Source organism: Nonomuraea sp. NPDC049646 (assembly GCF_044465525.1).
Taxonomy (GTDB): Bacteria; Actinomycetota; Actinomycetes; order Streptosporangiales; family Streptosporangiaceae; genus Nonomuraea.
Genome location: NZ_JBITLU010000028.1, coordinates 1 through 110,027 on the forward strand (window position 1 = coordinate 1; position 110,027 = coordinate 110,027).

The 110,027-nt window shown below is 72.0% G+C and carries 104 protein-coding genes, 3 tRNA genes and 1 riboswitch; of the genes, 63 read left to right on the plus strand and 44 right to left on the minus strand.

Annotated elements, in window-relative coordinates; translation table 11 throughout:
* Positions 1-168: 168 nt before the first annotated feature.
* Both dacB and ACIBQ8_RS47575 read right to left on the minus strand, forming a co-directional pair.
* Positions 169-1,713 (minus strand): D-alanyl-D-alanine carboxypeptidase/D-alanyl-D-alanine-endopeptidase, encoded by a 1,545-nt coding sequence (gene dacB, locus ACIBQ8_RS47570; protein ID WP_397172526.1) that lies wholly within the window; start codon positions 1,711-1,713, stop codon positions 169-171.
* 119 nt (positions 1,714-1,832) lie between these two features.
* Positions 1,833-2,384: an FHA domain-containing protein gene (locus ACIBQ8_RS47575; protein WP_397172525.1), complete on the minus strand. Its 552-nt coding sequence runs from the start codon at positions 2,382-2,384 to the stop codon at positions 1,833-1,835.
* A gap of 88 nt (positions 2,385-2,472) precedes the next feature.
* Here ACIBQ8_RS47575 and ACIBQ8_RS47580 point away from each other — a divergent pair, with 88 nt between their 5' ends.
* Genes ACIBQ8_RS47580 through ACIBQ8_RS47590 form a run of 3 tightly spaced genes read left to right on the plus strand, consistent with a single transcriptional unit; the run spans position 2,473 to position 6,214 of the window.
* A complete protein-coding gene (locus ACIBQ8_RS47580) occupies positions 2,473-2,985 on the plus strand; it encodes a PadR family transcriptional regulator (RefSeq protein ID WP_397172523.1) in 513 nt (170 codons plus the stop codon).
* Positions 2,982-3,662, plus strand: coding sequence for an ABC transporter ATP-binding protein (locus ACIBQ8_RS47585; protein ID WP_397195488.1), 681 nt, complete (start codon positions 2,982-2,984; stop codon positions 3,660-3,662). The genes ACIBQ8_RS47580 and ACIBQ8_RS47585 overlap by 4 nt, the downstream gene beginning before the upstream one ends.
* Complete coding sequence (locus tag ACIBQ8_RS47590; protein ID WP_397195489.1) at positions 3,659-6,214, plus strand: FtsX-like permease family protein; 2,556 nt, start codon at positions 3,659-3,661, stop codon at positions 6,212-6,214. Before ACIBQ8_RS47585 ends, ACIBQ8_RS47590 begins: the two co-directional genes overlap by 4 nt.
* Here ACIBQ8_RS47590 and ACIBQ8_RS47595 read toward each other — a convergent pair.
* On the minus strand, positions 6,174-7,535 hold the full coding sequence (locus ACIBQ8_RS47595) for an MFS transporter (protein WP_397172517.1): 1,362 nt from the start codon (positions 7,533-7,535) through the stop codon (positions 6,174-6,176). The two genes, ACIBQ8_RS47590 and ACIBQ8_RS47595, sit on opposite strands and share 41 nt — an antisense overlap.
* A gap of 79 nt (positions 7,536-7,614) precedes the next feature.
* Positions 7,615-8,439: a hypothetical protein gene (locus ACIBQ8_RS47600; protein WP_397172516.1), complete on the minus strand. Its 825-nt coding sequence runs from the start codon at positions 8,437-8,439 to the stop codon at positions 7,615-7,617.
* Positions 8,440-8,734: 295 nt separating this feature from the next.
* On the opposite strand from ACIBQ8_RS47600, the gene serA reads away from it, so the two are divergent.
* Together serA and ACIBQ8_RS47610 are read left to right on the plus strand one after the other, a co-directional pair.
* Complete coding sequence (gene serA, locus ACIBQ8_RS47605; RefSeq protein WP_397172515.1) at positions 8,735-10,324, plus strand: phosphoglycerate dehydrogenase; 1,590 nt, start codon at positions 8,735-8,737, stop codon at positions 10,322-10,324.
* 351 nt (positions 10,325-10,675) lie between these two features.
* The gene (locus ACIBQ8_RS47610) at positions 10,676-10,804 is read left to right on the plus strand and encodes a hypothetical protein (protein WP_397172513.1); all 129 of its coding nucleotides are present in this window, start codon (positions 10,676-10,678) and stop codon (positions 10,802-10,804) included.
* 8 nt (positions 10,805-10,812) lie between these two features.
* On the opposite strand, the gene ACIBQ8_RS47615 is transcribed toward ACIBQ8_RS47610, so the two are convergent.
* The 4 genes from ACIBQ8_RS47615 to ACIBQ8_RS47630 are packed head-to-tail and all read right to left on the minus strand — an operon-like array spanning position 10,813 to position 14,644.
* Entirely contained in the window at positions 10,813-11,673 is an 861-nt protein-coding gene (locus tag ACIBQ8_RS47615) for an ROK family protein (RefSeq protein WP_397195490.1), read from the minus strand.
* Positions 11,670-12,833, minus strand: a complete 1,164-nt coding sequence (locus tag ACIBQ8_RS47620) for a sugar ABC transporter permease (protein ID WP_397172509.1) — start codon at positions 12,831-12,833, stop codon at positions 11,670-11,672. Before ACIBQ8_RS47620 ends, ACIBQ8_RS47615 begins: the two co-directional genes overlap by 4 nt.
* The gene (locus ACIBQ8_RS47625; RefSeq protein WP_397172508.1) at positions 12,830-13,549 is read right to left on the minus strand and encodes an ATP-binding cassette domain-containing protein; all 720 of its coding nucleotides are present in this window, start codon (positions 13,547-13,549) and stop codon (positions 12,830-12,832) included. The genes ACIBQ8_RS47620 and ACIBQ8_RS47625 overlap by 4 nt, the downstream gene beginning before the upstream one ends.
* Positions 13,550-14,644, minus strand: coding sequence for a sugar ABC transporter substrate-binding protein (locus ACIBQ8_RS47630; protein ID WP_397195491.1), 1,095 nt, complete (start codon positions 14,642-14,644; stop codon positions 13,550-13,552).
* A gap of 100 nt (positions 14,645-14,744) precedes the next feature.
* Between ACIBQ8_RS47630 and ACIBQ8_RS47635 the strand changes: the two genes are divergently transcribed.
* The 3 genes from ACIBQ8_RS47635 to ACIBQ8_RS47645 all read left to right on the plus strand — a co-directional run bounded on the left by ACIBQ8_RS47635 (position 14,745) and on the right by ACIBQ8_RS47645 (position 17,838).
* Positions 14,745-15,926: an ROK family protein gene (locus ACIBQ8_RS47635; protein WP_397195492.1), complete on the plus strand. Its 1,182-nt coding sequence runs from the start codon at positions 14,745-14,747 to the stop codon at positions 15,924-15,926.
* 86 nt (positions 15,927-16,012) lie between these two features.
* Positions 16,013-17,140 (plus strand): sensor histidine kinase, encoded by a 1,128-nt coding sequence (locus ACIBQ8_RS47640; protein WP_397172503.1) that lies wholly within the window; start codon positions 16,013-16,015, stop codon positions 17,138-17,140.
* Entirely contained in the window at positions 17,137-17,838 is a 702-nt protein-coding gene (locus ACIBQ8_RS47645) for a response regulator (RefSeq protein ID WP_397195493.1), read from the plus strand. The genes ACIBQ8_RS47640 and ACIBQ8_RS47645 overlap by 4 nt, the downstream gene beginning before the upstream one ends.
* Here the strand turns inward: ACIBQ8_RS47645 and ACIBQ8_RS47650 are convergent.
* Positions 17,811-18,545 (minus strand): DUF2306 domain-containing protein, encoded by a 735-nt coding sequence (locus ACIBQ8_RS47650; protein ID WP_397195494.1) that lies wholly within the window; start codon positions 18,543-18,545, stop codon positions 17,811-17,813. The genes ACIBQ8_RS47645 and ACIBQ8_RS47650 overlap by 28 nt on opposite strands.
* Positions 18,546-18,730: 185 nt before the next feature.
* Here ACIBQ8_RS47650 and ACIBQ8_RS47655 point away from each other — a divergent pair, with 185 nt between their 5' ends.
* The gene (locus tag ACIBQ8_RS47655) at positions 18,731-19,723 is read left to right on the plus strand and encodes an NAD(P)-dependent alcohol dehydrogenase (RefSeq protein ID WP_397195495.1); all 993 of its coding nucleotides are present in this window, start codon (positions 18,731-18,733) and stop codon (positions 19,721-19,723) included.
* On the opposite strand, the gene ACIBQ8_RS47660 is transcribed toward ACIBQ8_RS47655, so the two are convergent.
* On the minus strand, positions 19,707-20,297 hold the full coding sequence (locus ACIBQ8_RS47660; RefSeq protein ID WP_397172497.1) for a C40 family peptidase: 591 nt from the start codon (positions 20,295-20,297) through the stop codon (positions 19,707-19,709). The genes ACIBQ8_RS47655 and ACIBQ8_RS47660 overlap by 17 nt on opposite strands.
* A 30-nt stretch (positions 20,298-20,327) precedes the next feature.
* Positions 20,328-20,488, minus strand: a riboswitch (cyclic di-AMP (ydaO/yuaA leader).
* Between the two features lie 99 nt (positions 20,489-20,587).
* Between ACIBQ8_RS47660 and ACIBQ8_RS47665 the strand changes: the two genes are divergently transcribed.
* Both ACIBQ8_RS47665 and ACIBQ8_RS47670 read left to right on the plus strand, forming a co-directional pair.
* Entirely contained in the window at positions 20,588-21,634 is a 1,047-nt protein-coding gene (locus tag ACIBQ8_RS47665; protein WP_397195496.1) for a 3-isopropylmalate dehydrogenase, read from the plus strand.
* Between the two features lie 246 nt (positions 21,635-21,880).
* A complete protein-coding gene (locus tag ACIBQ8_RS47670) occupies positions 21,881-22,978 on the plus strand; it encodes a branched-chain amino acid aminotransferase (protein WP_397172493.1) in 1,098 nt (365 codons plus the stop codon).
* A gap of 21 nt (positions 22,979-22,999) precedes the next feature.
* On the opposite strand, the gene ACIBQ8_RS47675 is transcribed toward ACIBQ8_RS47670, so the two are convergent.
* Together ACIBQ8_RS47675 and ACIBQ8_RS47680 are read right to left on the minus strand one after the other, a co-directional pair.
* Complete coding sequence (locus ACIBQ8_RS47675) at positions 23,000-23,551, minus strand: Uma2 family endonuclease (protein WP_397195497.1); 552 nt, start codon at positions 23,549-23,551, stop codon at positions 23,000-23,002.
* 72 nt (positions 23,552-23,623) lie between these two features.
* A complete protein-coding gene (locus tag ACIBQ8_RS47680) occupies positions 23,624-24,271 on the minus strand; it encodes an O-methyltransferase (RefSeq protein ID WP_397195498.1) in 648 nt (215 codons plus the stop codon).
* 144 nt (positions 24,272-24,415) lie between these two features.
* Here ACIBQ8_RS47680 and ACIBQ8_RS47685 point away from each other — a divergent pair, with 144 nt between their 5' ends.
* Together ACIBQ8_RS47685 and cimA are read left to right on the plus strand one after the other, a co-directional pair.
* Positions 24,416-25,060 carry a DsbA family protein gene (locus tag ACIBQ8_RS47685; protein ID WP_397172491.1) on the plus strand — a complete coding sequence of 215 codons (645 nt, stop codon included), beginning with the start codon at positions 24,416-24,418 and terminating at the stop codon, positions 25,058-25,060.
* 196 nt (positions 25,061-25,256) lie between these two features.
* The gene (gene cimA / locus ACIBQ8_RS47690) at positions 25,257-26,834 is read left to right on the plus strand and encodes a citramalate synthase (protein ID WP_397172490.1); all 1,578 of its coding nucleotides are present in this window, start codon (positions 25,257-25,259) and stop codon (positions 26,832-26,834) included.
* Between the two features lie 141 nt (positions 26,835-26,975).
* On the opposite strand, the gene ACIBQ8_RS47695 is transcribed toward cimA, so the two are convergent.
* Together ACIBQ8_RS47695 and ACIBQ8_RS47700 are read right to left on the minus strand one after the other, a co-directional pair.
* The gene (locus ACIBQ8_RS47695; RefSeq protein WP_397195499.1) at positions 26,976-27,704 is read right to left on the minus strand and encodes a response regulator; all 729 of its coding nucleotides are present in this window, start codon (positions 27,702-27,704) and stop codon (positions 26,976-26,978) included.
* Positions 27,701-28,831: a sensor histidine kinase gene (locus tag ACIBQ8_RS47700; RefSeq protein WP_397195500.1), complete on the minus strand. Its 1,131-nt coding sequence runs from the start codon at positions 28,829-28,831 to the stop codon at positions 27,701-27,703. Before ACIBQ8_RS47700 ends, ACIBQ8_RS47695 begins: the two co-directional genes overlap by 4 nt.
* A gap of 119 nt (positions 28,832-28,950) precedes the next feature.
* Here ACIBQ8_RS47700 and ACIBQ8_RS47705 point away from each other — a divergent pair, with 119 nt between their 5' ends.
* Positions 28,951-29,592 carry a hypothetical protein gene (locus ACIBQ8_RS47705; protein WP_397195501.1) on the plus strand — a complete coding sequence of 214 codons (642 nt, stop codon included), beginning with the start codon at positions 28,951-28,953 and terminating at the stop codon, positions 29,590-29,592.
* Here the strand turns inward: ACIBQ8_RS47705 and ACIBQ8_RS47710 are convergent.
* On the minus strand, positions 29,589-30,446 hold the full coding sequence (locus ACIBQ8_RS47710) for a phosphotransferase (protein WP_397195502.1): 858 nt from the start codon (positions 30,444-30,446) through the stop codon (positions 29,589-29,591). The genes ACIBQ8_RS47705 and ACIBQ8_RS47710 overlap by 4 nt on opposite strands.
* Positions 30,447-30,532: 86 nt before the next feature.
* Between ACIBQ8_RS47710 and ACIBQ8_RS47715 the strand changes: the two genes are divergently transcribed.
* Positions 30,533-31,264, plus strand: a complete 732-nt coding sequence (locus ACIBQ8_RS47715; protein ID WP_397172481.1) for a PIG-L family deacetylase — start codon at positions 30,533-30,535, stop codon at positions 31,262-31,264.
* A gap of 5 nt (positions 31,265-31,269) precedes the next feature.
* On the opposite strand, the gene ACIBQ8_RS47720 is transcribed toward ACIBQ8_RS47715, so the two are convergent.
* Positions 31,270-32,901, minus strand: coding sequence for a heparinase II/III family protein (locus tag ACIBQ8_RS47720; protein WP_397195503.1), 1,632 nt, complete (start codon positions 32,899-32,901; stop codon positions 31,270-31,272).
* Positions 32,902-33,040: 139 nt separating this feature from the next.
* Here ACIBQ8_RS47720 and ACIBQ8_RS47725 point away from each other — a divergent pair, with 139 nt between their 5' ends.
* The gene (locus ACIBQ8_RS47725; protein WP_397195504.1) at positions 33,041-33,637 is read left to right on the plus strand and encodes an HD domain-containing protein; all 597 of its coding nucleotides are present in this window, start codon (positions 33,041-33,043) and stop codon (positions 33,635-33,637) included.
* Here the strand turns inward: ACIBQ8_RS47725 and ACIBQ8_RS47730 are convergent.
* From ACIBQ8_RS47730 to ACIBQ8_RS47760, 7 genes are read right to left on the minus strand one after another with little or no spacing between them, the layout of a single operon-like run.
* Entirely contained in the window at positions 33,634-33,975 is a 342-nt protein-coding gene (locus tag ACIBQ8_RS47730) for an antibiotic biosynthesis monooxygenase family protein (protein ID WP_397172475.1), read from the minus strand. The two genes, ACIBQ8_RS47725 and ACIBQ8_RS47730, sit on opposite strands and share 4 nt — an antisense overlap.
* A gap of 24 nt (positions 33,976-33,999) precedes the next feature.
* Positions 34,000-34,566, minus strand: a complete 567-nt coding sequence (locus ACIBQ8_RS47735) for an alkaline shock response membrane anchor protein AmaP (RefSeq protein ID WP_397172474.1) — start codon at positions 34,564-34,566, stop codon at positions 34,000-34,002.
* The gene (locus ACIBQ8_RS47740; protein WP_397195505.1) at positions 34,563-35,225 is read right to left on the minus strand and encodes a DUF6286 domain-containing protein; all 663 of its coding nucleotides are present in this window, start codon (positions 35,223-35,225) and stop codon (positions 34,563-34,565) included. Before ACIBQ8_RS47740 ends, ACIBQ8_RS47735 begins: the two co-directional genes overlap by 4 nt.
* The gene (locus tag ACIBQ8_RS47745; protein ID WP_397172470.1) at positions 35,222-35,590 is read right to left on the minus strand and encodes an Asp23/Gls24 family envelope stress response protein; all 369 of its coding nucleotides are present in this window, start codon (positions 35,588-35,590) and stop codon (positions 35,222-35,224) included. The genes ACIBQ8_RS47740 and ACIBQ8_RS47745 overlap by 4 nt, the downstream gene beginning before the upstream one ends.
* A complete protein-coding gene (locus ACIBQ8_RS47750; RefSeq protein WP_352352177.1) occupies positions 35,587-35,775 on the minus strand; it encodes a hypothetical protein in 189 nt (62 codons plus the stop codon). Before ACIBQ8_RS47750 ends, ACIBQ8_RS47745 begins: the two co-directional genes overlap by 4 nt.
* Positions 35,772-36,107 (minus strand): hypothetical protein, encoded by a 336-nt coding sequence (locus ACIBQ8_RS47755; RefSeq protein ID WP_397172468.1) that lies wholly within the window; start codon positions 36,105-36,107, stop codon positions 35,772-35,774. Before ACIBQ8_RS47755 ends, ACIBQ8_RS47750 begins: the two co-directional genes overlap by 4 nt.
* Positions 36,104-36,589 carry an Asp23/Gls24 family envelope stress response protein gene (locus ACIBQ8_RS47760; RefSeq protein WP_397172590.1) on the minus strand — a complete coding sequence of 162 codons (486 nt, stop codon included), beginning with the start codon at positions 36,587-36,589 and terminating at the stop codon, positions 36,104-36,106. The genes ACIBQ8_RS47755 and ACIBQ8_RS47760 overlap by 4 nt, the downstream gene beginning before the upstream one ends.
* 165 nt (positions 36,590-36,754) lie before the next feature.
* On the opposite strand from ACIBQ8_RS47760, the gene ACIBQ8_RS47765 reads away from it, so the two are divergent.
* Together ACIBQ8_RS47765 and gltX are read left to right on the plus strand one after the other, a co-directional pair.
* Entirely contained in the window at positions 36,755-37,531 is a 777-nt protein-coding gene (locus tag ACIBQ8_RS47765; protein WP_352319059.1) for a fumarylacetoacetate hydrolase family protein, read from the plus strand.
* Positions 37,532-37,565: 34 nt separating this feature from the next.
* Positions 37,566-38,897, plus strand: a complete 1,332-nt coding sequence (gene gltX, locus ACIBQ8_RS47770; protein WP_397172588.1) for a glutamate--tRNA ligase — start codon at positions 37,566-37,568, stop codon at positions 38,895-38,897.
* On the opposite strand, the gene ACIBQ8_RS47775 is transcribed toward gltX, so the two are convergent.
* Complete coding sequence (locus tag ACIBQ8_RS47775; protein WP_397172466.1) at positions 38,791-40,041, minus strand: MATE family efflux transporter; 1,251 nt, start codon at positions 40,039-40,041, stop codon at positions 38,791-38,793. The two genes, gltX and ACIBQ8_RS47775, sit on opposite strands and share 107 nt — an antisense overlap.
* A 54-nt stretch (positions 40,042-40,095) precedes the next feature.
* Between ACIBQ8_RS47775 and ACIBQ8_RS47780 the strand changes: the two genes are divergently transcribed.
* A complete protein-coding gene (locus ACIBQ8_RS47780; RefSeq protein ID WP_397172465.1) occupies positions 40,096-40,638 on the plus strand; it encodes a PadR family transcriptional regulator in 543 nt (180 codons plus the stop codon).
* Between the two features lie 61 nt (positions 40,639-40,699).
* On the opposite strand, the gene ACIBQ8_RS47785 is transcribed toward ACIBQ8_RS47780, so the two are convergent.
* Entirely contained in the window at positions 40,700-42,670 is a 1,971-nt protein-coding gene (locus tag ACIBQ8_RS47785) for a M3 family metallopeptidase (protein ID WP_397195506.1), read from the minus strand.
* Positions 42,671-42,836: 166 nt separating this feature from the next.
* Here ACIBQ8_RS47785 and ACIBQ8_RS47790 point away from each other — a divergent pair.
* The 4 genes from ACIBQ8_RS47790 to ACIBQ8_RS47805 all read left to right on the plus strand — a co-directional run bounded on the left by ACIBQ8_RS47790 (position 42,837) and on the right by ACIBQ8_RS47805 (position 44,108).
* A tRNA-Gln gene (locus ACIBQ8_RS47790) sits at positions 42,837-42,908 on the plus strand.
* A 353-nt stretch (positions 42,909-43,261) separates the two neighbouring features.
* Positions 43,262-43,858 carry a hypothetical protein gene (locus ACIBQ8_RS47795; protein ID WP_397195507.1) on the plus strand — a complete coding sequence of 199 codons (597 nt, stop codon included), beginning with the start codon at positions 43,262-43,264 and terminating at the stop codon, positions 43,856-43,858.
* Between the two features lie 82 nt (positions 43,859-43,940).
* A tRNA-Glu gene (locus ACIBQ8_RS47800) sits at positions 43,941-44,016 on the plus strand.
* A 19-nt stretch (positions 44,017-44,035) separates the two neighbouring features.
* A tRNA-Glu gene (locus tag ACIBQ8_RS47805) sits at positions 44,036-44,108 on the plus strand.
* A 183-nt stretch (positions 44,109-44,291) separates the two neighbouring features.
* On the opposite strand, the gene ACIBQ8_RS47810 is transcribed toward ACIBQ8_RS47805, so the two are convergent.
* Both ACIBQ8_RS47810 and ACIBQ8_RS47815 read right to left on the minus strand, forming a co-directional pair.
* The gene (locus tag ACIBQ8_RS47810) at positions 44,292-46,007 is read right to left on the minus strand and encodes a hypothetical protein (protein WP_397172459.1); all 1,716 of its coding nucleotides are present in this window, start codon (positions 46,005-46,007) and stop codon (positions 44,292-44,294) included.
* A 58-nt stretch (positions 46,008-46,065) separates the two neighbouring features.
* Positions 46,066-46,782, minus strand: coding sequence for an IclR family transcriptional regulator (locus tag ACIBQ8_RS47815; protein ID WP_397172457.1), 717 nt, complete (start codon positions 46,780-46,782; stop codon positions 46,066-46,068).
* A gap of 63 nt (positions 46,783-46,845) precedes the next feature.
* Between ACIBQ8_RS47815 and leuC the strand changes: the two genes are divergently transcribed.
* The 4 genes from leuC (at position 46,846) to ACIBQ8_RS47835 (ending at position 49,438) form a co-directional block, all read left to right on the plus strand.
* Entirely contained in the window at positions 46,846-48,231 is a 1,386-nt protein-coding gene (gene leuC / locus ACIBQ8_RS47820; RefSeq protein ID WP_397195508.1) for a 3-isopropylmalate dehydratase large subunit, read from the plus strand.
* 14 nt (positions 48,232-48,245) lie between these two features.
* The gene (gene leuD, locus ACIBQ8_RS47825) at positions 48,246-48,833 is read left to right on the plus strand and encodes a 3-isopropylmalate dehydratase small subunit (RefSeq protein WP_364330391.1); all 588 of its coding nucleotides are present in this window, start codon (positions 48,246-48,248) and stop codon (positions 48,831-48,833) included.
* On the plus strand, positions 48,812-49,039 hold the full coding sequence (locus ACIBQ8_RS47830) for a hypothetical protein (protein WP_397172453.1): 228 nt from the start codon (positions 48,812-48,814) through the stop codon (positions 49,037-49,039). The genes leuD and ACIBQ8_RS47830 overlap by 22 nt, the downstream gene beginning before the upstream one ends.
* A gap of 99 nt (positions 49,040-49,138) precedes the next feature.
* Positions 49,139-49,438 (plus strand): HU family DNA-binding protein, encoded by a 300-nt coding sequence (locus ACIBQ8_RS47835; protein ID WP_125637152.1) that lies wholly within the window; start codon positions 49,139-49,141, stop codon positions 49,436-49,438.
* 65 nt (positions 49,439-49,503) lie between these two features.
* Here the strand turns inward: ACIBQ8_RS47835 and ACIBQ8_RS47840 are convergent, their stop codons facing one another.
* Positions 49,504-49,713, minus strand: coding sequence for a hypothetical protein (locus ACIBQ8_RS47840; protein ID WP_397172451.1), 210 nt, complete (start codon positions 49,711-49,713; stop codon positions 49,504-49,506).
* Between the two features lie 53 nt (positions 49,714-49,766).
* Entirely contained in the window at positions 49,767-50,402 is a 636-nt protein-coding gene (gene cofC / locus ACIBQ8_RS47845) for a 2-phospho-L-lactate guanylyltransferase (protein WP_397195509.1), read from the minus strand.
* Between the two features lie 134 nt (positions 50,403-50,536).
* Here cofC and ACIBQ8_RS47850 point away from each other — a divergent pair, with 134 nt between their 5' ends.
* The 3 genes from ACIBQ8_RS47850 to ACIBQ8_RS47860 all read left to right on the plus strand — a co-directional run bounded on the left by ACIBQ8_RS47850 (position 50,537) and on the right by ACIBQ8_RS47860 (position 53,365).
* A complete protein-coding gene (locus tag ACIBQ8_RS47850) occupies positions 50,537-51,193 on the plus strand; it encodes a lysophospholipid acyltransferase family protein (RefSeq protein WP_397172449.1) in 657 nt (218 codons plus the stop codon).
* A gap of 4 nt (positions 51,194-51,197) precedes the next feature.
* On the plus strand, positions 51,198-52,208 hold the full coding sequence (locus tag ACIBQ8_RS47855) for an NAD(P)H-dependent glycerol-3-phosphate dehydrogenase (protein WP_397172447.1): 1,011 nt from the start codon (positions 51,198-51,200) through the stop codon (positions 52,206-52,208).
* A 62-nt stretch (positions 52,209-52,270) separates the two neighbouring features.
* Positions 52,271-53,365, plus strand: coding sequence for a D-alanine--D-alanine ligase family protein (locus ACIBQ8_RS47860; protein WP_397172446.1), 1,095 nt, complete (start codon positions 52,271-52,273; stop codon positions 53,363-53,365).
* Here the strand turns inward: ACIBQ8_RS47860 and ACIBQ8_RS47865 are convergent.
* On the minus strand, positions 53,348-53,782 hold the full coding sequence (locus tag ACIBQ8_RS47865) for a DUF3515 domain-containing protein (RefSeq protein WP_397172444.1): 435 nt from the start codon (positions 53,780-53,782) through the stop codon (positions 53,348-53,350). The two genes, ACIBQ8_RS47860 and ACIBQ8_RS47865, sit on opposite strands and share 18 nt — an antisense overlap.
* Before the next feature lie 21 nt (positions 53,783-53,803).
* Positions 53,804-54,037 carry an Lrp/AsnC family transcriptional regulator gene (locus ACIBQ8_RS47870; RefSeq protein WP_125637145.1) on the minus strand — a complete coding sequence of 78 codons (234 nt, stop codon included), beginning with the start codon at positions 54,035-54,037 and terminating at the stop codon, positions 53,804-53,806.
* 47 nt (positions 54,038-54,084) lie between these two features.
* Between ACIBQ8_RS47870 and ACIBQ8_RS47875 the strand changes: the two genes are divergently transcribed.
* The 3 genes from ACIBQ8_RS47875 to thiD all read left to right on the plus strand — a co-directional run bounded on the left by ACIBQ8_RS47875 (position 54,085) and on the right by thiD (position 57,746).
* Positions 54,085-55,053 (plus strand): thiamine-phosphate kinase, encoded by a 969-nt coding sequence (locus ACIBQ8_RS47875; protein WP_397195510.1) that lies wholly within the window; start codon positions 54,085-54,087, stop codon positions 55,051-55,053.
* Positions 55,054-55,178: 125 nt separating this feature from the next.
* Positions 55,179-56,918 carry a hypothetical protein gene (locus tag ACIBQ8_RS47880; RefSeq protein ID WP_397195511.1) on the plus strand — a complete coding sequence of 580 codons (1,740 nt, stop codon included), beginning with the start codon at positions 55,179-55,181 and terminating at the stop codon, positions 56,916-56,918.
* A gap of 30 nt (positions 56,919-56,948) precedes the next feature.
* A complete protein-coding gene (thiD, locus tag ACIBQ8_RS47885) occupies positions 56,949-57,746 on the plus strand; it encodes a bifunctional hydroxymethylpyrimidine kinase/phosphomethylpyrimidine kinase (RefSeq protein ID WP_397172440.1) in 798 nt (265 codons plus the stop codon).
* A gap of 109 nt (positions 57,747-57,855) precedes the next feature.
* Here thiD and rpmB read toward each other — a convergent pair whose 3' ends face one another.
* Complete coding sequence (gene rpmB, locus ACIBQ8_RS47890) at positions 57,856-58,041, minus strand: 50S ribosomal protein L28 (RefSeq protein ID WP_043618345.1); 186 nt, start codon at positions 58,039-58,041, stop codon at positions 57,856-57,858.
* Between the two features lie 199 nt (positions 58,042-58,240).
* Here rpmB and ACIBQ8_RS47895 point away from each other — a divergent pair, with 199 nt between their 5' ends.
* The 8 genes from ACIBQ8_RS47895 to mutM all read left to right on the plus strand — a co-directional run bounded on the left by ACIBQ8_RS47895 (position 58,241) and on the right by mutM (position 66,300).
* Complete coding sequence (locus ACIBQ8_RS47895) at positions 58,241-59,785, plus strand: DAK2 domain-containing protein (protein ID WP_397195512.1); 1,545 nt, start codon at positions 58,241-58,243, stop codon at positions 59,783-59,785.
* A gap of 113 nt (positions 59,786-59,898) precedes the next feature.
* The gene (recG, locus tag ACIBQ8_RS47900; RefSeq protein ID WP_397195513.1) at positions 59,899-62,079 is read left to right on the plus strand and encodes an ATP-dependent DNA helicase RecG; all 2,181 of its coding nucleotides are present in this window, start codon (positions 59,899-59,901) and stop codon (positions 62,077-62,079) included.
* A gap of 395 nt (positions 62,080-62,474) precedes the next feature.
* Entirely contained in the window at positions 62,475-63,041 is a 567-nt protein-coding gene (gene rsmD, locus ACIBQ8_RS47905) for a 16S rRNA (guanine(966)-N(2))-methyltransferase RsmD (protein ID WP_397172435.1), read from the plus strand.
* A 14-nt stretch (positions 63,042-63,055) separates the two neighbouring features.
* Positions 63,056-63,532 (plus strand): pantetheine-phosphate adenylyltransferase, encoded by a 477-nt coding sequence (gene coaD / locus ACIBQ8_RS47910; protein ID WP_352324821.1) that lies wholly within the window; start codon positions 63,056-63,058, stop codon positions 63,530-63,532.
* Positions 63,533-63,586: 54 nt separating this feature from the next.
* Positions 63,587-64,156, plus strand: a complete 570-nt coding sequence (locus tag ACIBQ8_RS47915) for a YceD family protein (RefSeq protein ID WP_397172433.1) — start codon at positions 63,587-63,589, stop codon at positions 64,154-64,156.
* Position 64,157: 1 nt separating this feature from the next.
* Complete coding sequence (rpmF, locus tag ACIBQ8_RS47920) at positions 64,158-64,337, plus strand: 50S ribosomal protein L32 (RefSeq protein ID WP_033409409.1); 180 nt, start codon at positions 64,158-64,160, stop codon at positions 64,335-64,337.
* 256 nt (positions 64,338-64,593) lie between these two features.
* Positions 64,594-65,313, plus strand: coding sequence for a ribonuclease III (rnc, locus tag ACIBQ8_RS47925; protein ID WP_357697776.1), 720 nt, complete (start codon positions 64,594-64,596; stop codon positions 65,311-65,313).
* A gap of 141 nt (positions 65,314-65,454) precedes the next feature.
* On the plus strand, positions 65,455-66,300 hold the full coding sequence (gene mutM, locus ACIBQ8_RS47930) for a bifunctional DNA-formamidopyrimidine glycosylase/DNA-(apurinic or apyrimidinic site) lyase (RefSeq protein ID WP_364412625.1): 846 nt from the start codon (positions 65,455-65,457) through the stop codon (positions 66,298-66,300).
* Here the strand turns inward: mutM and ACIBQ8_RS47935 are convergent.
* Positions 66,248-67,402, minus strand: coding sequence for an MFS transporter (locus tag ACIBQ8_RS47935; RefSeq protein WP_397195514.1), 1,155 nt, complete (start codon positions 67,400-67,402; stop codon positions 66,248-66,250). The two genes, mutM and ACIBQ8_RS47935, sit on opposite strands and share 53 nt — an antisense overlap.
* A gap of 93 nt (positions 67,403-67,495) precedes the next feature.
* Here ACIBQ8_RS47935 and ACIBQ8_RS47940 point away from each other — a divergent pair, with 93 nt between their 5' ends.
* The 6 genes from ACIBQ8_RS47940 to ACIBQ8_RS47965 all read left to right on the plus strand — a co-directional run bounded on the left by ACIBQ8_RS47940 (position 67,496) and on the right by ACIBQ8_RS47965 (position 76,123).
* Positions 67,496-68,398 (plus strand): LysR family transcriptional regulator, encoded by a 903-nt coding sequence (locus tag ACIBQ8_RS47940; RefSeq protein WP_397172428.1) that lies wholly within the window; start codon positions 67,496-67,498, stop codon positions 68,396-68,398.
* Complete coding sequence (locus tag ACIBQ8_RS47945; RefSeq protein ID WP_352324815.1) at positions 68,395-68,703, plus strand: acylphosphatase; 309 nt, start codon at positions 68,395-68,397, stop codon at positions 68,701-68,703. The genes ACIBQ8_RS47940 and ACIBQ8_RS47945 overlap by 4 nt, the downstream gene beginning before the upstream one ends.
* A 190-nt stretch (positions 68,704-68,893) precedes the next feature.
* Positions 68,894-69,088 (plus strand): hypothetical protein, encoded by a 195-nt coding sequence (locus ACIBQ8_RS47950; protein WP_026214481.1) that lies wholly within the window; start codon positions 68,894-68,896, stop codon positions 69,086-69,088.
* Between the two features lie 161 nt (positions 69,089-69,249).
* Positions 69,250-72,951 carry a chromosome segregation protein SMC gene (gene smc / locus ACIBQ8_RS47955; protein WP_397195515.1) on the plus strand — a complete coding sequence of 1,234 codons (3,702 nt, stop codon included), beginning with the start codon at positions 69,250-69,252 and terminating at the stop codon, positions 72,949-72,951.
* Between the two features lie 67 nt (positions 72,952-73,018).
* Positions 73,019-74,194, plus strand: a complete 1,176-nt coding sequence (gene ftsY, locus ACIBQ8_RS47960) for a signal recognition particle-docking protein FtsY (protein ID WP_397195516.1) — start codon at positions 73,019-73,021, stop codon at positions 74,192-74,194.
* Between the two features lie 252 nt (positions 74,195-74,446).
* Positions 74,447-76,123 carry a tetratricopeptide repeat protein gene (locus ACIBQ8_RS47965; protein WP_397195517.1) on the plus strand — a complete coding sequence of 559 codons (1,677 nt, stop codon included), beginning with the start codon at positions 74,447-74,449 and terminating at the stop codon, positions 76,121-76,123.
* A gap of 35 nt (positions 76,124-76,158) precedes the next feature.
* Here ACIBQ8_RS47965 and ACIBQ8_RS47970 read toward each other — a convergent pair whose 3' ends face one another.
* The 3 genes from ACIBQ8_RS47970 to ACIBQ8_RS47980 are packed head-to-tail and all read right to left on the minus strand — an operon-like array spanning position 76,159 to position 79,018.
* Entirely contained in the window at positions 76,159-76,953 is a 795-nt protein-coding gene (locus tag ACIBQ8_RS47970; RefSeq protein WP_358288482.1) for an ABC transporter ATP-binding protein, read from the minus strand.
* Positions 76,950-77,993, minus strand: a complete 1,044-nt coding sequence (locus ACIBQ8_RS47975; protein ID WP_397195518.1) for a FecCD family ABC transporter permease — start codon at positions 77,991-77,993, stop codon at positions 76,950-76,952. Before ACIBQ8_RS47975 ends, ACIBQ8_RS47970 begins: the two co-directional genes overlap by 4 nt.
* The gene (locus ACIBQ8_RS47980) at positions 77,990-79,018 is read right to left on the minus strand and encodes a FecCD family ABC transporter permease (RefSeq protein ID WP_397195519.1); all 1,029 of its coding nucleotides are present in this window, start codon (positions 79,016-79,018) and stop codon (positions 77,990-77,992) included. Before ACIBQ8_RS47980 ends, ACIBQ8_RS47975 begins: the two co-directional genes overlap by 4 nt.
* A 97-nt stretch (positions 79,019-79,115) precedes the next feature.
* Here ACIBQ8_RS47980 and ACIBQ8_RS47985 point away from each other — a divergent pair, with 97 nt between their 5' ends.
* Positions 79,116-80,096, plus strand: a complete 981-nt coding sequence (locus ACIBQ8_RS47985; protein ID WP_397195520.1) for an ABC transporter substrate-binding protein — start codon at positions 79,116-79,118, stop codon at positions 80,094-80,096.
* 6 nt (positions 80,097-80,102) lie between these two features.
* Here ACIBQ8_RS47985 and ACIBQ8_RS47990 read toward each other — a convergent pair whose 3' ends face one another.
* Positions 80,103-81,176, minus strand: coding sequence for a PLP-dependent cysteine synthase family protein (locus ACIBQ8_RS47990; RefSeq protein WP_397172416.1), 1,074 nt, complete (start codon positions 81,174-81,176; stop codon positions 80,103-80,105).
* Positions 81,177-81,424: 248 nt separating this feature from the next.
* Here ACIBQ8_RS47990 and ACIBQ8_RS47995 point away from each other — a divergent pair, with 248 nt between their 5' ends.
* Positions 81,425-82,012 (plus strand): sigma-70 family RNA polymerase sigma factor, encoded by a 588-nt coding sequence (locus tag ACIBQ8_RS47995; protein ID WP_397172414.1) that lies wholly within the window; start codon positions 81,425-81,427, stop codon positions 82,010-82,012.
* Positions 82,013-82,022: 10 nt separating this feature from the next.
* Here the strand turns inward: ACIBQ8_RS47995 and ACIBQ8_RS48000 are convergent, their stop codons facing one another.
* Positions 82,023-82,958: an anti-sigma factor RsbA family regulatory protein gene (locus tag ACIBQ8_RS48000; protein WP_397195521.1), complete on the minus strand. Its 936-nt coding sequence runs from the start codon at positions 82,956-82,958 to the stop codon at positions 82,023-82,025.
* A 524-nt stretch (positions 82,959-83,482) separates the two neighbouring features.
* Here ACIBQ8_RS48000 and ACIBQ8_RS48005 point away from each other — a divergent pair.
* Together ACIBQ8_RS48005 and ACIBQ8_RS48010 are read left to right on the plus strand one after the other, a co-directional pair.
* Positions 83,483-84,241, plus strand: coding sequence for a polysaccharide deacetylase family protein (locus ACIBQ8_RS48005; RefSeq protein WP_397195522.1), 759 nt, complete (start codon positions 83,483-83,485; stop codon positions 84,239-84,241).
* A gap of 21 nt (positions 84,242-84,262) precedes the next feature.
* A complete protein-coding gene (locus ACIBQ8_RS48010; RefSeq protein ID WP_397172408.1) occupies positions 84,263-84,913 on the plus strand; it encodes a DUF2461 domain-containing protein in 651 nt (216 codons plus the stop codon).
* A gap of 3 nt (positions 84,914-84,916) precedes the next feature.
* Here ACIBQ8_RS48010 and ACIBQ8_RS48015 read toward each other — a convergent pair whose 3' ends face one another.
* On the minus strand, positions 84,917-87,322 hold the full coding sequence (locus ACIBQ8_RS48015; RefSeq protein ID WP_397195523.1) for a hypothetical protein: 2,406 nt from the start codon (positions 87,320-87,322) through the stop codon (positions 84,917-84,919).
* A 333-nt stretch (positions 87,323-87,655) separates the two neighbouring features.
* Entirely contained in the window at positions 87,656-89,506 is a 1,851-nt protein-coding gene (gene typA / locus ACIBQ8_RS48020; protein WP_397172405.1) for a translational GTPase TypA, read from the minus strand.
* A 278-nt stretch (positions 89,507-89,784) separates the two neighbouring features.
* Here typA and ACIBQ8_RS48025 point away from each other — a divergent pair, with 278 nt between their 5' ends.
* The 8 genes from ACIBQ8_RS48025 to ACIBQ8_RS48060 are packed head-to-tail and all read left to right on the plus strand — an operon-like array spanning position 89,785 to position 99,185.
* The gene (locus ACIBQ8_RS48025; RefSeq protein WP_397195524.1) at positions 89,785-90,183 is read left to right on the plus strand and encodes a hypothetical protein; all 399 of its coding nucleotides are present in this window, start codon (positions 89,785-89,787) and stop codon (positions 90,181-90,183) included.
* Positions 90,180-91,403, plus strand: a complete 1,224-nt coding sequence (locus ACIBQ8_RS48030) for an NRAMP family divalent metal transporter (RefSeq protein WP_397195525.1) — start codon at positions 90,180-90,182, stop codon at positions 91,401-91,403. Before ACIBQ8_RS48025 ends, ACIBQ8_RS48030 begins: the two co-directional genes overlap by 4 nt.
* The gene (locus ACIBQ8_RS48035; protein ID WP_397195526.1) at positions 91,400-92,194 is read left to right on the plus strand and encodes a hypothetical protein; all 795 of its coding nucleotides are present in this window, start codon (positions 91,400-91,402) and stop codon (positions 92,192-92,194) included. Before ACIBQ8_RS48030 ends, ACIBQ8_RS48035 begins: the two co-directional genes overlap by 4 nt.
* A gap of 55 nt (positions 92,195-92,249) precedes the next feature.
* A complete protein-coding gene (locus tag ACIBQ8_RS48040) occupies positions 92,250-93,008 on the plus strand; it encodes an AMP-binding protein (protein WP_397172399.1) in 759 nt (252 codons plus the stop codon).
* A gap of 52 nt (positions 93,009-93,060) precedes the next feature.
* Positions 93,061-95,475, plus strand: a complete 2,415-nt coding sequence (locus tag ACIBQ8_RS48045) for a LuxR C-terminal-related transcriptional regulator (protein WP_397195527.1) — start codon at positions 93,061-93,063, stop codon at positions 95,473-95,475.
* A 57-nt stretch (positions 95,476-95,532) separates the two neighbouring features.
* Entirely contained in the window at positions 95,533-95,961 is a 429-nt protein-coding gene (locus tag ACIBQ8_RS48050; RefSeq protein ID WP_397172395.1) for an AMP-binding protein, read from the plus strand.
* Positions 95,962-95,998: 37 nt separating this feature from the next.
* Entirely contained in the window at positions 95,999-98,422 is a 2,424-nt protein-coding gene (locus tag ACIBQ8_RS48055) for a LuxR C-terminal-related transcriptional regulator (RefSeq protein WP_397195528.1), read from the plus strand.
* A 10-nt stretch (positions 98,423-98,432) separates the two neighbouring features.
* Complete coding sequence (locus tag ACIBQ8_RS48060; protein ID WP_397172392.1) at positions 98,433-99,185, plus strand: alpha/beta hydrolase; 753 nt, start codon at positions 98,433-98,435, stop codon at positions 99,183-99,185.
* Between the two features lie 222 nt (positions 99,186-99,407).
* Here ACIBQ8_RS48060 and ACIBQ8_RS48065 read toward each other — a convergent pair whose 3' ends face one another.
* Positions 99,408-100,841: an aldehyde dehydrogenase gene (locus ACIBQ8_RS48065; protein ID WP_397195529.1), complete on the minus strand. Its 1,434-nt coding sequence runs from the start codon at positions 100,839-100,841 to the stop codon at positions 99,408-99,410.
* A gap of 126 nt (positions 100,842-100,967) precedes the next feature.
* Positions 100,968-103,991, minus strand: a complete 3,024-nt coding sequence (locus ACIBQ8_RS48070; protein WP_397195530.1) for a M14 family zinc carboxypeptidase — start codon at positions 103,989-103,991, stop codon at positions 100,968-100,970.
* A 203-nt stretch (positions 103,992-104,194) separates the two neighbouring features.
* Between ACIBQ8_RS48070 and ACIBQ8_RS48075 the strand changes: the two genes are divergently transcribed.
* Positions 104,195-105,091 carry a coiled-coil domain-containing protein gene (locus ACIBQ8_RS48075; protein WP_397172389.1) on the plus strand — a complete coding sequence of 299 codons (897 nt, stop codon included), beginning with the start codon at positions 104,195-104,197 and terminating at the stop codon, positions 105,089-105,091.
* On the opposite strand, the gene ACIBQ8_RS48080 is transcribed toward ACIBQ8_RS48075, so the two are convergent.
* Complete coding sequence (locus ACIBQ8_RS48080) at positions 105,073-106,386, minus strand: GH1 family beta-glucosidase (protein ID WP_397195531.1); 1,314 nt, start codon at positions 106,384-106,386, stop codon at positions 105,073-105,075. The two genes, ACIBQ8_RS48075 and ACIBQ8_RS48080, sit on opposite strands and share 19 nt — an antisense overlap.
* An 88-nt stretch (positions 106,387-106,474) precedes the next feature.
* On the opposite strand from ACIBQ8_RS48080, the gene ACIBQ8_RS48085 reads away from it, so the two are divergent.
* Complete coding sequence (locus ACIBQ8_RS48085) at positions 106,475-107,113, plus strand: TetR family transcriptional regulator (protein WP_397172385.1); 639 nt, start codon at positions 106,475-106,477, stop codon at positions 107,111-107,113.
* 4 nt (positions 107,114-107,117) lie between these two features.
* Here ACIBQ8_RS48085 and ACIBQ8_RS48090 read toward each other — a convergent pair whose 3' ends face one another.
* Positions 107,118-108,041, minus strand: coding sequence for an aldo/keto reductase (locus ACIBQ8_RS48090; protein WP_397195532.1), 924 nt, complete (start codon positions 108,039-108,041; stop codon positions 107,118-107,120).
* Between the two features lie 80 nt (positions 108,042-108,121).
* Between ACIBQ8_RS48090 and ACIBQ8_RS48095 the strand changes: the two genes are divergently transcribed.
* Both ACIBQ8_RS48095 and ACIBQ8_RS48100 read left to right on the plus strand, forming a co-directional pair.
* The gene (locus ACIBQ8_RS48095; RefSeq protein ID WP_352352118.1) at positions 108,122-108,481 is read left to right on the plus strand and encodes a MerR family transcriptional regulator; all 360 of its coding nucleotides are present in this window, start codon (positions 108,122-108,124) and stop codon (positions 108,479-108,481) included.
* A gap of 36 nt (positions 108,482-108,517) precedes the next feature.
* Entirely contained in the window at positions 108,518-109,942 is a 1,425-nt protein-coding gene (locus ACIBQ8_RS48100) for a penicillin-binding transpeptidase domain-containing protein (protein WP_397195533.1), read from the plus strand.
* Positions 109,943-110,027 lie beyond the last annotated feature (85 nt).

Genomic DNA, 110,027 nt, shown 5'->3' on the forward strand with positions numbered 1-110,027 from the left:
TATATATTTCCTATTTTTGTCGGGCGCGCTGTTTTTTGGCTCCGTTTTCCCGGCGGGGGGGGGGGGGGGCCCCGGGGGGGCCCCCGGGGGCGCCGGGCGGCCCGCCGCGCGTCGGAGGGGCATGGCTGCCCAGGAGCGCAGAGGCCGCCGGGGTCGTCCACCGGTCCGCTAGCACTGGGCCGGCTTCAGCCACGAGCACTCCAGGTCGCCCGCCGGGCCCTGGTCGGCGGCCTTGAGCTGGGCGGTGACGTCGGTCGCCGTCGCCCGCGAGAACTGGGCGAGCCGTACGGCGATCTTGTCCTCGATGTCCTTCGGCGAGCCGGACAGGTACTGGTTCAGCATGATCGAGAAGACCAGCGGCTCGCCCTCGGCGCTGGTCACGTAGCCGGACAGCGAGGTCACGCCGGTCAGCGAGCCCGTCTTGGCGTGCACGTTGTTCGCCGCGGGGGTGTTCCGCATCCGGCTGCGCAGCGTGCCGCCGGTGAGACGGTCGGCGTTGCCGGCGATGGGCAGGGCCTCGTACCAGGTGCCGAACCACGGCTTGGTCCGTACGGCGGTCAGGAGCCGGACGATCGAGTCCGGCGAGAAGCCGTCGCGGCGCGACAGGCCCGACCCGTCCCGCATGTTGATCACCTGGACGCCGTTGGCCTTCGCGAAGTCCGTGGCGACCTTCAGCCCGGCCGACCAGGTGCCCTGGTTCGCGGCCTTACGGCCCATGGCCTTGGTGAGGATCTCGGCGTGCATGTTGTTGCTCAGCTTCAGGAACGGCACCAGCAGCTCGCTCAGGGGCATCGAGTCGTGCCTGGCCAGCTCGGCCGCCCCGGCGGGAGCCGCGCCCGTCGCCGTCGGGCCGAGCACGCGTACGCCGTGCGCGGCCAGCGCCTTGCGGAACAGCGAGGACACGTAAGCCGTGGGGTCGTCCACCGCGACCCACTCCTGGTACGGGTCGGCGACCGTGCCGGTGATCACGACCGTCCGCGTGCCGTGCTGCCGCTCGATGAGGACGTCGGTCTCGGCGCCCACGGTCGCCTTGTTGACGATCTTCAGGTAGTCGGTCGCGGGGGTCGTCGAGACCTTGACCTGGCCGCCGTCGGCCGCGACCGAGACGATCACCGAGCCGGCGTCGTAGTCGCGGTCGGGGGAGGCGGTCAGCGCGGAGATCGGGGCCGCGTAGTAGGCGGTCTCGTCGTCCCAGGCCCAGTCGGTGCCGAGCCGCTGGCCGTCGAACCAGGTGTCGTCGGCGATCAGCTTGCCCGTGACGACCTTGACGCCGGCCGCCGCGACCTTGGCCGCCAGCGCGTCGTAGTCCTCGGCGAGCATGGTCGGGTCGCCGGTGCCGCGCAGCACGAGGTCGCCGGTGAGCACCGAGCCGACCTTGCGGCCGGCGTTCAGCACGGTGGTCGGGAAGCGGTAGTCCAGGCCGAGCGTCTCCACCGCCGCCGCCGAGGTGAACAGCTTGGTGTTGGACGCCGGGGTCAGCAGCTTGCCGGCGTCGGTGGCGTAGAGCTGCTCGCCGTTCGCGGCGCTCTTCACGACGACGCCCGCCCTGGCGATCGTGAGCCGGGAGTCGCCGAGGATCTGATTGATGTCCTGGGTCAGGTCGGCCACGCCGGGCGAGGGGTCGAGGGCGACCGCCGGTGTGGAGGGGCCGGACGCCCACGCGAGTGCCGCGACGAGCGTGCCCGCGAGGAGGGAGGCTGAGGTGCGCCGCATGTGGTCTCCAAGGGACTGGGGGATCGCATGTGAGCATGAATCAGCGCAGTCGCCGTGTAATCCGCAAATATCCGTATTTCTGGAGTCGGCTCGGCGGGACGCGGGGGCCGGCCAGGGGGTCAGGAGGAGGGGTGGCCCGAGGCGAGGAGGAAGCCGCAGTCGCCGAAGGAGATCTCGTCGCCCGACTTGACCCGGACGGGCCCCACCAGCCGCCACCCGTTGAGCCGGGTGCCGTTGAGCGAGCCGAGATCGACCAGCAGCCAGCCGCCGTCGCCCTCCCGCCGCAGCTCGGCGTGCACGCGCGACACCGTCAGGTCCGACAGGACGAGGTCGCAGGCCGACCCCCGGCCCACGACGTAACGCAGCCGGTCGTCGTCCGGCAGCGCCAGCCGGGGCAGCCGGGGCCGCCGCCAGGCCGCCTGCAACCGGGTGGTGAGTTCCGACACTGACGAGACGGCGTCCGTCAGCCGCTGCCTGATCGTGGGCCGGCGCGGCAGGTCGGCGACCAGCTCGTCGAGCTCGTGCTGGTTGCGCGCCCGCAGCGCCTGGTCGACCCGGCCGACGAAGGTGTCGTGAGAGATCCGGCCCTCCACGGCCCGGTGCTTGAGCTCGTCGATCGCGCGGTCGCGTTCCCCGTCGGAGGCGCGGAACGGCGGTTGGGTGGAGCTCATGTCCCGAGTATCGGCCTGAACGGCGTTCCGTGTCCAGAATACGCGGATCAGTTGCGGTGGCCATACTCAGTATGCATACTCAGTATCCATGTCGATCAGACACGGACTGCTCGCCCTGCTGAGCAGTGCACCGCGCTACGGCTATCAGCTCCGGGTGGAGTTCGAGGCGTCGACGGGGGCGACCTGGCCGCTCAACATCGGCCAGGTCTACACGACGCTCGCCCGCCTGGAACGTGACGGCCTGGTGGCGCCTGGTGGCGCCGACGAGCAGGGCAGAGCCGTCTACACGATCACCGAGGCCGGTCGGGAGGAACTGGAGCGATGGTTCAGCACCCCCGTCGACCACTCCGACCGGCCTCGGGACGAACTCGCCATCAAGATCGCGATGGCCGTCGCCGCCACCGACGTGGACGTGGGCGCGGTCATCCTGGCCCAGCGGATGGCGACCATGCGCACGCTCCAGGACCTGACCAGGGCCAAGAGGGCCGCCGGTGACGGCCTCGCCCAGCGGCTCGTCCTGGAATCAATGATCTTCAAGGCCGAGGCCGAGCAGCGCTGGCTCGACCACTGCGAGGCCGTTGTCAAGGAGAAGAACCGATGACTGTGGTGGAGCTGCGGGACGTGACCCGCGAGCACGGCCAGGTGCACGCCCTGCGCGGCGTGAGCCTGGAGGTGGCACAAGGAGAGCTCGTCGCGGTCATGGGCCCGTCGGGCTCGGGCAAGTCGACCCTGCTCAACCTGGCCGGCGGCCTCGACCGGCCCACGTCGGGCACGGTCCGGATCGAGGGCCGCGACCTGGCCGGGGTCCGCGACCTGGCCGCACTGCGCCGCGGCAGCGTCGGGTACGTCTTCCAGGACCTCAACCTGATCCCGTCCCTGACGGCCGCCGAGAACGTGATGCTGCCCAGGGAACTGGACGGCGTCCGCGCCGGGCAGGCCCGCCGGGAGGCGCTGGCCGTCCTGGCCGACGTGGGCGTCGACCAGATCGCCGACCGGTTCCCCGAGGAGCTGTCCGGCGGCCAGCGCCAGCGCGTGGCCATCGCCAGGGCGCTGGTCGGCGAGCGGCGGCTGCTGCTGGCCGACGAGCCGACCGGCGCGCTCGACACGGCCACCGGCGACGAGATCCTGCACCTGCTGCGCAACCGCTGCGACGAGGGCGCGGCGGTGCTGCTGGTCACCCACGAGCCGCGCTACGCCGCCTGGGCGGACCGGGTGGTCTACCTGCGGGACGGCCTGGTCGCCGAGGCGTCGGCGGTGCGGATGGAGAGCTCGCGATGAGCGCCTTCCTCGCCGCCCTGCGGATCTCCCGCAGGGACGCGCTGCGCTTCAAGGGCCGCAGCGCCCTGATCATGGTGATGATCGGCCTGCCCGTGCTGGTGATCACGGCGGTGCTCACCGGCGCCGCCACGACCAGCGTCACTCCGAAGGAGCAGGCGGTCACGCGGTTAGGAGCGGCCGACGCCCGCCTGCTCACCTTCGCGTACCGCACCCCGGTCCGGCAGGACGACACCGGCGACTCCGCGTACCAGCCGAAGAGCGGCGGCGCGCAGCGGCCGTGGACGCCCGCGGAGATCAACACGCTGCTCCCCGGCCGCCTGCTGCGCTACCAGACGGGCCTGGCCAGCGTCCGGCTGCCCGACGGCTTCAACCAGGCGGACGTCGTGGAGGTCGATCTGCGCGACCCCATGACGGCCGGGATGCGCACCCTGGAGCAGGGCCGCTACGCCGCCGCGCCCGGCGAGGTGACGATCTCGCCGAAGATGGCCGGCCTGGGCGTCCGGGTGGGCGACACGCTCACCGTGCGGCGGCCGGACCGGACCGCGAAGGTGGTCGGCGTCGCCGAGCACCCCAACCGGCCCGGCAACCTGGAGCTGACCGCCCTGCCCGAGGGTCTGCTCAACCACCAGAACGACGGCAACAGCAGCGGCTGGCTGGTCGACACCGCCGGTCCGGTCCTGCGGTCGAAGATTTCGCAGCTCAATGAGGCGGGCCTCGGCGTCACCTCCCGCGCGGTGCTCGACGCCCAGAAGGACGAATCCCGCGGGAACCCGACCAACACCCGCGACCTGGTCCAGCTCGGCGTGATCATCGTGCTCGTCGTCATGGAGACCGTGCTGCTGGCCGGGCCGGCGTTCGCCGTGGGGCTGCGGCGGCGGCGCAGGGAGCTGGCGGTGATCTCGGCGCAGGGCGGCTCGCCCTGGCACCTGCGCCTGATCGTGCTGGCCGACGGCCTGGTGCTCGGCGGCGCGGCGGCCGTGCTCGGGGGCGCCCTGGGCATCGGCCCCGGCCTGCTCGTCGAGTCGATCGCGGCCAGGGAACTGGACTGGTCGCACGGGCCGGCCGACGTGCCGTGGCTGCCGGTGCTCGGCGTGGCGGCGCTCGGCCTGGTCAGCGGGCTGATCGCGGCGATCGTGCCGACGGTGCAGGCGAGCCGGCAGAACACCGCGCAGGTCCTGGCCGGCCGGGCCGCGCAGGTCCGGGGGCGGGCCCGGCGTCCGGTGCTCGGGATCGTGCTGGTGGCGGCCGGGCTTGGCGCGATCGGCTACGCCATGACCAGGGGCACGGTGACGATGATCGCGGCCTTCGTGCCGTTCGTGTTCGGCATGGTGGCGTTGATGCCCTGGCTGGTCCAGGCCACCTCGCGGATCGCCGCCCGGCTGCCGCTCCCGCTGCGCCTGTCCGTGCGCGACGCCGCGCGCCACCGCGTCCGTACGGCCTCGGCCACGGCCGCGGTCATGGCGGCGACCATGGGGGCGGTCGCACTCGGCATCGGCAGCAGCAGCGCGTACGCCCAGCAGGAGGAGCAGAGCGTCACGGTGTTCCCGCTGGGCACCACGGTGATCGGCGGCGCCACGTGGATGGACGGCCAGACGTGGGCCAGGCTGAAGGACGCCGTCCGCGCCCGCTTCCCCGGCACCGACGTCGTCGCCGGTCAGGAGGCGACGGACGCCAAGGGCAGAACCCTCTGGTTGACCGTGCCGCGGACGTGCGAGCCGGCATGCGCGCAGCGGTTCTACGACCGCCCCCCGATCGGCGGCGCGGACCTGCTCGCCTTCCTCCAGAAGCGCCGCGACCCGCAGGCGGCCGCCGCGCTGGCGGCGGGCAAGGCCGTGGCGTTCAGCGCGGACGTGGTGAGCGACGGCGTGATCGAGCTGACCGTGAGCGACTGGGACTCCGAGACCATCAAGGAGCGCAAGCGGATCCGGATCCCGGCCGTGGTGTCCAGCGGCGCCGACCCCCGGCAGACAGGCGCCGTGATCCCGCCGCAGGCGCTGGCCAAGGCCGGGCTCGGCACAGTCGAGCGGGTGCTCTACACCGCGTCCCTGCCGCAGGACGACCGGCGCATGGAGGCCGACCTGCGGGGTGAGGTGAACGGCAACCTGTTCCTGAACGTCGAGCGGGGGAGGGCGGAGGACCGCGCCGTCACCCTGCTGGTGCTGCTCGGCGCGGCGCTGGTCCTGGTGCTCGGGGGCACGTTCGCGGCCACCGGGCTGGCGGCGGCGGACATGCGTCCCGACCTGAACAACCTGTCGGCGGTCGGCGCGGCGCCCCGGGTACGCAGGCTGGTGGTGGCCGCCCAGGCCGCCTACATCGCGGGCCTGGGCGCGGCGGCCGGCCTCGTCGCCGGCGCGGTGGCCGGTGTCGCGCTGACCTGGCCGATGACCAGGATGGGCGCCGGCGGCATGCGCACGCTGCTGGATGGGCCGGGCACGATCGACGTCCCCTGGTCGTTCCTGGCCGCGGTCGTGCTGGGGCTGCCGCTGGTGGCGGCCGTGGTGGCCGGGCTGTTCACTCGGACGCGACTGGTGCTGGCCCGCCGGGTGGCCTGAGCCGGTACCGCAGCGTCACCAGCACGGACAGGAAGATGATCAGCGCCGGGACCGCGGTCTGCCCGATGAGGACCGCGGTCACGGCGCTGTCCGGCTGCCGGACGGGCGTGCTCGCGTCGGACTCGACGAACCCGCCGATCGACAGGATGACCCCGAAGATCAGCGCCCCGAACGAGCTGACCCCGCTCTCGATGGCCGTCCACAGCCCGGTCAGCACGCCGGCCCGCCGCTTGCCCGACTCGGCGGCGTCCTGGGCGACCACGTCGGCCAGCATCGAGAACAGCATGAGCTCGACCCCGGCGATGCCGATGCCGACGAGCAGGATGGTCAGGTGGGCGTACAGGGGGCCGAACAGCGGGGTCGCCATGGCCGCCGCCGTGCCGCCGCCGAACAGCAGCGCGGCCAGGATCATCGCGCCGCGCTTGTCGAAGCGCCGGGCCAGCCACACCCACAGCGGCATGGTCAGCAGCATCGGCCCGACCAGCGCGGCGAAGAGCGTCTGCGTGCTCTTCGGCGACCCCAGCGTGTACGACGCGAAGTACGGCGCCGCGGCCAGCATCATGCTGACGGCGAGCATCTGCAGGCAGGCCATGACGGTCAGCCACAGGAACGCCCGGTTGCCCCTGATCGCCGCGAACTGCTCGCGCCACCCGCCGTGGTCGGCCTCCGGCGCGCCGGTCATGGGGGCGCGGGCGGTGCCGAAGAAGGAGCCGAGCATCGAGGCCAGCAGGATGAGGGCGATCGTCAGGCCCATCAGCCGGTAGCTGCCGAGCGTGCCCTCGTCGCCCTGGCCGGTGGCGATCATCGGGGCCAGCACGCCGCTGATCGCGGTGGCCGCGCCGATGAAGACCATCCGCCACTGCAGCAGCGAGGTGCGCTCGTGGTAGTCGTCGGTCATCTCGCCGGGCATGGCCTTGTACGGCACCTCGTACAGCGCGTACGCGGTCGCCGTCGCCATGAAGCACAGCCCGACGTACAGGGCGGCCGGGACCCCGGTCAGCGGCGGCCCGGCGAAGACGAGGAAGAACGCGACGGGCAGCGTCAGCGCCCCGGCCAGCAGCCAGGGGCGGCGCGGCCCCATCCGCGAGACGGTCCGGTCCGACCAGCGGCCGACCAGCGGGTTGATGATCAGGTCCCAGACCTTGGGCGCGGTGACCACCACGCCGGCCAGCCACGCGGGCACGGCCAGGAAGTTGGTCATGTAGTACAGCAGCAGCAGGCCGGGCACGGCGCTGACCGTGGCCGTGCAGAAGGAGCCCACGCCGTAGCCGAGGCGCACGCCCCTGGAGACCGTGGGCGCGCTCACCGGCGATGTGATCATGAGGCCCATTCAAGCCGAGCGAGGGCTTGTTCGGTAGGGCCCAGTTTCCCGGGCCCTGCCGATACGTCCCGCGCGACGGCTACTCGCGCACGTTGGCGCAGACCACGTGCGCGCCGATCTCGATCATGCGGCGTTCGCTGCGCGCGTCGGCGACCCTGGCCATGAGGATCGGCGCGCCGCTGGCCGCGAACTGCGGCAGGCGGGCGCGCACCAGGCGGTGCAGGTCGCGGACGACGTCCTCGGCGGCCGACATGTGCACCTTGACGTGCAGCATGATCCCGGTCGCCCCGGACGCGGTGCCGGCCTCGGAGATCCACACGTGGTGCACGAGCGGGAAGTCGCCCAGCAGTTGCGCGATGGCCTGCCGCAGCGCCGGCAGGATCGGGTGCGTGCACCGGCGGTAGCCGGGGTCCACCTGCTGCATCGGCCCCGACAGGTGGGGCCGGGGCGCGGGGACCCACGGCAGCGCGGGCGCCTGCGGGGCGGGCGGGGCCACCTGCGCCAGCGCGGGCACCCGCGAGACGGTGGCCATGGCGCCGGTCGCGTAGGCGGCGGGCGCCGCCCCCGACAGCACGGGTGTGGACCCCGAACGCGTGCCGGTGAGGAAGCGCTGGAGATCGTCGATGGGCACGGCCGCGGCTGCGGGGCCCGCGGCGTCGATCACGATCTCCGGCACGCCGGTGACGCGCTGGATGTCCAGGATGGTGTCGGCGTCGCACGCCGAGAGGGAATGGCTGCCGCGGTGCCTGGCGTAGGTAGCAGGGCTGGTGTACCCGAGCAGAACCCGGTCACCCGCCTGGGTCGTCCCGAGGACGACCGATCGATCTGGTCGCACTGCCACCAGGACTCCACCGTCGGCGAGGGCCGCCAGCAGGCGATGGGGCGTGCCATGCTGTGCGAGCACGTCGGCAAGCGCAGGATTCCCGATGCTCATATGACGAACCATAGGTAGTCGGCCACGGCTTATCAGGCTAATGGCCAATAAATCCCCCGATCAAGACAAAGATGTGTGCAGAGTGGATGACTTTGCCGCCGCCTGGGTACCGGAGCCGCGTCCAGGGCGTCGCGACGCCGAGCGGGCGTCTCAAATCGTGGGTCCCTCGTGAACGCGTTCACAAGCGCGGATAGACTCTGAGGGATCCGAGGGGCCCAGCGACGTGTCCCTCCAGCCCGCCGCATGCCCCTAAGGATCCACGCCTGTGAACAAGCCCGTCGTTCTGGTCGCAGAGGAGCTGTCCGAGGCCGGCCTCGCCGTGCTCGGCGCCGATTTCGAGGTCCGCCACACCGACGGAGCGGACCGTTCCCAGCTTCTGCCCGCCCTCGCCGACGTTGACGCCCTGATCGTGCGCTCCGCCACGCAGGTCGACGCCGAGGCCATCGCCGCCGCGCCGAAGCTGCGCGTGGTCGCCCGCGCCGGCGTCGGCCTCGACAACGTCGACGTCGAGGCGGCCACCAAGGCCGGTGTCATGGTCGTCAACGCGCCGACCTCCAACATCACCAGCGCCGCCGAGCAGACCATCGCGCTCATCCTGGCCAGCGCCCGCAACACCGCCCAGGCCCACGCCGCGCTGAAGAACGGCGAGTGGAAGCGCTCCAAGTACACCGGCGTCGAGCTGGACGAGAAGGTCGTCGGCATCCTCGGCCTCGGCAAGATCGGCCAGCTCGTGGCCCAGCGGCTCCAGCCGTTCGGCGTCGAGCTGATCGCCTACGACCCCTACCTGCCGCCGGCCCGCGCCGCGCAGATGGGCGTCAAGCTGCTCAGCCTCGAAGAGGTGCTCAAGCAGGCCGACTTCATCACCGTGCACCTGCCGAAGTCCAAGGAGACCCTCGGGCTCATCGGCGACAAGGAGCTGCACGAGGTCAAGCCGTCCGTGCGGATCATCAACGTGGCCCGCGGCGGCATCGTGGACGAGGCCGCGCTCTACTCGGCGATCAAGGAGGGCCGCGTCGCGGGCGCCGGCCTCGACGTGTTCGCCAAGGAGCCGTGCACCGACAGCCCCCTGTTCGAGCTGGACCAGGTCGTCGCCACGCCGCACCTCGGCGCCTCCACGCACGAGGCCCAGGAGAAGGCCGGCACGCAGGTCGCGCGGAGCGTGAAGCTGGCGCTGGCGGGCGAGTTCGTGCCCGACGCGGTCAACGTCCAGGGCGGCGCGGTGGCCGAGGACGTCAAGCCGGGCCTGCCGCTGGCCGAGAAGCTGGGCCGGGTGTTCACCGCCCTGGCCGGCGAGGTCGCCACCAAGCTCGACGTCGAGGTCCGCGGCGAGATCGCCTCCCAGGACGTGCGGGTCATCGAGCTGGCCGCGCTCAAGGGCGTGTTCGCCGACGTGATCGAGGAGCAGGTCACGTACGTCAACGCGCCGCTGCTGGCCAAGGAGCGGGGCATCAACGTGGAGCTGGTGACCAGCTCCGAGAGCCCCGACTGGCGCAACGTGGTGACCGTGCGCGGCGTGCTCGCCGACGGCCGCCAGATCTCGGTCTCCGGCACGCTGTCCGGCCCCCGGCAGATCACGAAGATCGTCGAGGTCAACGGCTACGAGATGGAGATCGAGCCGACGGCCCACCTGTCGTTCTTCGCCTACACCGACCGTCCCGGCGTCGTCGGCGTGGTCGGCCGGCTGCTCGGCGAGGCGGGCGTGAACATCGCCTCCATGCAGGTGGCCCGCGACGTCAAGGGCGGCAAGGCGCTCATCGCGCTGACCGTCGACTCGGCCATCCCGGCCGCCGTGATCGACCAGATCGCGGCCGAGATCGGCGCCGAGAGCGGCCGTTCGGTCGACCTGGAGGACTGACCTCGCGATCTGAGGACTGAGCCCCCGATGCGGGGGAAGGCCGTCACCTGGACCGTTCCGGGTGGCGGCCTTTTCTTGTCTCAGAATGCGAGATAGTAGGACATCCAACGAGACAGCGAAACAGTCGCCGGGTACCGTGGGTGGAAATGCGCCAGGTTCTCGTACTCATTACCTGCCGCGGCGGGGCCTGTTAGGGCAGGCCGACGACCCGCCGCGGTGAGTGGTGATGCCGTCGGCCGGTCAGTCCCTTCCCTTCGCCCGGTCCGTGACCCGGACCCGCGAGAGCAGGCCCGGTCGGATTCGCGACCGGGGTCCGACGCCCCCTTTTCTGGAACGCGCCAGCGAAACGAGATGAGCGACATGTACGAGATGTACGCCTGGAACCGTACCGAAGAGACCGAGAACGAGGCCGCCGAGGCCCTGCAGACCGCCCTCGACCGCAGGGACAACGGCGGCGCCCCCCAGAACTCCGCCCGGTAGCGCCGCCCTCAGGCCCGCGCCGCGGCGTGGGCCAGGGCGAGCGCGCCGAGCAGCGGCGCGTCGTCCGTGAACCGGCCGGGCCGGATCTCCGGCGGGAACGGCACGGCGCGCCGCACCTCCCCGGCCAGCCTGGGCACGATCAGTTCGGCCGCGCCCATCATGCCGCCGCCCACGACCAGCACCTCGGGGTCGAGGGTGACGCACAGGTTCGCCACGGTCATGGTCAGCACCGACAATGCCTGCGCCACCAGCTCCGCCAGCGGCCCGGAACGTGCGGCGAGCACCTCCTCCGCCGTGGTCGGGCGGCCGAGCAGCGCGCCGCCCCTGGCCGCCAGCCCCGCGCCGGAGACCAGCTCCTCCAGCGGCGCCCGCCCGTCGGCGAAGGCCGCCTGCCCCGGCGTGACCTGGAGGTAGCCGATCTCGCCCGCCGCGCCGTGCGCGCCCGGCACCACCCGGCCGCCGACCACCAGGGCCGCCGCCAGGCCGGTGCCGAGGTTGAGATAGACGCCCGTGGAGACGCCGCGCAGCGCGCCCCACCGCAGCTCGGCCGCCGCCGCCGCGTTCACGTCGTTGTCGATGGCCACCGGCGTCGCGCCGAACTCCTCGCCCAGCAGCCTGGGCAGCTCCAGCCCCTCCCAGCCGGGGACGTTCGGCGCCAGGCGCACCACGCCGTCCCTGATCACCCCGCAGGTGGAGAAGCCGACCGCGGCCGGCCGCGCGTCCAGGGCGCGGGCGGCGGCCAGGGCCCGGACGAGCGTGTCCGGGCCGGTGTCCAGCCGGGTGCGCCCGGCGACCACGGGCCCGTCGGAGCCCGAGACCCCGATCGCGACCTTGGTCCCGCCGACGTCGATGCCCAGGACCCGGCTCACCGGGCGGCGCCCCTGCGGGCCAGCGAGTCGATCGCCACCGCCAGGGCCAGCACGCCGGCCGTCACCATGAACCGGACGGAGGAGTCCACGCTCAGCAGGTACATGCCGTTGGTGATCGACTGGATGACCAGCACTCCGAGCAGTGCGGCGTAGGCCCGTCCCCGTCCGCCGAACAGGGACGTGCCGCCGATGACCGCCGTGGCGATGGCCATGAGCAGGATGTCGCTGCCGCCCGACCCCTGGTTGACCGCCGACAGCCGGCTGGCGGCCAGCACGCCGCCCGCCGCCGCCAGCGTCGAGGCCAGCACGAACGCCAGGATCCTGATCCTGGTCACGTTGATGCCCGCGCGCCTGGCGGCCTCGGCGTTGCCGCCGACGGCGTACAGGTGACGGCCGAACGCCGTGTGCCGCAGGACCAGGTCGAGCAGCACCACCAGCGCGCCGAAGAGCACCAGCAGCAGCGGCACCCCGCGGTCGGCCGACATGACCGCCACCGCCGCGCCGAGCACGACCGCCAGCCCGCCCGCCGTCACGGGGACCTGCCAGGCCGGCGCCACGGGCAGCCCGGCGGCCAGCCGCGCCCGCCTGGCCAGCGTGGCGATCCCGGCGTGGCCGCCCGCCAGCACGATCACCAGCGCCCAGGACAGCCACCCCGGCAGCCAGGTGTCGCTCAGCCCCGAGATGAACCCGTTGAACGGCAGGTTGATCGTCCCGCCCTGGCGCAGCAGGTAGAGCAGCAGCCCGAGCCAGCCCATCAGCCCGGCCAGCGTGACCACGAACGACGGCATCCGCAGCTTGGTCAGCATGAGCCCGTGCAGCAGCCCGATCGCGGCGCCGGCCGCCAGCGCCAGCAGGATGGCGAGCAGGGCGTTCCAGCCCTGCTTGACGTGGGCGATCGTCATGATCGTGGCGCACAGGCCGCTGACCGAGCCGGCCGACAGGTCGATCTCGCCGAGCAGCAGGACCATGATGACGCCGAGCGCGATCGTGCCCGTGGCGGCCATCTGGAGTGCCAGGTTGGTGAGGTTCTCGGGTGACAGGAACCGCTCGTTGAGCGTGCTGAACACGATCGTGATCGCCACCAGGCCGCCGACCACCGGCCAGGCGCCGGCCTCTCCCTGCCGCAGCCGTCCGGTCACCGTGATCGGCATCGCCGTCATTCGCCCGCTCCTGTGATCGCGGCCACGATCTCCTCGCGGGAGGCCTCGGCCGTACGGAACTCACCGGCGTTGCGTCCGAGACGCAGCACCACCACCCGGTCGCTCACCTCGTGCACGTCGGCGAGGTTGTGCGAGATGACCAGCACCGCGAGCCCGCGCTCGCGCAACCGCCGGATCAGCGCCAGCACCTGGGCCGTCTGCTCGACGCCGAGCGCGGCGGTCGGCTCGTCCAGGATGACCAGGCGGGGCTCGCCGAGCAGCGCCCTGGCGATGGCCACCGACTGCCGCTGGCCGCCCGACAGCGTCGAGACCGGCACCCTGATGTCGCCGATGCGCACGTCGAGCTGGGCGAGCAGGTCGCGGGTCGCGCGTTCCATGCTCAGGTGGCGCAGCACCGACCAGCGGCGGCGTTCGGCGCCGAGGAACAGGTTGGCCACGACGTCGAGGTTCTCGCAGAGCGCGAGGTCCTGGTAGACGGTCGAGATGCCGAGCGCCTGCGCGTCGTGCGGGGTGGCGACGCGCACCGGCACGCCGTCGGCCGTGATCTGGCCCGCGTCCGGCACGACCGCGCCGGAGATGGTCTTGACCAGCGTCGACTTGCCCGCGCCGTTGTCGCCCATGAGCGCCACCACCTCGCCGGGACGCAGCTCCAGCCCTGCCCCGTCGAGCGCCTGCACCGCTCCGTACCGTTTGGAGATCCCGGTCGCCGCGATCATCTACTCGATGCCCGCCTTCGCGCAGGCGGCCTTGACCTCGGCCGTGCAGATCTGGTCGGCCTTGTAGAACCCGTCCTTCACGATGGTGTCCTTGATCTTGTCGGCGGTGACCGCGATGGGGTCGAGGAGGAAGGCCGGGATGTCGGCCGTGCCGTTGTTCACCTTGGAGGTGGCGGCGGGCTGCTCGCCCTTGGTCAGGGCGACGGCCAGCTCGGCGGCCTTCTCCGCCTCCCGCCTGATGTCCAGGTAGATGGTCATGTACTGCTCGCCGGTGAGGATGCGCTGCACGGCGGCCAGCTCGGCGTCCTGGCCGGTGATGGGCGGCAGCTCCTTGTAGCCGGCGCGCTTCATGGCCGCGATGGCGCCGCCCGCCATGCCGTCGTTGGCCGACAGCACGCCGACGATCTGGTCCCGGCCGATGGCGGTGATCGCCTGCTCCATCTGCTGCTGCGCCTTGTCGGGGCTCCAGTCGGGGGTGTCGAACTCCCTGCCCACCTTGACCTTGCCGTCCAGGACGCTCTTGGCGCCCTTCTTGTAGTCGGCCGAGCTGGGGTCGGTGGGCGAGCCGTGGATCATCACGATCTGGCCCTTGGCCGTGGTGCCCTTGGCGTTCATGGCGTCGAGCAGCGCCTGACCCTGCATCTCGCCCACCCGTACGTTGTTGAACGAGACGTAGTAGGCGTAGTCGATCCCCGAGATCAGCCGGTCGTAGGCGACCACCGGGACCTTCTTCTGCCGGGCCTGGTTGACCAGGGGCGCCACCGCGTTGGCGTCCACGGCGTCCAGGACGAGCACGTCGGCGTCCTGGGTGAGCGCGGCCTCGACCTGTTGTTGCTGTTTGGCGGCGTCCTGCTCGGCGTTGCCGTAGATCACCTTGCAGTCGGGGCACAACGCCTTGACCTTGGCCTCGAACAGGGGGCGGTCGAAGGCTTCGTACCGGGTGGTCTTGGATTCGGGGAGGAACAGGGCGATCGTCCCGCCCTTGCGCGCTCCTTCGGCCTGAGTGGTGGTCGTGGTCGTGCCGGTGGTGCTGTTCCCGCAGGCGGCGGCCAGCAGGACCGCCGCCGCGGGGATGAGTCGCCAAGCTCGGTGCATCGCACTTCGTCCTCTCAGAAGATGCCCGCCCCCGCTTGGTAAGAAAGGTAGTTTACTATCAGGCGTGTTGGCTAGAGTGCACCTCGGAGGGAGGCCGGACATGCGACGCGACCTGGCGAATCCACGGCTGCTGCGGGTGCTCAACGAGCGCCGTCTGCTCGACCAGCTGCACGAGCACGGCCCCGCCTCGCGCGCCGACCTGGCCAAGAGCACCGGCCTGTCCAAGCCCACGGTCTCGGCCGCCCTGGCGGGGCTGGCCGAGGACGGCCTGGTCCACCTGGTGGGCGAGGTGTCCGGACGGCCCGGCCCGGTCTCCTCGCTCTACGACGTGAACGCCGCCTCGACCCACGTCGCCGGGATCGACATCGGCCGCGACTGGATCAGGGTGGCCGTGGCCGACCTGCGCGGCGCGTTCGCGGGGCGTACCGACGGCCGCAACACGGCCCGCACCTCCGCCGAGCTGGCCGCGCTGGTCGGCGAGCTGGCCGGGGCGGCGGCCCGCGAGGCCGAGGTCGAGTGGCGCTCGATCACCTGCGCGGTGGTGGGCTCGCCCGGTGTGTACGACCCCGTGCGCGGCGGCCTCGACTTCGCCCCCAACCTGCCCGGCCCGCCCGACCTGGCCGACCGGTTGCACGCCGCCCTGGGCGTCGACCTCGTCATCGAGAACGACATCAACCTGGCCGCCGTCGGCGAGCACGCCCACGGGGCCGGGCGGGGCAAGGCCAACTTCGCCCTGGTGTCCATCGGCACCGGCGTCGGCATGGGCATCGTGATCAACGGCGAGCTCTACGTCGGGGCGCGGGGGGCGGCGGGCGAGGTCTCCTACATCCCGGCCGCCGACGACCCCCTCACCGGCCCTCCCGCGCAGGACGCCGACCCCTTCACGCACGGGGCCACCGAGGCGGCCACCTCCGCGCCCGGTGTGGTGCGCGCCGCCCGGGCGGCGGGGCTGGAACTGGAGACGGCGAGGGAGGTCTTCGCCGCCGCCGCCGAGGGGAACGAGGCGGCCAGGTCGGTGGTGGAGGCCGAGGGCCGGCGCATCGGCGGGTTGCTGGTGGCCGTGGCCGCCGTGCTCGATCCCGAGGTGATCGTGCTGAGCGGGGGAGTGGGGCGCAACCTCGACCTGCTGGGCGCGGCCGTGGAGCGCCGCATCGCCGAGCTCGGGCCGCTGCGCCCGCGGGTGGTGGCCAGCGCGCTGGGCGACAGCGGCGTCCTGCTGGGGGCGGTCGCGCACGCCAAGTCCCGCGCCTGGGACCTCATCTTCGACGCCCGCAAGCACTGACCCCCGCAGGCCGGTGGCTCCGGAGCGCGCCTGCGGGCGGGGTTCGGGACGGTGCGGGGAGGAGGGGGCGCGCCTACGATGAGGGGGTGGCCGGCCTCCTTCGTTCCGTGTGGCGCGAGCCTCGTCCTCCCGGCCCGCCGGTGCGGGTGTGGCGCGACTGGGCGCTCGTCGCGGTGCTCGTTCCGGCCGCGGTGATCGAGGGCGTGCTGCGGCCCGACCTGAGCTGGCCGGTGGTCTCGACGGCGGTCACCGTCGCGCTGATCCCCACGTTGCTGTGGCGCAGGGCCAGGCCGCTGCTCATGGTCGCGATCGTGTTCGGCGCCACCACCCTGGCCCCGCTGCTGACCGGCGGCGAGCCGGTGGAGACGTACACGCTGGCGTTCGTCACGATCGTGCTCTACGCGCTGTTCCGGTGGGGATCGGGGCGCGAGGCCGTGATCGGGATGGCGGCCGGGCTGGTCGCGGTCGGCCTGTCGCTGCTCTCCGGACGCATGGCGCCCGGCGACGTCGTCCCGGCGCTCGGCGTGCTGGTCGCGACCGTCGGGCTGGGCGGCGCCTTCCGCTACCGGGCCGGGGCGCGGCTGCGCGAGCTCGACCAGGTCAAACTGCTCGAACGCGAACAGCTCGCCCGCGACCTGCACGACACCGTCGCCCACCACGTCTCGGCCATGGCCATCCGCGCCCAGGCGGGCCTGGCCACCGCCGCCTCCGAGCCGGGCGCGGCCACCGACGCGCTGCGGGTGATCGAGGCCGAGGCGTCGCGCACGCTCGCCGAGATGCGGGCCATGGTCCGGGTGCTGCGCAGGAACGAGCCGGCGGAGCTGACCCCGGGCCGCCACCTCGACGACCTGCGGCGGCTCGCCGGACGCCCGCGCGTCGGCCCGGCCGTCGAGGTGGAGATCGCCGACGGGCTCGGCGACCTGCCGCCCTCGGCCGGCGCGGCGCTCTACCGCATCGCCCAGGAGTCGATCACCAACGCCCGGCGGCACGCCCGCCACGCCACCCACATCACCGTCCGGGTCACCGCCGACGACGCCGCCGTACGCCTGACCGTGAGCGACGACGGCGACCGCGCCGGCGGGGTCGCCGCGCCCGGCTACGGCCTGATCGGCATGATCGAACGCGCCGCCCTGCTCGGCGGCACCTGCGAGGCGGGCCCCAACCCCAACCGGGGCTGGACGGTCACCGCCGTCCTGCCGAAGGAGACCGCATGAACGCCCGGCAGGAGGCCGTGGGAGCTGCCCCGGAGGGGGTGGCGGCCATCCGGGTGCTGGTCGCCGACGACCAGGAGATCGCCCGCACCGGGCTCAGGATGATCCTCGACGCCCAGCCCGGCATCGAGGTCGTCGGCGAGGCCGGCGACGGCAGGCGGGCCGTCGAACTGGCCCGCCGCCTGCGCCCCGACGTGTGCCTGTTCGACATCCGCATGCCCGGTCTCGACGGCATCGCGGCCACCCGCGAGCTGGCCGGGCCCGACGTCGCCGACCCCATGGCGGTGGTCGTGATCACCACGTTCGACCTCGACGAGTACGTCTACGCCGCCCTGCGCGCCGGGGCCAGGGGCTTCCTGCTCAAGGACGCCGGCCCGGCGCTGCTGGCCCAGGCGGTGACCGCGGCGGCCGGCGGCGAGGCGCTCATCGCCCCGAGCGTGACCGCGCGCCTGCTGGCCGCGTTCGCCGGAGCCGGGCGTACGGAGGCGCCCGCGCAGCCGGTCGAGGCGCTCACCGGCCGCGAGGAGGACATTCTGCGCGCCGTGGCCCGAGGGCGGACCAACAGCGAGATCGCCCGCGAGCTGCACATCTCGCTCAGCACGGTCAAGAGCCACGTCGCGAGCCTGATGACCAAGCTCGGCGTGCGCAACCGCGTCGAGATCGCCATGTGGGCCTACGAGACCGACCGCGTACGCACCTGACCTCCGCCACCGCCAGGGCCTCCGCGAACCCCAGGGCCTCTGCGACCGCCAGGGCCTCTGCGACCGCCAGGGCCTCCGCGACCGCCACGGACGCGCCGGGGTCCGCGGCCCCGGCGGACGGCCCACTCGGCCACCGCGAGGTTGATCACCCAGCCCGCGCCGACGAGCAGCGCCCGGCCGAGCTCGCCGGGCGGCCCGAAGGCGGCCAGCCCGAACGCCAGGGTGAACGCCTGCGTGCCCGCGCCGAGCCCGATCGCGTACCCGCGGGTCATCCACGCGCGATGCCGGGCCACGTCGCGCCGCCGGATCGCGGCCAGGCCGAGCAGCAGGCAGGCGGCCATGGCCGTCCCGAACAGCAGGCGGAAGGCGGCCAGCAGCGTCCCGTCGCCGGCGGGCAGGTCGGAGAAGAGCGTCAGCCACAAGCCCGACAGCGCCGCGACCAGGCCGCACACCACCAGCACCCGCCCCGCCGCGCGGTGCCACCCCGGCCGCCGGGCCCGGAACCGGGCCTGGAACTGGAACGCGCCGAGGACGCAGAACACCAGGGACGCCGGGATGTGCAGCAACACCGGCGCCGGCATGGCGAAGAAGCGCGCGTTGTCCGCCGTGACGGGGGCGCCCGCGGCCAGTTCGGTCAGCCGGAGCGCGCCGGCGACCAGGGGGACGACGCTGAGCGCGAGCAGCCCGGCGGGTGCGATCCATCTCATGCCTGAGAGCGTGCCGCCCGCGCCCGCGCCCGGTCATCGCGCGGACGGCCGGTCCTGATTCGCACCATCGGCGGGAGGGCGGTCGTACTTTCGGCCATCGAGCCGTCGCCTTTCGACCGTTGAGCGTCCGCGCAGGTCGCGCCCACACTGGCGGCACATCGGCGGCAGCACAAGGGAGAAAAGCGATGAAGGCGTACGTCCTGCGCTCGTTCGGTTCGCCCGACCAGCTCGTCCTGACCGACGTCGAGCGGCCCGTGCCGCGCGACGACGAGGTGCTGGTCCGGGTGCGGGCCACGTCCGTGCAGCCCTACGACTGGCACTTCATGCGGGGAGAGCCGTACCTGGCCCGGGTCATGGGCGGCGGGGTCGGGCTGCGCCGGCCTCGCATCGCCGTCCTCGGGGCCGACGTGGCGGGGGAGGTGGAGGCGGCCGGGAAGGACGTCACGCTGTTCCGTCCCGGCGACGAGGTGTACGCGATGTCGCTCGGGGGCGGTTTCGGCGAGTACGTCTGCCTGCGGCAGGGCGAGGTGGCGGCCAAACCGGCGGGCCTGTCGTTCGAGCAGGCGGCGGCGGTGCCGATGGCGGCCAACACCGCGCTGATCGCGCTGCGCGACGAGGGACGCCTCCAGCCGGGCCAGAAAGTGCTGGTCAACGGCGCGTCCGGCGGCGTGGGCACGTTCGCCGTGCAGCTCGCCAAGGCGCTGGGGGCGCACGTCACGGGGGTGTGCAGCGGGCGGAACGCGGACCTGGTGCGCTCGCTCGGCGCGGACGACGTCATCGACCACACCAAGGAGGACTTCGCGGCGTCGGGGCGGCGCTTCGACCTGCTGCTCGACGTGGCGGGCGGACGCCGGCCGGCCGACTGCCGCCGCGTGCTGACCAGGAAGGGCACGTACGTGCTGGTCGGCGGGCCGGCCGGCCGCTGGGTGCAGCCGGCCGGCCACATGTTCGCCGCGCTCGCGTCGGGGCCCTTCGTCCCGCAGCGGATCGTCAGGGCGGACGTCGTCCGCTGCGGGAGCAACAGGGCGAACCTGCTGACGCTGACCGGGCTGATCGAGCGGGGCGCGGTCACCCCGGTCATCGACAGGACCTTCCCCTTCGGCGAGCTCCCGGCGGCCGTCCGCTACCAGGAGGAGGGGCACGCCCCGGGGAAGGTCGTCGTCACAGGGTCGCGGTGAGCATGGCGGGGGCGGGGGCCTTCTGGAGCTGCTTGTAGGCGGCCCAGCGCTTGACGCCCTTGGGGTCGGGGCGTACCGCGCCGACGAAGGCCTGCCTGCGCCATTGCGACAGGCGTTCCTCCTTCACCACGTCGCCGGTGTGGGGGGAGTGGACCATGTAGCCGGGCTTGGAGATCATGCCGACGTGGCCGAGGCCGCTGAAGAACACCAGGTCGCCTGGCTTGAGGTCCTTCCAGGAGATCTTCCTGGAGAAGGCGCCGTACTGCTCCGCGGCGGTTCTGGGGAGCTCGATGCCGGCGTCCTCGTAGGCCCGGAGCATGAGGCCCGAGCAGTCGTAGCCCCGTTCGCTGGCGCCGCCCCACACGTACGGGGTGCCGCGCTTGTCCATGGCGTATTCGAGGGCGACCTTCCAGGCCGGTTTCGGCACGTGCCGTTGCTGGACCTGTTTCACCTGGGGGCCGGTGAGGGTGACGGAGGGGGTGGGGGCGGCCGCAGCGGCGGGAGCCGCGGGGGCGGCGGGAGCGACGGGAGCCGCGGGGGCGGCAGGCGCGAGACCTGCGGCGCCCGCTGCCACCGCCACAAGGATGGCGATGCTAGACAGGGGACTGTCCTTCCACGTGGCCGGCCGGGTTAGCTGACGGGCTCGGGCCTGGAAGTAGCCCTACGGCGGTGCTCCTCGGGGGGAGGCGCGGCCGATTCGCCCCGGGGGGAAAGGTGGGTCCCCGGCTCCACGCAGCGGCTGCGTGGATTAGGCTCGTCGGACTCTAACGAAACGGTCAAAAGGTCGCAATCCCCCCAAAACGGATTGTCCGGTTGTTGAGATGATGTGTTCGTCAGCCGAGACGAGCCGGTAAGGTACCGCCCATGGAGTCGCGTAACATCCGCCTGGCCGTCATCCCCGGGGATGGCATCGGCGCCGAGGTCGTAGCCGAAGGGCTCAAGGTCCTGGAGGCCGTGGGCACGAAGATCGAGCCCACCCACTACGACCTGGGCGCAGCCCGCTACCACCGCACCGGCGAGACGCTGCCCGACGCGGTGCTCGAAGAGCTGCGCGGCTACGACGCGATCCTGCTCGGCGCCGTGGGCGACCCCAGCGTGCCGCCCGGCATCCTGGAGCGCGACCTGCTGCTCAGGCTCCGGTTCGAGTTCGACCACTACGTCAACCTGCGGCCGGTCAAGCTGTTCCCCGGCGTCGAGACCGCGCTGGCCGGCGCCACCGCCGAGCACATCGACATGGTCGTCGTCCGCGAGGGCACCGAGGGCCTCTACGCGGGCACCGGCGGCGTCATGCGCCGCGGCACGCCGCACGAGATCGCCACCCAGGAGTCGCTGAACACCGCCCACGGCGTCGAGCGCGTCGTGCGGTACGCCTTCCAGAAGGCTCAGTCGCGGCCCCGCAAGAAGCTCACGCTCGTCCACAAGACGAACGTGCTCACCTTCGCCGGCGACCTCTGGCAGCGCACGGTCAACCGCGTGGCCGCGGAGTTCCCCGACGTCACCACCGACTACAGCCACATCGACGCGGCCTCGATGTTCTTCGTCACCCAGCCCGAGCGCTTCGACGTGATCGTCACCGACAACCTGTTCGGCGACATCATCACCGACCTCGGCGCCGCGATCGCCGGCGGCATCGGCCTGGCGGCCAGCGGCAACATCAACCCCGAGCGCACCTCGCCGAGCATGTTCGAGCCGGTGCACGGCAGCGCGCCCGACATCGCCGGTCAGGGCAAGGCCGACCCGACCGCCACCATCCTGTCCGTGGGCATGCTCCTCGACCACCTCGGCCTGCACGCCGAGGCCGCCAAGGTCGAGCAGGCCGTGGCCGCCGACATCGCCGAGCGGGTGAGCGGCCGCGCCGGCCGCTCGACCAGCGAGATCGGCGACGACATCGCCGCGCGAGTAGCCGGCTAGGACCGCCTAGCCCCGCACGCGCCTGGCGGTCCGAACGCGGACTGCCAGGCGCTTTTTCGCGTTCGCGGGAGGCGTCTCCCGGCGATCACCAGGGGCGTTCTCTCGCGATCATCGGATCGAACCACCCCAACTGCCTCTTGCTATCCCAAATCGCGAGACACTAGGAAGTACGAATACTGCTCGCGGGCAGTAGCTACCAGAATCAGCTTTCGAAGTCGCAGATTCGTAGAGAGAAGGACCGCCGTCATGACCATCGCTCAGAAGCTCAGCTTCGACGTGCAGCATTCCGACCACGCTCGCACCGCGGCCGAGCGGGAGCAGGTACTGGCGAACCCCGGGTTCGGGCAGGTCTTCACCGACCACATGATCTCGATCGACTACACCGACGGCCAGGGCTGGCACGACGCCAGGCTCATGCCGTACGGGCCGCTCTCGCTCGACCCCGCGACCTCGGTCTTCCACTATGCGCAGGAGCTGTTCGAGGGCCTGAAGGCGTACCGGCAGATCTCCGGCTCGATCGCGACCTTCCGCCCGTACGCGAACGCCGCCCGCTTCAACCGCTCGGCCGAGCGCATGGCGATGCCCGAACTGCCGGAGGAGGCGTTCGTGGAGTCGCTGGAGCTGCTGGTCTCGGCCGACAAGGAGTGGGTGCCGACCACCGAGGGCCACAGCCTCTACCTGCGCCCGTTCATGTTCGCCACGCAGGCCGGGCTCGGCGTCAACTACCCGTCGAAGACCTACAAGTACATGGTGATCGCCTCGCCGGCGGCCTCGTACTTCAGCGGCGGCATCAAGCCCGTCTCGGTCTGGCTGTCCACCGAGTACACGCGCGCCGCGCCCGGCGGCACCGGCTTCGCCAAGTGCGGCGGCAACTACGCCGCCGCCTTCGTCGCCCAGCGCCAGGCCGTCGACAACGGCTGCGACCAGGTCGTCTGGCTCGACGCCCACAAGCACGAGTACGTCGAGGAGATGGGCGGGATGAACCTGTTCTTCGTCTTCGGCAACAAGCTCGTCACCCCGGCGCTCACCGGCACCCTGCTGCCCGGCATCACCCGGGAGTCGATCCTGGAGATGGCCGGCGACCTCGGCCTGGAGACCGAGGAGCGGCTGATCTCGGTGGACGAGTGGGAGTCCGCCTGCGCCTCCGGCGAGCTGACCGAGGTGTTCGCGTGCGGCACCGCCGCCGTGGTCACGCCGGTGGGCTCGGTCAGGGGCGACGACCGCTCCTGGACCATCGCCGACGGCACCCCCGGCCCGGTGACGATGCGGGTGCGCGAGGAGCTCGTCGGCATCCAGTACGGCGCCCGTCCCGACACCCGCAACTGGATCCACAAGATCGGCTAGAGCCGCGCGGACGGCCGGCGTTCAGGCGCCGGCCTCCGTCAGGGCCGCGGTGTCGACGTGCAGGTTCCACGGGTCGGGCAGGAACACCGGCTCGCCCAGGGAGACGACGCTCTCGCTGCGGTAGCGCGGCCCGCCCGGCCCGCCGAACAGCGTCACCAGCCGCTGGAACGGGTCGATCACCAGGTAGAGCGGCACCCCGCCGCGCGCGTAACCGCCCGTCTTGACGAAGTGCACGTCGTAGGTCGTGGCCACCGAGACGACGTCCACGAGCAGGATCGTCGAGGCGCCGTGGACGGCGTGCTCCTCGTGCAGCCGCGGCCGGCGCGGGACCACGGCCAGGTCGGGCACGTAGAGATCGTGGCCGGGGCCCAGGTAGACGGTGATGTTCGGCCAGATCTCCCAGCCCCGGACCGCCGCCGCGGTGGCGAGCTGGAACAACGTCCGGGACAGGATCGTGTTGTGCTGCCAGGTGCCCGGCTCGTTCACCACGATCCGGCCCTGGACCGTCTCGATGCGGAACTCGGGGAACAGTTCGCGCACGGTGCGGTAGCGCTCTTCCAGGGGCCTGACCATGCCGCCGTCCTCATGCTTTCCCGGGGGGTTTCCAAAGGATCACTCAGAGTAACGGCGGCGGCGTCCCGCGATCTAGTGGTTCTTCCTGATCATCGTGATCCCGTCGGCGACCGGCAGCATGACCACGCTCACCCGCGGGTCCTCGATCACCAGGTCGTTGAACTCGCGGATCTGCACCGTCGTCGGCTCGGAGTGCGCCGGGTCGGCCACGTGCCCGCTGCGCAGCGTGTTGTCGGCCAGCAGCAGGCCGCCCGGCCGCAGCCGCTCGACCAGCAACTCGTAGTAACCGGGGTAGTTGCCCTTGTCGGCGTCGAGGAAGGCCAGGTCGATGCGCTCGTCGAAGGCGGCCAGCGTCTCCAGGGCGGGCCCGATCGTCAGCGAGACGCGGTCGCTCACGCCCGCCCGCTCCCAGTAGCGCCGGGCGATCGACGTCCACTCCTCGCTCACGTCGAAGCAGTGCAGCCGCCCGCCGGACAATCCCCGCGCGATGCACACCGACGAGTAGCCGGTGAACGTGCCCACCTCGACCGCCACGGCCGGGGCCGCGAGCTGGGTCAGCATGGTCAGGAACCGGCCCTGGTCGGCGGAGATCTGCATCCTGGCGGCGTCGCCCGTCGCCTCGGCGGTCTCCCGTGCCAGCTCGTCGAGCAGGGGGTCGGGCGGGGTGGAGTGGTCGAGGATGTACCGGCCCACCGCGGGGTCGAGGAGGTTCGCCTTCATGAAGGTCATTCTCCCCTCACGGCGTTCTCCCATCGTCATCAGGTACCAATGAGGGAGCCGCGCCGGTCCTGTTCAGGGTGGCCGTCCGGAGAGTGGTCCTGTCGTTGGTAGGGTCTGCGCGATCGGTGAGCGGGAAGTGGGCGGATGATGAAGCGGTTGGTTGCGGTCGCGGTCGCGTGTGCGGCGCTGGTGATGCTGGGTGTGCTGGCCTTCTCGGAGCCGGGTGAGACGGCCGGGTCGGTACGCCTGACCAGGCAGCTCGACGGTTCGATGGTGCTGGCCGACAGGTCCAGCGACGCGCCCGTGCTCGACGTGTACGAAGACTTCGACTGCCCGATCTGCAAGGAGATGCACTCCAAGGTCGACGGCACGATCCAGAAGCTGGCCAGGGAGGGCAGGCTCAAGGTCGTCTTCCACCCCGTGACGATCTTCCAGGACGAGCCCATGCGCTCCAACTCCATCAGGGCCGCGGCCGCCGCCCGATGCGTGCCGGAGGAGAACTGGCTGGCCTTCAGGGACGAGCTCTACGCCATGCAGCCCGCCCCGCACGGCTCGGCCTCGGGCTTCACCGTGCAGGAGCTGGTGGCCGCCGCCAGGAAGGCCGGCGCCTCGGTGGACGAGTGCGTGACCTCGCAGTCGTACGCCAAGACCCACCTGGCGGAGACCTCGAAGATCCACATCCAGGGCACGCCGACCGTCCTGCTCGACGGGCAGCAGCTCGGCAACGAGGTGTTCGACCCGGCGGCGCTCGAACGCGCAGTCACCGGCGGCGCCGGCGTGCAAGTGTAAAGGTCGTGTCCACAACTTGAGACCGATGTGCCAGATGGTGAATCCCTGTGGCAGACTGACAGGCACCATGTTCTACGGTCTGCTCATTATCGGCAGGCGCGCTGGCTGACACAGGGACACCGCCAGCGCGCAGACCTCTCACGTCCGTGAGGGGTCTTTTTGTTTTCCAGAACACGGATCCGAAAGAAGAGACTTCATGGCCGACGACCGCTTCCACGTCTACGACACGACCCTGCGCGACGGCGCGCAGCAGGAAGGACTCAACCTCACCGTCGTCGACAAGCTCGCCATCGCACGGCAGCTGGACAGCCTGGGCGTCGGTTTCATCGAGGGGGGCTGGCCGGGCGCCAACCCCAAGGACACAGAGTTCTTCAGGCGCGCTCGAACAGAGCTCGACCTGAAGCACGCGCAGCTCGCCGCGTTCGGCGCGACCCGCCGGGCCGGTGTGAAGGCCGCCGACGACCCATTGGTAGCCGCATTGCGCGAATCCGGCGCGCCGGTCGTGACCCTTGTCGCCAAGAGCCACGACCGGCACGTGGAGCTGGCCCTCCGCACGACTCTCCAGGAGAACCTCGCGATGATCCGCGACACGGTTTCTCACCTTCGTGCGGAGGGACAGCGAGTCTTCCTCGACGCCGAGCACTTCTTCGACGGCTACACGTCCAACCCAGCCTACGCGCTCGAAGTGCTGCGGACCGCCGCCGAAGCCGGGGCCGACGTCATCGCCCTGTGCGACACGAACGGCGGCATGCTGCCCGACGAGCTGGCCGAGACCGTGCACGCGGCCGTCCAGACCGGGGCCCGCGTCGGCATCCACTGCCACGACGACACCGGCTGCGCCGTCGCCAACACCCTCGCCGCGGTCAAGGCGGGCGCCACGCACGTCCAGGGCTGCGCCAACGGCTACGGCGAGCGCTCGGGCAACGCCAACCTCTTCACCGTCGTCGCCAACCTCCAGCTCAAGCGCGGCTTCGACCTCGTGCCGCGGGAGGCGCTGGCCGACATGACCCGCATCGCCCACGCGATCACCGAGGTCACCAACGTCACCCCCAACTCGCACGCCCCCTACGTCGGCATGTCGGCCTTCGCCCACAAGGCCGGCCTGCACGCCAGCGCCATCAAGGTCGACCCCAACCTCTACCAGCACATCGACCCGGCCGCCGTGGGCAACGACATGCGCATGCTCGTCTCCGACATGGCCGGCCGCGCCTCCGTCGAGCTCAAGGGCCGCGAGCTGGGCTACGAGCTGACCCCCGAGCACACCAAGACGCTCGTCGAGCGCGTCAAGGACCTGGAGTCGCAGGGCTTCACCTTCGAGGCCGCCGACGCGTCGTTCGAGCTGCTGCTGCGCGACACCGTCCAGGGGGCGCGGCGGCGGCACTTCGAGGTGGAGTCGTGGCGGGTGATCGTCGAGCGGACGAAGGGCGGCGAGCTGGTCAGCGAGGCCACCGTCAAGCTGCACGCCAAGGGCGAGCGCATCGTCGCCACCGGCGAGGGCAACGGCCCCGTGAACGCCCTGGACAAGGCCGTACGGCAGGGGCTTGAGCAGCTCTACCCCGAGCTGGCTCGGCTGGAGCTGGTGGACTACAAGGTCCGCATCCTCGAAGGCACCCACGGCACGGACGCCGTCACCCGCGTCCTCATCACCTCCAGCGACGACACCGCCGAGTGGGCGACGGTGGGGGTGGCCGAGAACATCATCGACGCCTCGTGGCAGGCGCTGGAGCAGGCGGTCACGTACGGCCTGCTGCGCGCGGGCCGCGACTGCGGCTGACCCTGGAGGCGGCGCCCGCTCCGAGCGGGCTGCGGAGGCGCCCATGGTGACCAGGATGCGCGGTGCCATGGGGGCCGGTCCGATCACGGCGGCGAAGCTTGTGGACGCTTCGGTGGCGGTCATCACCTTCATGGAAGCGGATCATCCGATCGACGGGATGTCGTCCGCAGGGTCGCCGGGGCGGACGAGGCCCGATTCGTAGGCGTGGCGGACCATCTGGGCGCGGTCGCGGAGGGCGAGTTTGGTCAGCAGGCGGTTGATGTGGGTGCTGACGGTCGCCTCCGTGATGGACAGCGTGCCGGCGATCTCGGTGTTGGACAGGCCCCGCGCCACCAGCCGCAGCACCTCCTCCTCCCGGGCGGTCACCCCCGTGGCCGCCGGCGACGGGGCGGGGGCCGTACGCCGGTAGGCCGCCACGACGCGGCCGGTCACCGCCGGGTCGAGCAGGACGTCGCCCCGCGCGGCGCTGCGGATGGCGGCGAACAGGTGCTCGGGCGGCGACACCTTGAGCAGGAACCCGCTGACCCCGGCGTGCAGGGCGAGGTCGAGGTTCTCGTCGGTGTCGTAGGTGGTCAGCATGATCACCCGTGGGGGCGCCGGGGTCGCCAGGATGCGGCGGGCGGCCTCCAGGCCGTTCAGGCGGGGCATCGCGATGTCGAGCAGCACGACGTCGGGGCGCAGGCCGCGGGCCAGCTTCACGGCCCGCTCGCCGTCGGCCGCCTCGCCCAGCACGGACAGGTCCGGCTGGGTGCCGATCATCAGGCGCAGCCCGGCCCTGATCATCGCCTGGTCGTCGGCGATCAGCACGTCGATCCTCCCGCCGCCGGGCTCGTCGGGGGTGGAGGGGGCGTTCGGGGAGGAGGGGGTCACAGGGGGAGCTCCGCTCGTACCGTGAAGCCGCCTTCAGGCAGAGGGGCGGCCGTCAGCGTGCCCTCGAAGAGGGCGGCCCGCTCGCGCATGCCGATCAAACCGTGGCCGCCGCCCCCGGCCGACGGCGACCGGGGGCCGCGCGGCCCCCGGTCCGTGATCTCCAGCCGGAGCTCCGCCGGCAGGTACGAGACGCTCACCGCCGCCCGCGTCGGCCCCGCGTGCTTGAGGGTGTTGGTCAGCGCCTCCTGGACGATCCGGTACGCCGACAGATCCAGCCCGGCCGACAACGGCGCCCGCTCGCCCGACACCGCCAGCGTGACGTCGAGCCCCGCCGACCTGAACTGCTCCAGCAGCTCCTCCAGCCGGTCGAGGCCGGCCTGCGGGAGCAGATCGCCGGCCTGCGTGCCGCGCAGCAGCCCGAGCATGCGCCGCAGCTCCTCCATGGCCTCCCGGCCGGCCGCCTCCACCGTGGTGAGCGCCTGCCGCTCGGGCTCCTGGTCCTCGCGCAGCAGCAGCCGTACGGTCCCGGTGTGCATGGTCATCACGCTGACGCTGTGCGCGACGATGTCGTGCAGCTCGCGGGCGATGCGGGCCCGTTCCTCCTGCACCGACTCGCGGGCCAGCAGCGCGCCGCGCTCTGCCGCCTGCACGGCCAGCACGCGGTGGCGGCGTACGGCCAGACCGGCTCCGGCGGCGATGGCGCACATCACCAGCGCCACGGCGACGTCCCCCCAGCCCGACGGAGGGGAGGCCCTGGACAGCATGGCGGCCACGAACACGCCCGTCGCGGTCAGCCCGGCCACGGCCCGCGCGCTGTCGGGCCGCACCTCGGCCAGCAGCGTGCACAGCAGGACGAGCTGGGTGTAGAACTGCCAGGCCGCGGGGGAGCCGGGCGCCAGCGCGAACGTCGCGATGTTGGCGGCCGAGTAGCCGGCCAGGATCGCGAACGGCGCGCGCGTCCTGAACAGCACCGCGACGGCGGTGACCAGCCCGGCGGCGATCCACAGCAGCAGGTAGGAGCGCGGAGAGGCCATCGAGCGCACGCTGACCTCCTCCGCGACCGCGAACAGGGCCACGACCGCCGCCACGAGCCAGTCGACGGGGGAGGGGGAACGGCGGTGGAGCATGAGGCGAGAGTAGCCCGCCCGGAATGTCGTAATGTGCAGCGGAATCACCCGTAAGGGGGACGCCGAGTCCAAGCCTGCCTTGACGACGGGCCCGGCGGGCGACGCCTACCGTGCCCGGCATGTTCACCGACGCACTCTCCATCCGCCGCTTCCTGGCCGGCGCGAGCCTCGTCCTGGCCCCGGTCTGCCTGATCCTCGGCATGATCACCGACCCGTCCGAGTTCGGGGTCGAGGACCCGCTGGTCTACGCGCACAACCCGGGCGCCGTGGGCGTCAGCGCGACGCTCCTGCACTACACCTGGGTGCTGTTCGTGCCAGGGGTGATCGGCATGGTCCTGCTCGTCCGGGGCAAGGGCAGGGCGCTGGCCACCGTCGCGGGCGCGCTCGCGGTGCCCGGCCTGATCAACTTCTCGTCGCTGATGATCTCGGACTTCTTCGACATCGTGCTCTTCGACGCCCTGCCCGCCGCGCAGGCCGAGAAGCTCATGCAGGACGCCGCGCAGCCCGCCCTCATCGCCGCCTGGCAGCTGCCCGGCATGATCGGGTCCTTCCTGGGCCTGGTACTCGTCGCGGTCGCGTACGCGCGGGCGGGGCTGGCGGGCTGGTGGTTCCCGGCGGGCGTGCTGGCGGGCATCGTGGTGTGGTTGTTCGGCGCGAGCGCGTGGAACCTGGTCCTCGGGATCGGCGGCCCGGTCATCCTGCTGGCCGCGTTCGGCGCCGTGGGCGTGTCGATCATGCGCACGCCGGAACGGGCGGCCTAGAGCCGGTCGGGGCCGCCGTCCTCGTCCAGCCAGGCCACCACGTGGGCGGTGAAGCTGTCCACGAGGGTCAGGGGCTCGCCGGCCAGCACGAGGAGGGCGACGAGCTGGTTGACGCCGAACGCGCGCTCCCACGTGACCGCCCGCCGATAGGTGCCCGCGTCGACGGCGTCGCGCAGGTGCTCCCAGCCGTGCCAGCCCATGAAGGCCGCGTCGATCGCCGGGTCGAACAGGTGGGCCCGGTCCCAGTCGAGGACGCCGACCAGCTTGCCGTTCGCGTCCCAGTGGACGTTGTCGCCGACGAGGTCGCCGTGGACCAGCGAGTCGGGGACCTGCTCCAGGGCCAGGGCGTCGTCGAGGCGCCGGCGTCCCTCCTCCCGCCACCTGGCCGGGAAGCGCGGGACGACCTCTTCGGCGAGGATCGTGCTCCAGCTCGCGGGCCCGGCGTACGAGCGCGGGGCGGGCAGCAGGGCGCGCAGCTCCGGGGTGACGGGCAGCTCGCGGAGGGCGCCCAGCAGCTCGCCGATCAGGGCCGGGTCGCCCCGCCCCGCGCCGAGCCCGGCGCCGTCCAGCCAGGAGACGGCCACGGCGGCGCGCTCCCCGAACGTCGTCACCGGCGTCAGCGGCTCGGGCACCGCGAACGGCAGCCCGGCGGCCGCGATCGCGCGCAGCAGCTCGGTCCGCCGCGGCAGCGCCGCGCTCACGCTCGGCCGCCGCCCGACCCGCACGGCCGCCACCCCGGGAAGCAGCACGACGTCGTGCATCCCGCCGGGGGCGAGCCGCGCGCTGCCGAGGGGAGCGCCGGGCACGAGCGCGTCGGCGATCTCCAGCAGGTCAGGGGGCACAGGCTCGCTCATCGGTTCATCTCTTCCGGGGGGACGGGTGTTCGCGTAGAGCCTACGCGGGTCCCGACCGGCGCCCGGCCTCCATACGATGGTGACCCATGAGCTTCAGTGTGCTCGGCGTGCACGCCCACCCGGACGACGAGGCGATCTGGACCGGCGGCACCCTCGCCAAATACGCCGACGAGGGCGCCACGACCGCCGTCGTCACCTGCACCTGGGCCGAGGGCACCCAGCGGGCGCAGGAGCTGGAACGCGCCCTCGACATCCTCGGCGCGGGCAAGCCCCGGCTGCTCGGCCTCGCCGACGCGGGCAAGCCCGAGTCCGCCCCCGGCCGCCCGCGCTTCCTCGACGTGCCCTTCGACGAGGCGGTGGGCCTGCTGGTCGAGCACATCAGAGCCGTCCGGCCCGACGTCGTGCTCACCTTCGACGGCTTCGGCGGCTACGGCCACCCCGACCACGTGCACGTGCACCGGGTCACCCTGGCCGCGGTCGAGGCGGCCGGCTACGACCAGCTCTACCCCGGCACGGGCGACCCCTGGCGGCCGCACGCGCTCTACCTGGCGACCGTCCCGCGCTCGGTCGTGACGGCCCACTGGCGGGCGGTCTTCGGCGCCGATCCGGAGCCCGGCCAGGCGCTGCCCGGCGTCCCCGACCACCAGGTCTCGGCCGCGATCGACGTGTCGCGCTGGTCGGAGCGCAAGTGGGCGGCCATGCTCGCCCACGAGTCCGAGGTGGAGCGCGGCGCGTCGATGACCATGCTGACCGGGCTGCCGGAGCGGGCCCGCGCCCAGATGCTCGCCAACGAGTGGTACCGCCGGATCGCCTTCTAGACCGGCTAGAGCAGGCCCGCCGACAGGGTCTCGCCCTCGACCTTGAGCTTGCCGCCCGAGCACGACACCTTGGGCGAGTCGGTGCCCGGCACGATCACCGTCAGCAGCGACTTCGCCGCCGGCGACACCACCACGTTCGTCGCGTCCTTGGCCAGGTAGGTGGGCGACACCCAGCCCAGCCTGCCGCCGCGCTCCACCTTCTGGCCGCCGACCCGCTCGCACGCGGAGAACTGCATCAGCGTCACCTTGAAGGCGCCGTCGGCCAGCACCACCTTGCCGCCGCTGTTCGAGACGACCTTGTACGAGGGCGCGAACCGCCACAGGTTGCTGACCTTCTTGCCCCCGGAGGCCGTGTCGAGCACCGCCATCAGGTCCTGGCCGTGGTTCACCAGCACCGAACGCGTCCGGCTCACGCCGTAGGCCTTGTCCGTGAGGCGGAAGGCCTGCCGGTCCTTGCCGTAGGAGGTCTTGGTCAGCCGGGACGAGGTGCGCGGCCGGAACCGGGCCCCCTCGACCGCCGGCACGTTGTGTGCCTCGGGGGAGAGCGTCCAGTAGCGGTAGGCGCTCTTCTCGTAGGAGTGGAAGCCGCCGTCCATGAGGATGTCGCGGCCCTGCGCGTAGTACGTCACGCCCAGGTGGTCCTCGTGCCCGTGGAACTTCATGCCGGGCCCGAACCTGATCGAGTAGTACGACGAGTCCGGCTTGCCCCAGGCCGTCCGGCCGTAGACGTAACCGGCCTTGTAGACCTTGACCTTCTGCTTCGGGGTGCCGGTCTCCATCTTCGGCTCGGTCTCGGCGCTGCCGTCGCCGATGGGGACCATGTAGCCGTTGGGCATCGTGGAATGGGCGATGAAGTCCTTCAGCGCCTCGGCCCGCCGGCTGATCTCGGCCGGCACCTTGCGGTCGCACGCCTTCATGTTGGTGATGGCGACCTGGAGGCGGCCGTACACGTAGACGGCGTAGCGGGGGGCCTGCTCCATGAGCGCGCCCTGGGAGTCGACGTCGAGCTTGACCGTGCCGGTGAGCCGCCTGGAGGCCAGGTTCGACCAGTCGGAGCGGCCGTACCGGCAGCCGATGCCCATGAGGGCGATGTCCTGGTCGATGCCGTGGTTGTGGCCCTTCTTGTACAGCCGCGCGTCCGACAGCAGCCTGGCGTGGTCGGCCAGGCTGTCCTTCAGCCAGCTCTCCTTGACGTGCATGCTCAGGCACAGCAGCGGCTGCGTGCGCAGCGAGACCGGGTGGTCCTTCCACACGTACGGCTTGGTGGCGGCGGCCCCGCGCCGGTTGTTCGCCACCCAGTCCTTGGTGATCTCGGTGGCACGATCCAGGTAACGCCGCTCGCCGGTGTTCTCGTAGGCCACGACCAGCGTGCCCATCCAGCGCAACGACTGGAAGACGAACTCCCACGACCGGTTCCGGTACGGGCTCGCCCCCCAGTCGATGTCCTTGCCCAGCTTGTACGCCGGCAGCCCGACCAGCGAGATCTCGCCCTTCATGACGTCCTCGGCCGTCGGCGTGCCCGGCAGCCAGTCGCCTTGGCACTGCGCGGTACGGGTCACCTTGTCGGCGGCCTGCGCCGGGCTCGTCAGCCCGCCGAGCGCGAGCGTGAGGGCAAGAGGTATCGCGAGCCGGCGCACGCCAGGGTTCCTTCCGGACAAGAAAGTGAGGGCGGGACATGCTTTCGGAATCACGATCAACCGGTCAAGTCGCGTACCGGATCGTTAACGGCCCGATGCCCGCCGGTGCCTGCGACGCACCGGATGTCATGCTGGAGCCGTGAGATTCGACGACATCGTGCTGCCCGACACGCCCGCCTGCCGCGGTGCGCTGGAGGTGGCCACCCGCTACCAGTCACCCTCGCTGCTCAACCACTCCATCCGCGCGTACCTCTGGGCCGCCGCGTACGCGCAGAACAGGGCGATCGACTTCGACGCCGAGCTGCTCTACGTGTCGTCCATGCTGCACGACATCGGCCTGGTCGCCGAGTTCGACAGCCAGACGGTGCCGTTCGAGGAGGCCGGCGGGCACGTGGCCTGGGCCTTCTGCGCGGGTGCCGGCTGGTCGCCCGAGCGCCGGCTGCGCGCCTCCGAGGTGATCATCCGGCACATGTGGGAGGAGGTGCCGGTGGAGGAAGACCCGGAGGGCCACCTGCTGGAGCTCTCCACCGGCATGGACATCTCCGGCCGGCGCACCGAGGACATCCCCGACGGCGTGCGGCACGAGGTGCTGGAGCGCTACCCGCGGCTGGAGATCGCCAAGGAGTTCGCCGCCTGCATCGCCGACCAGGGCGCGCGCAAGCCGTCGAGCTACGCCGGCCAATTCGTGCGCGGCGGGATCGCCGACCGCATCGCCGCCAACCCCCTCGACGCCTAGCCCTTGGGCCCCGCGCTCTGCACGACGTCGAAGCTCCACACCTGGGAGTCCGTCGCCGCCGGGCCCTGCCCGTGACCGTGGCCCTGGCCCTGACCCGCGGCGGCCTGGGCGTGGCCGCGCTGGAACGCCTGGCCCTGCTGCCAGGTCCGGAAGTCCTCCTCGCTGCGCCAGCGCGTGTAGACGAGGTACTGGTCGGTGCCCTCGACCGGCCGCAGCAGCTCGAACCACTCGAACCCGTCGGCCGACTCCACCATCCCGGCCCGGCCGGAGAACCGCCGCTCCAGTTCCTCCCGCATCTCGGCGGGCACGGTCAGGACGTTGATCTTCACGATGGACAACGGAGGACCCCTCTCGGCGAAGCCTTAGCGCACGACCCGCTGCGTCGCAGGTGAGGGCTCCAGGCTAACGCGGGCCACCGCCGGTACGTGATCCCTGTCCAGCGCGTCCCGCAGGTTCGGCAGGGTGACCCGGGACAGGTGCTCGCTCAGCTCGCTCATCGGGGCCGCCTCGTCGGCGGCCACGCGCAGCCGCACCTCCGGGTGGCCGCGCGGGCCGACCAGGTCGGCGTCGGCGTTCAGGACGGCGGGGCTGGCCTCGACGTCGGCGGCGACCGCGTGGGCCATGCCGCCCGCCGCGATCTCGGTGACGCCGTCCGGCCCGGCCTCCAGGCGCAGCCGGGTACGGGCGTCCCTGCGGCCCTGGGCGACCAGCCAGCGCAGGGCCAGCAGCGCGACCAGGACCGACACGGCGGCCACGGCCCACCACACGGCCGGGCTGTTACGGGTGAAGAACCCGCGGACGCCCGCGTCCACGATCGGCGTGGACGGCCCCAGCAGCCCGCGGGCCAGCGTCAGCCCGCCGAGCCCGGCCAGCACCAGCCCGACCAGGGCCAGCCCCCACCGGTTGCCGCGGCCGGTCTTCCTGTTCATCGGCGCTCCTTGACGTTGACCGCCACCCGGTACGGCTCCACCGGGTCCAGCCCGGCGAGCCTGGTGAGGACGGCGTCGCGCACGGCCCGGCCGAAGCCCTCGTCGTCCCAGCCGGACGTGGCCGGGGTGACGGCGACCGTACGGCCGCGCAGGCTGGCGTGCGCCGAGCGCACCCCGGGCACCTCCTCGGCGGCGTGCTCCAGGGCCCTGGTGAAGCTCTTGGGACGCACGCCGATGATCAGGTCGGGGTCGCCGGTCCGCACGGGGACCATCCGCGGCCGTCCCGGCACCAGGGCGGTGACCAGCAGCGCCAGCCCGGCCAGCGCCACGATCGCGGCCCCGGTCAGGACCAGCGGGTCCGACCACGGCGTCGTGGCCGCCCACGCCAGCATCCGGTCGTGGGGCAGCCACCGCAACGGGCTGCCGAGCAGCGCGGACACCGTCTCGGCGGCCACCAGCAGCCCCAGCAGCGTGAGCAGGACGGCGACCACGATGGCGGGCACCCGGCGCTGCGGCCGGAACGCGCGCACCGCGGCCCGGTCGGCGTCCTTGTCCCGCGGCGGCGCCGCCCCCGGCTCGCCCCGATGCGCCCCCGCCGCGTCCGGCGGGACGGCCTCCCGCCTCTCCTCTGGCTCCTCGGACGGGAGCGGGCGGGTCATGCCGGTCCTCCCGCCAGATCGGTCATGATCACGTCGAGGCGGGTGACGTCCAGGCCGGTCTGCATGGCCACCCGGTTGCGCACGTGCTCCCGCAGCCGCGCGGCCACGGCGTGCAGCGGGGCCGGGTAGGCGACGGTCACGTCCAGCTTCAGGGTGGCCCGCTCGCCGCGCACCTCGGCGCTGGACGAGTGGGTCCACGGCGCCCCGCCCAGCCGCACGTCGAGCACCTCGGGCACCTCCCGCGCCGCGCAGCAGGCGATCTTGGCGACCACCCGGTCGGAGATCTCGGTACGGCCCCGCCGCTCGGGTTCGGCCGACGGCGCGAGCCGCTGCCGGGGAACCGTGACGTGGGCAGTGGTGGTCATCGCCGCCTCGCGGTCAGCCCCGACAGGTTCAGCTCGCCGGTCTCGGCGACCTTGCCGACCAGGAAGCCGACCGCGCCGAGCACGAGGACGAGCAGGAACGCGCCGAGGCCGCCGAAGGCCCCCGCGAGTCCGAGGATGATGCCGACCGCCATGCCGATGACCGGCAGCCAAGGGACGTTGCTCATGATTCCTCCACCACGTCGATCACGTCGTCGATGCGTACGTTGACGGGACGCCCGCCGCCCGGCTGCCACACCGCCTGGCGGACGTCCTCGGCGGTCTCGGGCAGCGGCCGTTCCAGGGTCGCCACGATGGCGATCTCCACCGTGTCCCCGTCGGCCGAGACGCCCATGACCCGCGTCCCGGGCAGGTACGTCGCCACCGTCCCGAACGGGCCGCCGGAGAGCCCCGCCACCCCCGGGCAGGCCCGGACGAGCTCGGCCAGCGTCTCGGCCTCCGCCTTGGCGTCCGCGTCGGCGTCGGCCCGCGTGTAGGCGGTGGCGCCGGGGCCGGTCATTGGACCCGTGGCTCCGGCTGCTCGATGACGTCGCGGCGACCGTCGCCCCTGTCCTTGTCGCGGTCCTGGCCGGGCAGGTGCACGTCGTCGACCCTGATGTTGACCTCGGTCACCTCCAGGCCGCACATGCGCTCGACCGCCGCGATGACGTTCCTGCGCACGGCCGCGGCCAGGTCGGGGATGGCGGTGCCGTATTCGGCGACCAGGTCCATGTCCACGGCCGCCTGGCGCTCGCCGACCTCGACCGAGACGCCCTGGGCGACGCTGCGCTCCCCGCCGACCATCCCGCGCACGTTGCCGAGCGCCCTGGCCGCGCCGCCGCCCATGGCGTGCACGCCGGATACCTCGCGTGCGGCCAGTCCGGCGATCTTGGCGACGACGACGTCGTCGATGCTCGTCGTGCCCTTGTCGGTGACCAGCGAAGTCGCCGGCCCGCCCTCCTGCGTTCTGGCCCGCGGTACGGCAGAAGTCTGGTTGACCATCGTGTCCGGCACGTTCCGTCACCCCCTAGAAGTCTCTGATAAGCAGAGATATCCCCTTAACCACCACCGATGCCCCACAAAACGGACTCTGGGGGCATTTATGGAGAGTTCCTGACTTTTTTGGCGGTGGGCGGACCCCTCCGGCGGCGGCGATAGCCTTGTCAGGTGCGTATAGCGAGGTTCTCCACAGGCGAAGGCGTGTCGTTCGGCGTGGTCGAAGGCGGCCCTGGAGAGGAGTTCGTCTCCACGGTCTCCGGCCATCCGTTCGGCCAGGTGCAGTTCACCGGCGAGCGCTTCCCGCTGTCCCAGGTGAAGCTGCTGGCCCCGATGCTGCCGAGCAAGGTCGTCGCCATCGGCAGGAACTACGCCGAGCACGCCCGCGAGATGGGCAACGAGGTGCCCGACGAGCCGCTCATCTTCATGAAGCCGTCCACGTCGGTGATCGGCCACGGCGAGGCCATCGCCTACCCGACCTCGCTGTCCGACCGGGTCGACTACGAGGGCGAGCTGGCCGTGGTGATCGGCAGGCTCTGCCGCGACGTGCCCGTCGACCGGGTCAAGGACGTCATCTTCGGCTACACCTGCGCCAACGACGTCACCGCCCGCGACCTGCAGAAGAAGGACGTGCAGTTCACCCGGGCCAAGAGCTTCGACACGTTCTGCCCGCTCGGGCCCTGGATCCAGACCGATCTCGACGCGAGCGACCTCGCGCTGACCACCACGGTCAACGGCGAGATCCGGCAGAGCGGCCGCACCAGCCAGCTCATCAACGACATCCCCGCGCTGGTCGCCTACGTCAGCGCGGTCATGACGCTGATCCCCGGCGACGTCATCCTGACCGGCACCCCGGCGGGCATCGGCCCGCTGGAGATCGGCGACGAGGTCAGCGTCGGCATCGAAGGCATCGGCACTCTCACGAACAAGGTGGTCTCCCGTGACTGATCTACGGGTGCGTTTCGCCCCGTCCCCGACCGGCATGTTCCACGTCGGCGGCGCCCGCACGGCGCTGTTCAACTGGGCCCTCGCCGAACAGTCCGGCGGCCGCTTCGTCCTGCGCGTCGAGGACACCGACGCCACGCGCAACCGTCCGGAGTGGACCGAGGGCATCATCTCGGCCCTCGACTGGATCGGCATCAACGGCACCAACCCGGTGTTCGAGGGCCCCTACTTCCAGTCGGCCTACGAGCCGCAGCACCGCGAGGCCGTGGCCAAGCTGCTGGCCGACGGCAAGGCGTACCACTGCGACTGCACCCGCGAGACGCTGGTGGCCCGCACCGGCTCCGAGCACAAGGGCTACGACGGGTTCTGCCGCGAGCGCGGCCTGACCGAGGGCGCGGTGCGCTTCCGCACCCCCGACGAGGGCGTCACCCTCGTCGAAGACCTGATCAGGGGCAACGTCGAGTTCCCCAACGAGGCCCAGGAAGACTTCGTGATCGCCCGCACCGACGGCTCGCCGCTCTACGTGCTGGCCAACGCCGTCGACGACATCACCCAGGGCATCACGCACGTCGTGCGCGGCGAGGAGCACCTCGGCAACGCCGCCAAGCAGATGCTGCTGTGGCCGGCGCTCGGCTCCACCCCGCCGGTCTGGGCCCACCTGCCGGTGATCGTCAACGAGCAGCGCAAGAAGCTGTCCAAGCGCCGCGACAAGGTGGCCCTGGAGGACTACCGCGACGAGGGCTACCTCGCCGAGGCCATGGTCAACTACCTCATGCTGCTCGGCTGGGGCCCCGGCGAAGACCGCGAGATCATGCCGTGGGCGGAGATGGTCCCGCTGTTCAGGCTGGAGGACGTCAACTCCGCCAGCGCCTTCTTCGACGAGAAGAAGCTGCGGGCCTTCAACGGCGAGTACATCAGGGCCCTGCCGCTGGAGACCTTCGAGGAGCGCTGCTCGCCCTACCTCGACCCCGCCTGGGACCGCGAGCTGTTCAGCAAGGTCGCGGCGCTGGCCCAGACCCGCATCGGCGTGCTGTCGGAGATCCGGCAGAACGTCGACTTCCTCTTCCTCGACGAGCCCGTCTTCGACCAGCCGTCCTGGGACAAGGCGATGAAGAACTCCCCGGTGGAGATCCTCGGCGGCTACCTCGACCGCCTCCAGACGGTCGCCTGGGACCCTGACTCGCTCAAGGAGGCCCTGGAGGAGGTCGGCGCGCCGCTCGGGCTCAAGCTGGGCAAGACCCAGGCCCCCGTACGCGTGGCGATCACCGGCCGGACGGTGGGCCTGCCGCTGTTCGAGTCGATCGAGGTGCTCGGGCGCGAGCGCTCCATGGAGCGGATCCGAGCGGCGCTAGCGCGCCTGCGAGGCTGAGCGACGACCCGACGGCCATCGACAGCCACACCCCCGTGACGCCGAGCCACGAGCTCAGCAGATAGGCGAGGGGCAGCTGCACCGCGAAGCCCGCCAGCGTGGCGGCGAGCAGGCGGCTGCCCCTTCCGCTCGCCTGGAGCACCCCGCCGACGGCGATCAGCCCGCCGAACGGCACCAGGTAGAGCGCCATCCAGCGCAGGAAGCCCACGGCCACCGCCGGGTCGTCGGTGAACAGCCCGGCCGCGGGCGCGGCCACCAGGTTGACCACGACCGCGACCACCGCCCCCGTCACCAGCCCGAGCCGCAGCGGTGACCCGACCGGCTCCGACCGCGCGGTGCGGATCATCGCCGCCTGGCGCAGCGCGTAGAAGACCATGACCCCGGCCAGCATGATCTTCTGGCCGATGCCGTACCCGGCGACCTCGGCCGTGCCGAACCCGGCCACGATCTCCACCAGCGCCATGCCCACCAGGGAGCGGGCCAGGAAGTCGCCCGACATGGGCAGGCCGGTGCGCAGCACCTCGCCGGCCAGCAGGCCGTCGCCGCCGGCGGCGCGGAGCCGTACGAGGGAGGTCAGCGCCACCCCGAGCGTGACCAGCCGGGCCGCCACGGTGGCCAGCGCGGCCCCCTGGACGCCCAGGTCGAGGCCGTAGATGAGCAACGGGTCCAGGACGATCACCAGGGCGTTGCAGATCAGCGCGTTCCGCATGGGAGTCTTCGTGTTGCCCAGGCCCTTGAGGATGCCGTCCACGACGGTCTGGGCGAAGAACACCGGCAGCCCGGCCAGCGAGACCAGGAAGAAGCCGGCCGTCAGCCCCGGGTCGTCGGTGAACAGGGCCGCCAGCGGCTCGCGCAGCAACACGCCGGGGACGGCGACGGCGACCGAGAACGCGGCCCACAACAGCCAGCCCGTCCTGATCACGGGCCCGATCGGCGCGCGCCCGTCACGCCGCCCGATGAGCACGGTCATCCCCGTCGGGACGGCCAGGAACAGCCCGTAGGCCAGGTATTCGGCCGTGGTGCCCACGGTGACCGCCGCGATGGCGCCCTCCCCGAGCCCCGAGACCCACAGCAGGTCGATCACCCCCACCGCCACCACGGCCGTGAGCAACTCCACATAAATGGGGAGGGCCAGCCTGAACATGCATACCTCGTTTCGTTGTATCTCGTTTAGAGGTATAGCGTTACGATGCACGACATGGCAAGCGGCGGGGATCTGTCCCTCACCATCCTGGGATTCCTGAACGAGCGTCCGATGCACGGCTACGAGCTCAAGGCGCGCCTGGCCGCGCTCACCGGCCATCTCCGCCCGGTCAGCGACGGCGCCCTCTATCCCGCCATATCGAGACTGGAGAGCAAGGGCCTGGTCGAGCGGCACGAGGAGGCGGGCGCGGCGGCGGCCCGCAGGCAGGTGCTCACGCTCACCGGCAAGGGCCGCGAGGAGCTGCTGCGGCGGCTGCGCGAGCCGAGCGAGCTCGACGTCAGCGACCAGACGCGCTTCTTCGCCCTGCTGACCTTCCTGTCGGCGCTGCCCGACCCGGCCGACCGGTCACGGGTGCTGCGCCGCCGGCTGGCCTTCCTGGAGGCCCCGGCGAGCTTCTTCTACGAGGACGGCCGGCCGGTCCGGATCAAGGACGAGCCCGACCCGTACCGGCGGGGGATGCTGGAGATCGCCCGCGCGTCGAGCCGGGCGGAGAAGGAATGGCTCCGGCAGCGCATCGAGGAGCTGCCGGAGCCGTAGGGAAAGCCTCGTCGGGGGAGGCGGGGGAGGCGGGGGAGGCGGGAGAAGCGGGGAGCGGCGGTCAGTCGAGGCCGCGGCGGGCCAGCAGCGGCCCGATGCCCGCCTCGCGCCCGCGGAAGTTGCGGAAGGCGGTCAGCGGGTCGATGCTGCCGCCCCTGGAGAGCAGCTCGCGGCGGAAGTGGTCGCCGTTCGCCCTGGTCAGGCCGCCGTTCTCCTTGAACCACTCCACGCTCTCGGCGTCGAGCACCTCGCTCCAGATGTAGGAGTAGTAGCCGGCGCTGTAGCCGCCCGAGAAGATGTGGGCGAAGTAGTTGGTCCGGTAACGCGGGCGCACCAGCCGCACGTCGATCCCGGCCGCCTCCAGCGCCCGCTGCTCGAACGCCTGCGCGTCGGCCACCTGCTCGCCGGGCGCCAGCCGGTGCCAGGCCCAGTCGAGCAGCGTGGCCGCCAGGTACTCCACCGTCGCGAAGCCCTGGTTGAACTTCTCGGCCGCGTTGAGCTTCTCCACCAGCTCGGCGGGCATCGGCTCGCCCGTCTCGTGGTGCTTGGCGTAGTTGGCCAGGATCTCCGGCCAGGTCACCCACATCTCGTTGACCTGCGAGGGGTACTCGACGAAGTCGCGCGGCACGCTGGTGCCCGACACGCGCGGGTAGCGCACCTGGGAGAACAGCCCGTGCAGCGCGTGGCCGAACTCGTGGAAGGCGGTGTTGACCTCGTCGTACGTCAGCAGCGTGGGCCCCGAGGCCGGCTTGGTGATGTTGAGGTTGTTCATGACCACCGGCAGCTCGCCGAACAGGTGCGACTGGTCGACCAGGTTGTTCATCCACGCCCCGCCGCGCTTGTTCGCCCTGGCGTAGGGGTCGAGCAGGAACAGGCCGAGCGCGCCGCCGTCCTCGTCGAACACCTCGAAGACGGTCACGTCGGGGTGGTAGCCGCGCAGGTCGGGCCGTTCGGTGAAGGTGATGCCGTAGAGCTTGGTGGCGGCGAAGAACACGCCGTCCCTGATGACCCGGTTCAGCTCGAAGTAGGGGCGCATGGCGTCGGCGTCGAAGTCGTAGCGGGCCAGCCGCACCTTCTCCGAGTAGTACGACCAGTCCCAAGGCTCGATCTCGAACCCGGCCTGCTCGGTCAGCGCCTCGGCCTCCTTTCCGGCGTTGCGCACCGCCGGGCCGACGAGCTGGCCGAGCATCTCCTCGACCGCCTCGACGGTCTTGGCCGTCTGGTCGGCCACCGAGTAGGCGGCGTGGTCGGGGAAGCCGAGCAGCGCGGCCCGCTCGGCCCGCAGCGCGGCCATCCTGGCGGCCCGGTCGAAGTTGGCCGGGGCGCGGCCGACGCTGCGCTCGTACAGGCGGCGGCGCACGTCGCGGTCGGTGAGCTGGGCCAGGCCGGGCTGGTTGGTGAAGTTCAGCAGCGGCAGGACGTACGTGCCGTCGTCCTTGCGCAGGGACTCGATCCTGGCCTCGTCGAAGCCGTCGAGCTCCTTGGGGTCCGTGAGGACCAGGGCCTCCTCGGTGGACGCCTTGAGCAGGGTCTGCGCGAACTCGGTCGACAGCTTCGACAGCTCGCCGTTGAGCTCGCGCAGCCGGTCCTGCTCCGGCTCCGACAGGTCGGCCCCGGCCCGGACGAAGTCCTCCCGGTACTTCTCCAGCAGCCACGCCTCCTCGGCGTCGGACGTGCCGACCTGCTTGATCCGCGCCCACAGCGCCCGGTTGAGGCGGATGGCGTCGTTGTGCGCGGTCAGCTTCGGGGAGATCTCCTTCTCGATCTCCATGATCCCGTCGCTGGAGTTGGACGCGGCCATGCTGAAGAAGACCGTGGCCGTGCGGTCGAGGATGCGCCCCGAACGCTCCAGGGCCGCGATCGTGTTGTCGAAGGTGGGCGGCTCGGTGCTGTTCGCGATCGCGTCGACCTCGGCCAGGTGCTCGGCCATGCCGCGCTCGAACGCGGGCAGGTAGTGCTCCTCGCGCACGTCCGCGAACGGCGGCAGCTGGTACGGCAGGCTACTAGGGGCGAAGAACGGGTTCTCGGCCAACGCTTGGGCTCCTCCACGTGGTGTTTTGTCCTCTTCAGCTTGGCACGTCGGAGCCTGTGCCGCAGGCGGCCGGACGCCGCTTCGGCAATCGTTTTGGTCTTACCCCCCGAGCTGGGCTATTCTTTCGGACGTCGCCAAGCGCGCTCCGAGAAGGAGTTCGCAGCGGTGGGGTATGGTGTAATTGGCAGCACGACTGATTCTGGTTCAGTTAGTCTAGGTTCGAGTCCTGGTACCCCAGCAAGTTTCCGAAACGGATGTCTCCCTGAGAGACATCCGTTTTTTCGTTTCCCACGGCGTCGCCACGTTCGCTCCCTCAAGGCGCGCTGAGCACACTGATGCCACCAGGGCGGCCCTGACCCTGTCGTACGCGGACGAAGACGCCATTCTCGACACCCGCGTGACGCCGGGCGCGGTTTCGTCCCGCAGGAGGCTGTTGAGGGCTTCGAGGCTGAAGTCCTGCGCCGACGGGCCTGCCCCGCCATGGGCGCCGAACCCGCATGGACGGCCTGGCCGCGATCAGGAAGCCGGGCCCCGGGGCCGTGGCCGAGGGCTTCCGCCGCGGGCCGCCCGCCGGGTAGCCTCCCTCGCCTTATGGACGAACCTCGCCTCCAGGACGAATTCCGCATGCGGGAGGGCGGCCTCGCACGTTTCGTCGCCCCGTTCGCCGCGCCGCTGGCGCTCTTCTTCGCCGTCTGCCTGCTGCTCGGGGCCGTCCTCACCGGCAGCTCGGCGCTGGGGGTCGTGATCGGCGCGCTCGCCACGGCGGCGCTGACCGGCGTGCTCGTCATCAGGCACCGCCGTCTGGTCGCGGGCACGGTGGTGCGCTTCTCGCCGGAGGGCGTGGAGCTGGCCGACGCCCGCGGCTTCCGGGTGCGCCTGCGCTGGCCCGACATCGCCGCGATCGGCGTGGTGGACACCCGGCCGGCCGACCCCAGGCCCCTGGGCCGGCCCGGCGGCCTCCGCGTGCGCGTCCCGGCGCTGCGCTCGGCGGGGCTGGTCGGGTGGGGTGAGCGCACGCTCCCGCCGCGGACGCCGCGGTGGATGCGCGAGCGCCTGGCCCGGGTGCCCGCCGACCCCGTCACCGGACGGCCCGAGGTCGCGATCCCGCTCGGGGAGATCGACCCGCTGTGGGAACGGGGGCCGATGGGCGACTGGGTCCGCCGCCACAGGCCCGATCTCATGCGCTGATAAGCGGTTTGGTTGTGGTCTGCGGGGTGCGGTAGAGTTACCTGCGTCGCCGGGGAGGCCCGGCACACCAGCTTGTGGACAAGGTCCCGTCGTCTAGTGGCCCAGGACGCCGCCCTCTCAAGGCGGTAGCGCCGGTTCGAATCCGGTCGGGACTACCACGATCACAAGCTGTGCGAAGGTCCCGTCGTCTAGTGGCCCAGGACGCCGCCCTCTCAAGGCGGTAGCGCCGGTTCGAATCCGGTCGGGACTACGTTCACCCAAAACGCTCCGGTGCGTCAAGCACCGGGGCGTTTTTCGCGTTCTCCGGGGCGCTCGGGAACAGGAACAGCGTCCCGCGCGGATTGATTGGAAACGCGAACAGCGTCCCGCGCGGATCGATCAGGAACGGAACAGGGCCCCGCGCGGATCGCGCGGGGCCCTGGCCGTGGTGGGATCAGGCCGAGGAGCGGGCCTTGAACAGGGCGCGGCGGGCCGCCTTGGCGATCTGCTTGTCGGGGTGGACCTGCGAGATCAGGTCCAGCAGCTCCTCCACGTGCGCGTGCGGGATCTTCCAGATCACCTCAAGGAGACCGTTGACCATGTCCGGGCCGATGTCCCGCAGGCTGCTGACGAACTCCGAACGCCCCAGCCCGGCCGAGATCGTCCACATGTCGAGGATCAGCCAGTGGGTGTCGTCCTGGGTGGGCTCGGGCGCCCCCTCGACCCCGAGCTGGCTCAGGTGCGTCGCCGCGTACGGCCGCAGGGACGGCTGCTTGAGCGCCGCCTGCCAGGCCGGGACGGCGGCCTCGCCCAGCGTGCCGACCACGCTGGCCGCCTGCACCCGGATCAGGGCGTCGCTCTCGTCCTCGGCCGCCGCGTCGAGCAGCTCCTCGGCGGCCTTGGCCGGCTCCCTGAGCCGCATCCAGGCGGCGAACTCGGCGTCGGCCTCGTCCTCGGGCAGCTCGGCGCTCAGCGCGAGCAGCTCGTGTGCGCTCATCGACTCGATCGCGGGCCGGGCGTCGACCTCGATGTCGGCGTCGTCCACCAGGTGGACGACGCCCTCGGTGCCCAGCGGGGTGAGGCGCACGGTCGTGCCCTCGACCTCGACCATGCCGTAGCCGGTCAGCCAGTCGATGGCGGGGGCCAGCGGGTCGCCGGCCGCCTCCCAGGCGTCGCCGCCCAGCTCGTCGAGGTCGGCGGCGGCCTCGGCCAGCTCGCGGGCCAGGTCGTCGCGCTCGCGCGAGCCGCCGGCCAGCAGCAGCCTGACCAGCAGGCCCCGGGTCAGGCCGGCCAGCGCCATCGTCAGGTCGTCGTCGTCGAGCTCGGGGTCGCCGTAGTCGACCGAGTGCAGGCCGAGCATCCAGGCGTCGAGGACGTCCTCGTCGTCGTCGAACGGCCACTCGGAGGTGTCGTCCTGGACGGCCACGGTGTTGCCCTCGCCCGGTTCGAGGAACTCCAGGTCGACGGCGAGGTTCCAGATGTTCCAGAGCTGCGGGACCGCCTCGGCCACCGGGCCGTCGGTCTCCGGCCTGGGCAGGCCGACGGCGGCCAGCGCCTCCTCCACCTCGGCGTCGGTGAGCAGGGTGTCCTCGCCGACGCGGCGGCCGGAGCCGACCCACAGCGCCAGATCGCGGGCCTTGGCGACCAGCGGGGCCTGGCGGGCGGCCGCGGCCAGCTCGGAGTCGGGGCGCAGCCTGATCGTGTCGAGCTCGGCCAGCTCGTCGGCGAACGCCTCGAAGTCGCCCAGGTCGCCCGTCTCCTCCTCGTCGTCGTCACCCGCGCCGTCGTCGTCGAGCAGGTCTTCCATGAGCTCCACGAACTCGTCCTCGACGTCGTCGAGCTCGGCCTGCAGGTCGGCGAGGGAGTCCGAGCCCTTGGCGAGCCTGCCGGTCTGGGAGAGGAACGTCAGGTACGCGTCGACGGCGGGCAGCATGCCGTCGGCGGCGGCGTCGGGATCCTCCACGACCTTCGGCATGCGGTCGAGCAGCAGGTTGCGCAGGTCGGCACGCTTCCACGTGCCGAGGTCCTGCGAGAAGGCGAGACGGTGCCAGAGTGCGGCAGGCCCCACGAGCTCGGGGTCGCTTCCGGGCGCGTTGGAACGCGCCCACATGATGAACTCTTCGAGCAGGGGTCGCAGCTCAGTGGCGGCTACCTCGATGCGATCTGTCACGCACTCAGGCTAGTGCGCCCGCGAGGCAGTCGGCCCCCGAAATACGAGCTTTCGCCGATCATGACGTGCGGCGCATGGCCTCGGTGATCCGTTCGGCGGCCGCCATGACGGGCACGGCGTGCAACCGGCCGGGCGCCCGGGTGAGCCGCTCGATGGGTCCGGAGACCGAGACGGACGCGATCACCTTGCCTCCGCTGCCCCTTATGGGAGCCGACACGCTGGCCACCCCCTGCTCGCGCTCACCGACGCTGTGGGCCCACCCGCGGCGGCGCACGGAGGCGAGGGTGGCGGCGGTGAACTTGGCCCCGCGCAGGCCCCTGTGCAGCCGGTCGGGCTCCTCCCAGGCCAGCAGGATCTGGGCCGCCGAGCCCGCCGTCATCGGCAGCGCCGACCCCACCGGGACGGTGTCGCGCAGGCCGCTGGCCCGCTCGGCCGCCGCCACGCAGACCCGCTCGTCGCCCTGGCGCCGGTAGAGTTGCGCGCTCTCGCCGGTCAGGTCGCGCAGCTGCATCAGCACGGGCGAGGCCACCGCGAGCAGCCGGTCCTCGCCGGCCGCCGTGGACAACTCCGAGAGCCGCGGCCCGAGCACGAATCTGCCCTGGGTGTCGCGGCTCACGATGCGGTGGTGCTCAAGTGCGACGGCCAGCCGGTGGGCCGTCGGGCGGGCCAGGCCGGTGGCCTGGACGAGCTGAGCCAGGGAAGCGGGACCCGCTTCGAGGGCATTGAGTACAAGAACGGCCTTGTCGAGTACTCCGACTCCGCTAGAGTTGTCCATACACCGATACTGCCGTCTCGACATATGAGAAAGCAAGTCGGAGGCAATCTCAAGGAGGAGATCATGGGCCGCACACTGGCCGAGAAGGTCTGGGAGCAGCACGTCGTCCGCCGTGCGGAGGGCGAACCCGACCTGCTCTACATCGACCTGCACCTCATTCACGAGGTGACCAGTCCGCAGGCGTTCGACGGGCTCCGTCTCGCCGGGCGGAAGGTGCGTCGGCCCGATCTCACCATCGCCACCGAGGACCACAACGTCCCGACCGTGCTCGGCCCGATCTCCGACCCCGTCTCCAAGGCCCAGGTCGAGACGCTGCGCAAGAACGCCGCCGAGTTCGGCATCAGGCTGCACCCGATGGGCGACGCCGGCCAGGGCGTGGTGCACATCATCGGCCCGCAGTTCGGCCTGACCCAGCCGGGCATGACGATCGTGTGCGGCGACTCCCACACCTCCACCCACGGCGCCTTCGGCGGCATCGCGTTCGGCATCGGCACCTCCGAGGTCGAGCACGTGCTGGCCACCCAGACGCTGCCCGCCTACCGGCCGAAGACGATGGCCATCGAGGTCTCGGGCGAGCTGCCCGCCGGCGTCACCGCCAAGGACCTGATCCTGGCGATCATCGCCAAGATCGGCACCGGCGGCGGCCAGGGCTACATCGTCGAGTACCGCGGCGAGGCCGTGCGCAAGCTCTCCATGGAGGGCCGCATGACCGTCTGCAACATGTCCATCGAGGCGGGCGCCCGCGCCGGCGTGATCGCCCCGGACGAGACCACCTTCGCCTACCTCAAGGGCCGCCCGCACGCCCCCGAGGGCGAGCTGTGGGACCAGGCCGTCGCGTACTGGAAGTCGCTGCGCACCGACGACGACGCCGTGTTCGACAAGGTCGTGGAGATCGACGCCTCGACGCTGACCCCGTACGTCACGTGGGGCACCAACCCCGGCCAGGGCCTGCCGCTGGGCGAGTCCGTGCCGAGCCCCGACAGCTTCGCCGACCCGGTCGAGCGCTCGGCCGCCGAGCGCGCGCTGGAGTACATGGGCCTGACCGCGGGCACGCCGCTGCGCGAGATCGAGGTCGACACCGTGTTCGTCGGCTCGTGCACCAACGGCCGCATCGAGGACCTGCGCTCGGCCGCCGAGATCCTGCGCGGCCGCCAGGTCCGCACCCGCACGCTGATCGTGCCCGGGTCGATGCTGGTCAAGCTCCAGGCCGAGCAGGAGGGCCTGCACGAGGTGTTCAAGGCCGCCGGCGCCGAGTGGCGCGAGGCCGGCTGCTCGATGTGCCTGGGCATGAACCCCGACACGCTCAAGCCCGGCGAGCGCAGCGCCTCCACCTCCAACCGCAACTTCGAGGGCCGCCAGGGCAAGGGCGGCCGCACCCACCTGGTGTCGCCGCAGGTCGCCGCCGCGACCGCGGTCACCGGCCGCCTGACCGCCCCCGCCGACCTGTAAGGAGAACCAGACCGATGGACGCCTTCACCACCCACACCGGTACGGCGGTGCCGCTGCGCCGCAGCAACGTCGACACCGACCAGATCATCCCGGCCGTCTGGCTCAAGCAGGTCAGCCGCACCGGCTTCGAGAAGGGCCTGTTCGCCGCCTGGCGCGAGGACCCGACGTTCGTCCTGAACGACCCCTCCTACGAGGGCGGCTCGATCCTGGTCTCCGGCCCCGACTTCGGCACCGGCTCCTCCCGCGAGCACGCCGTGTGGGCCCTGCAGCAGTACGGGTTCCGCGCCGTGATCGCCGCCCGGTTCGGCGACATCTTCCGCAACAACTCCACCAAGATGGGGCTGCTGCCGGTCGTCCTGCCGGCCGAGAAGGTCGAGGCCCTGCAGGCCGCCGTCGAGGCCGACCCGAAGCTCCAGGTGACCGTCGACCTGCTGGAACGCCAGGTCCGCTGGGCCGGCGAGGTCGTGCCGTTCGAGATCGACGACTACACCCGCTGGCGTCTCACCGAGGGCTTGGACGACATCGGCCTGACCCTGCGTCACGCCGACGACGTGGCCGCGTACGAGAATGGTCGGCAGCCATGGCTGCCGACGACCGTCTAGAAGACGACGAACTGGCGCGGCGGTTGCGCGAGGCGCACCGCCGCGTCCGCATGCTCCCCGCCGCCGACAAGGAACGGGCGGCCCGCCGTTACCTGTCCATCTGCGATCTCGCCAAGCGCGATCCGGAAAGGGCGGCCGTCCGTCTCGACGCCTTTCTGGGCGCTCTCGACACGCCACGCGAGGGGGAAAACACGCAGGGTGATTGAGTTCCCCCGCGATCCCGCCTACTTTCGAGCGCGTAAGGGGTTTCTACGTCGAACTCGAGAGCTGGAACCCCGAGCCGTCACTGGGGGAGCAGGACTTTCATGAACAAGCGAGAGCTCGTCGACGCCATCACCGATCGGGTGGGCGACAAAAGGACGGCCACCGAGGCCGTCAACGCGGTCATCGAGGCCATCCAGAAGGCCGTGGCGAGCGGGGACAAGGTCTCCATCACGGGCTTCGGCGCGTTCGAGATGGTGAACAAGCCCGCCCGCACTGCCAGGAACCCGTCGACCGGCGCCGAGATCAAGGTCGCCGAGAGCTGGGCGCCCAAGTTCCGTCCCGGCTCTGAATTCAAGGACCTGGTGAACGAGGGCGGCAAGCAGGTCGGCAAGAAGAAATAGTCTCAGCGGACATCACGCCCGGGCGGCCCACGCCCGGGCGTTCGCTGTTTTCCGGGGCCGCGCCGTCATTCGGGCGCGGGAACGGGGAACGTCGACAGCGTGATGTAGGTGATCTGCCCGCCGTCGGTCGCCAGGTTCACCCGCTGCCCCGTGCGCAGCAGCCGCAGCGGCCCCGCGTCGAAGGCGCGCGTGCCGAACTCCAGCACCGTCCCGTCGTCGAGGAAGACCGAGCCGGAACGGGTGACCTCGTCGAAGCTGCGTACCGTCGCCTGCACGCCGTCCAGCCTAAGCCGACGGCCGTCCGGCGGGCGAGAGGCGGCCCGGAGGGTCACGCCCCCGGCCACAGGTCGGCGACCACCGCCGCCGTGTGCCGCCCCAGGCCCAGGGACAGGGCCGCGCGCAGGTCGTCGGGGGTGTCCACGTCCCGCCGGAGCGAGTCGATCCCCGGCACGCACAGCTCCTTCGCGCCGCCGGCCAGGTGCTTGGCCCGCGACTCGCCGCCGAACCGCGGCGTGAACGGCCGCCCGGCGAGCACGCCGTAGAACGTCGTGCCGACCTCCTGGGCGTCCGGCACGAACGACTGGTCGAACTCGGCCGCCGCCGCCAGCGCCGTCGCCAGCTCGGCCGGTCGCAGGGCCGGCAGGTCGGCCTGGAGGGCGCCCACCGCCTCACCGGGCGCGACGCGTACGGCATGGGCCGCGCCCGTGCGCAACGCGGTGTTGAGCCCGCGGTCGGGGTCGTGCACCACCTCCGCGCCCAGCGCCCCCAGCGGCCCCGCCGCGGCCGGATCGGCGGTCACCACGATCACCCGCGCCACCGCCGGGCAGGCCAGCGCCGCGGCCACGGTGTCGCAGGCCACGGCCACGGCCAGCCGCGTACGGTGGGGACCCGTCGCGGCCGCCAGCCGCGTCTTCGCCGCGACCAGCGTCTTCACCGGAATGACCAGAGACCAGCGGTTGCTCATAGGCTTAAGCATCTCGCCTCGACATCCCACGCGGCCAACCGGGAGACTTGGGGCGCAAACCGTACGGGTTGGAGGAGACCATGAGCCGCCCCACGCGACCTTCGCGTTTCTGGGAGTCATTCGCCGTAGCGGTGGTGAAGCCGCTGTCGTGGCTCCTGGTCAAGAAGGACTGGCGCAACGGCGAGCGCCTTCCGCGCACCGGCGGCATCATCATCGCGGCCAACCACCTGTCCTGGAGCGATCCCGTCCTGCTGTCGCACTTCCTGTTCAACAACGGCCGCTGGCCGGTCATCCTGGCCAAGGCGGCGCTGTTCAAGGTGCCCTTCCTGGGCCGGGCGCTCAACGGCCTGCTGGTCATCCCGGTCGAGCGGGGCAGCAGCGAGGCGGCCAGGTCGCTCAGCTTCTCGGCCCAGCGGCTGCGCGACGGCGCGGCCATCCTGTTCTACCCCGAGGGCACCTGCACCCGCGATCCCGAGCTGTGGCCCATGGTGGGCAAGACCGGCGCCGCCCGGCTGGCGCTGGAGAGCGGCGCGCAGGTCATCCCCATCGCCCACTGGGGCGCCCACGAGCTGCTCCCGTACGGCGCCAAGAAGCCCAGGCTGTTCCCGCGCAAGACCTTCCACGTCACCGTCGGCCCGCCGGTCGACCTGTCCAAGTACGAGGGGCAGCCCCTGCGCGCGAGCGTGCTGCGCGAGGCGACCGCCGACATCATGGCGGCCATCACCGAGCAGCTGACCGAGCTGCGCGGCGAGAAGGCCCCGGAAACTCCCTACGATCCCGCCAGGCGGTGATGGCATGACAAAGGCAGCCGTTCTCGGCACGGGCTCGTGGGGCACCACGTTCGCCATGGTCCTCGCCGAGGCGGGCAACGAGGTCACGCTGTGGGGGCGCCGGCCGGAACTGGTCGAGGCGATCGACAAGGACCACGCCAACCCCGACTACCTGCCCGGCGTGACGCTGCCCGAGTCGCTGCGCGCCACCACCGACCCCGTGCGCGCGCTCGACGGCGCCGACTTCGTGGTGCTGGCCGTGCCCTCGCAGATGTTGCGGCCCAACCTGACCGCCTGGCGCGAGCACATCCCGCCGAACGCGGTCCTGGTCAGCCTCATGAAGGGCGTCGAGCTGGGCACGACCAAGCGCATGAGCGAGGTGATCCGCGAGGTCGCCGAGGTGCCCGAGGAGCGGGTCGCGGTGGTGTCCGGGCCCAACCTGGCCAAGGAGATCGCCCACCGCCAGCCCGCCGCCACGGTCGTCGCCTGCACCGACGAGTCGGTCGCCGAACGCCTCCAGGCCGCCTGCCACCTGCCGCCGTGGTTCCGGCCGTACACCAACACCGACGTGGTCGGGGTCGAGCTGGGCGGCGCGGTGAAGAACGTGATCGCGCTGGCCGTGGGCGTCTCGGCGGGCATGGGCATGGGCGACAACGTCAGCGCCATGCTCATCACCAGGGGCCTGGCCGAGATCTCCCGCCTGGGCGCCGCGCTCGGCGCCGACCCCCACACCTTCGCCGGGCTGGCCGGCATGGGCGACCTGGTGGCCACCTGCACCTCGCCGCTGTCGCGCAACCGCACCTTCGGCGAGAACCTGGGCCGCGGCATGACCCTCGCCGAGGTCGTCGCCGCCACCAAGCAGACCGCCGAGGGCGTGAAGTCCTGCGAGTCCGTCCTTGAGCTGGCCAGGAAGCACGACGTCGAGATGCCGATCACCGAGGTGGTCGTCGGGGTCGTGCACGACGGCATGTCGCCGTCGGAGGCGGGCATGCTGCTCATGTCCCGCTCGCCCAAACCCGAACGGTACGGCGTGTGAATCCGGACGCCACCGCGTGCTCGACTCGCTGTCAGGGGGACACCCCGGTAGATTCGGACGTCATGAGCAAGCCACGCGTCGCCGTCGTTTTCGGAGGTCGCAATTCTGAGCATGCCGTGTCCCTCATGGGCGCGGGCAGCGTGCTGGATGTGATCGACAGGAGTAAGTACGAGGTGATCCCGGTCGGGATCGCCCAGGACGGCAGGTGGGTGCTCGCCGCGTCCGACCAGCGGTTCGCCATCGAGGGCGGGGAACTGCCCGCGGTCGACACCTCGGGAGCCGCGCTCGCGCTGCCCAGCGGGGGCGCCGGGCTGGTGGCCTACGACCCCGGGAGCATCCCCGTCGAGCTCGGCGCGGTCGACGTCGTCTTCCCCGTCATGCACGGTCCGTTCGCCGAGGACGGCACCATCCAGGGCCTGCTGGAGATGGCCGGCGTCCGCTACGTCGGCTCCGGTGTGCTGGCCAGCGCCGTCGGCATGGACAAGGCGCACATGAAGACCGTGATGGCCGCCGCCGGGCTGCCGATCGGCCGTTACGTCGTCGTCCGCGACCGCGACTGGCGGCTCAACCGCGAGTGCGTGCTGAAGGAGGCCGAGGAGCTCGGCTTCCCGGTGTTCGTCAAGCCCGCCAGGGCCGGCTCCTCGCAGGGCATCTCCAAGGCCCACGACCGCGCCGAGCTGGAGGCGGCCGTCGAGTCCGCCCGGCGGCACGACCCCAAGGTGCTGATCGAGGCCGCGATCGAGGGCCGCGAGATCGAGTGCGCGGTGCTGGAGTCGCTCGGCGACGAGCCCGCCGCCGCGTCGATCCCGGGCGAGGTCAGGGTCGAGGGCGGCCAGGAGTTCTTCGACTTCGAGGCCAAGTACTACCCCGACCAGATGTCGCTCACGGTGCCCGCCGACATCCCGGCCGAGACCGCGGAGGAGCTGCGCGCGATGGCCGTACGGGCGTTCGAGGCGCTCGACTGCGAGGGCCTGTCCAGGGTCGACTTCTTCTACACGCCCGACGGCCGGCTGATCTTCAACGAGATCAACACGATGCCCGGGTTCACCTCGTTGTCGGTCGCGCCGCAGCTCTGGGCGGCCTCGGGGCTGTCCTACCCGCAACTGGTCGACCGGCTGATCCAGCTCGCGCTGTCGCGCTCACCCGGACTGCGTTGACACGGCCCGCCCGATCGGCCCCGACAGCTCGGCCAGCACGTCGGGCGCCGCGTGGTCGCCGCCGACCGTGACCTCCACGTACGTGGGCGCGGCCACCGCGGTGAACAGGATGGGCTTGTCCGGATCGGCGAACCAGCCCACCCCGTCGATCTCCCGGAGCTGGTCGGTCGGCGCCATCCGGGCAGGCCGCGGCACGCCGCAGCGCAACGCGATGGACGCCTCCCCCCAGACCGCCACGTACGGCGAGGCCGGCTCCGACGTGCCGCGCTCGGCGCCGTCGAGCGTCTTGGGCAGCAGGGGCGCGAGCCTGTCACAGGCCGCCGCCGCCTCCCCCGAAGGCTTGGGCGGATCGACCTGTACCACGCCGCCGCAGCCGGCGAGTGCCAGAACAAGGAGCAGGACGGCGGCGGCGCGCATGGAACCCGGACCTCTTACGTGTCAGATATGAACGATCGGACACGTAAGAGTACGCGTGATCCCCTCCACCGCCTGAATCTGCGCCACGACCAGCTTGCCGAGCTCGTCGACGTTGCGCGCCTCGGCGCGGACGATCACGTCGTAGGGCCCCGTCACGTCTTCCGCCTGGGTGACCCCCGGAATACCGGAGATCTCCTCGGCAACGGCGGCGGCCTTGCCGACCTCGGTCTGAATAAGGATGTAGGCCTGCACCATCACGTCCTCCCGGGCGATTGGATCACGCCGAAGGGCCACCGTACCCTGTGAGCGTCAGGAGGTGCGTCATCACAGTCGGAGATCTCGGCGAATTCGGTGTCGTCAATCGTATTGCCGGACGCCTGCCCCAGGGAGAGGGGGTCATGCTCGGCCCGGGTGACGACGCCGCCATGGTCGCCGCGCCCGACGGGCGGGTGGTCGTCTCGACCGATCTGCTGGTCGAGCGCAGGCACTTCCGGCTCGACTGGTCCGGCGGGCGCGACGTGGGCCGCAAGGCCGCCGCCCAGAACCTGGCCGACATCGCCGCCATGGGGGCCGTGCCGACGTCCATCGTGGTGGGGCTCGGCATCCCCGCCGAGCTGCCGGTGGCCTGGCTCGACGCCCTGACCGACGGGTTCCGCGAGGAGTGCGCGGTGGTCGGCGCGAGCGTGGTCGGCGGCGACATCACCCGGTCCGACCTGGTGGTCATCGGGGTGACCGCGCTGGGCGACCTGCGCGGGCGGGCGCCGGTGACGCGGTCCGGGGCGCGGCCGGGGCACGTGGTGGCCGTGGCCGGGCGGCTGGGCTACGCCGCCGCCGGGCTGGCGCTGCTGGGCGCCGGGGTCGCCGCGGGTTCCGGCGTGCTGGCCGAGGCGGTGACCGCCCACCGGCGGCCCCGCCCGCCGTACGAGGAGGGGCCGCGGGCGGCCGCGCTGGGCGCGAGCGCCATGCTCGACGTCAGCGACGGCCTGGTGCAGGACCTCGGGCACGTGGCCGCGGCCAGCGGCGTACGCGTCGAGCTCGATCCCGGGGCGTTCGCCGTGGGGGAGCCGGTGGCGGCGGCGGCCGAGGAGCTGGGGCAGGATCCGCTCGAATGGGTGCTCACGGGTGGTGAGGATCACGCGCTCGCCGCGGTCTTCCCCGCCGACGTGCGGCTGCCGCCGTCGTGGCAGGTCGTGGGCCGGGTGGTCGAGGGCGAGGGCGTCCTGGTGCACGGCCGCCAGGTGGGACAGGGCGGCTGGGATCACTTTCGGTGATGACTTGTCCCGGTTTAAGTGAAATTTTCCGGGTTTGGGGTGGCACTAGCGGGATTGTTGTGACAAGGACGTAGTAAAGGTGTTATGAAGATTGGCGGCCACTGTAACCGCGAGAAAGGGCAGCCATGGGCCGCCACGGCACCGGTGGATCCGACGACGGGGATGAACGGGGGAACGGCAGCGCTTTCTGGGGTCCCGACGACCCGGCCGAGGCGCCGGGCTGGCCGGCGTTGCCGGACCAGGTCGAGGTGACGGGGCAGTGGGCCCCGATGCCGCGCCGCGAGGACGGCCCGCCGCAGCGCGGCAGGCAGCCCGAGCCGTTCGAGACCACGGGGGCCTTCGCCGTGCCCGTCGACGCCGCCCCGGGGTTCCCGCCGTCCGACGCCCCCTCCGGCCCCTTCCCGCCGCCGAACGGCCCCCAGTTCTCCGGGTCCCCCTACCCCGAGCCGAACGGGGCCGGGCCGTTCGAGGTGACGGGCGCGTTCGCCCGCCCGGCCGACTGGGACGCCGTCGGCCCCTCCGCGCAGCCCGACGCCACGTCCGCCTTCGGGCCGCCGCCGAGCTTCGACGCCTCCGGCCGCACCACGGGCCCCTTCGACGCCCCCCGGAGGAACACCGGCCCGTTCGACGCGCAGGGCCCTGACAGCGGCCCGTTCGACCGGCAGGGCAGGAACACCGGCCCCTTCGACGCCCCCGAGCCGGGCGGCACGGCCAGGTTCGACGTGCCGGGCCCCGGCGGCACCGCCAGGTTCGACGTGCCGGAGTCGGGAAGCACCGCCAGGTTCGACGTGCCCGGCGGGGCCGACACCGCTTTCCCGGGCAGGCCGCCGGAGCCCGGTGACGTGAAGGTGGCCGGGGAGCCGACCGCCGCGCACACCCCGGCCTGGGCGGAGGCCGAGACCGGCTTCCTGCGCTCGGGCTGGTCCTCCGACCAGGACCTCGACGATCTGGACGAGCCCGACGAGTCCCGTGGCCGTCGCCGCGGCGGCCGTCGCAAGTCGTCCAGAGGCGGCGGCGGTGGCGACGACGACGGCCTGAACCCGGCCGCCGGCGGCGGCAGCGGCAAGGGCAGGGGCCGCATGGCGCTGCTGTCGGTCGCCGCCGTGGCCGTCGTGCTCGGCGGCACGGTCGCCGGGGTGAAGCTCATGAGCTCCTCCGACGACCCGGGCAAGTGCGCGGGCGCGAGCTGCGCCGCCGTCCACACCAGCACCAGCCCCTCGACCGCCGTGGTCTCCGACCCCAGCACCGAGGAGGAGGAGCCCTCCGAGGAGCCGACGGAGGACGAGGAGTCGAGCACGCCCTCCGACGCCCCGACGACCGCCGCCCCCACGGTCGGCAACCGCGTCCCGCGCCGCAGCACGGCCCCCACCCCCACACCCACCAGGACGCGGACGAAGGCCTCGGCCAAGCCGACGCGGCAGCCGGAGCCGCCGGCCGAGGAGACGATCTCCGAGGCCCCGACCGACGACGGCACGCCCCTCGGCAACTCCGACACCGGCGTCGTCCCCACGGTGGGCAGCAGCCCCGCGCCCGCGGCCACCGCCACGTCCGGGTACGGCGGCAGCGGCGGCTCGGTCAACGTGCGGCAGACGGTCAAGCAGCGGCTCACCTCGTACTCGGCCACGCTGCGCGTCACCAACCAGTCGGCGGCCCCGCTGGCGAACGCCACCTTCTCCGTCCCGGTCGAGGGCCGCGTCATGGACGTGAACGGCGGCTCCTGGACCCAGGACGGCGACCTGCTGATCATCGACCTGTCGGGCTCGCTGGCCGCCGGGGACTCGGCGAGCGTCACGTACTCGGCGACGGGGAAGGCGCAGGAGCCCGGCTCGTGCGGGCTGGTCGGCGGGGAGTGCGCGATCGGCTGAGTGCCTGGTAAGTACCGGTCGAGTGGTTGGATGGGGTTCATGACGACCCCTCCACGTGTGCTGACCGTCGCGGGCTCCGACTCGGGAGGCGGCGCGGGCATCCAGGCCGACCTGAAGACCATGATGGCGATGGGCGTGCACGGCATGAGCGTGATCGCCGCCGTCACGGCCCAGAACTCGCTGGGCGTCCAGGGCTACTGGGAGCTGCCGCCCGAGGCCGTGCGCGCGCAGCTCGACTCCGTGCTGGGCGACATCGGGGCTCAGGCGATCAAGACCGGCATGCTGGCCTCGCCGGTGCTGGTGGAGACGGTGGCCGAGGTGCTGGGGGCCTATGACGCGCCGGTGGTGGTCGATCCAGTCGGGGTGTCCAAGCACGGCGACTCGCTGCTCGCCCCCGAGGCCGTCGACACGCTCAGGACGCGCCTGCTGCCCGTGGCCACGGTCGTGACGCCGAACCTGTGGGAGGTGGAGCAGCTCACCTCCGTCAAGGTCGAGGACGAGGGAGACCTGCGCAGGGCCGCCGACGCCGTGCTCGCGCTGGGCCCGTCCTGGGCCCTGATCAAGGGCGGCCATCTGCCCGGCGCCCCCGTCGACCTGCTGACCGACGGCACGACCGAGTACCGCTTCGCCGCCGAACGCCTGGACAACCGGCACACCCACGGCACGGGCTGCACCCTCGCCTCGGCCCTGGCCTCCCGGCTCGCGCTCGGCGACGACGTCCCGGCGGCGGTGGAGAGGGCCAAGGAGTACGTGACGGGCGCGATCGCCCGCGGCTTCCCTCTGGGCTCCGGCATCGGCCCGGTGGACCACGCCTGGCGCTGGCGCTGACCCCGTCCCCCCGAGCCTGCCCCTGGCGGGGCGGGGCGGGCCGGGACGGCGGGCACGACGAAAGCCCGCCGCTCCAATCAGGAGCGACGGGCTTCGCGAAAGACGAGAACTAGCGGGTGACCTTGCCCGCCTTGATGCACGAGGTGCACACGTTCAGCTTCTTCGGCGTGCCGCCGACGACCGCGCGGACCGTCTGGATGTTGGGGTTCCAACGGCGACGGGTACGGCGGTGCGAGTGGGACACGTTGTTGCCGAAGGTCGGCCCCTTGCGGCAGACATCGCAGACGGAAGCCACGGTATCGCTCCTTATAACAGTCGATGTAGCCCTGTCCGCTGATGCTTTCCGGGCGGAGGGCATGCCGGGACAACCGGCCAGCCAGACGAGAATATCTGATCCACACCATTGGGCGCGAACCAGAGCACTGGACGGTGGCCGGTGCGGGGATATTCTCCTCCAACAAGGTAGCGCATGCGGGGAGGTCGAAGGAGCGCAGATGAAGGCCCTCGACCCGCCCGCGGTGCGCCGCTGGGCCCGCCTGGCCGCCGACGCCCTCGGCCGGGCGAGACCGGAGATCGACGCACTCAACGTGTTCCCCGTGGCCGACGGCGACACCGGCACCAACCTGCACCTCACCATGCTGTCGGCGGCCGAGGCCGTCGAGTCCCTGCCCGACGACGTCGACGCGGCCGTGGTGTGGCAGACGCTCGCCTACGGGGCGCTGGTCGGGGCGCACGGCAACTCGGGGGTCATCGTCAGCCAGGCGCTGCGCGGGCTGGCCGAGGTGCTCAAGGACGGCTCCGACCTGCGGGCCGGCCTGCTCAGGGCGGCCACGCTGGCCAGGGAGGCCGTGGCCAGGCCGGTCGAGGGCACGGTGCTGACCGTCCTGGAGTCGGCCGCCCGGGCCGCCCAGGACGCCGACGGCGACGCGTGCGAGGTGGCGCGGCAGGCGGCGCGGGAGGCGCGGGCCGCGGTGCGCCGTACGCCGGGGCAGCTCGACGTGCTGGCCCGCAGCGGGGTCGTGGACGCGGGCGGCGCGGGGGCGGCGATCGTGCTGGAGACCCTGGCCGCCGTGCTCACCGACTCCTACAGCGACCACTACGAGGTGCCGGCGCCGACCGGGCGGGTCACGCCGATGACCGAGGTGGGCGCCGGCTACGAGGTGATGTACCTGCTGGACGCCGACGAGCGCGCGGTGGCCGCGCTGCGCGACGAGCTCGACGCCATGGGCGAGTCGCTGGTCGTGGTGGGCGGCGAGGGCCTGTGGAACGTGCACGTGCACGTGGCCGACGCGGGGGCGGCCGTGGAGGCGGGGCTGCGGGCGGGGCGTCCGCACCGGGTCAGGATCACGTACCTGGCCGAGCGCACGCACCGGGGCGGGCCGGGCAGGGGCGTGGTGGCGGTGGCGGCCGGCGACGGGATCGCGGCGCTGTTCGAGGAGAGCGGCGCGGTCGTGGTGCGCCGCGCGCCCGGCACCCGGCCCGCGCTGCCCGAGCTGCTGGCCGCGATCAGGCAGGCGGGGGCCGAGGTGGCCGTGCTGCCGAACGACGAGGGCGTCCTCGCGGTCGCCGTCGCGGCGGCGGAGATCGCCCGCGAGGACGGCGTGGCCGTCAGCGTCCTGCCGACCAGGGCGACCGTGCAGGGGTTGTCGGCGCTGGCCGTGCACGACCCGCTGCGCCGGTTCGACGACGACGTGGTGGCCATGACGGACGCCGCCGGCCACACCAGGTACGGACATCTGGCGGTGGCGGACAGGGAGGCGTTCACCAGCGCGGGCGTGTGCCGGCCGGGCGACGTGCTGGGCCTGATCGACGGGGACGTGGCGGTGATCGGCGGCGACCTGGAGCGCGTGGCGAAGCTGATCATCGACAGGATGGTGGCCGGCGGCGGCGAGCTGGTGACCCTGGTCACCGGCTCCGACCTGCCCGAACGGCTGGCCGTCCGGCTGGAGGACCACCTGCGGCGCACCCGCCCGGACGTCGACCTGGTCGTCTACGACGGCGAGCAGGGTGGCTACCCGCTGCTGATCGGCGTCGAGTAGCGACGCGGAGCCCTCCTGCGGGCGACCCCCAGGCCGGGCGCGGACCCCTTCGCGGGCGACTCCGGGGCCCGGTGCGGGATTCCTGTCGGCCGCAGGCGGTAGAACTGGATCCCGTGAGCCGTTTCGACGAGCCCCTGACCAAAGCGCTCGACCCGAAGACCGCCAAGCTGCTGCACAGCGTGCTCGGCCTGGAGACGGTCGGCGACCTGCTGCGCCACTACCCGCGCCGCTACGCCGAGCGCGGCGAGCTGACCTCGCTCGACGCGCTGGAGGTCGACGAGCACGTCACCGTGGTCGGCGAGGTGACCAGGCTGATGCGCAAGCCCATGCGCAACCGCGGCGGCACGTGGCTGGAGGCCGAGGTCGTCGACGGCAACGGCAACCGCATCTACCTGGCGTTCTTCGGTAAGGGCTCCCACGTGGCCGAGTCGCGGCTCAAGCCGGGGCGGCGCGGCATGTTCGCCGGCAAGGTGGGGCTGTTCGGTGCGCGGTCCAAGCCGCGCTGGCAGCTCTCGCACCCCGAGTTCGAGCTGTTCGAGGAGGAGGCCGAGGCGAGCGCCGAGGAGTTCGCGTCCGCGCCGGTGCCGATCTACCCGGCGGGCAAGGACGTCACGCCGTGGGCGATCCGCCGGGCGGTCGGCGTGGTGCTCGACACGCTGGGCCCGCTCGACGACCCGCTGCCCGCCGACCTGCGGGCCAGGCACGGTCTCCAGCCGCTCGCCGACGCGCTGGTGGCCATCCACCGGCCGAAGGACCTCGCCGACGTGGGCCGGGCGCGCAAGCGGCTGAAGTTCGACGAGGCGTTCGTGCTGCAGGCGGTGCTGCTCCAGCGCCGCCAGGCGGCCACGGCGTGGCCGGCCAGGCCGCGTCCGAGGCGTGCCGACGGCATGCTGGCCGACTTCGACGGGCGGCTGCCGTTCTCGCTCACCGAGGGGCAGGCGCAGGTGGGGGAGGAGATCGCGGCCGACCTGGCGCTGGAGCACCCGATGCACCGGCTGCTGCAGGGCGAGGTGGGCGCGGGCAAGACGGTCGTGGCGCTGCGCGCGATGCTCCAGGTGGTCGACGCGGGCGGCCAGGCCGCGCTGCTGGCCCCGACGGAGGTGCTGGCCCAGCAGCACCACCGCTCGATCACGAACATGCTGGGCGAGCTGGCCCAGGGCGGCATGTTCGGCGGCACGGCGGTCACGCTGCTGACGGGCTCGATGGGCGCGGCGGCGCGGCGCGCGGCGCTGCTCGACGCGGCCTCGGGCACGGCGGGCATCGTGGTCGGCACGCACGCCCTGCTCCAGGAGCACGTGCAGTTCGCCGACCTGGGCCTGGTGGTGGTCGACGAGCAGCACCGCTTCGGCGTGGAGCAGCGTGACGCGTTGCGCGAGAAGGCGGGCGGGGGCCGTCCGCACGTGCTGGTGATGACCGCGACCCCGATCCCGCGCACGGTCGCCATGACGGTCTTCGGCGACCTGGAGGTCTCGACGCTGTCGCAGCTCCCGTCGGGGCGCGCGCCGATCACCACGCACGTCGTGCCGGCCGCCGAGAAGCCCCACTATCTCGAACGCACCTGGCAGCGGGTGCGCGAGGAGGTCGAGCTGGGCAGGCAGGCGTACATCGTGTGCCCGCGCATCGGCGACCTGGAGGGCGACGAGGGCGACCTGGCGGCGGCGGGGGGCGACGACGACCGCCGTCCGCCGCTGGCCGTGCTGGAGGTCGCCGAGCTGCTCACCCAGGGCCCGTTCCAGGACCTGCGGGTCGGCACCCTGCACGGCAAGCTCCCGCCGGAGGAGAAGGACGCGATCATGCGCGCCTTCACCAGGGGCGAGCTCGACGTGCTGATCGCCACCACCGTCATCGAGGTGGGCGTCGACGTGCCCAACTCCTCGGTCATGATCATCATGGACGCCGACCGCTTCGGCGTCTCCCAGCTCCACCAGCTACGCGGCCGGGTGGGCCGGGGCGGCCTGCCCGGCCTGTGCCTGCTGGTCTCCGACTTCCCCGAGGGCACCCCGGCCCGCGCCCGCCTCGACGCGGTGGCCGCCACGCTCGACGGCTTCGAGCTGTCCCGCGTCGACCTGGAGCAGCGCCGCGAGGGCGACGTCCTGGGGGCGGCCCAGTCGGGCAAGCGCAGCTCCCTGAAGCTCCTCCAACTCCTGAGAGACGAAGACGTCATCACGACAGCGAGGGACGAAGCCGCAAAGCTCCTCTCGGACGACCCCGAACTGGCCCACCACGAGGGCCTGCGCGCCGAGATTGCCCGCCTCCTGGAGGACGAGAAGGCCGAGTACCTGGAGAAGACGTGAGAGGCCCAGAGAACCACGGAACAGGTCAACGAAGGCTCGCGTGACGGCGGTGAGCCGGTGACGGGTCAGAGGCCGTCACGTGGAGGGCCATCAGCCGAAGTAAGGCGAGTGGGAGAACCACGCGAAGCCGTAAAAGAAGAAGATGTTAAGGCCCAGCCGCGGGGACGGCCTCCCCCCGAATGCCGTCCCCGGCTGGGCCCACCCTCGGGTCAGGTGCCGAGGGAACCGGCGTGCGGAAGGGCTCACGATCACGCCGGTCGGCCTTCATGTGGGTCACCTTGAAGGCCGCAGACTCATCATGCGGGCCGATCCGCCCGATGTGAATCACCCTTGCGCAGTCGAGGCCGACACTTGTCCACTCTTGACCTGGGCGAACATGCGGAACAATGGGCCTTATGACTCGGATCATCGCGGGGAGCGCGGGTGGGCGGCGGTTGGCCGTGCCGCCGGGGCGGGGCACGAGGCCGACCAGCGACAGGGCCAGGGAAGGCATCTTCTTGACCCTCGACTCCCTGTACGGCCTGCGCGAGGCCCGCGTGCTCGACCTGTACGCCGGTTCCGGCGCCGTGGGCCTGGAGTCGCTGTCCAGGGGCGCGGCCCACGCGCTGCTCGTCGAGTCCGACGCCAAGGCGGTCCGGACGATCAGGGCCAACATCCAGTCGCTCGGCCTGGACGGCGCCGAGCTGGTGGCCGACAAGGTCGAGCGGGTCCTGGCCAGGCCGCCGGAGGAGCCGTACGACATCGTCTTCGCCGATCCGCCGTACGCGCTGGGTGACGGCGAGGTCACGCGGGTCCTGGAGCTGCTGCGCGACAACGGCTGGCTGATGGACGAGGGACTGGTGGCATTCGAGCGGGAAACGAGGGGAAAGTCCTTGATGTGGCCGGAAGGTTATGTTGAGGAGAGGGTCCGTAGATACGGCGAAGCATCCGTTTGGTACGGTCGCGCCGCCGGGAACCCGTAGACCTGGGAGGCGTCTTGCGCCGCGTTGTCTGCCCGGGGTCGTTCGACCCCATCACCAATGGCCACCTCGACATCATCGGCCGGTCGGCCCGCCTGTACGACGAGGTGGTCGTGGCGGTCCTCATCAACATCGAGAAGAGCAGCCTGTTCACGGTCGACGAACGGATCGAGATCCTTCAGACCGTGACGAAGGAGTACCCCAACGTCAAGGTGCAGAAGTTCCACGGCCTGCTGGTGGACTTCTGCAAGCACAACGACATCCCCGCCATCGTCAAGGGCATCAGGGTCGTCAGCGACTTCGACTACGAGCTGCAGATGGCCCAGCTCAACTACCGTCTGTCGGGCGTCGAGACGCTCTTCATGCCCACCAATCCCGAGTACTCCTTCCTGTCCTCCAGCCGGGTCAAGGAGATCGCGCGGTATGGTGGCGACGTGTCCGGCCTGGTCCCTGACCTGGTGCACAAGCTGCTCATAGAGCGTCTCAGGGGCTGACCGCGACCTGGTATCCTTTCATTTCGGCCTTGTACGACGGCGAGCGTCTTCGCCATGCCTAGCGAGAGCAGGATGACTCAGCACCTCGACCCCCGCTCCCCTTGGGTGCTCTCCACTCATGATCTGGGGAAGCGACCGGGCACGATGCGGCAGATGACCCTGTCCCTTCCGGCACCGGCTAACCTCGGCGTCGACATGATCGGCGTCCCCAAAGACGCCGAAGTCGAGCTGGACCTCCGGCTCGAAGCAGTGATGGAAGGCGTGCTCGTCTCGGGCACGGCGCACGCCCCGCTCGCCGGGGAGTGCGCGCGGTGCCTTGACCCGATCACCTCGGACATCGAGGTCGATCTGCAGGAGCTGTTCTTCTACTCCGACGAGGACGCCTCGGAGGACGACTCACTGCTCGACGGAGAGCTGCTCGACCTCGAGCCGACGTTCCGTGACGCGGTGGTGCTCGCACTGCCGCTGAGCCCCGTGTGCCGCGAGGACTGCGAGGGGCTCTGCACGGAGTGCGGGATCAAGCTGGCCGAGGCCGGCGCCGATCACCGGCACGAGAAGATCGATGCCCGCTGGGCGTCGTTGCAAGGTCTGGTTTCCGAGAACGATAACGATCAGGAGAAGTGACGTGGCCGTCCCGAAGCGAAAGATGTCGCGGAGCAACACCCGCGCCCGTCGCTCCCAGTGGAAGACGACTGCTGTCGCCCTGGTGAGCTGCCCGCAGTGCCGTTCGCCCAAGCAGCCGCACATCGCGTGCCCCACCTGCGGCACCTACAACCGTCGTCAGGTCATCGAGCCGTCCGCCTGATCACACTGACAGCAGGCCCGCCCGCCGTTGTTCTGGGCGGGTTTCACCGTCAGCAGTTGACGTGATGCCGACCGGGTGCCATTGTGCCTCGGTCGGCGTTAACGTCTGTAGATGCGTACGGCGGCGGTTCGCCCGCGGCCGTGGTGGACGCCGGGGCTACACGTTACCCCGACGCCCACCACGTTTTCGGGCATCTTCCGCGGCCGCCTTGTGAAGATGTCCGAGGAGGAAACACGTGGGCGCAGGTCCTAAGCCGGTGGCCGTGGAGGTCGCCAGGGAAGAGCTGCAGCGGGTCCTGGTCGTCGGCCTCGACCCCGACATCCTCGAGCGGGCGCTGACGCACCGCTCCTACGCGTACGAGAACGGCGGCCTGCCCACCAACGAGCGCCTGGAGTTCCTCGGCGACTCGGTGCTGGGTCTCGTGGTCACCGACACCCTCTACCGCAACCACCCCGACCTGCCCGAGGGGCAGCTCGCCAAACTGCGCGCCGCCGTGGTCAACATGCGCGCGCTGGCCGACGTCGCCCGCAACCTGGGCCTCGGCCGGTTCCTGCGGCTCGGCAGGGGCGAGGAGGGCACCGGCGGGCGCGACAAGTCCTCGATCCTGGCCGACACGCTGGAGGCGCTGATCGGCGCGATCTACGTGGACAAGGGCCTCGACGAGGCGTTCCGGGTCGTCCACCTGCTGTTCGACCCGCTGATCGTGCGCTCGGCCTCGCTGGGCGCGGGGCTCGACTGGAAGACGTCCCTGCAGGAGCTCACCGCCTCCGAGGCGCTCGGCGTGCCCGAGTACCACGTCGAGGAGAGCGGCCCCGACCACGCCAAGTCGTTCACGGCCATGGTGCGCGTGGGCGGCGAGTCCTACGGCTCGGGCACCGGGCGCAGCAAGAAGGAGGCCGAGCAGCAGGCGGCCGAGGCGGCCTGGACGCGCATCCGGGCCCGCCGCGAGCAGCGCGAGAGCCAGCCCGCGAGCTGACCCCGCGGCGAGCAGCGCGAGAGCCGGCCCGCGAGCTGACCCCGGCGCACGGGAAGCCCCGGCCCGCGTCCGGCGTTGTGACTGCGGATCCGCCGCGGCACGCCCCGCGGCCGGGGAAGTCGAGAGGACGGTTGGTGCACGGTGCCTGAGCTGCCCGAGGTCGAGGTCGTCAGGCGCGGCCTGGCGCAATGGGTCGTCGGCCGCGAGATCGCCGCCGCGGAGGTGCTCCACCCGCGCGCGATCCGGCGGCACGTCCCCGGGGCCGACGAGTTCACCGCCCGCCTGAAGGGCCGTACGGTGTTGTCGGCCGAGCGCCGCGGCAAATACCTGTGGCTGCCCCTGTCGGGCGGCGAGGAGGCCCTCCTGGCCCATCTGGGCATGAGCGGCCAGCTGCTCGTCGTCGATCCGCAGACGCCGCCCGAGAAGCACCTGCGCGTCCGCCTCCGCTTCGAGGACGGCGGCCCCGACCTGCGCTTCGTCGACCAGCGCACGTTCGGCCACGTCATGCTGACCCCGCTCGTCGGCGGCGTGCCCGCGCCGATCGCGCACATCGCGCCCGACCCGTTCGAGGCGTCGTTCGACGAGGCGGAGTTCACCCGCCGGCTCAGGGCCAGGCGCACCGAGATCAAGCGGGCGCTGCTGGACCAGTCGCTGATCAGCGGCGTCGGCAACATCTACGCCGACGAGGCGTTGTGGATCGCCCGGCTCCACTGGGCCCGTCCCACCGAGACGCTCACCCGTCCGAAGATCGCCGAGCTGCTGGCCGGCGTGCGCACGGTGATGGGTGCCGCCCTCCAGCAGGGCGGCACCTCCTTCGACAGCCTCTACGTCAACGTCAACGGCGAGAGCGGCTACTTCGACCGTTCGCTGGAGGTCTACGGCCGCCGCGACCTGCCGTGCTCGCGCTGCGGCACGCCCATCAGGCGGGAGGCGTTCATGAACCGGTCGTCGTACTCCTGCCCCAAATGCCAGCGAAAGCCGCGGTGAGCAGGGCGAGCGCGGCGCCCAGCCACATCACCGACGAGATCGACACGCCGTCCACCACCCGGCCGCCGACGAACGAGCCGAGCGCGATCGAGACGTTGAACGCCCCCACGAACAGCGCGGTGCCCAGCTCGCCCCCGCCCGAGCGCATGATCCACAGTTGCAGCGCCACGCCGACGCCGCCGTAGCCGAGGCCCCACACGACGAGCATCACCAGGGGCAGCCCGACCAGCGCCAGCGCCGCGGTGGAGGCGGCGATGAGCAGGGCCAGGACGATCAGCACCGGCTTGGGGTCGCGGGCCGCCCTGGCGCCCGCCACGAAGTTGCCGACGACGCCGGCCGCGCCGTACACCAGCAGGGCGACGCTGACCAGGCCGGGGCCGGCGTCGGCGACCTGCTCCAGGAACGGCCGGACGTAGGTGTAGGCCGCGAAGTGCCCGGTGATGATCAGCACGGTCGCCGCCAGCACGACCCGCAGCGCCCCCGGCAGCGGCGCCCGGGAGCCGCCCGAGGCGGCCTCGCCCGGCATCGGCGGCAGCACGGCGGCCAGCAGCCCGAGCAGCACCAGCGCCAGCCCGCCCATGACCGCGAACGACGTGCGCCACCCCGCCGCCGAGGCGATGAGCGTGCCCGCCGGCACGCCGAGCACCGAGGCCACCGACACGCCGCCGAGGATCACCGACGTGGCCCTGCCCACCGAGCGCTCGGGCACCAGCCGCAGGCCCAGCCCGGCGGCGAAGGCCCAGAACCCGCCGATGCTGATCCCGGTCAGCACCCGCGCGCCCAGCATGACGGGGAGGCTCGTCGCGAACGCCGCCGCCAGGTTGGCCACCGCCAGCAACGCCATCAGGCCGAGCAACGGGACGCGCCGGTCCAGCCGCCGGGTGGCCACGGCCAGCACGGGGGCCGAGACGGCCGCGACCAGCCCCGGCAGCGACACCATCAGCCCGGCGGTGCCGTCGGACACCCCCAAGCTCGCGGCGATCGAGGTCAACAGGCCGACGGGCAACATCTCGCTGGTCACGATGGTGAAGGTGCCCACCGCGACCGCGAGGACGGCGAGCCAGCGGGCCCGCGCGACAGTGGAGGTCTCAAGAGTCGTCATGCCGTTCAGCCTCGTCATCGGCCGGGGACGGAACAATGACGAAGCTCGAAGCCTTGCTTTAGGCAGGCTAAGCGATCGCGTCCGGGGAGTGGCATGGAGTTCAGGGAACTGGAGTGCTTCGTCGTGCTGAGCGAGGAGCTGCACTTCGCGCGTACGGCCGAGCGCCTGTATCTGTCGCCCGGCCGGGTGAGCCAGCTCATCGGGTCGCTGGAGACCCGGATCGGCGGCCGCCTGTTCGACCGCACCAGCAGGCGGGTGCGCCTGACGCCGCTCGGCCGGCGCTTCCTGGCCGACCTGCGGCCCGCCTACGACGGCATGGCGGCGGCCGTGTCGCGGGCGACGGCCTCGGCGCGGGAGGTGACGGGCCTGCTGCGGGTGGGGTTCCTGGCCACGCCGACCGAGATCGTCACCGGCAGCGTGGCGGCGTTCGAGCGGCGGTATCCCGGCTGCATGGTCGAGCTGGTCGAGGTGCCGCTCTCCGACCCGTTCAGCAAGCTGCGCGAGGGGCGGGTGGACCTGACGTTCACGCTGCTGCCGCTGGAGGAGCCCGACCTGGAGGGCGGCGCCGAGCTGAACCACTGCCCGGTCGAGCTCGGCCTGTCGGTACGCCATCCGCTGGCCGCCCGCGCCCGCCTCGACGCCGAGGAGCTGGCCTCGGTCGCCCTGTTCGGCCTCGACGACCCCGCGCCGCGCCGCTGGCAGGAGCACATCGCCCCCACCCTCACCCCTTCCGGACGGCCGATCGCGCGGGCCGGCTCGGTGGCCACCACCCAGGAGGGCCTGACGCAGGTCGCGCTGAACCGCGGCGGCATGCTCTTCTGCAAGCCGAGCGCCGACCACCATCGCCGTCCCGACATCGCGTTCGTGCCGGTGGACGGCCTGCCTCCGTCGATCCTGGGCCTGTCCTGGCTGCGCGCCGGACGTACGGCCTCGATCCTGGCCTTCAACGAGTTGGCCATGGAAGTCGTACGGCGGCATGAGACGGTGGCGGCATGACGGATACGAAGAGTAATGGCGACAAAGGTTCGGAAAACGTCCGAGTAACCGCCTGGGTGCGGGGGAGGGTCCAGGGGGTGGGCTTCCGGTGGTGGACGCGCGCGAGGGCGTTGGAGCTCGGCCTGACCGGCTGGGCGCGGAACACCGACGACGGCCGGGTCGAGGTCGTCGCCGAGGGGCCGCGGGAGGCGTGCGTCAAGCTGTTGGAGCTGCTCAAAGGTTGCGACACGCCGGGAAGGGTCGATGGAGTAGTGGAACGATGGAGTGAACCCCGAGGTAGTTTGGGCGGTTTTGTAGAGCGGTAGTCGCTTTTGCTAAACGGCCCAAATAGGGTATAGTTGTATGTCGGGAGTGCCTATCAGTAGGGCGTTGCGGTTGGATCGACTTGACCGCCCACACTGCCGGTGCGACTCTTGTTAAGTACCACGCGCACCCCTCCCGCGGAACAGAAGTGCGCGAACCAGTCTGGTCACTCAGCGTGGAGGACCCTTTACCATGGCGAAGGCTCTACTCGGCCACGTCGGCGGTCCTGACCCTCGGATGGTCTCGGAGATGCGCCGCTTGCAGCAGCGTATCCGGGATCTGGAGGCAGAACTCATCCGACTTCAGGCCACGAATGACGCTCTTGCGGCGCAAACCCGCGACGAAGCGCTCAGTCGCTTGCAGGAGCGCGAGCCGGCACTCACCTGAGAGTGATCGGAGCGCAAGACCCAGGGACGTCTCGAAGAGGCGTCCCTTGTTATTTTCCCTGGTGAGAAAGCGCTGGTCATCGACATGCCCACGACGGGCGGCCGAGACCAGTAGGCTTTTCCGAAGCCCGTTCAGCCGAGGCCGGGGAGGAGGGTCGGCGTTTGTACCTGAAGACCCTCACCCTGCGCGGCTTCAAGTCCTTCGCCTCCGCGACCGCCCTGCGCCTCGAACCCGGCATCACGTGCGTCGTCGGCCCCAACGGCTCGGGCAAGTCCAACGTCGTCGACGCCCTGGCCTGGGTCATGGGCGAGCACAGCGCCAAGTCGCTGCGCGGCGGCAAGATGGAGGACGTCATCTTCGCCGGCACCTCCTCCAGGCCGCCCCTCGGCCGGGCCGAGGTGACGCTGACCATCGACAACTCCGACGGCGCGCTGCCGATCGACTACACCGAGGTCACGATCAGCCGGCTGATGTTCCGGTCGGGGCAGAGCGAATACGCCATCAACGGCGACACCTGCCGCCTGCTCGACATCCAGGAGCTGCTGTCCGACTCGGGCATCGGCCGCGAGATGCACGTCATCGTCGGCCAGGGCCAGCTCGACGCCGTGCTGCACGCCGGGCCCGAAGACCGCCGCGCCTTCATCGAAGAGGCCGCGGGCGTGCTCAAACACCGCAAGCGCAAGGAAAAGGCGCTGCGCAAGCTCGACTCCATGCAGGCCAACCTCACCCGGGTGCAGGACCTCGCCACCGAGCTGCGCCGTCAGCTCAAGCCGCTCGGCCGCCAGGCGGAGATCGCCCGCAAGGCCGCCGTCATCCAGGCCGACCTGCGCGACGCCCGGCTGCGGCTGCTCGCCGACGACCTGTGCATCCTCCGCGCCACGCTCGAACGCGAGGCCGCCGACGAGGCCGCCGTCACCGCCCGGCGCAACCAGGTCGAGGCCGAGCTGGCCGAGGGCCAGCAGCGCGAGGCCGCCCTGGAGGCCGCCGAGGCCGAGACCCAGCCCCGGCTGAGCGCCGCCCAGGAGACCTTCTTCAGGCTCTCCTCCCTGCGCGAGCGCATCACCGGCCTGGAACAGCTCGCCGCCGAACGCCACCGCCACGCCCTCGACGCCGCCGCCATCGAACGCCGCGGCCGCGACCCCGAAGACCTCGAACGCGAGGCGGGCGAGGCACGCGAGCAGGAACACATCCTGCGGGCCGAGCTCGAACACGCCCAGGAGCTGCTGGCCGAGGCCGTCGAGCGGCGGGCCGCGGCCGAGGCCGAGCTGGGTGCGGAGGAGCGGCGCCTGGCGATGGCCGCCCGCGCCGCCGCCGACCGCCGCGAGGGCCTGGCCAGGCTGCGCGGCCAGGTCGACTCCGTGCGCAGCAGGGCGCGCGCGGCCGAGGAGGAGATCGGGCGGCTGGAGAAGGCCGTGGCCGACGCCGCCGAGCGCGAACGGCAGGCGCTGACCGACCTGGAGAACCAGCGGGCCGAGGAGCCGGCGGCCGATCCGGCGCTCGCCGCGGAGCTGGCCACCGCGCAGGCCGCGGTCGAGGAGGCCAGGGCCGCCGCCGACGAGGCCCGCGTGGCCGCCGACGAGGCCAAGGCCGGTCTCGGCGCGCCGCGGGCCGCCGTCCAGGCCGCCAAGGCGGGGGTCGCCACGGCCCGCGCCGCCGACCAGGAGGCCCAGCGCTCGGTGGCCGCGCTGCGGGCCCGCCGCGACGCCCTGGAGCTGGGCCTGGCCAAGGGCGACGGCGGCGCCGCGCTGCTCGACGCCGACCTGGCCGGGGTGCTGGGCCCGCTGGCCGCCTCGATGCAGGTCACGCCGGGCGCGGAGCTGGCCGTCGCGGCCGTGCTCGGGGCGGTCGCCGAGTCCGTCGCGGTCAAGACGCTCGACACCGCCGTCGAGGCGCTCGGCCTGCTGCGCGGCGCCGACGCGGGGCAGGTCACGCTGCTGGTGGCCGAGACCGGAGTTTCGGACACCGCGCACCACTCCCAGGTTGCGCGATCCCGGCCCGCCGCGCCGGAGGGCGGGCGGTGGGCCGCCGATCTGGTCACCGTGCCCGACGAGCTGAGGCCGGCGCTCGACCACGTCCTGGCGAAGGTCGTCGTGGTCGCCGACCTCGACGCGGCCCGCGAGCTGGTGGGGCGGCGTCCCGAGCTGCGGGTGGTGACCGAGGGCGGCGACGTGCTCGGGGCCCATCTGGCCGCCGGCGGGTCGGCCGGCGGCACCTCCGTCCTGCAGGTGCGGGCGGCGCTCGACGAGGCCGTCCGCGACCTGCGGGTGGCCGAGGCCACGGCGGAGGCCACGGCCGAGGCGCTCGACCAGGCGATCGAGGCCGAGCAGGCGGCCCAGACGGCCGTCGAGGCGGCCCAGGCGCACGTCAACGAGGCCCAGAGCGCGGTGACGGCGGCCCAGGCCGGGGTGAGCGCCGCTCAGGGCGTCCTCGACCAGGTCAGGGGCCGCCAGCGGGAGGCCGACCAGCGCAACGCGGCGGCGGCCAGGCGGCTGGCCCAGCTCGAGGCCGCCGCGCACGCCGCGCACGCCGAGGCCGAACGCCTGGCCCGCAGCGTCACCGCGGCCCAGGACTCCCGTACCGAGGGGCTGGAGGAGCTGGCCGAGCTGGAGATCCGGCTGGCCGAGGCCGAATACGCCCAGGAGCTGGAGACCGAGCCCACCACCGACCTGCGCGACGACCTGGCCGCCACGTGCGAGACGGCCCGGCAGCGCGAGATGGACACCCGGCTGCAGGTGCGCACCGCCGAGGAGCGCGTCAAGGGCATCGAGGGGCGCGCCGACGGCCTGCTGCGGGCCGCCCAGCGCGAGCGCCAGGAACGCGCCCAGGCCGCCGCTCAGCGGGCCAGGCGCAAGAGGCAGGCTCTGCTGGCCGAGGCGGTGAGCAAGGGCGCCAGGCAGGTGCTCGGGGCGCTCGCCTCCTCGATCCGGCTCGCCTCCCGCGAGCGCGACGACGCCGACCTCGCCCGCGTCGCCGTCGATGCCGAGCTGAAGCAGGTCCGCGTGCGCGTGCGTGAGCTGGGCCAGGAGCTCGACAAGCTGGTCAACCGGGTCCACGGGAGCGAGGTGGCCCGCACCGAGCAGCGTCTGCGGCTGGAGCAGCTCCAGGAGCGGGCGATGGAGGAGTTCGGCGTCGAGGTCGAGGCGCTGGTCTCCGAGTACGGCCCCGACGCGCCCGTCCCCGGCGACCCGCCGGTCCCGTACGTCCGGGAGGAGCAGGAGAAGCGGGCCAGGGCCGCCGAGCGGCAGATGACCCAGCTCGGCAAGGTCAACCCGCTGGCGCTGGAGGAGTTCGCCGCGCTGGAGGAGCGCCACGCCTTCCTGACCTCGCAGCTCGAAGACCTCAAGAAAACCCGGCGCGACCTGCTGACCGTGGTCAAGGAGGTCGACGACCGCGTCGAGCAGATGTTCGCCTCGGCCTACGAGGACGTCGCCCGCGAGTTCGAGCAGATCTTCACCCGGGTCTTCCCCGGCGGCGACGGGCGGCTCGTGCTCACCGACCCCACCGACATGCTCACCACGGGCATCGAGGTCGAGGCCAGGCCGCCGGGCAAGAAGGTCAAGCGGCTGTCCCTGCTGTCGGGCGGCGAGCGCTCGCTGACCGCGGTGGCGTTCCTGATCTCCATCTTCAAGGCGCGGCCCTCGCCCTTCTACGTGATGGACGAGGTCGAGGCAGCCCTCGACGACACCAACACCCAACGGCTGCTGACCCTGTTCGAGGAGTTGCGGCAGAGTTCGCAGCTCATCGTCATCACCCACAACAAGCGCACGATGGAGATCGCCGACGCCCTCTACGGCGTGTCGATGCGCGGCGACGGCGTGACCCAGGTGGTCAGCCAGCGCCTGCGGGAGCGCGAATCCGCCTGATCCGGCCTGTCATCATCCGTGTGCCTTGGGCATGACCATGCCGGTCGATCTGGAAAACTGACATCTTGTGGATGGTTACCTCGGCGTCATAGTGATCGTGGCCGTCGTCGCCCTGCTGGCGGCCGGCGGCCTCTTCCTGCTGTTCAGGCCGGGTGGCAAGGCGGCGCCGCCCGTGCCGCCGCCGGAGGCGCCGCCGCTTCCCGAGGAGGAGAAGCGGCCCGCCGGCCCGGTCGAGGAGGCCGACGGCGCGGTCACCACGGTGCCGCCGCCGGTCGCGCCGGCCGAGCCGATGGTCATCGCCCCCGAGGTCGAGGTGCCGCCGCCGTCCGCCGGGCGGATGGTGCGGCTGCGCTCGCGTCTGGCGCGTTCGCAGAGCGCGCTCGGCCGCGGCCTGCTGGAGCTGCTGTCCCGCGACCGGCTCGACGACGAGGTCTGGGACGAGATCGAGGAGAGCCTGATCACCGCCGACGTGGGCGTCGCCCCGACCCGCGCGATGGTCGAGGAGCTGCGCACCAAGGTCAAGGTGCTGGGCAGCCGCACTCCCGCGGAGGTCAGGGGCCTGCTGCGCGAGCAGCTTCTCGCCCAGGTCAACCCCGACCTCGACCGCAGCCTGCACGTGCAGAAGCACGGCGAGCGGCCGGCCGTGGTCCTGGTCGTGGGCGTCAACGGCACGGGCAAGACCACCACCACCGGCAAGCTCGCCCGCTCGCTCATCGGCGACGGCAAGAAGGTCGTGCTCGGCGCGGCCGACACCTTCCGCGCGGCGGCGGCCGACCAGCTCCAGACGTGGGGCGAGCGGGTCGGCGCCGAGACCGTGCGCGGGCCGGAGGGCGGCGACCCCGCCTCGGTGGCCTTCGAGGCCACGGCCAAGGGCATCGAGGACAAGGTCGACGTCGTGATCGTCGACACCGCGGGCCGCCTGCACACCAAGACCGGCCTGATGGACGAGCTTGGCAAGGTCAAGCGGGTCATCGAGAAGAAGGCCACGGTCGACGAGGTGCTGCTCGTCCTCGACGCCACCACCGGCCAGAACGGCATGCGCCAGGCCCAGGTGTTCGCCGAGGTGGTCAACATCACGGGCATCGCGCTCACCAAGCTCGACGGCACCGCCAAGGGCGGCATCGTGATCTCCGTGCAGCGCGAGCTGGGCGTGCCGGTGAAGCTGGTGGGGCTCGGCGAGGGGCCCGACGATCTGGCGCCTTTCGACCCGGATGTCTTCGTGGACGCGATCCTGGGCGACTGACCCGTTTATCGGCCATGTCCTAATTCATGCCGAAATGGCCCTTACCAGAAAAGTCTTGAGTCGTTAGTTAGCTTTGTGCTGACATGTTCGGGTTATCCGCGATCACGTAAGGGATGCCCATGAAGAAGATCGTCGTCCATCGTCCCGGGACTGTCAGGCCTTCCACGCTCGCCTCGCCGCGACACAGTCTTTGACCTGTCTCTGGGTCGGCGTTTCCGCGCGGGAACGCCGACCGCTGGGAAGAGGGCGGTCGTGAGGACGATCGCCCTGGACGCCGACCGCCGGGCAGCCGGGCCGTACACGCTGGCCGCCGCGCTGCTCGACCTTCTGGTCCCCGAGGCGCTCGACCGGCGGCCCGACCTGGTGGCCGCCCACGACGTGGAGCTCCGGGTCGCCGCCCCCCGCCTGCGGCCGCTCGTGCCGGTGCGCAGACGCTCGCTGGCCGACGACCTGCCGAGGGGGCAGCGCATCCTCGTCCCGGGGGCGCGGCGCAGCCTCAGGATCGCCAACGGGCTGGCCGAGTTCGCCGGCGAGCTGCTGGCCGTCACGGGACCGCTCACGCTCGTCGTGGCGAACCTGGGCGAGGCCGACCACACCGACCGCGAGCTGGTCGAGGTGCTGCGCCGCCGCCTCGACCCCGGGCTGCTGCGCGTCGAGGAGGGCCCGTCGTCGCCCGGCGAGGGCCCGCTGTGCGCCGACTTCGACCGCTACCGCGACGAGGGCTTCCATCACGCGATGGCCGAGTCGGGCACGGAGGCGCTGCGCGGCATGGCGTACGAGGACGACCCCGAGGGGTGGCAGACCCTGGTGCAGCGCGTCGCCGGGGCCCTGGAGGCGGTGGAGCGCGAGGAGGAGGCCCGCGAGCTCTACGACCGGGCCAGGCGCCTCAGCACCGATCCCAGGCACCGGGCCACCATCGCCTACGCCACCGCGATGCTCCTGGTACGCCACCACGACCCCGCCCGCCGCGACCCCGGCGAGGCGATGGCGTGGATCAACGAGGCCGTCACGATCACGTCGTTGCTGCCCGACCCCCGTGAACGCGCCTTCCACCTGGGCTTCGACCTCAACGGCAAGGCCCTGGTCGAGCTGCGCGCCGGCCGTCCGGACGCCGCGCTGCGGCTGGTCGAGCAGGCCATCGCCCTGGCCGACGAGCACCTGGCGGGCGAGCACCCGATCCACCGGCTCGTGCTGCGCGCCAACAGGGCCCAGCTGCTGGCCGGGGCCGGCCGGCCCGAGGAGGCGCTGGCCGACTACACGGCGGCGATCGACGCCGACCCCGGCTACCCGGACTACTACCTCGACCGGGGCAACCTGCTGGCAAAACTGGGCAGACCGGACGAGGCCCTGGCCGACTACGAGGCCGTCATGCGGCTCAGCCCGCCCTTCCCCGAGGCGTACTACAACCGCTCGGAGCTGCGGTTCGCGGCCGGCGACCTGGACGGCGCCCGCGCCGACCTCGACCGCACGCTGGAGCTCGACCCCGACTTCGCCCCCGCGTACGTGAACAGGTGCGGCCTGCTCGCCCTCCACGGCGAGTACGAGCAGGCCAGGCGGGACGTGGCGCGCGGCCTCGCGCTCCGGCCGCGCGACGCCCATCTGCTCTGCGTGCTCGGCCAGGTGGAGACGGCCCAGGGCCGCCACCCGGAGGCGTACGCGGCCTTCGACGCCGCGCTGGAGATCGATCCCGACCTGGCCGCCGCGTGGGGGAACCGGGCCGTGCTCGCCTTCGAACGCGGCGACCCCGACGGCGCGCTGGCCGACCTGACCCGCGCGCTGAAGCTGACCGAGACGGCCGAGCTGCTGTTCAACCGGGCGATGGTCCACCGGGAGCTGGGACGGGCGAAGGAGGCCAGGCAGGACCTGCTCAGAGCCGCCGAGCTGGCCCCCGGCGATCCGGACGTCGGGCGGGCGCTGGCCGAGGGGTGACAGCAGGGGCCGGCGGGCGTGGCGGTGCCGCCGGGTCAGCCTCGCGCGGCGGCGAGCGGCCCGATCGGCACCACGAGCGGGGTCCCCGCGACCGGATCCTCGATGACCTTCGCGTCCAGCTCGAACACCTCGCGCAGCAGCTCCTCGGTCAGCACCTCGTGCGGCGCGCCGGCGGCCACGACCTTGCCGGCGCGCATGGCCACCAGCCGGTCGGCGTAGCGCGCGGCGAGGTTGAGGTCGTGCAGGACCATGACGACCGTGCGGCCGGCCTGCTCGTGCAGGTGCCGGACGAGTTCCAGCACCTCCACCTGGTGGGCCAGGTCGAGGAACGTGGTGGGCTCGTCGAGCAGCAGCAGGTCGGTGCCCTGGGCCAGGGCCATGGAGATCCACGCCCGCTGCCGCTGGCCGCCCGACAGCTCGTCGAGCGGACGTTCGGCGAGGTCGGCGAGGCCCGTCATGGTCAGCGCCGCGGCGACGGCCGACTCGTCGTCGGAGGACCACTGCCGGTACCACGTCTGGTGCGGATGGCGGCCCCTGGCGACCAGGTCGGCCACGGTGAGCCCTTCGGGGGCGGAGGGCGCCTGCGGCAGCACGCCGAGGATCTTGGCCACCTCGCGGGTGGGGATGGCGTCGATGCGCTTGCCGTCCAGCAGCACCTGGCCGCCCTGGGGCTTGAGCAGGCGGCCGAGCGCGCGCAGGAGGGTGGACTTGCCGCAGCCGTTCGGGCCGATGATGGTGGTCACCGTGCCCGCCTCGACGCCCAGGTCGAGGCCGTCCACGATGGTCCGGTCGCCGTAGCCGAGCTTGACGCCCGCGGCCTGCAGCCTCATTTGCGTGCCCTCCAGATCAGGTGGATCAGGTACGGTGCGCCCAGCACGGCCGTGACGATGCCGACGGGCAGCTCGATCGGGGAGAAGACGGTCCGGGCGATCAGGTCGGCGCCCGCGGTGAGCACGGCCCCGGTGACCGCCGAGCACAGCAGCGGCGGCCGGGCCGAGCGGGCCAGCCGCAGCGCGATCTGCGGCGAGGCCAGGGCCACGAACGCGATCGGCCCGGCCGAGGCGGTGGCCACCGCGGCCAGCAGCACGGCGGCCAGGATCAGCAGGGCGCGGGCCGCGTTCACGCGCACGCCGAGTGCGGTGACCACGTCGTCGCCGAAGCGCAGCGCGTCGAGCGAGCGGGTGCCGAGCAGGGTGGCCGGGACGAGCACCGCCAGCGCGAGCGCCACCGGCACGACGTGCTCCCAGCCGCGGCCGTTGAGCGAGCCGCTGATCCAGACCATGGCCCGGCCGGTGTCGTTGACGTCGCCGACGGTCAGCAGCCAGAACTTCACGTTGGTGAACACGGCGGCCACGCCGATGCCGACTAGGACCAGGCGGTAGCCGTCCAGGCCGCGCCGCCAGGCCAGGCCGTAGACGACGGACGCGCCGAGCAGGCCGCCGAGCAGGGCGAGCGCTGGAATGCCCAGGTCGGCCAGCAGGCCGCTGGCGCCGCCGTAGACGCTGCCGCTGGCCACCACGCCGGCCACGACGGTGACCGAGGCGCCGGTCGTGACGCCGAGGATCTCGGGGCTGGCCAGCGGGTTGCGGGCGATGGACTGGATGATCGCGCCGGACAGCGCGAGCGCGGCGCCGACTAGGGCGCCGGTCAGGGCGCGCGGCAGGCGCAGCTCCATGATGACGAAGTGGGCCGGGCTGTCGACGTCGAAGGTGCCCTGGAACACCTCCGGCAGGCTCATCGGCAGGTCGCCGATGCGCATGTTCAGCGCCATGAGCACGACCAGGAGCGCCAGGCCGGTCAGGCCGACGGCGACGGCGCGCAGGCGCAGCCGCCAGGACAGGGAGCCGAGGCGCAGGGGGAGGGCGGTCATAGCCGTACCGGCTTTCTGCGGCGGACCAGGGCGACGAAGAAGGGCGCGCCGATCAGCGCGAGGACCACGCCGACCTCCAGCTCGCCCGGAGGGGCGACCACGCGGCCGATCACGTCGGCGACCAGCAGCAACGCCGCCCCGACCAGCCCCGAGTACGGCAGCAGCCACCGGTGGTCGGTGCCCGACAGCGCCCGGGCCAGGTGCGGCACGATGAGGCCCACGAACGCCAGCGAGCCGCAGGCCGCCACCGCCGCGCCCGACAGCAGGGTGACGGCGGCGACGCCGACCGTCCTGGTCAGGGCGATGTTCTGGCCGAGCGAGCGGGCGACGTCCTCGCCGAGCGACAGGGCGTTCAGGCCCGGGGCGTTGACCGCGGCGAGCAGCAGGCCGGCGAGGATGAACGGGAGCACCTGCCAGACCACGTCCGGGCCCCGGGCGGCGATGGAGCCGGACTGCCAGAAGCGGAAGACGTCCATGGCCTGCTCGTCGAGGAGCACGATGGCCGAGGTCATGGCGTACAGCAGGGCGCTGACCGCGGTGCCGGCCAGCGCCAGCGTGACCGGGGTGGGGCCGCCCCTGCCGCCCGTCATGCCGAGCGCGAACACCGCCACGCTGGCCACCAGCGCGCCCGCCAGGCCGAACCAGATGTAGGCGAGCAGGCTGGAGGCGCCGAGCAGGATGATCGAGGCCACCATGGCGAACGCCGCGCCCTGCGTGACGCCCAGCAGGCCGGGGTCGGCCAGCGGGTTGCGCGTGTGGCCCTGCATGAGGGCGCCCGCGACGCCGAGCGCGATCCCGGCCAGCACCCCGAGCACGGTACGCGGCACGCGCAGCGAGCGGATGATGATGTCGTTCTCGCTGCCCGTGGGCGCGGTGAGAGCCTGCCAGGCGTCGCCCGGCGGTACGGACTTCGAGCCGACCGTGATGCTCAGCACCACCCCTGCCGCGACGGCGGCGAGGAGGAGGAGCAGGAGGACGAGCCGCCGGCGCCGGATGCCGTGGAGGCGGGGCGCGAGCGCGGTCACCAGTTTCCTCCCCTTGTTTGCCCGAACGTGGTGAAGTATGCCAGGTTAGGCAGGGCTAACCTAATTTAGGTTCGCCTTACTTCCAGAAAGGGTTCCGATGAGAGCGTGGCGGGTGCTGGCCGGTGTACTGCTGGTGGCGGGGGTGGCCGCGTGCGGCTCGACGGAGCCGGCGGCCACGCCGTCGGCCGACCCTGCGGCCGACCCTGCGGCCAGGACGATCGAGCACGCGATGGGCTCGACCAAGATCTCCGGGCAGCCCAAGCGGGTCGTCGCGCTCGACCAGAGCTTCGTGGACGCGGTGCTCACGCTGGAGACCCCCGTGATCGGCTACACCACCTACCGGTCGATCGACAGCAAGCTGCCCGACTACCTCGGCCCGCTCGTCGACCGGTACGGCAAGGAGGCGACCCCGGTCGGCACCCTGGAGCAGCCCAGCCTGGAGAAGATCGCCGCGCTCAAGCCCGACCTGATCGTCTCGGCCAAGGTCCGGCACGAGGCCCTGTACGACAAGCTCTCGAAGATCGCGCCGACCGTCTTCAGCGAGACGACCGGCGCCATCTGGAAGGAGAACCTGCGGCTCATGGGCCGCGCCCTGGGCAAGGAGGACCTGGCCGACGCCCGGATCAAGGCGTTCGAGGAGCGCGCCGGCACGATCGGGGCCGCGATCAAGGAGAAGGTGGGCGGGAAGCTGCCGACCGTCTCGATCGTGCGCTTCGCCGGTGAGCCCACCGTCCGGCTCTACGTCGAGAAGTCGTACTCCGGGGTGGTGCTGAAGGACGTCGGCTTCCCCCGTCCCGAGGGCCAGCCTGCCAAGGACGACGCCATCGCCGTGGACGTCAGCCAGGAGCGCATCGCCGACCTGGACGCCGACCACATCTTCGTCGCCACCTACCCCGACCCGGCCAGCGACGGGCCCAAGGAGAAGTTCGTCGGCAACCCGCTGTGGGGCCGGCTCAAGGGGGACAAGCACGAGGTCAGCGACCTGACCTGGATGAGCGCCGTGGGCATCCAGGGCGCCCACGCCATCCTGGACGACCTGGCCAAGACCTTCTCCGTGGACCCGGCCAAGGCCGCCTAGCGGCGCTCAGCGCGGCAGGAACGCCCGCAGGCCGGCCAGGTGGGGTTCGAGGTCGAGCCCCTGGCCGGCCAGCCACTCCGGGTTGTCGTAGGTGCCCTTGTAGCGGTCGCCGCGGTCGCAGATCAGGGTGACGACGCTGCCCTGGACGCCGGATTCGCGCATCTCCCTGACGAGTTCGACGCACGCCGCCATGTTCGTCCCCGTGGAGCCGCCGACGTCCAGGCCGGTGACCTCGCGGGTCCAGTGCATGGCGGCGATCGAGCGGGCGTCCGGGACGGCGATCATGCGGTCGATCACGCTGGGCAGGAACGACGGCTCCACCCGGGGACGCCCGATGCCCTCGATCCGCGACCCCGAGGCCGTCACCGCGGGGTCGCCGGAGACCCAGCCCGGGTAGAACGCCGAGCCCTCCGGGTCCACCACGGCCAGGCGGGTGGGGTGGCGGCGGTAGCGGATGTAGCGGCCGATCGTGGACGACGTGCCGCCGGTGCCGGCGCCCACGACGATCCAGGCGGGCTCGGGATGTGGCTCCATGGACATCTGGGAGTAGATCGACTCGGCGATGTTGTTGTTGCCCCGCCAGTCGGTCGCGCGTTCGGCGTAGGTGAACTGGTCCATGAAGTGGCCCCCGGTCTCGGCGGCCAGGCGGTGAGATTCGTCATAGATCGCCCCGGGGTCGGCGACGAGGTGACATTTCCCGCCGTAGAACTCGATGAGGTGACACTTCTCGGGCGACGTGGACGCGGGCATGACGGCGATGAACGGCAGGCCGAGCAGCCGGGCGAAATACGCCTCGCTGACCGCGGTCGAGCCGCTGGACGCCTCCACGATCGTGGTGGCCGGGCCGATCCAGCCGTTGGCGAGGCCGTACAGGAACAGGGACCGCGCGAGCCGGTGCTTGAGTGAACCGGTCGGGTGCACCGATTCGTCTTTCAGATAGAGGTTTACGCCCCAGTCCGAGGGAAGCGGAAAGACGTGCAGGTGAGTGTCACAACTTCGGTTGGCGTCGGCCTCCACCTTGCGGATGGCCTCCGCCACCCACCGACGTGTCCCCGTGTCGTGACGGTCCACAGATTCCATGTCCATACGCTATCCCCTGTGACTCTGACCACTATTCCTACGAAATTGGGTGGGTAGTGTTATGATAATGAGACTTGTCCGGCCGTGGACGTGACCACGCACGCCGCGAGCAGATGGACTACAAACCCCTTCTGACCTATGCGGACTCTCCTAACGCGTCCCTTACCTGGGAGTTGCGAGGATGAGGAACGCTGTCAGGCGGCTTGTGCCGAACGGGGGATAGCGCAAGGGGGAATGAATTGATCACTATGACCGATGAGCAGCGTCAGGACTGGTTCGAGCGCGATGTCGTGCCCGTGACGTCGCAGCTGTTCGCTTCCGCCATGCGCCTGACCCGTAACGCAGCCGACGCCGAGGACCTGGTGCAGGAGACGGTCGCCAAGGCGTACACGTCCTATCACCAGTTCCGTGAGGGCACCAACCTCAAGGCGTGGCTGCACCGCATCCTCACCAACAACTTCATCAACGACTACCGCAAGAAGCAGCGCTCGCCGAAGCTGTCGGCCGCCGAGGAGATCGAGGACTGGCAGCTGCACGCCGCCGAGTCCCACACCTCGACGGGCCTGCGCTCGGCCGAGACCGAGGCGCTCGACCGGCTGCCCGACAGCGTCGTGATGAACGCCCTGCGCTCCCTGCCCGAGGACTTCCGCGTGGCCGTCTACCTGGCCGACGTCGAGGGGTTCGCGTACAAGGAGATCGCCGAGCGCATGGGGACGCCCATCGGCACCGTGATGTCCCGCCTGCACCGTGGCCGCCGCCAGCTCCGCGGCATGCTGGAGGACTACGCGCGGGAGGAGGGCGCCGTGCGCCTTCCCGCCCCCCGCGCCGCCGCCTAGGAAAGAGCCGCTAGGGAGAGTCCAGGGACAGACGAAGGCGGACGCGTAACACGCCGCCTTCGTCGCGCAGTTGCACCCGGTCGCAGAGCTGCCGGCTGATCCAGAGCCCGTACCCCCGCGGGGACTCGGGCTCCGGCGGTATGTAGCCCGGCAGGGGGTCGTCGAGCGCCCCGCCGGGATCGGCGATCTCGCAGACGAGGTCGCGCTCCTCCACCCACATCGTGATCGTGCCGAACCCGGCGCCGTGCTCGACGCAGTTCGCGGCGATCTCCGAGACGCTGAGCACCAGCGAGGAGATGAGGTTGCGGTCCATGCCGGCCGTCCTGGCGTAGTCGCCGACGGTCTGGCGCAGGCGCTTGAGCTCGCGGGCCGTGAACCGCACCAGGCAGGCCCCGGGGCCCGGCTCGGGGAAGGGCGCGTCGTCGCCGTCGAGCACCAGCTCGTGGGGCTGCACGAAGCGCCCGCTGGCCGCCTCGCCCCCCGACCCCAGCACCAGGGGATGGACGACCGGCGTGAGCTCGCGGACCGGCTCGGGGACGTGGCGCAGGTCGTACAGGCACAGCATGACCGACGGGGCCGCGGCCAGGGCGGCGTTGACGACCGAGTCGTAGCGGATGAGGTCCTGGATGCGCGGCTCGCTCAGCTCGCTCCAGACGGGCTCGCCGACCACCAGGGTGGGCCGGCCGCGCGTGTACTCGTGGTAGGCGGCCAGCATCCGGTGGGGGTGGCCGTACCAGGCGCCGGCCGGGCGGCTGTCGATGCGCCGCGCGTCGCCGTCGAGGGCCTCCGCCAGCAGCGCCAGCCGGTCGGGGCGGTTGACGACCAGCACGCGCCGGTCTTCGTCCAGCGCGGTTCGCACGCGCGGCACGACGAGGTCGAGGAAGGCCCGATCGGAGTCGTACGGTACCGCGACGTGCTTCAGCGACTGTGCCCGCTCACGGCGCACGGCCGAAACGTAACAAGGGCGGCCCGGCCGCGCAACGGCGGAAGTCCACCGATAACGTCGAACGGCCTGCGCGTGACTCCCCGGAGTTTCATGATTACTCCATGTCTTGGACAGCTGATGCCCGTTGCTGGGTACATCTGTTGTGTACGGAAACGTCGGCAGGGGGTGGCGTGTGACCGAAGCCCGCGCGGCGGCGGAGAAACTCCAGGCGGAGCTGCACGGGCTGGGAGTCACCAGCGCGTACGAGGTGGGGGACGGAGCGACCATCTCGGTCTGGATAGGTCTCGTCGTGCACTACAGGGACGGTTTTTACCGTTGGCAGGAAGGTCCGGTTAAACGTCGTCATCTGGGTACGGATCCGGTTGGATGTGCCATGCGCGTGGCGCGCCGCTACAAGGAGCTGCACGCGGACATCCCACTCTGGTGGGACGACCTGGCCAGGGAACTACGGGGGAGACCGGTCCAGGACTATCCGTAAGGCCCCCGCGTGCGGTGTTTCGGGGGAAAACATGCGCATTTGGGCTTTGCCATTCGTCCTGATCGTTCTCGTGGGCTGCGCGGCCCAGCCGGTGCCGCGCCGGCATTCCGCCTTGATCCGGCCGCAGGTCAGTCCTGAGGTCCTGGCCAAGCGGCTGATCGCGCAGCAGGCCGACTGGCCGCGCAGCCGCAAGTTCGACTGCGGCAAGATCAAGTGTGTGGCCCTGACCTTCGACGACGGTCCAGGGCCCTACACCGGCAAGTTGCTCGACCTGTTGCGCCAGCGCCACGTCAGGGCCACGTTCTTCGTGCTGGGTGAGATGGTGGCCGCCGACAGCGGCGGCCGGATCACCCGCCGCATCGTGGACGAGGGCCACGAGATCGGCAACCACTCCTGGTCCCACCCGTCGCTGACCGGCCTGTCCCGCGAGGGGGTGCGCAACGAGCTGGGGCACACCGACGAGCTCGTCCACCGGCTGACCGGGGTCAAGATGCGGGTGATGCGGCCGCCGTACGGCAGCACCGACGACGCCGTCGCCGCCGAGACCCGCCGCGAGGGCCTGGCCCAGATCCTGTGGGACGTCGACACCCTCGACTGGCTGCACCGCGAGCCCGCCGCCGTGGTCAGGCGGGCCGACACCGCCAAGGCCGGGTCGATCGTGCTCATGCACGACATCCACCCCACCACGGTCGAGGCCGTGCCGAAGGTGATCGACACCCTCGCCAGGAAGGGCTACACGTTCGTCACGATCTCCGAACTGTACGGCCGCCCGCCCACGCCGGGCCGCACGTACACCGCACGGTGAGCGGCATGGCACGCTTGGGCCATGGCTTTCACCGGCTTTCCCGACGAGGCGTTCATCTTCTACGAGGGCCTTGAGGCGGACAACTCCAAGACCTACTTCACCCGCCACAAGCACCTCTACGAGGACGCGGTCCGGGCGCCCATGGCGGAGCTCACCGACGAGCTGGCCGCCGAGTTCGGCCCGGCCCAGCTCTTCCGGCCCTACCGCGACGTGCGCTTCTCCAAGGACAAGACGCCGTACAAGACCCATCAGGGCGCCTTCGTCGATCTGATGCCCGGCATCGGCTACTACGTCGAGATCAGCGCCGCCGGCCTGTACGTCGCCGGCGGCCGCTACACCCAGGCCCCCGACCAGATCGCCCGCTACCGCGCGGCCGTGGACGAGGACGTCACCGGCAAGCCGCTGGAGTCGATCACGGCCCGGCTCGCCGAGGCCGGCTACACGATCGGCGGCGACCGGCTGAAGACCAGGCCGCGCGGCTTCGACGAGGACCACCCGCGCATCGAGCTGCTGCGCCACAGGTCCCTGTTCGCGGGCGTCCGCCACGAGCCGGAGCCGTGGGTGCACACGGCCGAGGTGCGCGGGCGGGTCGAGCGGGCCTGGCGCGACTTCGCCGCGCTGATCGACTGGCAGTGCGCGCACGTCAGGGGCAGCGAGCTGCCGCGCCGCTGAGCCTCACCGCTGGCTCGTCGTGACCTGGTCGCCCTTCAGGATGCGGTCGACCGTCTGCCCGGCCGCCGAGCTGGCCGCCGTCGTGCCCACGGCCAGCGCCAGGGCCAGGGTCGGCGCGGCCAGGCTGCGCACGCTGCGCAGGTTGCGCACCCTGGCCCACGGCTCGCCGGCCAGGTGCATGATCCGCCACTCCCAGAACAGCCCGAGCCCGACGCAGACCATCATCACCTGGCCCACCACGATGGCCACGACCTGCGCCTTGTCGAGGGGGCCGATGTCCGGCTCGACCAGCGTCGACAGGTAGCCGGCCAGGCTGGTCAGCAGGGCCGCGACGGCCAGGTGCAGCGCCTTGGTCATCGGCTGGGTGCCTCTGACGCACGGGTAGAAGTAGCCGAACAGGAAGCCGAACGCGGGCAGGGTGAGCAGGTAGCGGCCGTCGAAGAGGAAGCTGGTCAGGTCCGCGCCCTCGGGCCGGCCGTAGACCAGCGCGAACGGCAGGCTCAGCAGCAGGCTGACGGTGAACGCCGACACGCCGTTGTGCCAGGGTGTGCAGCCGGCCGCCGTGGCGAAGGCGGTCTCGGGATGGCGGCCGTGCTCGCGCAGCGCCGACTCCAGGGCCTGCCGCCGCTGGTCGAACTCGGCCATCGACATGTCGGCGGCCAGCCGGGTCCGTCCCGCGCGGTACAGCTCCTGCTCGGCGAGCAGCAGCAGGCGCCGGTGCAGGGCCGCGCGGACGAACTGCCGGTGCTCCTCCTGCGTGTCCGGCTCCACGACGGACGCCGGCGGCCCGGCGAGCAGCCAGCGCGCGGTCAGCCAGGCCACGATCGAGGTGATGGCCAGCAGCGGCAGGGGCACGTCGATGTCGGCCAGCGTCGTGCTGCCGCCGGGCGTGATGTAGAGCACCATCAGCACGACGACCATCGTCGACTCGGCGGCCGGGTCGCGCACGGCCGCCACCTGGGAGCCCAGCCGCCACAGCCGCAGCACCAGCATCGCGAACCCGAGCAGCAGCAGCCCGAGCACCCCGCGGACCAGCGGGTCCAGCGGCAGGCTGCCGATCGTCGGGACGGCCGCCCGGGGCACGGCCAGGCTCCACGACCCCGCGTCCAGCCATTCCGTGGGCCAGCCCTGCACGAGCAGGCTCACCACGACCGCGCCCACCACCGCTCCCCGGCTCCACCGCCTGGTCGCCACGGTCACCGCCGCCACGGGGATCATCGCCCAGCTCAGCGCCAGCAGCAGCCGGACGCTGTCGGGCGGGTACACGCCGTCCAGCAGCGCCCGCAGCCACAGGGCCAGCGCCAGCAGCCCGACCGCGGCCTCGGCCCACAGCGCGGCCAGGCGGACGACCACCGGCCGGACCCCGAGGTCCACGCTGAAGCCGACCGCCGCGCCCGCCGCCGCCAGGGCCGCGACGGCTCCGCCGGTCAGCAGGACGCGTCCGGGGAGCTGGCCGTGCAGCCACGACCAGCTCAGCATGCCGAGCCCGACCAGCAGGCCGAGCCCGGTCACCGTGAGCAGGTCGCGGCCGGTCCAGGGCGGGCTGGTGGGCAGCACCCGTCCGGCGTGCCGCAGGGCCATCACCGGCACGGCGACGAACAGGATCACGTACCCGACGGGCGACCACTCCGCGGCGACCAGCGGGATCAGCAGGGCCGGCGCGGCGATGGCCAGGCCGACGACCAGCTCCCTGTTGGGCACCCGCTGCCACCACCGGCGGCCGAGCGAGCGCACCAGGAACACCGCCAGCGCGCACGCCGTGAGCACGCCGAGCGCGGTGGCCCAGGAGAAGTCGTCCTCCTCGGCGACGTCGGGGAAGCCGTAGGAGCCGGGGGCCAGCGTCAGGCTCACCGGGTAGGCGCCGACGGAGAACCGCAGCAGGCCGCGCTCCTGCCGTTCCGGCTGGATGCCCTCGACGCGCAGCACGGTCCACTCGCCGGGCAGCACGGTGACCGCGCGCACCACGACGATCAGCGGGAGCGCCGTCGGCGAGGTGAAGTCGAGCCGGAGCAGCCCCTCGACCTTGACCTGGCGCAGCAGCGTCACCGTGAACTCGGCCGTGACGTGCCCCGGCGAGGAGACGATGAGCGGCGCGAGCCGGGTGGTGGGCGCCAGGCTCTGGCCGTCCACCTTGAGCGCGCCGAACCCGGAGTCGGTCACCTGCGGCAGCGTGCCCGGGAAGCCGCCGCCCTGGCGCAGCGCCTCGGCCAGCGGGTCGTCGGGACGCATGTCCAGCCGGTGCCTGACGGTGATCCTGACCTGGCGCTGCCGGGGATCGATCCGCCCCTCGGGGACGGCGTCGAGGTCGGCGGCGCGGGCCGGGGCGACCGAGACCTCGGTGGCGGCCGTACGGGCCCATCCGGTCGCCGGGTCGGCGCGGGCGGCGGCGGCCGCCCACGGATTGGTCACGACGGTGCTCTTGGGCCTGTCGGACCCGGTCACGGGCCTGGCTGCGATGGTGCACCAAACAATCGCCCCGAACGACACCAGAGCCAGCCCGAATGACATTGCCATCCGGAGCTTTCCCACAATTGGGATGATTCTCCGGCATGCCGAAATGTTCTATGGCATAGGGTCACGGTGTTATCACAGATGGTCTCATGACCATGTTTCTTTACACCGTGACCCGGGAGAGGCGTTCCATCGCGCGTGCTCGGGCCGCCGGTTGACAGGCCCTTCTGACACGGAAACCGCGTGCCACCGGAAAAGGTGACACGCGACCGCGGTGCGGAGAGAAACGAATCAGGCGCGCTTGGCGCGGGCGGCGGCGCGGCCGCGGGCGGCGGCGTCGAGCACGACCTTGCGGATGCGGACCGCGTCGGGCGTGATCTCCACGCACTCGTCCTCGCGGATGAACTCCAGCGCCTGCTCCAGCGACAGCGTCCGCGGCGGGATGACCTTCTCGGTCTCCTCGCTGGTGGACGAGCGCATGTTCGTGAGCTTCTTCTCCTTGGTGATGTTCACGTCCATGTCGTCGGAACGCGAGTTCTCACCGATGATCATGCCCTCGTAGACCTCGGTGGTCGGCGAGACGAACAGCGTGCCGCGCTCCTGGAGGTTGAGCATGGCGAACGCGGTCACCGGGCCCGACCGGTCGGCCACCAGCGAGCCGTTGTTGCGGGTGCGCAGCTCGCCGAACCACGGCTCGTAGGAGTCGAAGACGTGGTGGACCAGGCCGGTGCCGCGGGTCTCGGTCAGGAACTCGGTGCGGAAGCCGATCAGGCCGCGGGCCGGGACCACGAACTCCATGCGGATCCAGCCGGTGCCGTGGTTGGTCATGTGCTCCATGCGGCCCTTGCGGACGGCCAGGAGCTGGGTGACCGCGCCGAGGTACTCCTCCGGGCAGTCGACCGTCAGGCGCTCGACCGGCTCGTGCACCTTGCCGTCGATCTCCTTGGTGACCACCTGCGGCTTGCCGACGGTCAGCTCGTAGCCCTCGCGGCGCATCTGCTCGACGAGGATGGCCAGCGCCAGCTCACCGCGGCCCTGCACCTCCCAGGCGTCGGGACGGTCGGTGGGCAGCACGCGCAGCGACACGTTGCCGACCAGCTCCTTGTCGAGCCGGTCCTTGACCATGCGGGCGGTGACCTTCGAGCCCTTGACCTTGCCGACCAGCGGCGAGGTGTTGGTGCCGATCGTCATCGAGATCGCCGGCTCGTCGACCGTGATCAGCGGCAGCGGGCGCGGGTCCTCCGGGTCGGCCAGCGTCTCGCCGATCATGATCTCGGGGATGCCGGCGATGGCGATGATGTCGCCGGGGCCGGCCTCCTCGGCCGGCTTGCGCTCCAGCGCCTCGGTCATCAGCAGCTCGGTGATCTTCACCTTCTGGATCGTGCCGTCGGTACGGCACCAGGCGACCTGCTGGCCCTTGCGCATGACGCCCTGGTGGATCCGGCACAGCGCGATACGGCCGAGGTAGGAGGAGGCGTCGAGGTTGGTGACGTGCGCCTGCAGCGGGGCGCTGGGGTCGTACGTGGGCGCCGGGATCGTCGACTTGATGATGTCGAACAGCGGCTCCAGGTCCTCCGAGTCGGGCATGCCGCCGTCGTCGGGACGGTTCAGGGAGGCGCGGCCGGCCTTGGCCGAGGCGTAGACGATCGGGAAGTCGATCTGCTCCTCGGTGGCGTCGAGGTCCATGAAGAGCTCGTAGACCTCGTCGACGACCTCCTTGATGCGGGCGTCGGGACGGTCGACCTTGTTGATGCACAGGATGACCGGCATCTTGGCGGCGAACGCCTTGCGCAGCACGAACCGGGTCTGCGGCAGCGGGCCCTCGGAGGCGTCGACCAGCAGCACCACGCCGTCGACCATGGACAGGCCGCGCTCGACCTCGCCGCCGAAGTCGGCGTGGCCGGGGGTGTCGATGATGTTCAGGGTCATGCCGCCGTGCTGGACGGCGGTGTTCTTGGCGAGAATGGTGATGCCCTTCTCGCGCTCCAGGTCGTTGGAGTCCATGACCCGGTCGTCGACGTCCTGGTTCGCGCGGAAGGCCCCGGACTGCCAGAGCATGGCGTCGACCAGTGTGGTCTTGCCATGGTCGACGTGCGCGATGATCGCGATGTTCCGCAGGTCGTCGCGGCTGTTCAAAGGCATGATGACTTCTCGCTCTGTGTCGTGGGGGCGGCCGCGCGAAGTCGCGACCCACCAAGTCTAGTTGATCCCCTCTCGTGACAAGAGCGGGACAAGGCGTCTGCGGCGCTGTAGGGGTGAACGCGCCGGCCGGCGCGTCTGATTCCCGGCGTCCGGCATGGATCACGGGCGGCAGGGCAGGGAGCGACCGTGAGGGACGAAGGACTGGTGCTGCTCCTCGCGTGGGGGCAGTTCGCGGTGCTGCTCGGGCTGCTGGCCTACTTCCTGCTGCGGGGCCGTACGTGAGGCGGGTGGCGGCCCTGCTCGTGCTGCTCGTGGCCGCGGCCGGCTGCGTGAGCCCCGCGTGGGACGACCACGACTACGCGCTCAAGGCCGAGCAGTCGGACGAGAGCGTCTCCTCCACCATCCGGATCGTCCGCCTGGCCGTCCAGAACTCCCACCGGCTGACCAGGCCGTACCTCAAGGTCGTGCTCACCGACGCGGCCGGCGAGCTCGACGCGGTCGGCGACCAGTTCGGCGGGGTCCAGCCGCCCTCCGAGCGCTCCGACGAGCTGCGCGACCGGCTGCTCGACCGGATCCAGCGGGCCGAGGAGCTGGTGGACGACCTGCTCATCCAGGTACGCCGGGACCGGATCAAGGACCCCGCCCAGGCAGTGCGGGAGCTGGAGGCGCTGGGGTGAAGAAGCTCTTCGCCGTCACGCTCGGCATCCTCAGCGCCGTCGGCGGCTTCGTGGACATCGGCGACCTCGTGGCCAACTCGCTGGTCGGAGCCCGGTTCGGGATGTCGCTGGCGTGGGTCGTGGTGGTCGGCGTGGTGGGCATCTGCCTGTTCGCCGAGATGTCCGGCAGGATCGCCGCGGTCTCCGGCCGGCCGGTCTTCGACCTCGTCCGCGAGCGGCTCGGACCGCGGGCGGGGCTGCTCAACCTGGGGGCGTCGTTCTTCATCAACCTGCTCACGCTGGCCGCGGAGATCGGCGGCGCGTCGCTCGCCCTGGAGCTGGCCACCGGCGTCAACTACCTGCTGTGGGTGCCGGGGGTGGCGCTGGTCGCCTGGCTGGTGATGTGGCGGGTCAGATTCGAGACCATGGAACGGGTGTTCGGGCTGGCCGGGCTCGCGCTGGTGGTGTTCGGGGTGGCGGCGTGGCAGCTCGGCCCCGACTGGGGGCAGCTGGGCGGCCAGCTCGCCTCGCCGCCGCAGGCCGAGGGGGCGGCGACCTACTGGTACTACGCGGTCGCGCTGCTCGGCGGCGCGATGACCCCGTACGAGGTGTTCTTCTTCTCCTCCGGCGGCGTCGAGGAGCGGTGGACGCGCAAGGACCTGGTGACCGCCCGCGCCAACGTGTTCGTCGGCTTCCCGCTCGGCGGCATGCTGTCGCTGACCATCATGGTCTGCGCCGCCGCGGTGTTCCTGCCGGCGCAGGCCCAGGTGGAGTCGCTGGCGCAGATGGTGCTGCCCGTGGGCGTCGGGCTGGGCAAGGTCGGGCTGGCGATGGCGATCATCGGGGTGTTCGCGGCCACGTTCGGCGCGACGCTGGAGACCGCGCTGTCGTCGGGGTACACGCTCAGCCAGTACTTCGGCTGGCGGTGGGGCAAGCGGGTGCGGCCGAGGGACGCCGCCAGGTTCCACGTCGTGGTGCTGGTCGCGGTCGTGCTGGCCGCGGCGCTCATCCTGACGACCGTCGACCCGGTCATGGTGACGGAGTACTCGCTGGTGTTCTCGGCCGCCGCGCTGCCGTTGACGTACCTGCCCGTGCTGATGATCGCCAACGATCCCGACTACATGGACGACCGGGTCAACAGCCGGTTCACCAACGCCGTCGGCACGGCGTACATGATCCTGCTGTCGGCGGTCGCGGTGGCGGCGATCCCGCTGCTGATCGCCACGAAGGCGGGCCAATGAGGGCCCGGGAGCTCCACGCCGACCTGCACCTGCTCGACCGGCAGGTGGTCGGCGCGGACGACGGCGAGCCCGTGTGCAAGGTGGACGACCTGGAGCTGGCCGGCGACCCGCCGTACGTGGCGGCCGTCCTCGCCGGGCCGCTCGCGCTCGCCCCCCGCGTCGGCGGACTGCCCGGCTGGCTGATCAGCTCGGTGACCACGCTGTTCCGGCCCGAGGAGCACCCGCAGCCCCGGCGCGTCCCCATGCACCTGGTCACCGAGATCGGCAGCGCGATCAAGGCGAGCGGCGAGCTCGCCGAGCCCGCACTCGAACGCTGGGCGCGCGAGAACGTGATCGCCCGGATCCCCGGCAGCGGCGGCGAGCGCCGGCCCGGGGGAGAGGTCGTGCACGCCGCCGGCCTCGCCCCGCGGATCAGCTGGTTCAAGGGCCGCACCGTGACCGACGCGGCCGGCGAGGTGGTCGGCAGGGTCGCCGACGTGCGGCTGCGCCAGGACGGCCCGCTGCTCATGGGCGTGCAGAACGCGTTCCGGGTCAGCGACCTCATCGTCGTGCCGCGCCGCACCGGCAAGCTCTTCGGGTACGAGCGCGGCCCTGGCGGCCGGGCCCCCTGGCTGGTCCAAGCCCTGATCAGGCACCGGCTCAAGGGCAGCAGGCTGGTGGCCTGGGAGCAGCTCGCCTGGGAGGGCGGCTCCTGGTCGGAGGAGCCCGGCGCCGGCCTGCGCCTGAACGTGCCCGCCGACCGGCTCGCCCTCCTCACCGAGCTGTACGAGCGCGAGCCGGGACGTACATAGCAGGTTGCACATTTGTGTGCATGGCAGGAGCCCTCGCGGTCCCTACATTGTCGTCATGACGTGGACAGAGCTGGTTATGGGCTCGGCACCGAGCAAGGGCGACCAGCCGGCGGTGAGCGACGTCAGGACCGGCGAGGTGCTGTCGTACGCGCAGTTCGCCAGGCGGGTCACCCGCGCGGCGGGCGGGCTGCGCCGCGACGGGCTGGCCTTCGGCGACCGCGTCCTCATCGACCTGCCGCTCGGCGCGTCGCTGGCGGTGGCGGTCCACGCGGTGGCCTGGGCGGGCGGCGTCGCCGTGCTGGGCGGCCCTGGTCCGGTCCGCATGGTGATCACCCGCGGCGCCCGCGAGCCCGGCGGCGCCGCCGCGGACCGGGTCGCGGACCGGGTCTACGCCTTCCGCCCCTCGCCCGGCGCGCTGCCGTTCGCCGGGCTGCTCAACGCGAGCCCGGTGGAGTTCGGCCCGCTGGCGGGCGCGGCGCTGGAGCCGGGCGGCGGCCGCGTGCTCGACCACGGGGAGCTCGCCGCCGACCTGCGCAACCTGGCCGCCCGCCTGGTGGTCGGCAAGGACGACGTCGTCGTCAACGCGGCCGGCGACCTGCTCAAGGGGCTGCGGGTGCTCGACCTGGCCCTGATGTCCGGCGCCCACGTGGTGATCGCCGCCAACGAGCCGACCGTCATCGGCTGCCGGGTGCTGGCCGCCGAGCGCAGGGCCACCATGGTCGTGGCGCCCTACGACGTCGCCAGGCGGCTGCTGGGAAACCCCATTCTGCGCGTTGTGGACGAAAGGGCGATCGTCAGCTCGCTTGGCCTGTGAAAAGTGCGACACTGTGGAAGAGTGTGATCCTTCGGCGACGCAGGGTGAACACATGCCAGAGGCCCCCCGGCACAATCTTCCAGCAGAGCCCAATCGGTTCGTGGGCCGCGAACGCGACCTCGACGACCTGCGCGGGCTGTTCGGCGAGACGCGCGTGGTCACGTTGTGCGGCGTCGGCGGCATCGGCAAGACCCGGCTGGCCCTGCGGGTGGCCGCCGGGCTCGTGGGCGGCTATCCGGGCGGGGTGTGGCTGGTCGAGCTGGCCCGGGTCAGCCGTCCTGAGCAGATCGTCCAGGAGATCGCCCGGGTGCTGCGGGTGCGCGAGGAGAGCGGGCGTCCGCTGCTCGACACCGTCACCGCCCGGCTGCGCGAGCTGCGCTGCCTGCTGCTGCTCGACAACTGCGAGCACCTGGTCGACGGGTGCGCCGAGCTGGCCGCCGAGCTGGTCGCCTGCTGCCCCCGGCTGAGCATCCTGGCCACCAGCCGGGAGCCGCTGCGCATCGCCAGCGAGCTGATCTGGCGGGTGCCGCCGCTCGACCTGCCCGAGATGGGGTACGCCGACGCCGAGTCGGTGCAACTGTTCATGGACCGGGCCGCCGCCGCCGGCACCCGGCTCGGCCCCGACAGCCTGCCCGACGTGGTCCGCCTGTGCCAGGCGCTCGACGGGCTGCCCCTGGCCCTGGAGCTGGCGGCGGCCCGTACGAGCCTGCTCAGCCCCGGGCAGATCGCCGACCGGCTCGACGACCGGTTCTCGCTGCTGACCACGGGCGGCCGTACGGCCCCCGCGCGGCAGCGCACGCTGCTGGCCACCGTCGACTGGAGCTACGACCTGCTGTCGGCCAAGGAGCAGGTGCTGCTGCGCCGGCTGTCGGTCTTCGCCCGCGACTTCGACCTCGACCTGGCCGAGCAGGTCTGCGCCGAGCGGCCCATCGCCCGGGACGAGATCGTCGACCTCCTCGGCGGCCTGGTCGACAAGTCCCTCGTGCTGTGCGACGAGGAGCGCAGGCGCTACCGCATGCTGGAGACGATCAAGCGGTACGCGATGAAGCGGCTGGAGCGGGCCGGCGAGCGCGAGGACGTCCGCGAGCGGCACCTCACCGTCCTGTGCGACCTCCAGGAACGCCACTTCACCACCGAGATGGTCCGGCCGGGCGTGCCCTGGCCGGAGCGGCTGGAGTGCCTGACGGCCAGCAAACAGCTCCTCGACGACCAGCGGGCCGCCCTCGACTGGGCCGCCGAGTCCGGCAACGCGCGGCTGGGCCTGCGCCTGTGCGCGGCCAGCACCGCCCTGCTGCCCATCTCCGGCAACCTGACCGAGATCGTCGGCTGGATCGAGCGGCTGCTCTCGCTCGACCTCGAACCCGTGCCCGAAGAGCAGGTCGCTCAGGGCAAGGCGTACCTCGCCTACGGGCTGGAGGCCCGCGACGAGCTCAGCCGGTCGCTGGAGGTGGCCACGCAGAGCCTGGCGGGCCTGGGCGAGGAGAACAGGTTCACCCGCTGCGTCATGCACAGCCTGGTGGTCGTCGTCCTGCTCCGCATGGGCCGCATCGACGAGGCGCTGCACCACGCCGAGCGGGGCCTGGCCGAGGCCACCGAGTCGGGTGACGCCTGGAACCAGGCGGCGGGGCTGGCCGGGCTGTCGGCGGTGGCGCTGACCAGGGGCCGGCTGCGCGAGGCCCAGCGGCTGGGCGACGAGGCCCTGGCGCGGGCGCGCGAGCACGGCCACCGCTGGCTCATGGCCAGGATGGCCGCCCAGCTCGGCGCCGTGGCCGAGGCCCGCGGCGACCTGGAGACCGCCAAGTCCCGCTACGAGCTGGCCGTCCCGTGGCTGTGCGAGCTGGGCAGCGACTCCGACCTGGCGCGCTGCCTGGCCAGGGTGGGCCGGGTGGCGGCCATGCTGGGCGAGTTCGCCGCGGCCAGGGAGCGGCTGGCCGGCAGCCTCGCGCTGAGCCGGCAGACCGGCCAGCGGCAGGGGGTGGCCCGGTGCCTGGCCGGCCTGTCGGTGCTGGCCGAGCACGAGGGCGACCTCGACGGCGCGGTGCTGGCCGCCGCCGCCGCGGCCACGCTGCGCGAGTCGATCGGCCAGCACTCGGCCACGATCCGGATCGAGGAGCTGCTCTCGCGCGCCCGCGCCAAGCTCGGCGAGGGCCGTACGGCCTCCCTGTGGTCGCGCGGCCGGGCGATGAGCCCCGACGCCGCCGCCCGCCAGGTGCTGGCGGGGGAGCGGCCCGCGGCGCCGCGGCCCGTGCCGGCCGAGCCGGTCAGGCACTCGCTGCTGACCGTGCGCGAGCTGGAGATCGCCGGCCTGCTCACCCGCGGCCTGTCCAACCGGGCCATCGCCGAGGAGCTGGTGATCAGCCCGGCCACGGTCGCCCGGCACATCGCCAACATCATGGAGAAGCTGGGGTACACCTCGCGCGCGCAGATCGCGGTGTGGGCCGCCGAGCACCCCAGCGCTTCTGCATAGGGATCTGCATATTCCGCCCCATGTAGGCACGTGCCCCCCCTCCCTACCGTGGACGCCATGGATGAGCACATCGTCATGGTGGACTCCGGCACGGGTGTGGAGTTCACCGAGAAGCAACTGGACGAGCGGTCGGCGATCGCGACCGCCCAGTTGCGGCGCAGAGGGGTGCGCGCGGGCGACACGGTGCTCGTCTGCCTGCCCGTGGGGCCCGACCTGCTGGTGGCGGCGGACGCGGTGATCGCGGCGGGCGGCGTCGTCTGGCCGGTGCCCGCCGACCTCGGCCGCGCCGGGCTGGGCGAGCGCATCCGGGCCAGCGGCGCGCGGGTGATGATCTCCGACGTGCCGGAGGCGCTGGAGGCGGCCGAGGAGTCGCGGGTGCGGATCGTGATGAGCGTGGCCGAGCTGGGCGGACGGCATCCGTATCCGCTCGGTCGCGGACAGTCCACGGAAAGTGATCGCACGAGGTCGGCCGGGGGTGGAGACTGAGCGGACCTGTGATCCTCCGCTGACCCTGGGCACCGACATGACTCCGCCAGTTCCGCACAACCTGCCCGCAGAGCCCAACCGTTTCGTCGGCCGCGGGCGCGACCTGACCGAGCTGAGCACGCTGGTCCACGACGAACGCGTGGTCACGTTGAGCGGCGTCGGCGGCATCGGCAAGACCCGCCTGTCGCTGCGGGTGGCGGCCAGGGCCGCGCCGGGGTTCGCCGACGGCGTCTGGCTGGTCGAGCTGGCCCGGCTCGCCGACCCCGCCCTGATCGTCAACGAGATGGCCGGGGTGCTCGGCGTCCGCGACGAGGCGCCGGGGCGGCTGCTCGACGGCCTGCGCGTACGGCTGCGCGAGGCCAGGGCGCTGATCGTGCTGGACAACTGCGAGCATCTGGTCGACCGCTGCGCCGAGCTGGTCGCCGGCCTGATCGCCGACTGCCCCGAGCTGCGTTTCCTGCTCACCAGCCGCGAGCCGCTGCGCATCCCCGGCGAGCTGGTCTGGCGGGTGCCGCCGCTGGAGCTGCCCGACGACCACCATCCCGACGCCGAGTCCGTGCTGCTGTTCGTCGAGCGGGCGCTGGCGGCGGGGGCCCGGTCGGTGACCGGCAGCATGGACGACGTCGTGCGCCTGTGCCGGGCGCTCGACGGCCTGCCGCTGGCGCTGGAGCTGGCCGCGGCCCGTACGAGCCTGATGAGCCCGGGCCGCATCGCCGACCGCATCGGCGACCGGTTCACGCTGCTGACCAGGGGCGACCGTACCGCGCCCGCCCGTCAGCGCACCCTGCTGGCCACCGTCGAGTGGAGCCACGACCTGCTGCGGCCCAAGGAGCGCGTGCTGCTGCGCCGGCTGTCGGTCTTCGCCGGGCTGTTCGACCTGACGGTGGCCGAACGGGTGTGCGCCGACGGCGGCATCGTGCCCAGGGCCGAGCTGCTCGACCTGCTCAACGGCCTGGTCGACAAGTCGCTGGTGCTCCACCACGACGGGCGCTACCGCCTGCTGGAGACCATCAGGCAGTACGCCGCCGAGCGGCTGGCCGAGGCCGGCGAGCTGACCCGGCTGCGCGACCGGCACCTGCGGGTGATCTGCGAGGAGATGGAGCACTGCTACCAGGCCGGCACGCTCGACCCGCGCATGCCCTGGTCCGCCCGCGTCCCGCACTTCGCCAGGGGCCGCGCGCTGATGGACGACTGCCGGGCGGCGGTGGAGCGGGCGGTGGAGTCGGCCGACCCGGTGCTCGGGCTGCGCCTGGCCCGCGCCGCCCTGGCCATCCTGGCCGTGCGCGGTGAGCTGGGCGAGACCGTCGGCTGGCACCAGCGGCTGCTCGCCCTCGACCTGTCCCGGGTGCCCTCCGACGTGGTCGCCGTGGCCAAGGGCGGCCTGGCGTACGGGCTGGAGATCTGCGACGAGCTGGCCCGCGCCGAGGAGCTGGTCGTGCAGGGGGTGGAGGAGCAGAAGAGGCACCCGTACACCCACTGGCTGGGCGTCACCTACAGCGTGGCGCTGGCCGTGTTCTTCCGCACCGGCCAGAGCGAGAAGGCACTGCGTTACCTGGAGGAGCTGGAGGCGTCGGCCACCGCCCACGACGACCTGTTCAACCTGGCCACGGTCCGCATCGCCCAGCTCAACCTGGCGCTGTTCCGCGGCCAGCTCCGCCAGGCCCGCCGGCGCGGCGAGCAGGCGCTGGCTCTGGCCAGGGAGGCCGGCCACCACTGGACGCTGGCCAGGGCGCTGACCCACCTGGGCGCGGTGGCCGAGGCGGCGGGCGACCTGGAGGCCGCCATGACCTGCCACACCTCGGCCCTGCCGCTGCTGGAGGACATGGGCAACCGGGTCGAGCTGGCCCGCTGCCAGGCCAAGCTGGGCCGGGTGGCGGCCCGGATGCACGACTACCCGGCCGCCCGGCTGCACCTGGCCGCCAGCCTGGCCCTGAGCACCCGCACCGGCCAGCGCAGGGGCGTGGTGCGGGCGCTGACGTCCATGTCGGCGCTGGCGGCCGAGCAGGGCGACCTGGAGGGCGCGGTGCTGGCCGCCGCCGCCGCGACCGCGCTGCGCGAGGCCATCGGCCAGTACGGCGTCCCCGGCCCGGTCCAGGAGCTGCTCACGCGGGCCAGGGGCGGGCTCGGCGAGGGCCGGGTGTCGCTGCTGTGGGCCAAGGGGGCCGGGCAGTCGCCGGACGAGGTCGCCAGGCGGGTGCTCGATCCCGGCCGGACCGTCGCGGCAGGGCCGTCAGGGCCGCCGCCGGGAGGCTGGCAGGGCGGGCTGACCGGCCGGGAGCTGGAGATCGCCGCGCTGCTCACGGGCGGGCTGAGCAACCGGGCCGTCGCGCTGAAGCTGGTGATCAGCCCGGCCACGGTGGCCCGGCACGTCGCCAACATCATGGAGAAGCTGGGCTTCGCCTCCCGGGCCCAGATCGCGGTGTGGGCCACCGAGCACGGCCTGGAAACGGACCACGAATAAGCTGGTGTTCATGCCTTTCGCGCCCCATTTCCCGGTGATGCTCAGGACCGAGGACGGTGTCCGCATCGACGCCGCCCACACCCCCTCGGCGGCCGGGGACGTCGGGATCGTCATGGCGCACGGCTTCACCGGATCCTGGCGCGAGCGCACCGTCCGCCGCATCGCGCACGTGCTCAGCGGCTACGGCGGCGTGCTCGCCTTCGACTTCCGCGGCCACGGGCGCTCGGGCGGCGAGACGACGGTCGGCGACCTGGAGATCCTCGACGTGGAGGCCGCCGTCCGGCATGCCCGCGTGGTCGGCTACCGGCGGATCGCGGTCGTGGGCTTCTCCATGGGCGCGGCGGTGGCCGTCCGGCACGCGGCGCTGCGCCGGGGCGTGGACGCGGTGGCGGCGGTCAGCGGCCCGGCGCGCTGGTACTACCGGGGCACCAAGCCCATGCGCCAGGTTCACTGGGCCATCGAGCAGCCGTTCGGCAGGTTCGCCGCCCGGGTGGCCAAGCGCACCAGGATCGCCGGCGGCCAGTGGGACCCGATCCCGATGCCGCCGTACGAGGCCGCCGCCCTGGTCTCGCCCGCCCCGCTGCTGGTCGTGCACGGCGACGCCGACGCCTTCTTCCCGCTGGAGCACGCCCACCAGCTCTACGACGGCGCCCGCGAGCCCAAGGAGCTGTGGATCGAGCCGGGCTACGGGCACGCGGAGTCGGCCGCCAGCCCCGAACTCATCCGGCGTATCGGTAAATGGATCTCCTCGAACCTTTCGTGAGTAATACCCGTCTACCTAAGACGGATGGAAAGGATCCGCCAGGAGAAAAGTCCTCGGGGAAGGAAACCGCCTTCGCGGTGGCCTTGGGACATACTTCAGTAGCCGGGCAGTCGCCGACTGTAGGCGGCGGATCCGGCGCCTAGCGTCGCGGGGGCACGCTGGGCGCCTTCCCCGGCCCGCGAGAGGGGCCCCGCGGCGCGCGGGGCCCCTCTTCGCCCGCCGCTAGCCCAGCCGGGCGATCGTCTTGTACTCCAGGTAGCCGTTCAGGCCCTCGGGGCCGAGCTCGCGGCCGATGCCGCTGGCCTTGAAGCCGCCGAAGGGCGCGTTCGACTCCAGCATGAAGCAGTTGACGCCGTAGGTGCCGGTGCGCACCTGGCGGGCGACGTTCATGCCGCGCTCGGCGTCGGCCGTCCAGACCGTGCCGGCCAGGCCGTAGTCGCTGTCGTTGGCGATGCGCAGGGCGTCGGCCTCGTCCTCGAACGGGATCACCGCCAGGACCGGGCCGAAGATCTCCTCGCGGGCGATGCGCATGTCGTTGCTGACGTTGGCGAAGACCGTGGGCGCGACGTACCAGCCGCGGTCGCGGGGACGGTCGAGGCCGCCGACGACGACCTTGGCGCCCTCGTCCATGCCGATCTTGATGTAGCCCTCGACGCGCTCCTGCTGGCGCTTGGCCACCAGCGGGCCGATGCCGGTCGCCGGGTCGGCCGGGTCGCCGACGGGCTGGGAGTTGACCATGTTCGCCACGGCGTCCACGACCTCGTCGTACCGGCTGCGGGAGGCCAGGATGCGGGTCTGGGCGACGCACGCCTGGCCGTTGTTCATCAGCGTGGCCATGGCCAGGAAGCCCATGCTCGCCTGCAGGTCGGCGTCGTCCAGGATGATCGCGGCGGACTTGCCGCCGAGCTCCAGGCTGACCCGCTTGAGCTGCTCGCCGCAGATGGAGGCGATGCGGCGGCCGGCGGCGGTGGAGCCGGTGAAGGCCACCTTGTCGACGCCGGGGTGGGAGATCAGGTGCTCGCTCACCTCGCGCCCGGCGGGCACGATGTTGAGCACGCCCGCCGGGATCCCAGCCTCGGCCGCCCACTCGGCCAGCAGGTACGCGTCCAGCGGCGTCTCGGGCGCGGGCTTGAGCACGATCGTGCACCCGGCCAGCAGCGCGGGCGCGACCTTGGTCATGGTCACGAACTGGGGCACGTTCCACGGGACGACGGCCGCGACGACGCCGACCGGCTCGCGCCGCACGGTGATCGGCCCGAACAGCCCGGGACGCTCCTCCTCCTGGGCGAACTCCTTGCCCAGCCCGGCGTAGAACTGCAGCATGCCGAGCGGCTGCGGGGCCTGCGCGAGGTTGGAGAAGGTGATCGGCGAGCCCATCTCCTCGGTGATCAGGGCGGCCATCTCGCCCTGGCGCTCGTTGTAGATCGCGGCCAGCCGCTCGATCACGGCGGCCCGCTCGGCGAACGTCATGCGCGGCCACGGCCCGTGGTCGAACGCCTGGCGGGCGGCGGCCACCGCGCGTTCCACGTCCTCGGCGGCGCCGTCGGGGACGCGGCCCACGACCTCCTCGGTGTGGGGGGAGATGACGTCGATCGTCCCGGTGCCCGCGGGGGTCACCCATTCGCCCCCGATGAACAGCTTGTCGTGCTGGCGCATGTCGTGAGCCTCCTGCTTGACCGAATGCTTGCTTGCTGCGCGTACGCCTCAAGGCGACCGAACCATGTTCTGTCCGTGCACGCAAGAGGGGCGCGGCAGCGGTGTGCCGCGCCCCTCCGGGCGTCGCTAGCGGGGGTCGCCCAGCAGGTGCCGCATCGACCGCTTGACCAGGTCCGTACGCGTGGCCTGGCCGGTCAGGCTCTCCACGCCGAAGCCCAGATAGACGGTGTCCGCGGTGACGATGCCGCCGCCCTCCTCGAAGACCTGGTCGGTGCGGAACCAGTTGTTGATCGAAGGGGCCGAGCCGGCCGGCGGCGCGGCGACGGCCCAGCCGCCGAGGTCGGACTCGAAGGAGGTGTCACCGGCCGCCGCGCCGTCCAGGGTGACCTTGGCGTCGTCGAGGAAGACGCCCGCGCCCTGGGTGGACCAGTCGCTGACGTAGGAGATCGACAGCTCGACCCGCTTGCCCGCGTACGGGGTCAGGTCCACCTTCCACTGCTGCCAGCCGCCGGAGTTGCCCGAGGCGGCGTGCCAGGCGCCGGAGGACCCGGTCGGCTCGCAGGCCGCGCCCTGGTAGTGCCGGGTGAACGGATGGATCACCCGCCAGCCGCCGCTGTTCTCGGCCTTGCAGCTCTCGCCGGTGCTCTGCGAGGTGTGGCCGTTGACGTCGGGGAGGGTGGTCCAGTCGTCGGCGCCCGCGGTGTGCGCCTCGACCGTCAGGAAGTCCCAGTCGGCCTCGGTGTCGTAGGAGGTCCAGAACGACAGGTCGCCGGAGCTCCTGCCGGTCAGGTCCACGGTCGTGGTCAGCCGCTTCCAGGAGACGTCGGCGATGCCGCTGTAGACGTCCCAGGAGCCGGTGTGGGGGTCGAACGGGCCGCCCGGGCGTACCCACTTGACCTGGGCCGAGCTGGCGAACAGCGGGAACTGCGCCGGGGGCAGGATGGCCGAGGTGGCCACGAACGAGTTGGTGTGGCTCGGCTCCAGCGTGCCGGCGAAGCCCTCGAACGCGCCGCCGTTGCCCTTCAGCGCGAACGGCTGCCCGCTCGCCCGGTCGGCGCCGCCGTCGTCGAAGAAGACGTAGGCGCCCAGCCAGTACTGCTGGAAGTCGTTGAACACCTGGATGCACGGCGGGTCGTCGGGGACCGTGCACTCGGGGTGGCCGGGCTGGTCGGGCTCGTAGTAGTAGGCGCCGTTGTTGTTGGCCGCGTACGAGGGGTACTTGCCGGCGTGCAGCAGCTTGCCGCCCTCGTTCAGGTAGTCGCGCACCGCCAGCTCGGTGTCCACGCCGCCCTTCGACGTGGTGCCGGCGACCTGCCCGGGGGAGCGGGGGATGACGTCGTCGCCGGTCTCCCAGACCACCGCCTTGTAGTGGCTGAGCACGCCGAGCGGGTGCGGGGCCCTGCGGCCCATCTTGTCCATGTCGTAGACGTCGGTCGTGTAGCCGGCGTCCTGGAGCGCCTTGACGTAGTCGGCGGCGTACTTGGCCTCGGTGCCGCCCTGGGCCGGGCTCAGGCCCGTGACGTCCTCGGTGGCCAGCACGAGCACCTTGCCGCCGATGTCGTCCTGCACGGTGTAGGTGAACTCGCCGCTCTTCCTGCCGATCGCGCTGAACCAGACCTTGACCTTGTCGCCCGGCCGGGTGCCGGTGATCCTGCCGCGCAGCCGGTGGTAGTAGCGGTCGTAGCCCTTGCCGTACCGCTCGCCGCCCTTCCACTCGCCGGTCGGCGCGATCCTCGTCCGGCCGCCGTTGACCTGGTAGTTGAGCAGGACGGGCCCGACCTTCCTCTTGGCGGTGACCTGGACGGCCTGGTCGGTGCCGTAGCTGAACTCGAACGGGTCGAGCACGAAGTCGGGCGTCCTGTTGCCCAGGTGGCTGACCGGATCGGCCGGGTCCGCCGCGGACCTGGCGACGTCGAGCGCGAACGGCAAATTCTTCTCGAACTCCGCCTGCACGGCCGCCTCGTCGTCGGGGAAGACGAACCCGCAGCCGTCGCAGCCCTCGTCGAGCTCCGGCGTCCAGGACAGGGTGCCGTACCTGGCGTGGGCGTGGTCGTTGGTGTCGCCGTTCGTGGTGTAGAGCTCGGCGCCGAGGTCGGGGTCGAACCCGGGGACGGCCGGGGCGTCGTCGTCGCCGGTCAGGGCCTCGTAGATCGGGTTGTCCGCGGTCTTCGTGGCGATCTGGAACCCGCTCGGGTAGAGCAGCAGCGGGCCGAAGGAGTGGTAGTTCAGGTTCATCTCGAACCTGACCCGGTTGAGCAGGCCGTCCATGGCCCTGGTCTCCGGCTCGCTGGCCGGGCCGGTCCCGCGGAAGGTCTCGCTGCTCGGGATGCTCGACGAGCCCTCCTCGTCGTAGCGGAAGTTGGTGGGGAAGTTGCGGTTCGGGTCCACGCCGTCGCCGTTGGTGATCTTCCCGTCGCCGTCGTTGTCGCGCAGGTTCTTGCGCCACAGGCGGTTGCCCTCGGTGAAGGTGAAGTCGTAGCCGTCTGGGTTGGCCACCGGCACGAACCACAGCTCGGTCCGGTTGAGCAGGTCCCGCAGCGCCGACCTGTTGGCGATCACGTACTTCAGCAGCCGCAGGTCCACCTCGGCGGCGATCCACTCGCGGGCGTGCTGGGTGGCCGAGTACAGCGTGGCGGGCTTGAGCCCGTCGGGCAGCAGCCGGGCGCCCGTGGAGACCTTGACGGCGAGGATGTCCCGGCCCTTGAGCGTCCTGCCGATGGACTGCAGCTTGACGATGTCCCTGTTGGCGTCGGCGATCGCCCTGAGCTGGTCGGCGATGCCGCCCCGCTCGGAGTACGACCGCCACACGGTGTAGCCGCCGGCCGCCTGGGCCTTGGCGGCCTGGAGGTTGCTCTGCCCCTGCGCGTTGCGCACGGGCTCGGGGCGCAGGCCGAGCTTGGCCAGCCCGGCCAGGTCGGCCTGGGTCGCGGTCAGCTCGACGTGCTCCTTGTCGCCGCCGTTCTCGTGCTGGACGACGTCGAAGCCCTTCTCCCGCAGGAACTGGGCGGTGCCCGGCTTGCCGTCCACCTGGTAGAGGTCGATGCGGTCGCCGGGCGGCAGCGGATCGACCGACGCCTCGGCGGTGAGGGGGACGAGGGAGGCGCCCAGGCCGAGAAGCGCGGCCGCGGCGATGGTCATGATTCGAGACACGATCTGCCCCTTCGCAGAGACGAGTTCGATCGCCATCTCAGACCGGGATCAAGCCCTCCACAAGGCCCAAACTTTTAGATCTTCCTTATTTCCGACAAAGGACCATGTACCTCGCCAAAGGTGCGTCACTTGGCTGGTTCGGATGACAGCCATCAAGATCATCTTCTATAGTTTCGGTCCGTCTATGCGAGGAGGGGACGGGTGTGAGGATCTGGCGGCTCGCCGCGGTCTTCGTCGTCCTCTCCGGGCTGCTCGGGCTCGCCTCCCCGCAGCCGGCGTCGGCCGATCCCAACATCGACGAGCTGCGCAGACTCACCAAGCAGGCGTCCCGGCTGAACGACCTCTACCGCGGCCAGATCCAGAGCCTGGAGGAGATCAGGATCCAGGCCAAGAACGCCACCGACACCTCCGGCGACCTGGCGGCGCGCCTGGCCGCGGCCCAGGCCGGCGTGGCCGAGATCGCGCGCCAGACGTACGTCACCGGCCCCCTCGACGGCATGCAGCTGTTCGGCCTCACCGCCGACCCGGCCATCGCGCTCGGGCAGGCCGCGAACATGTCGTACATGGCCACCGAGCGGACCGAGCGCGTCCGGAGCATCCAGAAGCTCATCGCGAAGTCCAAAGAGGCCAAGCTCAACGCCAACGACAAGATCGACAAGCTGAAGAAGGAGATCAGGACCCTTCAGGGCAAGCGGCGCGAGATCGAGCGCCTGCTCGCCAAGTACGGCTTCCAGCAGCCCGGCGGCGCCGAGGGCCTGACCCAGCGCATGATCACGGTACGCGCCGAGATCATGCAGAACTTCCCCATGAAGTACGGCGTGGGCTGCCTGCGCCCCGGCGACCCCGGTGAGCACGGCAAGGGCCGGGCCTGCGACTTCATGATGTCCCGCGGCGGCACCATGGCCTCGGGGGCCGACGCCGACCGCGGGGACGCCCTGGCCGAATGGCTCATCAAGAACGGCTCGCGGATCGGCGTCATGTACATCATCTGGAAGCAGCGCTACTACGACATCCGGTCAGGCGGCGGCTGGGACCCCATGTCCGACCGGGGCGGCGTGACCGCCAACCACTACGACCACGTTCACGTGTCGGTGTTCTGAGCGATCCGCTCCCGGTACCACGCGTAGGACGCCTTGGGGGTGCGGCGGCCCGTGGCGAAGTCCACGTGCACCAGGCCGAAGCGCTGGTGGTAGCCCTCGGCCCACTCGAAGTTGTCCAGCAGCGACCAGACGAAGTAGCCGTCCACGTCCACGCCCTCGGCGCGGGCGGCCATGACGGCGTCGATGTGGCCGCGCAGGTAGTCGATGCGGGCCTGGTCCTCGACCGTCCCCTGCGGGGTGAGCTCGTCGGGCTGGGAGCAGCCGTTCTCGGTGACGTGGATCGGCGGGAGCGCGCCGCCGTACCGGGCCTTGAGGCCGGTCAGCAGCTCGCGCAGGCCGTCGGGGACGACCGGCCAGCCGAACGCGGTGGTGGGATACCCCGTGACGCCGGTGTCGGTGAACGGGAGCGCCTCGCCGGGCGGCGGGGCGGCGATCCGGGTGGGGTTGTAGTAGTTGATGCCGAGGGCGTCCAGGGGGGCCGAGATGGTCTCCAGGTCGCCGTCGCGGACGAAGTCCAGGGCGGCTGTGTAGGCCGAGAGGTCGGGGTACTTCCCGAGCAGCACCGGGTCGTTGAACAGCCGGTTGTGCAGGACGTCGTAGGCGTCGGCGGCCTTCACGTCCGCCTCCTGTTCCGAGGCGGGCCAGACCGGCGTGCAGTTGTTGGTGATGGCCACCTGCCGCGCGCCCGCCGCCCGCAGCGCCCCGGCCGCCAGGCCGTGGCCGAGGAGCTGGTGGTGGGCGACGGGGAGGGCGTCGAGCAGCAGGGCCTGGCCGGGGGCGTGGATGCCCATGGCGTGGCCGAAGGCCATGTGCACGAACGGCTCGTTCAGGGTGATCCACAGCGGGATGCGGTCGGCCAGGCGCTCGGCGACGATCGCGGCGTAGTCGGCGAAGCGGCCGGCCGTGTCGCGCTCGGTCCAGCCGCCGCGGTCCTGGAGGGCTTGGGGCAGGTCCCAGTGGAAGAGCGTCGGCACGGGCTGGATGCCGGCCGCCAGCAGGCCGTCGGTGAGGCGTTCGTAGAAGTCGAGGCCCGCGGGGTTGACCTCGCCGGAGCCGAGCGGCTGCACCCGCGGCCAGGCGATGGAGAAGCGGTAGGCGTTCACGCCGAGGCCGGACATGAGGGCGATGTCCTCGCGCCAGCGGTGGTAGTGGTCGCAGGCCACGTCCCCGGTGTGGCCGTCCCTGGTCCGGCCGGGCTCGTGGGCGAAGGTGTCCCAGATGGACGCGCCCCGGCCGTCCTCGGCCACCGCGCCCTCGATCTGGTAGGCGGCGGTCGCCGTACCCCATAAGAACATCTCGGCTCCTTTATGCGAGTATGGCTCATGTTAACGGACGGCAAAGTGGCCGGTCTGTACCTGCTGGTAATAAGCCAGGATGGGGAGCATGACGAGTACCTTGCGCCGCCGTCCCGCCCAGCGCCGGAGCGTGGAGCGGGTGGAGCGGATGCTCGACGAGTGCGCGCTCCTGCTCGACGAGGTGGGCTACGAGGCGTTGACCACGAAGGAGGTCGCGCGCCGCGCCGAGGTCCCCATCGGCACCTTCTACCAGTTCTTCCACGACAAGCAGGGCCTGGTGCGCGCCCTCGCGCTGCGCAACCTGGAGGCGTTCCTCCAGCGGGTCACCCAGTGCATCGCCGAGGCCGACCTCGGCCACTGGACCGACCTGGTCGACCTGGCCATCGACGAGTTCGTCGACATGAAACGCACCACCCCCGGGTTCGCGGTGGTCGACTTCGGCGAGGTCCTGCCCACCCCGGGCGGGCCGCCGCTGGAGGGCACCAAGCGCACGCTCGACAGCGCCCTCGACAACAACGTCATCGTGGCCGACCGGTTGCGCGCCCTCACCCTCGCCCTGCTCGACGCGCCCGCGGGCCCCGGGCTCGACCGGGCGCTCGTGGTCGCCGTCGAGGCCACCGACGCCGTGCTCAAGCTCGCCTTCCGGGCCGATCCCGACGGCGACGCCGACCTGATCGCCGAGTGCAAGCAGCTCGTCCGCCGCTACCTCGCCGACCACCTGCCCTGATCCCCTAGGCGGCGGCGTTCAGGCGGGCGCGCAGCTCGGCGTCCAGCTTGACGTCCGCCGCGCCGACGACCTCGTCGAGCTGGGCCGTCGTGGACACGCCGACCACGGGCACGTGACCGTCGGCCATCAGCCACGCCAGCACCACCTGGTTGGGCGTCGCGCCCAGCTCGCCGGCGACCTCGCCCAGCACGGCCAGGCGGCGGGCGGTGCCCGGGTGGTCGTAGACCTCAGGCATGGGCCGGTCGGCCCGCGTGTAGGCCCCCGCCATCAGCGTGTTGTAGGCCCACAGCGTCACGTCCGGCTCGGCGGCGACGTAGTCGAGGGCATCGTCCGAGGCCAGCGTGTGGCCGCCCTCCGGCAGCCGGGTGAAGGGCCGCGGGCGCAGGTAGGTGTGGCGGAGCTGGAGGTGGCCGTACGGCAGCCAGCCGCGCGCGCCCGCCAGGTTCCTGGCCCGCTCCAGCCGCCAGGCGGCGATGTTGCTCGCTCCCAGCGCGCGGACCTTGCCCTGCTCGGCCAGCGTGTTCAAAGCGCCGAGCGTCTCGTGCAGCGGCACCGAACGGTCCTCGATGTGCGACCAGTACAGGTCGACGTAGTCGGTCCGCAGCCGGCGCAGGCTGCCCTCGGCGGCCCGCGCGACGGCCGCCGCCGACAGGCCCTCGGCCGAGTCGAGCGTGCGGTCGCCGGGCACGCTCGGCCGCGCCCCGCCCTTGGTGCCGATGAACATCCGGTCCCGGTTGCCGCGCGCGGCCAGCCAGGCGCCGATGGCCTCCTCGCTCTCGTCGCCGGTGCGGCCCTCGTTCCAGAAGGGGTAGTTGTTGGCCGTGTCCAGCATGGTGCCGCCGGCGTCCTGGAAGCGGTCGAGGATGGCGAAGGTCTCCCGCAGGCCGACGCCGGTGCCGAACGGGATGGTGCCGAGTGCGATCTTCATGGGGCAGAACCCTCGGACCTGGAGCGCACTCCATGTCAAGCCGTTGACCTGGAGCGCGCTCCAGGTGGAAGACTGGGAGCGTGAGCGTGTACACCCCCGCCGAGGTCGTCGAGGAGACCGGCTTCAGCCTCGACACCCTCCGCTACTACGAGAAGATCGGCCTGCTGGAGCGCGTGGAGCGCAACGCGGCCGGTCAGCGCAGGTTCAGCGAGGAGGACGTCGGCTGGCTCGGCATGATCCGCTGCCTGCGCGACACCGGCATGCCCATCGCCATGCTGCTGCGCTTCGCCGAGCTCGTCCGCGGCGGCGACGACACGATCCCCGACCGCATCAGGCTGCTGGAGGAGCACGACCGGCAGGTCCAGGCCCAGATCGCCAACCTGGCCGAGCGCCAGAACTACATCCACCGCAAGATTTCCTACTACCGCAGCGTCCTGTAGCCCTGCCTTGGTGGTCCGGTTGTTAGACCAAGGACCATGGCGGGAACCAGGGCGAAGCAGATCGACGTCCCGCTGGGCCGCATGGCCGTGCTCTGCTCGGTCCTGCTGTTCGTCCTGCTGGCCCACCTCACGGTCGTCCAGGGGTTCGGGACGCGGGCACTCAACGCCGACCGCCGCAACGAGCGCTCGCTCATCGCCCGCTTCGCCCGTCCGCGCGGCGACATCCTGACCTACGACGGCGCGACCGTGGCCAGGAGCCGCCCGACGCCCGGCGGCGGCCCGTACCGGTTCCAGCGGGTCTACACCGACGGCGAGCTCTACGCCCCCGTGACCGGCTACATGTCCCTCTACCGGTCCACGGGCGTGGAGGAGGCCGAGGACGGCGTCCTGTCCGGCGACGACGCCAAGGTCAAGGTGCGCTCGATGGTCAGCGACGGCGACGTGGCCGGCGCCGACGTGCGGCTGACCATCGGCCAGCGCACCCAGTGGACCGCCTACCACGCCCTGGAGGCCGCCGGCGTGCCCGGCGCGGTCGTGGCCATCGATCCGGCCACCGGCGCGATCCTCGCCCTGGCCAGCTACCCGTCCTACGACCCCAACACGCTGGCCACCTTCGACCCCGCCCGGCTCGACGGCGCCCTCGACCGGCTGCGCGAGGCCCCCGGCCGGCCCCTGCTGAACCGGGCGCTGGACCAGGTCTATCCGCCGGGGGCCACGTTCAAGGTGGTGACCACGGCCGCGGCGCTGGCCTCGGGCGAGTACACGCCCACGGCCCCCGTGGACGCCGCCGTCCGCCCGCGGCTGCCCGCCGCGCTCGCCGGTTCGTGCGGCAGGTCCCGGCCCACGCTGCTGCGCGCCTTCCAGACCTCGTGCGACACCGCGTTCGCGGGCATCGGGGTGCAGCTCGGCCAGGACATCCTCAGGGACCAGGCCGAGGCGTTCGGGTTCGGCGACGGCGACCTGCGCGTGCCGATGGCCCCGGCGCGCAGCACGTACCCGCAGGGCATGGACCGGGCGCGGACCGCCCTGTCGGCCGTCGGCCGGGACCAGGACCGGGCGACGCCGCTGATGGTGGCGATGTTGTCGGCGGCCGTGGCCAACAACGGCGTGCTGATGCGGCCGTACCTGGTGGAGGAGGTCAGCCTGCCGGACGGCTCGCTGCTCGGCCAGGCGGGGCCGCAGCCGTACCGCACCACCATGACCACCGTCCAGGCCCGCTACCTGGCCGCGATGATGACCGCGGGGACGCACGCGGGCGGGCCGGGCGCGGCCGTCGCCGTCCCCGGCGTCGAGGTGGCCGCCAAGATCGCCGCGAACGGCGGCGAGCACGCGCTGGCCACGGCGTTCGCCCCGGCGACCGCCCCGGAGGTGGCGGTCGGCGTGGTGCTGGAGCACCCCGGCCCCCGGGCCGGCGCGGTGGCGCAGGTGGCCCGCGCGGTGCTGGAGGCCGCGCTGGCCTGACAGTGATGATGTAGATGAGTGCTTCCCGCCAGGGTTTGACCCATGGCCTGACTGACCTCTGGGTCCTCAACGGGATCTGTCGGCC

Bases quoted from the DNA above. Each gene is read 5' to 3' on its own strand.
- dacB (WP_397172526.1), bottom strand. From the start codon at position 1,713: ATGCGGCGCACCTCAGCCTCCCTCCTCGCGGGCACGCTCGTCGCGGCA.
- ACIBQ8_RS47575 (WP_397172525.1), bottom strand. From the start codon at position 2,384: ATGAGCTCCACCCAACCGCCGTTCCGCGCCTCCGACGGGGAACGCGAC.
- ACIBQ8_RS47580 (WP_397172523.1), top strand. From the start codon at position 2,473: ATGTCGATCAGACACGGACTGCTCGCCCTGCTGAGCAGTGCACCGCGC.
- ACIBQ8_RS47585 (WP_397195488.1), top strand. From the start codon at position 2,982: ATGACTGTGGTGGAGCTGCGGGACGTGACCCGCGAGCACGGCCAGGTG.
- ACIBQ8_RS47590 (WP_397195489.1), top strand. From the start codon at position 3,659: ATGAGCGCCTTCCTCGCCGCCCTGCGGATCTCCCGCAGGGACGCGCTG.
- ACIBQ8_RS47595 (WP_397172517.1), bottom strand. From the start codon at position 7,535: ATGATCACATCGCCGGTGAGCGCGCCCACGGTCTCCAGGGGCGTGCGC.
- ACIBQ8_RS47610 (WP_397172513.1), top strand. From the start codon at position 10,676: ATGAGCGACATGTACGAGATGTACGCCTGGAACCGTACCGAAGAGACC.
- ACIBQ8_RS47620 (WP_397172509.1), bottom strand. From the start codon at position 12,833: ATGACGGCGATGCCGATCACGGTGACCGGACGGCTGCGGCAGGGAGAG.
- ACIBQ8_RS47625 (WP_397172508.1), bottom strand. From the start codon at position 13,549: ATGATCGCGGCGACCGGGATCTCCAAACGGTACGGAGCGGTGCAGGCG.
- ACIBQ8_RS47630 (WP_397195491.1), bottom strand. From the start codon at position 14,644: ATGCACCGAGCTTGGCGACTCATCCCCGCGGCGGCGGTCCTGCTGGCC.
- ACIBQ8_RS47635 (WP_397195492.1), top strand. From the start codon at position 14,745: ATGCGACGCGACCTGGCGAATCCACGGCTGCTGCGGGTGCTCAACGAG.
- ACIBQ8_RS47645 (WP_397195493.1), top strand. From the start codon at position 17,137: ATGAACGCCCGGCAGGAGGCCGTGGGAGCTGCCCCGGAGGGGGTGGCG.
- ACIBQ8_RS47650 (WP_397195494.1), bottom strand. From the start codon at position 18,545: ATGAGATGGATCGCACCCGCCGGGCTGCTCGCGCTCAGCGTCGTCCCC.
- ACIBQ8_RS47655 (WP_397195495.1), top strand. From the start codon at position 18,731: ATGAAGGCGTACGTCCTGCGCTCGTTCGGTTCGCCCGACCAGCTCGTC.
- ACIBQ8_RS47665 (WP_397195496.1), top strand. From the start codon at position 20,588: ATGGAGTCGCGTAACATCCGCCTGGCCGTCATCCCCGGGGATGGCATC.
- ACIBQ8_RS47670 (WP_397172493.1), top strand. From the start codon at position 21,881: ATGACCATCGCTCAGAAGCTCAGCTTCGACGTGCAGCATTCCGACCAC.
- ACIBQ8_RS47675 (WP_397195497.1), bottom strand. From the start codon at position 23,551: ATGGTCAGGCCCCTGGAAGAGCGCTACCGCACCGTGCGCGAACTGTTC.
- ACIBQ8_RS47680 (WP_397195498.1), bottom strand. From the start codon at position 24,271: ATGAAGGCGAACCTCCTCGACCCCGCGGTGGGCCGGTACATCCTCGAC.
- ACIBQ8_RS47685 (WP_397172491.1), top strand. From the start codon at position 24,416: ATGATGAAGCGGTTGGTTGCGGTCGCGGTCGCGTGTGCGGCGCTGGTG.
- cimA (WP_397172490.1), top strand. From the start codon at position 25,257: ATGGCCGACGACCGCTTCCACGTCTACGACACGACCCTGCGCGACGGC.
- ACIBQ8_RS47700 (WP_397195500.1), bottom strand. From the start codon at position 28,831: ATGCTCCACCGCCGTTCCCCCTCCCCCGTCGACTGGCTCGTGGCGGCG.
- ACIBQ8_RS47705 (WP_397195501.1), top strand. From the start codon at position 28,951: ATGTTCACCGACGCACTCTCCATCCGCCGCTTCCTGGCCGGCGCGAGC.
- ACIBQ8_RS47710 (WP_397195502.1), bottom strand. From the start codon at position 30,446: ATGAGCGAGCCTGTGCCCCCTGACCTGCTGGAGATCGCCGACGCGCTC.
- ACIBQ8_RS47715 (WP_397172481.1), top strand. From the start codon at position 30,533: ATGAGCTTCAGTGTGCTCGGCGTGCACGCCCACCCGGACGACGAGGCG.
- ACIBQ8_RS47735 (WP_397172474.1), bottom strand. From the start codon at position 34,566: ATGAACAGGAAGACCGGCCGCGGCAACCGGTGGGGGCTGGCCCTGGTC.
- ACIBQ8_RS47740 (WP_397195505.1), bottom strand. From the start codon at position 35,225: ATGACCCGCCCGCTCCCGTCCGAGGAGCCAGAGGAGAGGCGGGAGGCC.
- ACIBQ8_RS47745 (WP_397172470.1), bottom strand. From the start codon at position 35,590: ATGACCACCACTGCCCACGTCACGGTTCCCCGGCAGCGGCTCGCGCCG.
- ACIBQ8_RS47750 (WP_352352177.1), bottom strand. From the start codon at position 35,775: ATGAGCAACGTCCCTTGGCTGCCGGTCATCGGCATGGCGGTCGGCATC.
- ACIBQ8_RS47755 (WP_397172468.1), bottom strand. From the start codon at position 36,107: ATGACCGGCCCCGGCGCCACCGCCTACACGCGGGCCGACGCCGACGCG.
- ACIBQ8_RS47760 (WP_397172590.1), bottom strand. From the start codon at position 36,589: ATGGTCAACCAGACTTCTGCCGTACCGCGGGCCAGAACGCAGGAGGGC.
- gltX (WP_397172588.1), top strand. From the start codon at position 37,566: ATGTTCCACGTCGGCGGCGCCCGCACGGCGCTGTTCAACTGGGCCCTC.
- ACIBQ8_RS47775 (WP_397172466.1), bottom strand. From the start codon at position 40,041: ATGTTCAGGCTGGCCCTCCCCATTTATGTGGAGTTGCTCACGGCCGTG.
- ACIBQ8_RS47780 (WP_397172465.1), top strand. From the start codon at position 40,096: ATGGCAAGCGGCGGGGATCTGTCCCTCACCATCCTGGGATTCCTGAAC.
- ACIBQ8_RS47795 (WP_397195507.1), top strand. From the start codon at position 43,262: ATGGACGAACCTCGCCTCCAGGACGAATTCCGCATGCGGGAGGGCGGC.
- ACIBQ8_RS47815 (WP_397172457.1), bottom strand. From the start codon at position 46,782: ATGGACAACTCTAGCGGAGTCGGAGTACTCGACAAGGCCGTTCTTGTA.
- leuC (WP_397195508.1), top strand. From the start codon at position 46,846: ATGGGCCGCACACTGGCCGAGAAGGTCTGGGAGCAGCACGTCGTCCGC.
- leuD (WP_364330391.1), top strand. From the start codon at position 48,246: ATGGACGCCTTCACCACCCACACCGGTACGGCGGTGCCGCTGCGCCGC.
- ACIBQ8_RS47830 (WP_397172453.1), top strand. From the start codon at position 48,812: ATGGCTGCCGACGACCGTCTAGAAGACGACGAACTGGCGCGGCGGTTG.
- ACIBQ8_RS47835 (WP_125637152.1), top strand. From the start codon at position 49,139: ATGAACAAGCGAGAGCTCGTCGACGCCATCACCGATCGGGTGGGCGAC.
- cofC (WP_397195509.1), bottom strand. From the start codon at position 50,402: ATGAGCAACCGCTGGTCTCTGGTCATTCCGGTGAAGACGCTGGTCGCG.
- ACIBQ8_RS47855 (WP_397172447.1), top strand. From the start codon at position 51,198: ATGACAAAGGCAGCCGTTCTCGGCACGGGCTCGTGGGGCACCACGTTC.
- ACIBQ8_RS47860 (WP_397172446.1), top strand. From the start codon at position 52,271: ATGAGCAAGCCACGCGTCGCCGTCGTTTTCGGAGGTCGCAATTCTGAG.
- ACIBQ8_RS47865 (WP_397172444.1), bottom strand. From the start codon at position 53,782: ATGCGCGCCGCCGCCGTCCTGCTCCTTGTTCTGGCACTCGCCGGCTGC.
- ACIBQ8_RS47870 (WP_125637145.1), bottom strand. From the start codon at position 54,037: ATGGTGCAGGCCTACATCCTTATTCAGACCGAGGTCGGCAAGGCCGCC.
- ACIBQ8_RS47880 (WP_397195511.1), top strand. From the start codon at position 55,179: ATGGGCCGCCACGGCACCGGTGGATCCGACGACGGGGATGAACGGGGG.
- thiD (WP_397172440.1), top strand. From the start codon at position 56,949: ATGGGGTTCATGACGACCCCTCCACGTGTGCTGACCGTCGCGGGCTCC.
- ACIBQ8_RS47895 (WP_397195512.1), top strand. From the start codon at position 58,241: ATGAAGGCCCTCGACCCGCCCGCGGTGCGCCGCTGGGCCCGCCTGGCC.
- rsmD (WP_397172435.1), top strand. From the start codon at position 62,475: ATGACTCGGATCATCGCGGGGAGCGCGGGTGGGCGGCGGTTGGCCGTG.
- ACIBQ8_RS47915 (WP_397172433.1), top strand. From the start codon at position 63,587: ATGCCTAGCGAGAGCAGGATGACTCAGCACCTCGACCCCCGCTCCCCT.
- ACIBQ8_RS47935 (WP_397195514.1), bottom strand. From the start codon at position 67,402: ATGACGACTCTTGAGACCTCCACTGTCGCGCGGGCCCGCTGGCTCGCC.
- ACIBQ8_RS47940 (WP_397172428.1), top strand. From the start codon at position 67,496: ATGGAGTTCAGGGAACTGGAGTGCTTCGTCGTGCTGAGCGAGGAGCTG.
- ACIBQ8_RS47945 (WP_352324815.1), top strand. From the start codon at position 68,395: ATGACGGATACGAAGAGTAATGGCGACAAAGGTTCGGAAAACGTCCGA.
- ACIBQ8_RS47950 (WP_026214481.1), top strand. From the start codon at position 68,894: ATGGCGAAGGCTCTACTCGGCCACGTCGGCGGTCCTGACCCTCGGATG.
- ACIBQ8_RS47970 (WP_358288482.1), bottom strand. From the start codon at position 76,953: ATGAGGCTGCAGGCCGCGGGCGTCAAGCTCGGCTACGGCGACCGGACC.
- ACIBQ8_RS47975 (WP_397195518.1), bottom strand. From the start codon at position 77,993: ATGACCGCCCTCCCCCTGCGCCTCGGCTCCCTGTCCTGGCGGCTGCGC.
- ACIBQ8_RS47985 (WP_397195520.1), top strand. From the start codon at position 79,116: ATGAGAGCGTGGCGGGTGCTGGCCGGTGTACTGCTGGTGGCGGGGGTG.
- ACIBQ8_RS47990 (WP_397172416.1), bottom strand. From the start codon at position 81,176: ATGGAATCTGTGGACCGTCACGACACGGGGACACGTCGGTGGGTGGCG.
- ACIBQ8_RS47995 (WP_397172414.1), top strand. From the start codon at position 81,425: ATGACCGATGAGCAGCGTCAGGACTGGTTCGAGCGCGATGTCGTGCCC.
- ACIBQ8_RS48010 (WP_397172408.1), top strand. From the start codon at position 84,263: ATGGCTTTCACCGGCTTTCCCGACGAGGCGTTCATCTTCTACGAGGGC.
- typA (WP_397172405.1), bottom strand. From the start codon at position 89,506: ATGCCTTTGAACAGCCGCGACGACCTGCGGAACATCGCGATCATCGCG.
- ACIBQ8_RS48035 (WP_397195526.1), top strand. From the start codon at position 91,400: ATGAGGGCCCGGGAGCTCCACGCCGACCTGCACCTGCTCGACCGGCAG.
- ACIBQ8_RS48040 (WP_397172399.1), top strand. From the start codon at position 92,250: ATGACGTGGACAGAGCTGGTTATGGGCTCGGCACCGAGCAAGGGCGAC.
- ACIBQ8_RS48045 (WP_397195527.1), top strand. From the start codon at position 93,061: ATGCCAGAGGCCCCCCGGCACAATCTTCCAGCAGAGCCCAATCGGTTC.
- ACIBQ8_RS48050 (WP_397172395.1), top strand. From the start codon at position 95,533: ATGGATGAGCACATCGTCATGGTGGACTCCGGCACGGGTGTGGAGTTC.
- ACIBQ8_RS48055 (WP_397195528.1), top strand. From the start codon at position 95,999: ATGACTCCGCCAGTTCCGCACAACCTGCCCGCAGAGCCCAACCGTTTC.
- ACIBQ8_RS48060 (WP_397172392.1), top strand. From the start codon at position 98,433: ATGCCTTTCGCGCCCCATTTCCCGGTGATGCTCAGGACCGAGGACGGT.
- ACIBQ8_RS48065 (WP_397195529.1), bottom strand. From the start codon at position 100,841: ATGCGCCAGCACGACAAGCTGTTCATCGGGGGCGAATGGGTGACCCCC.
- ACIBQ8_RS48080 (WP_397195531.1), bottom strand. From the start codon at position 106,386: ATGTTCTTATGGGGTACGGCGACCGCCGCCTACCAGATCGAGGGCGCG.
- ACIBQ8_RS48085 (WP_397172385.1), top strand. From the start codon at position 106,475: ATGACGAGTACCTTGCGCCGCCGTCCCGCCCAGCGCCGGAGCGTGGAG.
- ACIBQ8_RS48090 (WP_397195532.1), bottom strand. From the start codon at position 108,041: ATGAAGATCGCACTCGGCACCATCCCGTTCGGCACCGGCGTCGGCCTG.
- ACIBQ8_RS48100 (WP_397195533.1), top strand. From the start codon at position 108,518: ATGGCGGGAACCAGGGCGAAGCAGATCGACGTCCCGCTGGGCCGCATG.